This window comes from Glaciimonas sp. GNP009, assembly GCF_054343755.1.
This window is the reverse complement of record NZ_JBTGUV010000004.1, coordinates 979941-1095283: the sequence shown is the minus strand read 5'-3', so window position 1 is coordinate 1095283 and position 115343 is coordinate 979941. Positions and strand designations below refer to the sequence as shown.

Annotated in this window: 83 protein-coding genes, 1 tRNA gene and 2 pseudogenes (1 of these 86 only partly in view); 45 read left to right on the top strand and 41 right to left on the bottom strand. The window is 50.5% G+C overall.

All coding sequences use genetic code 11. The annotated features are described in order from the left end of the window. The 8 genes in view from ACXX82_RS05825 to gspG are tightly spaced (at most 44 nt apart) and all read right to left on the bottom strand, a layout consistent with a single transcriptional unit that may run on beyond the window. Positions 1-1058, bottom strand: partial view of a secretin GspD/PilQ domain-containing protein gene (locus ACXX82_RS05825; protein ID WP_458562597.1) — the start only. 1528 nt of this gene lie to the left of the window's left edge; the window shows 1058 of its 2586 coding nt (coding positions 1-1058); its start codon is at positions 1056-1058; the stop codon falls past the left edge of the window. Continuing rightward, positions 1058-1585: a secretion system X translation initiation factor gene (locus ACXX82_RS05820; protein WP_322232670.1), complete on the bottom strand. Its 528-nt coding sequence runs from the start codon at positions 1583-1585 to the stop codon at positions 1058-1060. The genes ACXX82_RS05825 and ACXX82_RS05820 overlap by 1 nt, the downstream gene beginning before the upstream one ends. A gap of 1 nt (position 1586) precedes the next feature. Next, positions 1587-2141 carry a hypothetical protein gene (locus ACXX82_RS05815; RefSeq protein ID WP_322232668.1) on the bottom strand — a complete coding sequence of 185 codons (555 nt, stop codon included), beginning with the start codon at positions 2139-2141 and terminating at the stop codon, positions 1587-1589. Continuing rightward, entirely contained in the window at positions 2138-2680 is a 543-nt protein-coding gene (locus ACXX82_RS05810) for a hypothetical protein (protein WP_322232666.1), read from the bottom strand. Before ACXX82_RS05810 ends, ACXX82_RS05815 begins: the two co-directional genes overlap by 4 nt. Before the next feature lie 11 nt (positions 2681-2691). Continuing rightward, on the bottom strand, positions 2692-3474 hold the full coding sequence (locus ACXX82_RS05805) for a hypothetical protein (protein WP_322232664.1): 783 nt from the start codon (positions 3472-3474) through the stop codon (positions 2692-2694). Continuing rightward, positions 3455-5152: a GspE/PulE family protein gene (locus ACXX82_RS05800; protein ID WP_322232663.1), complete on the bottom strand. Its 1698-nt coding sequence runs from the start codon at positions 5150-5152 to the stop codon at positions 3455-3457. Before ACXX82_RS05800 ends, ACXX82_RS05805 begins: the two co-directional genes overlap by 20 nt. Positions 5153-5169: 17 nt before the next feature. Continuing rightward, complete coding sequence (locus tag ACXX82_RS05795) at positions 5170-6390, bottom strand: type II secretion system F family protein (RefSeq protein WP_458562596.1); 1221 nt, start codon at positions 6388-6390, stop codon at positions 5170-5172. Between the two features lie 44 nt (positions 6391-6434). Next, entirely contained in the window at positions 6435-6899 is a 465-nt protein-coding gene (gspG, locus tag ACXX82_RS05790; RefSeq protein ID WP_322232659.1) for a type II secretion system major pseudopilin GspG, read from the bottom strand. A 359-nt stretch (positions 6900-7258) separates the two neighbouring features. Between gspG and ACXX82_RS05785 the strand changes: the two genes are divergently transcribed. From ACXX82_RS05785 to ACXX82_RS05735, 11 genes are all read left to right on the top strand, one after another. Then, complete coding sequence (locus ACXX82_RS05785; RefSeq protein ID WP_322232657.1) at positions 7259-7876, top strand: lytic transglycosylase domain-containing protein; 618 nt, start codon at positions 7259-7261, stop codon at positions 7874-7876. Between the two features lie 95 nt (positions 7877-7971). Then, positions 7972-8583, top strand: a complete 612-nt coding sequence (locus ACXX82_RS05780) for an SCO family protein (RefSeq protein ID WP_416348519.1) — start codon at positions 7972-7974, stop codon at positions 8581-8583. An 11-nt stretch (positions 8584-8594) separates the two neighbouring features. Beyond that, positions 8595-10271, top strand: coding sequence for a cytochrome C (locus tag ACXX82_RS05775; RefSeq protein WP_458562595.1), 1677 nt, complete (start codon positions 8595-8597; stop codon positions 10269-10271). A gap of 474 nt (positions 10272-10745) precedes the next feature. Beyond that, positions 10746-12308, top strand: coding sequence for a multicopper oxidase domain-containing protein (locus ACXX82_RS05770; protein WP_322232652.1), 1563 nt, complete (start codon positions 10746-10748; stop codon positions 12306-12308). Between the two features lie 56 nt (positions 12309-12364). Next, entirely contained in the window at positions 12365-13960 is a 1596-nt protein-coding gene (locus ACXX82_RS05765) for a multicopper oxidase domain-containing protein (protein WP_322232650.1), read from the top strand. Positions 13961-14037: 77 nt separating this feature from the next. Beyond that, the gene (locus ACXX82_RS05760; RefSeq protein WP_458562594.1) at positions 14038-22518 is read left to right on the top strand and encodes a hypothetical protein; all 8481 of its coding nucleotides are present in this window, start codon (positions 14038-14040) and stop codon (positions 22516-22518) included. A 61-nt stretch (positions 22519-22579) separates the two neighbouring features. Beyond that, on the top strand, positions 22580-23152 hold the full coding sequence (locus ACXX82_RS05755; RefSeq protein ID WP_322232646.1) for a hypothetical protein: 573 nt from the start codon (positions 22580-22582) through the stop codon (positions 23150-23152). A gap of 40 nt (positions 23153-23192) precedes the next feature. After that, the gene (locus ACXX82_RS05750; protein WP_323506031.1) at positions 23193-24062 is read left to right on the top strand and encodes a LolA-like protein; all 870 of its coding nucleotides are present in this window, start codon (positions 23193-23195) and stop codon (positions 24060-24062) included. 126 nt (positions 24063-24188) lie between these two features. Continuing rightward, positions 24189-25130, top strand: a complete 942-nt coding sequence (locus ACXX82_RS05745; RefSeq protein WP_458562593.1) for a LolA-like protein — start codon at positions 24189-24191, stop codon at positions 25128-25130. Between the two features lie 488 nt (positions 25131-25618). After that, on the top strand, positions 25619-26749 hold the full coding sequence (locus tag ACXX82_RS05740) for a sensor histidine kinase (RefSeq protein ID WP_323506033.1): 1131 nt from the start codon (positions 25619-25621) through the stop codon (positions 26747-26749). A gap of 800 nt (positions 26750-27549) precedes the next feature. Continuing rightward, on the top strand, positions 27550-28158 hold the full coding sequence (locus tag ACXX82_RS05735; RefSeq protein ID WP_322232642.1) for a PEP-CTERM sorting domain-containing protein: 609 nt from the start codon (positions 27550-27552) through the stop codon (positions 28156-28158). 13 nt (positions 28159-28171) lie between these two features. Here ACXX82_RS05735 and ACXX82_RS05730 read toward each other — a convergent pair whose 3' ends face one another. The 6 genes from ACXX82_RS05730 to mutL form a co-directional block, all read right to left on the bottom strand. Then, positions 28172-28294 (bottom strand): hypothetical protein, encoded by a 123-nt coding sequence (locus tag ACXX82_RS05730; RefSeq protein ID WP_322232641.1) that lies wholly within the window; start codon positions 28292-28294, stop codon positions 28172-28174. Between the two features lie 258 nt (positions 28295-28552). Continuing rightward, positions 28553-28939 carry a tyrosine-type recombinase/integrase gene (locus tag ACXX82_RS05725; RefSeq protein WP_458562592.1) on the bottom strand — a complete coding sequence of 129 codons (387 nt, stop codon included), beginning with the start codon at positions 28937-28939 and terminating at the stop codon, positions 28553-28555. 300 nt (positions 28940-29239) lie between these two features. Then, the gene (locus ACXX82_RS05720; protein ID WP_458563961.1) at positions 29240-29353 is read right to left on the bottom strand and encodes a phage integrase central domain-containing protein; all 114 of its coding nucleotides are present in this window, start codon (positions 29351-29353) and stop codon (positions 29240-29242) included. A gap of 620 nt (positions 29354-29973) precedes the next feature. Then, a tRNA-Met gene (locus ACXX82_RS05715) sits at positions 29974-30050 on the bottom strand. Between the two features lie 76 nt (positions 30051-30126). Beyond that, positions 30127-31098 (bottom strand): tRNA (adenosine(37)-N6)-dimethylallyltransferase MiaA, encoded by a 972-nt coding sequence (miaA, locus tag ACXX82_RS05710; protein WP_322232597.1) that lies wholly within the window; start codon positions 31096-31098, stop codon positions 30127-30129. A gap of 281 nt (positions 31099-31379) precedes the next feature. Beyond that, on the bottom strand, positions 31380-33236 hold the full coding sequence (gene mutL / locus ACXX82_RS05705; protein ID WP_458562591.1) for a DNA mismatch repair endonuclease MutL: 1857 nt from the start codon (positions 33234-33236) through the stop codon (positions 31380-31382). A gap of 331 nt (positions 33237-33567) precedes the next feature. On the opposite strand from mutL, the gene ACXX82_RS05700 reads away from it, so the two are divergent. Further along, the gene (locus tag ACXX82_RS05700; protein ID WP_322232595.1) at positions 33568-34218 is read left to right on the top strand and encodes a VTT domain-containing protein; all 651 of its coding nucleotides are present in this window, start codon (positions 33568-33570) and stop codon (positions 34216-34218) included. A gap of 180 nt (positions 34219-34398) precedes the next feature. Here ACXX82_RS05700 and ACXX82_RS05695 read toward each other — a convergent pair whose 3' ends face one another. Both ACXX82_RS05695 and tsaE read right to left on the bottom strand, forming a co-directional pair. Further along, entirely contained in the window at positions 34399-35751 is a 1353-nt protein-coding gene (locus tag ACXX82_RS05695) for an N-acetylmuramoyl-L-alanine amidase (RefSeq protein WP_322232594.1), read from the bottom strand. Then, positions 35715-36200, bottom strand: coding sequence for a tRNA (adenosine(37)-N6)-threonylcarbamoyltransferase complex ATPase subunit type 1 TsaE (tsaE, locus tag ACXX82_RS05690; protein ID WP_322232593.1), 486 nt, complete (start codon positions 36198-36200; stop codon positions 35715-35717). Before tsaE ends, ACXX82_RS05695 begins: the two co-directional genes overlap by 37 nt. Positions 36201-36370: 170 nt before the next feature. Here tsaE and queG point away from each other — a divergent pair, with 170 nt between their 5' ends. After that, positions 36371-37453 (top strand): tRNA epoxyqueuosine(34) reductase QueG, encoded by a 1083-nt coding sequence (queG, locus tag ACXX82_RS05685; RefSeq protein WP_458563960.1) that lies wholly within the window; start codon positions 36371-36373, stop codon positions 37451-37453. 21 nt (positions 37454-37474) lie between these two features. Here queG and ACXX82_RS05680 read toward each other — a convergent pair whose 3' ends face one another. Further along, on the bottom strand, positions 37475-38371 hold the full coding sequence (locus ACXX82_RS05680) for an AEC family transporter (RefSeq protein ID WP_322232592.1): 897 nt from the start codon (positions 38369-38371) through the stop codon (positions 37475-37477). An 810-nt stretch (positions 38372-39181) separates the two neighbouring features. On the opposite strand from ACXX82_RS05680, the gene ACXX82_RS05675 reads away from it, so the two are divergent. From ACXX82_RS05675 to ACXX82_RS05640, 8 genes are all read left to right on the top strand, one after another. Beyond that, complete coding sequence (locus ACXX82_RS05675) at positions 39182-41416, top strand: peptidase domain-containing ABC transporter (RefSeq protein WP_458562590.1); 2235 nt, start codon at positions 39182-39184, stop codon at positions 41414-41416. Further along, the gene (locus ACXX82_RS05670) at positions 41416-42936 is read left to right on the top strand and encodes an HlyD family type I secretion periplasmic adaptor subunit (RefSeq protein ID WP_458562589.1); all 1521 of its coding nucleotides are present in this window, start codon (positions 41416-41418) and stop codon (positions 42934-42936) included. The genes ACXX82_RS05675 and ACXX82_RS05670 overlap by 1 nt, the downstream gene beginning before the upstream one ends. Before the next feature lie 434 nt (positions 42937-43370). After that, the gene (locus tag ACXX82_RS05665) at positions 43371-44015 is read left to right on the top strand and encodes a hypothetical protein (RefSeq protein WP_458562588.1); all 645 of its coding nucleotides are present in this window, start codon (positions 43371-43373) and stop codon (positions 44013-44015) included. A 178-nt stretch (positions 44016-44193) separates the two neighbouring features. Next, the gene (locus ACXX82_RS05660; RefSeq protein WP_458562587.1) at positions 44194-44652 is read left to right on the top strand and encodes a hypothetical protein; all 459 of its coding nucleotides are present in this window, start codon (positions 44194-44196) and stop codon (positions 44650-44652) included. 17 nt (positions 44653-44669) lie between these two features. After that, entirely contained in the window at positions 44670-46088 is a 1419-nt protein-coding gene (locus ACXX82_RS05655) for an SPM autocatalytic domain-containing protein (protein WP_458562586.1), read from the top strand. A 526-nt stretch (positions 46089-46614) separates the two neighbouring features. Beyond that, positions 46615-48345, top strand: a complete 1731-nt coding sequence (locus ACXX82_RS05650) for an SPM autocatalytic domain-containing protein (RefSeq protein ID WP_458562585.1) — start codon at positions 46615-46617, stop codon at positions 48343-48345. Further along, on the top strand, positions 48342-49031 hold the full coding sequence (locus tag ACXX82_RS05645; protein WP_458562584.1) for a hypothetical protein: 690 nt from the start codon (positions 48342-48344) through the stop codon (positions 49029-49031). The genes ACXX82_RS05650 and ACXX82_RS05645 overlap by 4 nt, the downstream gene beginning before the upstream one ends. Before the next feature lie 3 nt (positions 49032-49034). Further along, a complete protein-coding gene (locus ACXX82_RS05640) occupies positions 49035-54494 on the top strand; it encodes a calcium-binding protein (RefSeq protein ID WP_458562583.1) in 5460 nt (1819 codons plus the stop codon). 62 nt (positions 54495-54556) lie between these two features. Here the strand turns inward: ACXX82_RS05640 and ACXX82_RS05635 are convergent, their stop codons facing one another. The 4 genes from ACXX82_RS05635 to ACXX82_RS05620 form a co-directional block, all read right to left on the bottom strand. After that, positions 54557-55228, bottom strand: coding sequence for a response regulator transcription factor (locus tag ACXX82_RS05635; RefSeq protein ID WP_458562582.1), 672 nt, complete (start codon positions 55226-55228; stop codon positions 54557-54559). A 109-nt stretch (positions 55229-55337) separates the two neighbouring features. After that, entirely contained in the window at positions 55338-55613 is a 276-nt protein-coding gene (locus ACXX82_RS05630) for a HigA family addiction module antitoxin (RefSeq protein ID WP_322232585.1), read from the bottom strand. A 17-nt stretch (positions 55614-55630) separates the two neighbouring features. Next, entirely contained in the window at positions 55631-55909 is a 279-nt protein-coding gene (locus ACXX82_RS05625; RefSeq protein WP_322232584.1) for a type II toxin-antitoxin system RelE/ParE family toxin, read from the bottom strand. A gap of 169 nt (positions 55910-56078) precedes the next feature. Further along, a complete protein-coding gene (locus ACXX82_RS05620) occupies positions 56079-58088 on the bottom strand; it encodes a two-component system sensor histidine kinase NtrB (RefSeq protein WP_322232583.1) in 2010 nt (669 codons plus the stop codon). Between the two features lie 226 nt (positions 58089-58314). Between ACXX82_RS05620 and ACXX82_RS05615 the strand changes: the two genes are divergently transcribed. The 10 genes from ACXX82_RS05615 (at position 58315) to lpdA (ending at position 71369) form a co-directional block, all read left to right on the top strand. Continuing rightward, complete coding sequence (locus ACXX82_RS05615; RefSeq protein WP_323506621.1) at positions 58315-59340, top strand: TRAP transporter substrate-binding protein; 1026 nt, start codon at positions 58315-58317, stop codon at positions 59338-59340. Positions 59341-60110: 770 nt separating this feature from the next. Then, entirely contained in the window at positions 60111-60632 is a 522-nt protein-coding gene (locus ACXX82_RS05610) for a methylated-DNA--[protein]-cysteine S-methyltransferase (RefSeq protein ID WP_322232581.1), read from the top strand. Positions 60633-60637: 5 nt separating this feature from the next. Then, positions 60638-61564: a site-specific tyrosine recombinase XerD gene (gene xerD, locus ACXX82_RS05605; RefSeq protein WP_323506667.1), complete on the top strand. Its 927-nt coding sequence runs from the start codon at positions 60638-60640 to the stop codon at positions 61562-61564. A gap of 180 nt (positions 61565-61744) precedes the next feature. Next, a complete protein-coding gene (locus ACXX82_RS05600; protein ID WP_322232580.1) occupies positions 61745-61954 on the top strand; it encodes a hypothetical protein in 210 nt (69 codons plus the stop codon). A gap of 386 nt (positions 61955-62340) precedes the next feature. Beyond that, on the top strand, positions 62341-62832 hold the full coding sequence (locus ACXX82_RS05595) for an aminoacyl-tRNA deacylase (RefSeq protein WP_458562581.1): 492 nt from the start codon (positions 62341-62343) through the stop codon (positions 62830-62832). Positions 62833-62955: 123 nt separating this feature from the next. Then, positions 62956-63582: a glycerol-3-phosphate 1-O-acyltransferase PlsY gene (gene plsY / locus ACXX82_RS05590; protein ID WP_458562580.1), complete on the top strand. Its 627-nt coding sequence runs from the start codon at positions 62956-62958 to the stop codon at positions 63580-63582. Between the two features lie 409 nt (positions 63583-63991). Continuing rightward, complete coding sequence (gene aceE, locus ACXX82_RS05585) at positions 63992-66688, top strand: pyruvate dehydrogenase (acetyl-transferring), homodimeric type (RefSeq protein ID WP_323506623.1); 2697 nt, start codon at positions 63992-63994, stop codon at positions 66686-66688. Positions 66689-66891: 203 nt separating this feature from the next. Further along, entirely contained in the window at positions 66892-68574 is a 1683-nt protein-coding gene (gene aceF / locus ACXX82_RS05580; protein WP_458562579.1) for a dihydrolipoyllysine-residue acetyltransferase, read from the top strand. Between the two features lie 198 nt (positions 68575-68772). Continuing rightward, complete coding sequence (locus ACXX82_RS05575; protein ID WP_458562578.1) at positions 68773-69342, top strand: Ntn hydrolase family protein; 570 nt, start codon at positions 68773-68775, stop codon at positions 69340-69342. A gap of 257 nt (positions 69343-69599) precedes the next feature. Then, positions 69600-71369 (top strand): dihydrolipoyl dehydrogenase, encoded by a 1770-nt coding sequence (gene lpdA / locus ACXX82_RS05570; protein WP_458562577.1) that lies wholly within the window; start codon positions 69600-69602, stop codon positions 71367-71369. A 100-nt stretch (positions 71370-71469) separates the two neighbouring features. On the opposite strand, the gene ACXX82_RS05565 is transcribed toward lpdA, so the two are convergent. From ACXX82_RS05565 to argH, 6 genes are all read right to left on the bottom strand, one after another. After that, a complete protein-coding gene (locus ACXX82_RS05565) occupies positions 71470-72183 on the bottom strand; it encodes an ABC transporter ATP-binding protein (RefSeq protein WP_322232573.1) in 714 nt (237 codons plus the stop codon). Next, on the bottom strand, positions 72180-72941 hold the full coding sequence (locus tag ACXX82_RS05560) for an ABC transporter ATP-binding protein (protein ID WP_322232572.1): 762 nt from the start codon (positions 72939-72941) through the stop codon (positions 72180-72182). The genes ACXX82_RS05565 and ACXX82_RS05560 overlap by 4 nt, the downstream gene beginning before the upstream one ends. Next, entirely contained in the window at positions 72941-73831 is an 891-nt protein-coding gene (locus ACXX82_RS05555) for a branched-chain amino acid ABC transporter permease (RefSeq protein WP_416186773.1), read from the bottom strand. The genes ACXX82_RS05560 and ACXX82_RS05555 overlap by 1 nt, the downstream gene beginning before the upstream one ends. 3 nt (positions 73832-73834) lie before the next feature. Further along, the gene (locus ACXX82_RS05550) at positions 73835-74716 is read right to left on the bottom strand and encodes a branched-chain amino acid ABC transporter permease (protein WP_322232571.1); all 882 of its coding nucleotides are present in this window, start codon (positions 74714-74716) and stop codon (positions 73835-73837) included. A gap of 297 nt (positions 74717-75013) precedes the next feature. After that, positions 75014-76171, bottom strand: a complete 1158-nt coding sequence (locus ACXX82_RS05545; protein ID WP_458562576.1) for an ABC transporter substrate-binding protein — start codon at positions 76169-76171, stop codon at positions 75014-75016. Between the two features lie 334 nt (positions 76172-76505). Continuing rightward, on the bottom strand, positions 76506-77900 hold the full coding sequence (argH, locus tag ACXX82_RS05540) for an argininosuccinate lyase (RefSeq protein ID WP_458562575.1): 1395 nt from the start codon (positions 77898-77900) through the stop codon (positions 76506-76508). A gap of 295 nt (positions 77901-78195) precedes the next feature. On the opposite strand from argH, the gene ACXX82_RS05535 reads away from it, so the two are divergent. Further along, positions 78196-79341, top strand: a complete 1146-nt coding sequence (locus ACXX82_RS05535; RefSeq protein WP_322232568.1) for a sensor histidine kinase — start codon at positions 78196-78198, stop codon at positions 79339-79341. A gap of 138 nt (positions 79342-79479) precedes the next feature. Continuing rightward, entirely contained in the window at positions 79480-80400 is a 921-nt protein-coding gene (locus tag ACXX82_RS05530) for a LytR/AlgR family response regulator transcription factor (protein ID WP_458562574.1), read from the top strand. Positions 80401-80935: 535 nt separating this feature from the next. Here ACXX82_RS05530 and ACXX82_RS05525 read toward each other — a convergent pair. From ACXX82_RS05525 to wrbA, 6 genes are all read right to left on the bottom strand, one after another. After that, positions 80936-83365 (bottom strand): catalase, encoded by a 2430-nt coding sequence (locus ACXX82_RS05525; protein ID WP_458562573.1) that lies wholly within the window; start codon positions 83363-83365, stop codon positions 80936-80938. A gap of 410 nt (positions 83366-83775) precedes the next feature. After that, positions 83776-85113 (bottom strand): DUF1501 domain-containing protein, encoded by a 1338-nt coding sequence (locus tag ACXX82_RS05520; protein ID WP_322232565.1) that lies wholly within the window; start codon positions 85111-85113, stop codon positions 83776-83778. 3 nt (positions 85114-85116) lie between these two features. Continuing rightward, on the bottom strand, positions 85117-86778 hold the full coding sequence (locus tag ACXX82_RS05515; RefSeq protein WP_458562572.1) for a DUF1800 domain-containing protein: 1662 nt from the start codon (positions 86776-86778) through the stop codon (positions 85117-85119). 226 nt (positions 86779-87004) lie between these two features. Then, complete coding sequence (locus ACXX82_RS05510; RefSeq protein WP_458562571.1) at positions 87005-88420, bottom strand: FAD-binding oxidoreductase; 1416 nt, start codon at positions 88418-88420, stop codon at positions 87005-87007. A gap of 36 nt (positions 88421-88456) precedes the next feature. After that, positions 88457-88885: a DUF2069 domain-containing protein gene (locus tag ACXX82_RS05505; protein WP_322240165.1), complete on the bottom strand. Its 429-nt coding sequence runs from the start codon at positions 88883-88885 to the stop codon at positions 88457-88459. A gap of 88 nt (positions 88886-88973) precedes the next feature. Next, the gene (wrbA, locus tag ACXX82_RS05500; RefSeq protein WP_322232562.1) at positions 88974-89606 is read right to left on the bottom strand and encodes an NAD(P)H:quinone oxidoreductase; all 633 of its coding nucleotides are present in this window, start codon (positions 89604-89606) and stop codon (positions 88974-88976) included. Between the two features lie 112 nt (positions 89607-89718). On the opposite strand from wrbA, the gene ACXX82_RS05495 reads away from it, so the two are divergent. Continuing rightward, positions 89719-91002 carry a YihY family inner membrane protein gene (locus ACXX82_RS05495; protein ID WP_322232561.1) on the top strand — a complete coding sequence of 428 codons (1284 nt, stop codon included), beginning with the start codon at positions 89719-89721 and terminating at the stop codon, positions 91000-91002. Between the two features lie 138 nt (positions 91003-91140). Here the strand turns inward: ACXX82_RS05495 and ACXX82_RS05490 are convergent, their stop codons facing one another. The 4 genes and pseudogenes from ACXX82_RS05490 to ACXX82_RS05475 form a co-directional block, all read right to left on the bottom strand. Further along, positions 91141-91608, bottom strand: a complete 468-nt coding sequence (locus ACXX82_RS05490; protein ID WP_458562570.1) for a DUF3761 domain-containing protein — start codon at positions 91606-91608, stop codon at positions 91141-91143. 302 nt (positions 91609-91910) lie between these two features. Beyond that, positions 91911-92246, bottom strand: a pseudogene (locus ACXX82_RS05485) (Mpo1-like protein). Between the two features lie 100 nt (positions 92247-92346). Continuing rightward, positions 92347-93225 carry an alpha/beta fold hydrolase gene (locus ACXX82_RS05480; RefSeq protein ID WP_458562569.1) on the bottom strand — a complete coding sequence of 293 codons (879 nt, stop codon included), beginning with the start codon at positions 93223-93225 and terminating at the stop codon, positions 92347-92349. 1 nt (position 93226) lies between these two features. After that, on the bottom strand, positions 93227-94558 hold the full coding sequence (locus ACXX82_RS05475; protein ID WP_458562568.1) for an O-acetylhomoserine aminocarboxypropyltransferase: 1332 nt from the start codon (positions 94556-94558) through the stop codon (positions 93227-93229). 324 nt (positions 94559-94882) lie between these two features. Here ACXX82_RS05475 and ACXX82_RS05470 point away from each other — a divergent pair, with 324 nt between their 5' ends. The 11 genes and pseudogenes from ACXX82_RS05470 to ACXX82_RS05420 all read left to right on the top strand — a co-directional run bounded on the left by ACXX82_RS05470 (position 94883) and on the right by ACXX82_RS05420 (position 108000). Continuing rightward, the gene (locus ACXX82_RS05470) at positions 94883-95338 is read left to right on the top strand and encodes a CBS domain-containing protein (protein ID WP_458562567.1); all 456 of its coding nucleotides are present in this window, start codon (positions 94883-94885) and stop codon (positions 95336-95338) included. A 395-nt stretch (positions 95339-95733) separates the two neighbouring features. Further along, positions 95734-97629: an MFS transporter gene (locus tag ACXX82_RS05465; protein WP_323506632.1), complete on the top strand. Its 1896-nt coding sequence runs from the start codon at positions 95734-95736 to the stop codon at positions 97627-97629. A 2-nt stretch (positions 97630-97631) separates the two neighbouring features. After that, a complete protein-coding gene (locus ACXX82_RS05460) occupies positions 97632-98732 on the top strand; it encodes a DUF2157 domain-containing protein (protein WP_322232554.1) in 1101 nt (366 codons plus the stop codon). Next, positions 98729-99859, top strand: coding sequence for a DUF4401 domain-containing protein (locus ACXX82_RS05455; protein WP_458562566.1), 1131 nt, complete (start codon positions 98729-98731; stop codon positions 99857-99859). The genes ACXX82_RS05460 and ACXX82_RS05455 overlap by 4 nt, the downstream gene beginning before the upstream one ends. Beyond that, a complete protein-coding gene (locus ACXX82_RS05450; protein ID WP_322232552.1) occupies positions 99852-100424 on the top strand; it encodes a GDYXXLXY domain-containing protein in 573 nt (190 codons plus the stop codon). Before ACXX82_RS05455 ends, ACXX82_RS05450 begins: the two co-directional genes overlap by 8 nt. A gap of 70 nt (positions 100425-100494) precedes the next feature. Further along, positions 100495-101586 (top strand): chorismate synthase, encoded by a 1092-nt coding sequence (gene aroC, locus ACXX82_RS05445; protein WP_458562565.1) that lies wholly within the window; start codon positions 100495-100497, stop codon positions 101584-101586. Between the two features lie 392 nt (positions 101587-101978). Beyond that, positions 101979-102739 (top strand): annotated as a pseudogene (locus ACXX82_RS05440) (sulfite exporter TauE/SafE family protein). A 171-nt stretch (positions 102740-102910) separates the two neighbouring features. Next, a complete protein-coding gene (locus tag ACXX82_RS05435; RefSeq protein WP_322232549.1) occupies positions 102911-103495 on the top strand; it encodes a DUF4126 domain-containing protein in 585 nt (194 codons plus the stop codon). Further along, positions 103492-105993 carry an ABC transporter permease gene (locus tag ACXX82_RS05430; RefSeq protein ID WP_458562564.1) on the top strand — a complete coding sequence of 834 codons (2502 nt, stop codon included), beginning with the start codon at positions 103492-103494 and terminating at the stop codon, positions 105991-105993. The genes ACXX82_RS05435 and ACXX82_RS05430 overlap by 4 nt, the downstream gene beginning before the upstream one ends. Before the next feature lie 33 nt (positions 105994-106026). After that, entirely contained in the window at positions 106027-106461 is a 435-nt protein-coding gene (locus ACXX82_RS05425; protein ID WP_322232547.1) for a group II truncated hemoglobin, read from the top strand. Between the two features lie 63 nt (positions 106462-106524). Next, a complete protein-coding gene (locus ACXX82_RS05420) occupies positions 106525-108000 on the top strand; it encodes a DNA recombination protein RmuC (protein WP_322232546.1) in 1476 nt (491 codons plus the stop codon). A 211-nt stretch (positions 108001-108211) separates the two neighbouring features. Here ACXX82_RS05420 and moeA read toward each other — a convergent pair whose 3' ends face one another. The 4 genes from moeA to ACXX82_RS05400 form a co-directional block, all read right to left on the bottom strand. Beyond that, positions 108212-109594, bottom strand: coding sequence for a molybdopterin molybdotransferase MoeA (gene moeA / locus ACXX82_RS05415; protein ID WP_458562563.1), 1383 nt, complete (start codon positions 109592-109594; stop codon positions 108212-108214). Beyond that, on the bottom strand, positions 109591-110190 hold the full coding sequence (gene mobA, locus ACXX82_RS05410; protein ID WP_458562562.1) for a molybdenum cofactor guanylyltransferase MobA: 600 nt from the start codon (positions 110188-110190) through the stop codon (positions 109591-109593). The genes moeA and mobA overlap by 4 nt, the downstream gene beginning before the upstream one ends. A gap of 108 nt (positions 110191-110298) precedes the next feature. Further along, positions 110299-111414 (bottom strand): GTP 3',8-cyclase MoaA, encoded by a 1116-nt coding sequence (gene moaA / locus ACXX82_RS05405; protein WP_322232543.1) that lies wholly within the window; start codon positions 111412-111414, stop codon positions 110299-110301. Between the two features lie 421 nt (positions 111415-111835). Further along, positions 111836-115090 carry an Rne/Rng family ribonuclease gene (locus ACXX82_RS05400; protein WP_458562561.1) on the bottom strand — a complete coding sequence of 1085 codons (3255 nt, stop codon included), beginning with the start codon at positions 115088-115090 and terminating at the stop codon, positions 111836-111838. Positions 115091-115343 lie beyond the last annotated feature (253 nt).

The following is a 115343-nucleotide window of genomic DNA, read 5'->3' as shown; positions in this document are numbered from 1 at the left end:
TCACGCGAAATTTCAAGTACTTCGACTTCAAGCATTACCTCTGCATCGGGAAGATCATGGGCTGCAATTACCCGCGCCGCGACCGACAATGCTTCTGGCGTGTCGCGCAGTACCAGCGTGTTCGTATGCTCGTCGACCTGTACTTCCTTGATCTTCAGCACGCTCTTCAGCATCCCCTGAATATATTTTGCATCACCGTTGGAAATCTGGAAGGTACGTACTTTGAGTTCTTGATACTCTTTTTGCTTTGTCGCTATCGCCGGATAAATGAACATCGTGTTGGCGTTAAGAATTCTTTTTTCAAGCTGGTTTTGCAGCAAAATTAAATCGACGGTATCTTCGATGGAGCCGTCGCGGACAAATATAGTGGTTTTTAAATCAGCTCTGACATCGCGGTCGAAGATGACATTCAGACCTGTCGTACGTGAGAGTGCCTCAAACACCATACGCAAATTGGCATCCCGAAATTGTAGTGTGACCGGTTTTTTTAATATTGACTGGCTCACGATCACCGCCTCTTTTGCACGGTGCTGGGCATCCAGTTGGTCATCTATCTTGCGCATTGCCTCATTGGCGCGTTTATTCGCCGGGTCGCTCAGCAAAACGACCCGGATGCGATCCTTAGCAGCATCGAGCTTCCCGGCAGCGGTCAATTTATCGGCATCTGCAAGAATATCGCTATGGCGGACATCCCGCGCCACATCAACTATGCCGCGACGTGAACGCTCATTCGATTGATCGAGATTGAGCGCCGTCAGAAAAGCATAATGCGCACCGGTGAAGTCACCGGCTAAACGCAAAGCCTCCCCACGCTGGTTCAAATTTTTGGTCTCATCATCCAGGCGATCCAGATAATCACGGCGATAACGCAAATTATCCGGTTCTAACAGACTCGCTTGTCGCAGGCTTACCAGTCCTTGTTCATATCGGCCTTCTTGCATCTGCCTTTGTCCGTCCTTGTTAAGCCGTTGCGCCGCGCATCCTGCGAGCGCAGCTGCGATCAGCAACGGTAATAGTGCGCGGTGCAGACGGATGTTGTTGGTTTTGAGGTGGATCACTAGAGTTCTCCTTGGATTCGGATGACTTGTTTCTGATTTAACGGCAGATACGTCAGTGCGATTTCCTTGGAACTGACTGTGTCAACGTGGTAGTTGCCATCAATGGTATCGCCAGCGGAGACGATCAGAAGCGCTTCTCCCTTGGCGAGAAAGGCGGCCGGTTTGGTGCGATCCTCCAACATCCCTACAAAACGGTAAGGCATCGGCGGCGCTTGCGGTGGTGGCGCTGGTGCAGCCTTTGGCGGTGCCGGTGGCGGTGGCAGTGGAGGGGTCCAGTCGGTAGCTGCGAATAAATTATTTTTTGAGACCTGATCCAGATCGGCACGCTTAGGCAGCACAAGCGATGAGGTCGATGAAGATGATGATCCGGTATGCGGATCAGATGCAACCTTGGCATGCGTGCGACTGAGTGGTTCCACTATCGTGGCCTCACCTGGGCCACTGCGAAAATGGTTTGCCAAATATGCCGTCAGCATGCCGACAATCAGCAGCAACACTATCCGGGGGCGGGGAATGTCGACTCGCATATCATGCTCCTCGATAAAAAAGTGTGAAGTGAATGCGGGCATCAAGCATGTCGTTACTTGCCGCAGGGCGTTCCATGTGGAGTTCCGCAAGTGAGGCATTCGGTACCGCATTGAGTACTCCTGCGACAAAACTGCGCAGCGTGCTGTAGTTGGCTTTGACCGGAAATACGATCTCGTACTTGATAAATTCGGTACTTGCTTCAGTCGAGATTTGATAATCTCCTTTGTTAATGTCAAGTTTTGCTTTGCTTGCTTCGTCCAAAACGCGCCGTAGATCGCCAGCATTCTGATTAATAGTGGGAAACCAGTCATTGAATTGTGCAAGCTGATCAATTGATTTTGGCGCCACTTTCTTGATCCGACGGTCACGATTCAAGGCCTTCTGTTGCACTGCGGTTTGCAATTGCAGACGGCGTGTAGTTTGTTGCAAACGTGGCGTAACCACTAGCACTGCCAGTAAAGTAAAAATGATCAGGACAAGCCCGATCAGCCCCTTCATTCCCAATCGACGGGTTAAAGCATAATTGGCGGTGACCAAAGCGGATGAGATGTTCATTTCTCGCTCCAACGGGCTTGTATCTGAAAGCGCACTGGCGATCCCGGTATCTGACGCTGGACCTGATGCGAACTCAGAATCACTTGATGCAATGAGGGTTGGCGCTGTAGATAGACCAAATAATCCAGCATCGTCGACACGTTGCGCGCTTCCGCAGAAAGCCGCAGCTGGTGGCGCGAGGCGATCGGTTCAATCGACAGTAGCGCAATCTGTTCCATCGGCGCTGACTCTAGTATCTGGAGTAAATCATCCCACGGCATCCGCAATTCATTCACCACTAGCGCAGCATTACGAAAGCGCTGAAGTTGGACTGCTGAAACCTTCGTGGGGGTCTCGTCACTTTGTTGGAAAGCGCTCTTGCGAAGCGTCAATGCATCGCTTTCCATCATTTGATTTTGGCGATTCGTATAGGCCGAACTTAACTGTAGTACCCCGTATCCGCTGGCTAAAAAACCGACGGATAACAAGGCTATTGCGAATGGTTGCGTAGCTCGCTGCGGCGCCCCGAAGTTCAAATGAAGACGATAAAATGAGGACACAATAATGACTCCTACGACAGCGTCGTTGTGAGTAGTAACGGTTGCCAGCGACCGGTTGCATCAGTCGGAATTTGTTCGATATCGGCGTCGAATAATATCGGTAACAGATGCGGATCCGGGATTCCTACCCGACTGCAAAAAGCATCGCAGCTATCGCGCAACTCTGTCCACACCGGCCGCGACAAACGTTCGTTCGCGAAGGCCTGCCATTTCCCTTCTCGTATTAATCCTAGTGTCAATGAATGATGGCGCAGTTTAGCCACCATCGCATTCGGTTGGGTCAGCAGCGTGGCGCGGCAATTTAAAAATTCTGCGAATGCGGGTTCTACCCGATTTAAGGTATATCCGGCCTGTTGTATCGCATGCTTGATAGCGTCAAGTATCGGGATAGGAATACCGCACATTACTACGCTCAGACCACCTTTTTGAATCGAGCAGCGCAGCATCAGATCAGCCGCATCCAGCCCAAGGGTATCGGCCAAGCTCAATCCAGCTAGCCGCTGTAATTCAACTGATGAGATGATGCGGGCATCGATCTCCAGCACATCGTAAAACACCAGAGTGTCGGCGATCACGACGTTGACCGCGTGAAATGGTCGTTTAACTTTGGTCGTCAGATCGGCCAGTGCCTCTTTTATAGCCGCGCTGAGATGCTCGGAGCGGGCCACGCCATAGGGCATATCGGTTACGCTTCCCGCGACTTCCACGATGAGGTTTTCAAGAGGGCCAATTTTCGCCCTAACTTGATCGGTATCGATCACCAGCGTAGCCGTTTTATTCCACAGGTGTAACACGATTGATCTCCTCGAGAGTAGTCAAACCTTGGGTGGCTAAATCGACCGCAGCTTCACGCAGCGTTCTGAGTCCTGCTTGCCTGGCAGCGTGCTTGATTCTGGATAACGCTGCGCGTTCACCCATCAGGTCGCGCAGGATATCGTCCAGCGCCAAAGTTTCGGCGATGGCACGTCGTCCCTTGAAGCCTGTTCCACGGCAATGTCCGCATCCCAGCCCGCGCTTGAAGTCAACGGATGCGAACGCAATGTCCGTCAGTCCGGAGCGTGCAATTAGTTCTGCAGACGGAGTGTCCGGGACTGAGCACATCGGACAGTTAATACGCACCAGACGCTGGGCCAGAATACCGTTCAGTGCCGACACGAAGCTGTATGAGTCAACCCCCATATTGGCAAATCGTCCAATGACATCAAATACATTATTGGCATGGACGGTCGTAAATACTTGGTGCCCGGTCAGCGCGGCCTGCACCGCAATCTGGGCTGTTTCCGGATCACGAATCTCACCCACCATAATCTTGTCAGGATCGTGGCGCAGAATCGAGCGCAGTCCGCGGGCGAAGGTAAGACCTTTTTTCTCGTTGACGGGGATTTGCAATACGCCGGCTAACTGGTACTCGACCGGGTCTTCAATGGTAACGATCTTGTCCAGGCCGGTATTGATTTCAGAGATAGCGGCATACACGGTTGTGGTCTTACCGCTGCCGGTAGGACCGGTGACCAACAGCAGGCCATACGGCAAAGCCGACAGTCGTCTGACAAATGCCATAGCCGGTTCAGAAAACCCAAGTGTTTCCAGGCTCAATGCTTTGCGTTCGCCTGCTAGATGGTATCTATCCAGTATGCGCAATACCGCATCCTCGCCGAACAAATTCGGCATAATCGAGACCCTGAGATCGATTTCCCGACCCTCTACCAGCACCTTGAAACGACCATCCTGCGGAATCCGCCGCTCTGCAATGTCTAGTTCGGAAATGACTTTTACGCGCGACAGTACTTGCTCTGAAGTGTCGCTGCCATCTACCTGCTTGATCATGGTCAGCACGCCATCGAGACGGTATTTGATGTTCATGCCATGCGCTTGGGTTTCTAGATGAATATCACTTGCACCTGCACGCAACGCATCGTAAATCGTTGAGTTGACTAAGCGGACGATGCGACTTTCGGTGCTACTGATACCTTCAATCGAGATGGTGAGGGCGTTACTGTCATTGGTGGTCGTAGCGTCGGATATCCCGATCGAATCCATGGCACGTACCGATTTTTCCATTGAAATAAGATAGGAACGTACATCTAAAATGGTGGCGATACCCCAGTGCAAAGATTGCTGGCTGCGGTTGCGCAGCTTCGCATAGATCCAAGCACGGGTGCGTACATCTAGTGGATCGGCCATCACCAGAATCAATTCATCATTGACGTCGGAAAATGCCAGACATAGCCGCTTGCTGGCCTCGACAAAGGAAATCAGCGCGAAGTCCGGCTTCATCAGACGCATGGTATCGAGCGTGATCGGTTGCATCCGGAAGTACGTCGCAGCTGCTTGCAGATAAGCGTCCGAATCGGTGCCGAAAGTAGCTTCGATGCGCTCAATAGTATTTAACGCAGCGTTCGATTGTTGCTGGATATCGCTGATGAAATCTGCATCCAGGACACGCGTGAGTGAGAGGGATTCGTTTTGCATAAATGATCCTATAAGGTTCACTGTAAACTTGATGCGATGTCGAAAATCGGTAAATACATCAGCACGACTATGGCACCGATGATAAGACCGATAAGTAGCATCAACACTGGTTCAAACAAGCGCGTAGCAACCTCAATCGAACGTGCCAAGGTGTTTTCCTTGAAGGACGCAATCCGCGCTAAAATTTCTGCCAACTGTCCGGTACGCTGCGCTACCGTTAGCATGCGTAACGCCACCGGGTCTGCCAGCCCTACGCGTTGTAGTGCCGGCCCGATTGCGCAGCCCTCGCGCATCGCAACGACGGCAAGCAAAAGTTGTTTGTTATCGCCGGGACTAAGCAGTGAACTGCACATTTCAAATGCCCTGACAGCGGAGATACCGCCCTCGATTAACATGCTGCTAGTACGGTAAAACTGCGCATGTCGAAACATCCGAATCAATATGCCGATGAATGGGAGTTTTTCTAAAATCGGCAGATTCCAGTGGGCGCGAGCTGCACGTCGGATCGCCCATATCAGCGACAGCAACATGCAGATAAAAGTACCGCCCATGATTTGGGGATGTAAATTAATCGTTTTTCCGACGTTAATCAGCATCATTGAAGCGAACGGAATTTCTCCCCGCGAACTCTCAATCAATGTCGAGAATTTAGGGACGACGAAACCCAATAAAAATAACACAACCACTCCACCGACTCCGAGCAGCATCAACGGATACACTGCGGCGCCTACCGCTTTTGAGCGAATTCCCCGCAAAGTTTCGAAATTACTTGAGTAGCGGCGCAATGCGGCTGCCATATCGCCGGTTTGCTCGCTGGCAGCGATGCTTGCAATCAGTAGTTGCGGGAAAACGTCCAGCCTGTCGCGCATCGCAGCGGAAAAATTTCGTCCTTCTTTCAATGCGCGTACCAGGCGCGCAAGTACGCGGCTGGTTTCAGAGGATCGTTCCTTCTCAGCCAGGGTTTCGATGCCGTCGATGATACCCAAACCGGCGTCAAGGAGGGCGCCAAGCTCGTGGGCGAATAGCGCTATGTCCAAACGCACAGTATTGGGTTTGGATGTTTTTCCGGCCCCAAAAAAACCAGCGGAACGCGGCTTGCAAGAGAGCACGCGCAAGCCCTCGCGTTGGGCGAGTTGCGTGGCGAGATCTGCATCAGCCGCAGGAATCCGCAAGATGCGGATGGCACCGGCTTCCGCTACTCCCACAACCTCAAATTCAAGGGTACGCGCATCGTCCATCAGGTCCTCCTTGTACTCATTGCGCTGCTGGTGAAGTTGGGCCTCTATTGAGCCATCCAGGAGCCCACGTCAGTGTTTTCACCAGTCCCCCCTACCTGTCCGTCGGCGCCTAACGAACTGATGTCGTAGCCATCATGATCACCCGGAGATTTATAGATAAATTCGCGGCCCCACGGATCAGGCGGAACGGCCCTGACCAGATACGGACCTTGCCATTTTTCTTCATCGTTAGGCTTGGTGAACAGTGACTTTAATCCCTGTTCGGTGCTGGGAAAATGCCCGACATCCAGACGATATTGATCTAGTGCTTTACCGAGAGAATGGATTTGAACACGGGTGATTTTGGTATTCGATTTGCCGAGTTGCTCAAAATAGCGGGGGGTAACAATAGCCGCCAGCAAGCCGATGATAAGGATCACCACCAGCAGTTCAAGCAGGGTAAATGCGGCGTACCGGCTGATAGGTATAGGCGTGAGCGACTTCGCGCCATAGGTGACGTTACGGGTCATTATCCTTCTCCCTGAACCGAAGATCCCGCGCTATTGAGACCAGCCATCACGTCCATATATAAAAGTTTTCTGGGCGGAAACAGACAGCAGGCTTAAGCAGAGTGGGTCTAAGTTGTTTTGTGTTTATTGCAAGTTTTATTGTAATTTATAATATCTTTTTGTCAACGAGTAAGTGCGGGTATACCCACTAAAAGTAGTACTTACCCTCCCTCCCGGGGGGGAAGGTTGCCGGAAATATTTTTGGCTCTGGTGAAACCCCTACTGAGCAATTTTGGTGAGTTATACCCATGGATAAAAAGGGATGATGGGTAGATCAATTGGCAGCGCAATAGCCTATACATACATGTGAGGCTAAAAAAATGACAATCTTGATCCTACGGGTTTTACTCTTTATGTTTGGCGCAGGTGCGTTATTTTTTTCATGCCCGTCGATTGCGCAAGTCTATTCGGGTGTAAATGCCGAGGGAACCTTAGTCCTGTCTAACTTTAGCTCTGGCGATACACCAACGATCGTCGTTCCCGGCCCAATATTGGCTGAGGCCAAGTCGCAGAAATCTCATCCACGCCGGGACATTATTTTTTCTATTCCATTGGTCCTCAAAGCGCTAGTAGAAGATTCGGCAAAGGAGTACGGTCTGGACCCCCTTCTACTGCATGCAGTGATCAGAGCCGAGTCCGGCTATAACGCCCAAGCCATATCGCGCAAAGGCGCACGCGGGTTGATGCAATTGATGCCGGACACCGGTCTTCGCTTCGGTGTCAAAAATCTGCTTGATCCGCGCGAAAACCTGAAAGCGGGCGCGCAGTACCTGCGTTGGTTATTAACACTCTTCGACGGTGATATCGAACTGGCGCTGGCAGGATATAACGCAGGAGAGAATGCCGTGATCCGCGCCGGTTATCGTGTACCTCCCTATAACGAGACGCGCAATTATGTACCAAAGGTGCTGAAATATTATCGCGGAGAGCGATCCTGATGGCGGTCTTGATATCCAACCCGGAAGCGCCGGCTGACGGAAAGAGCAGCCCACCGCATAACCCTATGTTTGTACGTCTATTCGGAGAAATCAACATGCGCCTTACCAAAATAATCTGTGGTCCGTTATTTTTTTCGACTGTACTGGTGTCGACCAGTGCGTTCGCCGTAAATATGGACGCGCATGCACATCATCATCATCCTATGTCGACCGAGTCGTCGCAGGCAGTTGTCGACTATAGTTTGCCGAAGGTAAATTTGGTACGGCAGGATGGTAAGACGGTCTCGTTGGCTGACGAGTTAAATGACGGGCGGCCGGTTATTTTGAACTTTATTTACACTACTTGTACGACGGTTTGTCCTCTGACTAGCCAAACGTTTTCACAATTGCAAACGGCTTTGGGCAGTGATAAGTACAAGGTTCATCTTGTCTCTATATCGATAGATCCTGAAGAGGATACGCCAGCGCGATTGCAAAAGTATGCACAAAAATTCGGCGCTGATTCGGAATGGAATCACTACACCGGCAGCGTTGAAGCCAGTATCGCCACCCAACGTGCGTTTGATGTCTATCGGGGCGATAAAATGAACCATAATCCAGTGACCTTATTGCGCAGTGCTCCGGGAAAACCTTGGCTGCGTATCGATGGCTTTTCTTCTGCGGCCGATCTACTCAACGCCTACCGCAATCTGGTCGCTGTCAAGTAAAGGGGCGCATTGTGGCAGGCAACCTGGCGATTGCACAGCGATTGTGGGTCGGACGAAGACTGGCGGGATTTATTCCGCTCATGATAGTAATGTTGTTCGTGCTGGCTGTATCGAATACTTTGGCAGAGCCCTTAACCGGTACCGATGCAGCACTGCGGCTATACCGCGGGGGTATTCTGCCTTCAGGCCAGATGGTACACGCGGAGTGGGGCGCTAACGGATCGGTAGAGGGTGCCGAAGCCGCTTGCGTCAATTGCCATCGCCGCAGCGGGTTTGGTACCACGGAAGGAAAGTTCGTCATTCCACCTATTGCCGGCCGTTATTTGTTCAGGCCACATGGTAACCGGCCGGAGGATATCGACTTTCGCTATGGGGCAGGTTTTATTCCAAAGCGTGAACCGTACACCGATGCGACGCTCGCCAATGCGATCCGGAATGGCATAGGCCGCGATGGGAAGCCGCTCAATGCGCTGATGCCGCGCTTCGTATTCGACGAGGTAACTACGGCCGCCCTGATCGACTATTTAAAAGTCCTTTCAAGCGAAGCGGTGCCGGGCGTCACCGAAGATACGCTGCACTTTGCAACCATCATCACACCCGATGCCGATCCGGTAAAGCGGCAGGGTATGCTGGATGTGCTAGAACGCTTTTTCCGCGATAAAAATGAATTTATTCGCGGTGGCTTTCAGCGCATGAAAAGCGACAAGGGTGTTATGTATCGGGTCTCCCGCAAATGGCAACTACATGTATGGGAACTCACCGGCGCGCCGGAGACATGGGAACAGCAATTGCATGCACGCATGATTGCGGAGCCGGTCTTTGCAATTGTCTCAGGGTTGGGCGGGACAACCTGGGCGCCGATTCACCGATTTTGCGAGCGCGAGGCGATTCCCTGTCTGATGCCCAATGTCGACATGCCGGTCAATACCGAGAACGATTTTTATACGATATATTTTTCCAAAGGGGTGCTGCTGGAAGCCGAATTGTTGGCATATCGTCTGCGTAATAACTACGGCACAACGGCGCGGCGGCGCTTGGTTCAGGTCTTTCGGAAGGGAGACATCGGACCGCAAGCGGCCGCTGCACTTGCAGACGACTTGAAAGGTGCAGGATGGCAGTCGACCTCTCGCATCCTACATATCTCGGGTGATGCGGCGGAGCTAGCCAAAGCTGTCAATAGCGTGGCGGCTGGCGATGTGTTGGTGTTGTGGTTGCGTCCACCCGATCTCGCGTTGTTGCCCTCCAACGCGGAACCGGGGCAATCATTATTTTTGTCCGGCGTCATGGCGCTACTGGAAAATGCGCCACTGCCGCCTGCATGGCGTGAAAACGCACGGATGACCTATCCGTTCGATTTACCGGAGGTGCGGAAAGTCAGGATGAACTTTCCGTTAGGATGGTTCAAAATACGTAATATTCCGATCGTGAGCGAACGGGTGCAGGCCGACACTTATCTGGCATGCCAGATTTTGTCAGAAAGTCTCGGAGATATGCTGGATAGCTTTGTGCGCGACTATTTAGTCGAGCAAGTTGAGGCGATGTTAAGCAGGCGCCTGGTCAATGGTTATTATCCTCGACTAGGACTGGCACCCGGCCAGCGATTTGCTTCTAAGGGCGGCTATATTGTGCGCTTCGCACAGCAGGGGTCCATGCACCCGATTGTCGATGGAGATTGGATTGTGCCGTGACGTCTGCAGATTTTATTTTGGCTATTCTTCCACTGGAATGACCGCCGCAACCTGCCCCTGCCGAATAATTAAATTCCTCCTACCTTGTTCTGGCACTGCCGTTAGTGCACAGACGTTAGGTCTATTGCTTCCGTCAAACCACTCGTTTTGGTTCATACAATGGATACCCTACCATCAGTTTGGGTGGTAACCCTCCTATTTTTTCTCTGTTAAGAAACGTATTCTTATGACAAGGGAAATGGAAAGAAAAATAGGTTGCACTGATTCGGAAGAAGCGATTTAGCTGCACCAAAGCGAATGGTTTCTTGGCCAGAAGACCGAGCTGAACCGGCGCTGCGTGCAGTGAAGTCACTGATGACGCATCTCCCCCGAACAATGTATGCAAAAAATTGCGCAAACCGCTCTGCCATCATGCTTCACAGCAAACGGTATAGATGAAGTTCACATTCTATTGACGAAGTGAAGGAGGTCGTGATGTTTATCACGAAGTTGAGTTACAGCGGCTTGACCGCTTTACTGCTCGTTATAGCTAGCACCCATGTCGGCGCACAGAACTTTCGTGTGCAGTGTCCGAATGGTACGGCGCTGCATAAATCGCTCGACGGAAAGGTCGACTCGATGATTGTCGGCGACCCCACCCGGCCCTCAGCCGCCAATGCCAACCCCCAGATCAAGTGCCAGCATATTTCGGGTGGAGACGGATTTGCCACGATGGCAGATGGACAGCAGATCTATTTGTTCGGCTTCGGTGCATTGTCTGGGTTGGCCGATTTGAATAACGGTTTGCCCGGGACCGAAGTCGCTAAGGTGTTTAATGGTGCATTTGCCGGCCCGGTGTTTCCGGGGGATGGTACCGCGCCGAACAATGCCGCCATCACGGAACCGGCACTCATGATGAATAACGGTGTACTAGCGGCGCAAGCGCCCGGACCGATGATGGCGATTGACGAAGATGATGAATTCTTTCTGACGCTGTCGAATGTCGGGATGATCATGCGGCCGGATCTTTTCGAGCAGCACACGGTTCACTTCCACGGTTATCCCAACGCGTCGTCTTTTTTCGATGGCGTGCCGGATGCATCGGTCGCCATTAATATCGCGGGTAGTTTTACCTACTATTACACGGCGCCCGACGCCGGCACCTATTTCTGGCATTGCCATATTACGCCGCCGGAGCATTTACAGATGGGGATGGTGGGTCAACTGTTTGTCCGCCCACGCCAGAATCGGCTAGCACCAGGGGAAAATCTTTACATCGCCTTGCATGACTATCTTTACCCCACCGTACCTATTTCCAAGCGCGTCGCAGCGCACTATCCGAATGCGACTTTTCCACCCGAAGACTGTAAGAAAGACATTCTATGTTCCACTCCGCTTCCTGGTAAGGATAGCGGTGTAGTACAGATCGCGGGCGCCAAATATGCGTATAACGACGGCGATGGTTCCACCCGCTATGACGTCGAATATCCGATCCAGATGATGGGATTCGATCCTAACTTCCACTTTATTGGTATGACGTTTAATCCTGAGCCATTCGCTGATATGAAGGATAAATACTTCCTGCTTAGCGGACGTGGTTATCCCGATACAATCGGCGTACCCGGCTATGCGGGTCTGCCTACTGCATCTACCAATCCTTTACCCGGCGGTGCCATGACTACCGCTGCCAGCGACGGGGTAGCGCGCGAATCGCAGGTTCAGCCCACGCTGATCACGATTAATAAAACTGGCGGCCAGACCAGAGCCTTGCTGCGGGTATCGAATTTGAGCGTGACTGAATATCACACGTTGGCGACCGTCGGCGTGCCGATGCTGGTGATCGGTTTCCATGCCCGGCTGCTGCGCGATACCGCTGGTGAAAATCTGTACTACACCACCAACTCGGTGACCATCGGAGGAGGAGAGTCAGCCGATGTGATCCTCGATGTCAGTACGGTTCCGGTGGGGACCTATTTTCTTTACACGACCCAACTTGACCATTTGTCAAATGATGCTGAAAATTTCGGCGGCATGATGACTGAAATTCACGTTCTATAGGAGGGGCTGTGGAGAACCTACTACACAGAGGTATCGGGGCGTTCGCTAAGGCGATCATGACGTTGAATATAGCGGTGATCGCTGTGTGCGGTTGCTGGAGCGTTCCCGCGCAAGCGGCCGTGCCCGGCATTACGGGCGGCGCTACTACGCCGGTGTTCTCGCTGGTGGCAAGCGCTGGCTATTCATCGCAGCCGGATGGCGCGTTAATCTATTCCTGGGGATATGGTTGCGGCAAAACGGGTTCTGCGCCTGGCGTGGTAGTGCCAGCGTCGCCCGCAGGTTTCGCACCGGCAGCGATGACCAGTACAAGCTATTGTGGTGTCATGCAATTGCCGGGGCCGACGTTGATCGTGACCGAAGGTGATATGGTCACTCTTGAACTCGCTAATGCGTTACCGGTAGCTGCGGGAAATACCTCGATCGTATTTCCCGGATTCCAGGTTTGTTTCGGTCCCATCAGCGGTGGGATTTGCCATCCCTCCACCACCAACGGTACGGCGGGCATCCTCACCCGTGAGGCGGCACGCGGGCAGACAGTGCGCTATTCGTTTGAAGCGACCAAACCTGGTACCTATGGCTACCACAGCGGCACACAGGCAGAGCTGCAAATTGAAATGGGTTTATACGGCGCGATCATCGTGTTACCAAAAACGGCCCCGGCGCGCTGCAATAAGTCCGCGCTCGGTAGTCAAGCCGATTTCAGGCTTGCCACCTCTGCCTACGGGCACCCGCAAACATGTTATGACCGCGAGTATTTGTTTCAACTGTCAGAGATGGACTCTACTATACACTCAGCGGCCCTGGATCAGGTTCAGGCTTGTGATAGTGCATTGCTTGGCGGTGCCAAGATATGCGCGCCCATCGTCGTCAAAACCGAACCGTTTCATCCGAATTATTTCCTGATCAACGGGCGTTCTATGCCGGATGACATGGACAGCTCTTTCTCTCCGGCTTATCCGGCGCAGCCTTATAACGGCAATCCGCATGTGCATCCGGGTGAAACGATGCTGGTACGGGAGATCGGTCAAGGGCGAATCCAACATCCGCTACACATCCACGGCAATCATGCGCGGGTGTTGGCAAGGGATGGCAATCTGTTGCTATCAACGGTTGATCAGACCAGTCTCGCCGGGCCGCTGATTTTTACTTTTCCTTCGGTGTCAGGGCAATCGGTGGACGCGCTATTTACCTGGACCGGCAAGGGCTTGAACTGGGACGTCTACGGTCATAAATTTGCAGGCGGTCCCGGTGCGGTGGATCCCGTTCCATGTCATCCGGATACTGCGGGGTTTTATACCGATGCCAGCAATCCGCCTGCCATACCCGGGGTGACGCCCAACTATGGCGAGTGGTGTGCCGATCATAACAAGCCGATGCCGGTTACGCCGCCAGACCCCCAGGTTGTTACCAATGGCTTCTGGTACGGCGGAACGCCTTACCTTGGTCTCCAGGCCGTAGACAGCGGTGGGGTACAGCCGATCACACGACCGTTGCCGCCCACGGCCACCTCGCAAAATCCTAGCGCAGGCTACGCCTTCATGTGGCATTCGCACGATGAGCGAGAGATTACGACAAACGATGTGTTTCCGGGAGGGATGATGATGATGATGATCATTGATCCTCCGGGGGCAGCAATCGACGAGAGGTTGTAAGTGGATTTGAGCTACCGGGATCGACTGAGATCGATGATTGTCGATGGATAGTCGCCTTGTGACAGGTGAGGATAAAAATGAAAATGACAATTATATTCAAACGGTTACCGCTTAAATTCGCCATTGTTGCAACCGCGATGGCCCTGACGGCAACCTCAGCAATGGCACAGTCTGGTGCGCTCACGACGGTGCATCTGAGCGCGCAGCGCATGAGTAAAACGCTGCCTGACGGCACCATCGTTCCGATGTGGGGCTACTGTTCAGATGACCGTGCGCAAAGTCCGGCGTTAAGCGGCGGTGTGCTACTTAACGTCAACCCATGCAGCACTGCGGTGGCTGGAACAACCAAGACGATAGCCAATACGGTCTGGGCGCCCGGGCCGACGATTGTTGTGCCGATCGGAAATCAACTCAATATCAGTGTAAAAAATAATCTGGCGGCGGGCACTTCCACTTCGCTCGTGATCCTTGGGCAGATTGGCGGTAGTGCGGGGAGCCCTACGCGGGACGTCACGCCGGTTGACCATCCACCGCAAACTGCAACTACCTGGCCAGCTCAAGCGGCGGCTGGTTTCACCCCACCGCAACAGGGCATGCGCGCCCGCGCCTTTGGTCAGGAGGCCGCCTTCAACGGCACGATCGCCTACACATGGAATACGAATATTGCGCCAGCAGCCAGGAATCCTCAGTACCTCAAGCCGGGTACTTACTTATATGAAACCGGAAGTCATCCGTCTTTGCAGGCACCGATGGGTTTGTATGGCGTGCTGATTGTAACGCGCAGGCCAACGTATGAAATCGAGGAGCCAGGGAGTGCCGAGGCATCGCAAACGCTGGAGTCTCCCGGCCATGCTTTTCCTGGCGCGTATGCTAATTACGCTGGCACACCATCGCCACTTGCCAGATTGGTAGGCGTGCCTTACGACATGGATGCAACCTTGCTATTTTCTGAGATTGATGTGAACCAGAATACGGCGGTGGATGCAGCAGCGGTAGCCGGAACCAGCGAATCGATCCGTTGGAATGATGCGCGTTGCACCCAATCGCAAAAGCCCGTCGCCACCGGCGTAGCGCAGGTGCCGTGTTATCCGGCGGCAGTCAACTATGCACCGACTTACTTTATGGTGAATGGCAAACCCTACAATCAAACCAGCCCCGCAGACTCATCTACGGTATTGCCCGATTTGGCCGGCAGCGACGCCGTCACGGGCAACATCATGGTGCGGATGGTAAATGCAGGCTTACGCACCCATACTCCCGCCGTCGTCGGACTACCGTTTACGCTGATCGGCGAGGATGGCAACGTGGCACCGGGTAACACCAAGGTGCAGAATGAAGTCAACATGCCCCCGGGTAAAACGATTGATGCATTGGTGCTTCCCCGGGCTAGCGCAGCGACCGGGACGCAAAGAAGATACACCGATGCGGTGTATCCATTTTTTGATCGGGGGCTTGGGCTGACATCAGGCAACGAGACTAGGGGAGGAATGCAGGGATACTTGGTCGTCGCGCCAGCGAGAACCGCCACGCTGACCGGTGCTGCGTTGGTGCGTGCCCTCAACACAAACATCGGTACCAGTGCCAAACCAGCGGTGACAGCGACGGCCAACCCTGACTATTACACGCTCTCACCGAACGCGACCGCCTTGAGCGACAACGTACTGACCAATGACATTGGGGTGGTCCGCGCTGTCATTCAGGGGCAGGCGTTGACCAATGGCGCCACCACGTCCACCGCTGTGTTGGCGCACGGCAACGTGACGCTTAACACTAATGGCAAATTTAGCTATACGGTGACCACTGCTCCGGCCAGTACGAGTACGGCTACGATTGATAGTTTTACCTATTGCGGCAATGATTCGGCCACCGTGTGTGCGTTGGTATCGATCACCTTCGAGGCAACCGGTGCTGCACCGACTGCCGTGGGACGAATTTATAACAATACTGCGACGACCGCCTATCCAAGCAATGTCGCATCGCTGCTTAAAGTGCCGCGCGGCGCTGGTCTGCTGCAAGGTGCAACTGACCCCAACGGCTATCCGCTGACTGCTAAGTTCGCTGGGGTTGCGCCGAGCTGGGTAGCGCTGGGTAGCGACGGCTCCTTTACCGCGACACCTTGTGCGGCTGCCCCCGCTACCTGTACGTTCCAGTTCGCATCAGTGAATAGTCAGGGTACCGCCAGTCCCGCCCAAACCGCGACAGTGGTGTTTCCGGCGGGAAGCGGCTTGCCGATAACGCTGGTCGATGCCCAGAGCGGGACGGTATTGCTCAACGATTACAGCTGGATCATAGAAGAGGATCAGACCTGGCACAATGCGAATGTCGGTGTGACACCACCGATCATCAACGGGAAACCGACGCCTAGTTTAGCCACTAGTTTTTTCCGTAGCTACATGCCGGTCGTGGCTTCCGGCTGTACCGGAACATTAAGTTGTATGGATGCACAGAGCGTCGGCGGTACCGTCGTTGTGCCGAAACCGCGTTCGCTGCCGTCCGATGTCGCGCTTGATCCGAACAAGTGGTATTACATCTCCATCTTGCCGGGTGATGCTGCTAATCCGTTTGTAGGTGCCTTCGCGGGTGATCCTCTGCTCACCCCGGATTGCTTAACCCCTAGCGCTGCCGGTGCCAATGACGCCAAATGCGGACATACGATCAGTGGCGGCCAGATTGCACCGTTAGCCGGGGCTGGATATCCACCGACCACTATTAAAGTGGAGCCGAATCCTTTGCGCCCAGCACAACTGTCGGTGTATATTTTTGAAGACGGCAGCCCAACCAATGGCGATCCCGATGCGACCGAAAACGGGCTGGGAGGATTTGAAATCCGTATCTGGGATACCGCCGGTCGCTCCGGCGATGCGATCGGTCAGATAACTTACGATGCCTTCAACATGCCATTGACGAATGCGTTGCTGGGATCACCCGGTTGCCCAAATGTTTATAGCCCCACCAATTCTGGCACAAGTTCTACCAGTCCTAATTACGCGGGGAAGGACCTGACCGGCGTAATTCTGACTTGCCCTAATGACCCTATCGATCCAGCTAATCCTAGCGCGGATTACGTTTTGCAAGGGCAGGCGCTGGTTAAAAACCTGATGCCTGGCCGCTTTGACGTGATGGCACATCCCGGTGCGGTGCGACGTGGTGCAGGAGAAATATGGCATCAGGTATCTACTCTGGAAGGCACGCCGGCGCAGGATGCTTTTGTCAAATCAGGTGAGCCTGCTTACTTCCAGGAATTTGGACCTCCAGGCTTCCACACATTTATTGGTTTCGTGAATCCCGCCCATATCGCTCAACAAAATATTATTGCGACGCATGTTCCTGTAAGTGGGATTCCACCTGCACCAAGTGCCGATAACGAAGGACCTCCTGTCACCGGACCGGTTGCGCTTGCCACGACGACGGTATCGGGACGGATTACTAGCCTGCATATGTCACGTCCGGTCAAGGAAACCTTATGGGATTCCGGTGCGCGTGGGCCGCTGGCTGCAACGTCTTGCATGGTAGGTCTCAATCAGGAAGGTGAGCTGGGCCTGAATATTGGCTACGCTGCTTGCGACGATGATGGTAATTTCACGCTCACTAATATTCCTGTGGGTTCTTACATGCTAGTCATCTGGGACCATTGGCTGGACCAGATCATCGCCTTCAAGTCGGTCCAGGTATTGGCCAGCAACACGCCGGATAAAAATGGTAATCCGGTGCCGTCGGGTGCGGTGGCATTGGGCAATATCCCGGTATTTAGTTGGTTCACGCGTGTGGTGACGAGTACCTATATTGATCAAAACGGCAATGGCACGCGGGATGCTGGCGAGCCCGGTATCGCGCAGGTACCCGTCACAATTCGGTTCCGCGATGGTTCCGTCTCCAACGTATTACCGACCGATTCCGATGGCAATGCGGTGTTTTACGAGCTTTTCCCTCTATTTAACTGGTATGTGGTCGAATCAGACCGTACCCGCTTTACGGGTACCGGCGTCAACGTCACGGTCGACGCTGGTGGCTTGCCCGACTGCGTGACCTATCAACCGGTTACCGGGCAGGGCACGGTTGGCGCAGCTAACCAGAATAGTGCCATGCCGTGTTCAAAAACTGGCGGCATTCTCAACTCTTCGTATGTCTGGAATGACCCGATTACGGGTAAGAGTTTTGGTGCTGTCCCACCGGGATTGAGTAACGGCACCAACCGTAAGGACAGTGGTAGCGTGCTGTACGAAGGCTTGCAAGGTTTCATCAACCAGAGTCAAATTTTGGATTGGGGCAAGCGGCCTTTCAATGTCGGCGAAAACGGGGGGATTCAAGGCATGGTGGTGTATGCCTCGACCCGTGGCTTTGATGATCCGAGCCTTGAGGTGCAGTTTAAATGGGAGCCGGGCGTCCCCCGCGTCATCGTTAATTTGTATAAAAAGTTGCTGAATGCGGACGGCACGACAGCGCTCACCCTTGTGAACACCACTAAGACCACCAGCTGGGACGATTACGCGACCGGGACCAAAGCCGATGGGTCACCGAATATGGTGTGTCCGGGACAAGACGGTCAAGATCCTTTCCTGACTTACACACTTGGCGCATCTAACCAGTTCAAGTGCTATGACGGCTTCCATCTATGGAACCAGGTGCAACCTGCGGTCTACGATGGTGCCTATGCCTTTACGACCGATGCTGCGGGCTTGCCTCTGGCACCGGGGAGATATGTGGTCGAAATTATTCCTCCGGCCGGATATGAGATTGTTAAGGAAGAAGATAAGAACATCTTGATCGGCGACGCGTGGGTAGCACCGGCAGCCCAGCAATTCAGTGCGCTGGCCAATATTTTCATCATGCCTGATCAAGCCCAGGTGGGTGCATATTACAATCCGAAGAATCCGAATAATGCCACCACCAGCCTTGGGTTCCAGGGCGCTAAAGTCCAGTTTCCAACCTGCGTCGGGACATTGCGTACGGTGCCTGATTTCATGAGTCTGTTTCCCGGCTCCGGTCAGGTAGCACCGTTCGCGGGTGCGATCAAACCGCTCTGCGATCGTAAGGAAGTACAGCTTGCCGATCAGGCGACCGGCAAAGCAAGTTTCTTCATCTACAGTAATACGCCGGTTGCTGCGCATTTCACTGGCTTGATACTTGACGATGCTGCGACTGAAATCAATGCCGTCTCGCCCGATTTCGGTGAAAAATTCGCCATCGCCCATGCGCCGGTATCGATCCGCGATATGCATGGCGTGGAAATTTCACGGGTGTATTCCGATCAATGGGGTACCTATAACGGTATGGCACCATCGACCTGGCAAGTCAACGTACCGAATCCGTCTGGATATTCTCCGAATATGCTGATCGCTTGTATGAATGATTCCGGTCCAATCGTCGATATGCGCCCCGGTTCTTCAACCTTGGGACAATTGATTTCGGACCCATTGTTCAATCCCTCATTCAGCCATTTTTGCTATACCAACCCGTACATGCCGGGTGCAACTGTCTATCTTGATACGCCTGTGTTGCCAGTGGCTGCGTTTGCCGATGGTTACAATCCGGCCGATTGCAATTATCCCGACAGCACGCCTTCCATTAAACGCGTTGACGGCGACAACGTAGGACCCTGGGTGGCTGCGGCTGACGGTACGCATATTGTGAAGATCACCGCGCTGGGCGATGTGGATGTACCAAATCCGGCATATCAGGGACCTAGTGCGACTAGCGCGCCATTCAACCAGCGCACGGTCAAACGGCACTATGGGTTCGGTCCGACTGCGGGCACGATTAGTATCAATGGTGTGGCCCTGACCAATGTGTCATGGTCCGACGCCAACATTACTGCAACGGTCCCAAGCGGTATGGCGACCGGTGAGTTGCTGATCACCAATGCAGCGGGATTGTCTAGTGTGGATTCGGTCACGCTGACTGTCGGGGGTGCGGTACCCGTAGTGGTGAAACCCGCCTTTTTTAATCCGAGCCCAGCCACGGCATCGGGTGCTGGCTTTCCGCATCCGATTCAAGACGCGATCGATAGCGCCCGGCCTGGCGATCTGATCATTGTGGATGCGGGAACCTATCCTGAACTGTTGATCATGTGGAAACCGGTGCAATTACAAGGCGTAGGCGCTGCCTCGGTAGTGATCAATGCTGCGAAATATCCGACCCAAAAGCTGGAAGACTGGAGACCCAGAATTAACAAGCTGTTCGGGGTGGATGTCACCACCGGTAATCTGAGCGATAAACCGCAAATCGATCCGCTTCCGACCCAAACTCCCATCACCGGTGGCGTCGTGCTGCTCGAACCAACCATACTGGCGACAGAAGAAGGGCCTGGAATAGCCGTTCTGGCCAAAAATCTACCGCAAAGCGATTGCGCCAGTACGACTTCTGGAGACAATGGACCGAGCAATTATTTTGCGGTGATCGCGAAAAATCTGGGCGTGCCTAGCAAGGTCGCCATACAACCGACCGGCTGGAATATGGGCGATTCGAACTTCCGCTGTGCTAAATCGCGGATAGATGGCCTAAGTATCACTGGCAGCGATGCGGGCGGCGGCATCTACGCCAACGGTTGGACCCATGGACTTGAAATTTCGAATAACCGCATCTATAGCAATTCCAGCTCTATGCATGGCGGCTTACGGATCGGCTCCCCATTTGAGGAAGAAACCCCTCCTGTAAATGGTTATGGCTATGACGTCGGCGTGAATATTCATCACAACGCCATCACCAATAACGGCACCGTCGAAGCGACACCGGGAGCTGGCGGGGCCAACGTAACAGGCGCTGGAGCAGGCGTATCCATCTGCACCGGTACCGATAATTATGCGGTGAATTACAACTTCATTTGCGGCAACTATAGCAACGGCGGCGGCGGCGGTATCGGTGCCATCGGTGTCAATATGAACGGTGTGATCGCCCATAATAAAATATTGTTTAATCAGAGTGCGCAACAGACGACGACCGTGCATGGCGGCGGGATCGATATTGAAGGCGATCTGACTACCAACACCACGTTTTCCAACGGTACTGGCAATATCACGATTGATTCGAATCTGATCGTTGGTAATTTTGCGCAGTCCGGTCATGGCGGTGGAATTCGGTTGCAACAGGTGAACGGCAACGACGTTATCAGCAACCCAACCAATCCGGAAAAATGGTATCGGGCAACCATCACCAACAATATCATCACGAATAACGTGGCGGGCTGGTCGGGTGGTGGTATCTCGCTGGTGGATACGCTGAAGGCGGTGATTCATGAAAATACGATCGCTAACAACGATAGTGCCGCCATCGTCGGCGCCTTGTTTGGCATCAATGGCCGTGGTCCTACCACATCGTATGCAAGCCCGGCTGGTATCAGCACTGAAATGACTTCGCCGGCACTGCTTGCAGTGTTGCCGACAACTGCTTCGGCGCGGGTGCCGGTCTCTGCGACCAAGGCGCGTAATACTTATTCCAACCCCGATATATTTAATGACATCATTTGGCATAACAGGTCGTTCTTTGTCGACGCAACGGGAGGTGCGGGTGCATCCAACGTTTGCTCGAGCAACAATACCAACGATCGGACCTGCAACGTGCTGCCACCGTCGGTAAATGCCAGCGACTGCACCGGTACGCCAGCGTATTGGGATATTGGTACGGTCGGCGATGTTTCGGCGGCAGCATCCAGATTCACCGTAACGGATATGTACAACTCGGTCCTTTCGCCAGCAGGTTCTATCTATGGCAGCAATCCTGGCCGAGGTATCAGCGTGAGTGATCCTGGGCTGACCAAGAGCTACTGTAACGGCCCGCGCGCCAATCCTGGGATGAAGTTCGAGCCAGGTCAGCCCTTCCTGCCGCCGTTCAGCATGGTTGCCGGTGTCACACTGGATGAGGCCGGAAACTTTGTCGATCTGAAATATGGTCCGCTGTCATTGACTGATCCGCTTCAACCAGGTGCAGTACCCTACGGTAACTACAGCATTACAAATAGCGGTGCCGCATATAACAACGGCATAGGCGCGGATCCAGACAGTCTGATCAGAGCAACAAGCATCGATTATCTGGGTGCGCCACGGCCTACAACTGGTCGCTTACCGGGGTTTGACATCGGCGCGACGCAGGTCAATAACGGGATTGTCGGGGGAGCAAATATACTGCTGCGTACAGCGTCACTGATCGCCAGTACAAATGCATTGGTGGCGACCGCTAACCCATTGACTGCACTGGCAGCGGCAGTGAACGGGACGACCCAGCCGGTTGCGCAGTTGAGTGCATTAACGCCAGCATCGATACCCTCTGCGCTCAACTGCGGTACGCCTGGACAGGCGGCCTGCGGGACCGGTACGGTGCAGCTTTCGAATAGCGGAAAGTCATTGCTGACGATAGCCGGTATTACATCGAGTAATCCGGCCCAGTTCGCGATAGTGAGTAACTGTGGTGCCACATTGGCTAGCGGCGCTACCTGCGGGATCACGGTGACTTATCATCCGCTGGCGTTGGGGGGAGCGGTCACCGCATCATTATTGGTGCGCGACAATAGCGGGGGTGTGGCTGGTAGCACGCAGGTCGCTACCCTCAAGGGTACGACGCAATAAGTGGGCAATAAGTGGGCAATAAGCAGGCAATAAGCAGGCAATAAGCAGCCAAGGGGATCGCATGAATGAGCAAAAATATACAGCGCTGCACAGGGAGGTTTCAGGCTGGTCGCGCGTTGCTGGTAGGGTGCGTGGGGAAAGTGGCGCGTCCCTTATAACGGACAGCCGGCACTATGCCGTTCGTAGCATTGTCGGTCCCTTCATCTTGCTAGCCATCCTTGGGTTCTGCAACGGAGCTTACGCTGATAGCCAGGAAGATCCGCGCAATGCCGCGCACGCCTGGCGCATCAACCACAACCCGCAAATGGAGCGAATGTGGGGTATTAACGTAACGGGCGTGCGGCTGGTTTCTTCCAATTGGATGCTGCAATTTAAATACCAGGTTACGGACCCGGAAAAGGCGAGGTTGCTGCTCGATCATCAAGCCAAACCGTATTTGACCGACAAACCGAGCGGCGCGATGCTGGCGGTTCCGGCAATGGAAAATGTCGGTGAGCTGCGACAAGTGTCGTCGTTGGTGGCTGGGCGGGATTATTTCATTATTTTTGGAAATGCCAGTCAAGTGGTGCGGCGCGGTAACCGGGTAAATATTGCGGTTGGCGCGTTCCATGCGGACGACCTGGTGGTCGAATAGCTGGGTCGGAATAATATTGGATGAAAAGGAAAAGCACATTATGAACAACCACTATCGTCTTTCCATTCCCTCAAAATTATGCGTGTGTTTGGGCGTGATAGTTTTCCTGACCTCGGCTGCGCGGGCAGAAACCCCACCGTTGGGTGCAGCACAAGTTGTCGATAAGAATGTCGTGGCACGGGGTGGAGCAACCGCTTGGGGTGCTATTCGTTCGATTTCCTTTGTAGGTAAGATCGATGCTGGGCGGACCCATCCCACTCCTCCCGGCACGGTTGATAGCTACTCAACGGGTCCGTCGAATCTGCGCCCTGGTCAGCGCCGCATGATGATCGCTGAAACGCCCGTAAAGCCAGAGGAGGTGATTGCTTTGCCGTTTCGGCTGGAGTTGAAGCGACCGCGCAAAAGTCGGCTGGAGCTTGACTTCGCTGGCGATACCGCGATTCAGGTCTACGACGGTAGCGCAGGATGGAAGGTTCGGCCTTTCATGGGACGCACGACGGTCGAATCGTTCAGTCCGGCGGAGATAAAAATTGCCGCTTCCCAACAGGAGCTAGACGGTCTGCTGATTAATGCCGCCGCCAAGGGCAGTCAAATCCGCATGGAAGGTATGGATAGCGTAAATGGGGTACGCGCTTATAAACTCAGGGTGGCGTTACGCGATGGAGATGTGCGTCGGGTATGGGTGGATGCTGCGACGTTCCTGGATGTCAAGGTCGATGGTATCAGGGATGTCGGTGGTCGTTCGCGTGCGATGACGACGCTACTTAGCGATTACCGCCGCATCGACGGCGTGATGATTCCCTTCAAGATGGAAACCCATGGTGTCGGGCTGAAGGATGCTGAACGAATAGTCGTGGAGAAAGTAGTGATCAACGCGGATCTTCCGGATACACGGTTCGCAAAACCGTAAAACTGTCTCAACAGAAAAAGGTAAGAATGTTCAAATCAGTGTCATTTGACGTTCTCAGTACAGGCCTTCAAAACACCGAATCGCCGCAACGGCAGAGGAGAAGATATGAAAAACTCAGGGCGCTTAATGTCAATATGCTCCGACGAGGAGGGGATGCGCGATCGCGGGGCCGCCCGTATCTTCGGTTTGTCCATCTTGCACACCGGATTGCTGCTGACCATGCTTATTACGTGGATGGCGATGCTGACAATCGCCCTCACAGCCCATGCGATCGCTCCGGTTCAACAAGGATCCTCTGCTGAAAATCCGCAAGTACAGACACTCACTGTCGCCCAAATCATCGCCCGCAATGGTGCCGCGCGCGGCGGCATTGACGCATGGCATGCGGTTACAGGTTTAAGTGAGGTCGGCCGGATGGAGCAGGTCCAGCTTAGCACCATCAATGGAATCCACAAACCGCGTTCGGGTGCCCATTCAACCATTGGCGGCGGGGCGCGCGACCGGAGTGTGCCCTTCACCCTGCATATGCAGCGCCCGCATAAGATGTATTTGGAAATTCAATACCATGGGTCGACAGCGATTCAGGTTTTCGATGGGATGCAAGGATGGACGGTGATGCCTACATCTAGCGGGGCTGTAGCGGTGAAATACGCACCGCAGACTGCGCACGCGGCGGCGACGCAACAGGATCTGGATGGTCCGCTGATGGATAGCGCGGCAAAAGGGACTAAAGTGCTCCTCGAAGGCCTCGAATTGGTGGACGGACGTAATAACTATCGCCTCGCCTTAACATTGCGCGACGGTCAGGTGCGGCATCTCTGGATTGATGCCGACACCTTTCTCGATACCAAAATTGACGGCACCCGGATGGTAGGGGGATCAGTTTGGCCGGTAGAGACCTATTTTTCCGGTTACAAGAAAGTACACGGGCTTCAGATCCCCCATGTGCTGGACACCGCGATCGGCGGGACGCGTACCACTGAGCGCATAGTGATTGACCATGTCATGCTCAATCCTGTATTGAGCGATGCCCTTTTTTCTGCGCCCGCTGTGACGTCTGGCCCTTAACCTAACGTGTCAGCTTTAGGCTTAGGTAGGAACATGGAAATGGAGATTGATTGTGGCGATTGTACGGTGCAAAGTGGATCCATTATTATTCCCCTTGGTTTTGCTTATTATGCTTGCTGTGAGTGCATGCAGCGCAGATAGCGGAAGCGAGGCCGCACCGGCCGGTACGGTCGGGCAAGCCCCGTCGAAAAGAACGGCGACGAGCAAAGCGACTTCACCATTCCTTACTCCGCCAAGACAACCAAAGGGAACTACAAATCCTAACGCATTGCCTGCGGTGCCAAACGCTGAATAGCGCTTTGCTGCCGCTGAAGAAATAAATGGCCGCGACTGACCAGGAATGCAGGATCGCGGTAACGACTATGATGCGCAATGTATGATGGAAAAAAAGCTACGTAACCGCGTCCGTATGTTGATAGTCGGAAATCTTATTATTCGCAATGAATACGGTTCACGAAGTAGGTTCCTAGGCTCGCAAGGAGACAATAATGTTAAAGCTGCAGCAAGTGATGATGACCATGCGCAGGATGTGTAGCGAGCTGGAGTTGTCGAAGTCACAGTTTGGTGAGCTAACTGAGCTGATCGGGATAGCCTCGCTGATTGTGGATAGCCAAAGCAAGATACTGAGCATCAACGAGATAGCGGCGGCAATGCTGGGATTTAAGGTAGAAGAACTACAGGATACCTTGCTGACGCATTTAGTAGAAAATGGTCAAGGGGGGCTTGATCAAGTACTGACCTTTCCGCTGAAGTCTGGCAAGCTCGAATCGTTTGAGATCCTTTTTAAAGGCCGTAGCGGTCGCAAAAGTACACTCACTATCGTGCCCCAGTCGATTGAACATTCTGATGGCATCACGCGTTCTATGTTGCTGGTGCTCACTGAAAAAAACAATCGCAACGCTTTACTGCAAACTTTGGATCGATCAGAACCAAAACTTCAACAATTTTCGAATCGTTTAATTGCAGCCCACGAACTCGAGCTGAAACGTGTCTCTTCCGAATTGCATGACGGCATTGGACAAGTGTTGGCAATGATAAAGTTTATGATCGAAGATGCCGCGCGACAGGTAAAAAGCGGAAAGCCGGACGAGGGCGCGAAAATTCTTGATGAGACGGTGGTACGGTTGCGAGAAGCAATGAATGAAGTCAGGCGTATCTCGATTGAATTGCGTCCTAGTAGCCTAGACGATTTGGGCCTGATTCCGACGATTCAATGGCATTGCCGCATTTACAAAAAAGCATATCACGACGTGCGCCTGAATCTTGATCTGGATGTGATTGAAGCGGAAGTCCCGGAAGTGCTGAAATTGGACATTTTCCGCATTATTCAGGAGGCATTAAATAATGTCGCCAAGCATGCACAGGCATCCGAGGTAACCGTCTCTCTGCAGGTGGAGCACGCTAATATGCGTTTGATCATCCGTGATAACGGTAAAGGTTTTGATGCCAATCCACTCGATTTTTCCACTGCGAATCAGGGGGGATTGGGATTAAAAAGCATGCGTGAACGGGTAGAGTCGTCTGCTGGTAATTTTTGGATTCAATCGGGTCTGAATAGTGGAACCAGGGTAGAAGCGCGCTGGTCGTTGCAGGCGGTCGTATCCGGGATATTAGTATAACAAGCGATTATGTCTGGCGGGCTTTGCAGGCGCGGAACGGTGACTCAATACCCTGTTTGGCAACCCGTTGCCCCGATACGCATAACATCAAAATGCAGCGGTGCTTCTGGCTGCCGACGCAATCGAGGAAGTGAGTTACCTCCTCGATTGAGATTCACCGGCAGCTCGCGTGGATTCTTTTGCAGCGGTATTTCTTTCACTGTCCGCTGCCCGCTGTCCACTCTCGCTTAAGCGGGACTTTGTATATTCTATAGTGTTGGCACTGACGCGATTTTGACCCAGGCTGCCGACCTTCACTGACCCATCTTCAACCATCAAAATCCAGCAGTGGGGAAACTATTTTCCATGCGAGCAGCTGCGGCAATGAATTCCGGCAGCCTGGTTCAAAATCGCGTTAGCGCGAACAGACGGAATAACAATCACATATTAATACGCGTAGTGTAACTATTTTTTTGAGGTACTACGCTTATCGATCCGGAATGGAGGCTAGCCCTTAATTGACTACACTGCTGCAAAAATGCAACGACAATTGCGCTGCGCCATCGACCGAATTACAGCGATGATACATTCTCAGCAATTTTGCTTACAGGATGAGATTTCTCGCCCATTTTTTGCGCTACGAGTGCCAGTGCCGGGGAGGTCGCCGCCGGCTACCGACACCGATATCAGTTGTCAGCAAATTTTACATATTACGAGGCGTAAAAATTATATTTTTTTAAGTCATTGATATTAAAGAAGTTTTTTTTGGGCATGATTGTTGCTTATTTAGAATTATTCTTTAATCATTCCTTGGGAAAAAAATGAAAATTCTTAATTCTTGGTCTTCCGCTGCTGCTGTAGCATTTTCGGCCGTAGGTCTACTGGCTGCACTTGCAAATGCAAATGCAAATGTGATCGATTTCGCAGGTCTTGGAAGCACATTTGGGACGGTTAAAACGTATACGCAGGATGGGATGACTTTTACCGATTCTCTCGGATTTGTTGGACCGAATATTGTTCAAAATAATTTTGCTGGTCCATATGGTTATCCGTCAACGCTTACCGTCAAGAACACCGCTGGCTCCGGCTTTAATAGCTTTGACTTCACGTCGGAACAATTTTCAATGTTCAACAACGCTGATCCTGCGTCAGTCGTGACCTTTCTCGGCACAAAGATTGACGGCTCTACCATCAGCAAGAGTTTCACAGTGCCAGGCTATAGTGTTGGTATCGAAACATTTTCCTTAACGGGCTTCACGAACCTGACACGCCTTGACGAATCGCTTGGTTTTGTGACTTTTCAAAATTTCACGTTCACGCCAGGTAATGCCACAGCCAATGTACCTGAACCGGGATCTATTGCATTGCTGGCTTTGGGAATTTTTGGTTTCGCAGTGGCACGTCGCAAATCAGGCATTAACAACGCATAAACGTTTTTTACGTTCAGTCCGAGCCTGCCCGGAGCAGGCTTTTTGCATCGGAACCTGGAGCATCAACGATAGCGGCCAGATTGTCGGGCACACCGTCAAAATCCAGCAGCCACGCAAAAAGTCTTCCTGATGTCATGTCCGAAACCGTGATGCAAGGTTATTGGTAAAGCACGTTATTTTGACTAGTTGCAGCCAAGCGCATTAACTCGCAATCGAATCTTTATAGTGGTTGCGGTCTGGATAAGCGGTACGGGTCACATTAAATATAAGGGTTTTTTTATCTGTATTCTGGTAAAGACTGTGTACATTCGTTGATACTATTCCGAGGTTTGGTTTTAATATAATGCCTTGTCCTGCCGTTTTGCTATGACGAAACAACGCATGCACTAACGCATCAGCCCACCCGCCCAAACTTTCGAGCAATGACCTTCCCGCCTGCCACAGTCTCAGGAGAATCCACATACTTCTGCATCATCACCTTGCGCTTATCAAGAAACATTGCACGGTCATAGGCCTCGCCGTAGGTATCTCCTGAAGCATGTGATAGCTGACGGTCAACGGCCTCGTGACGATAGCCCAAGCGCCCCTTAATCACGCCCATGGCAAGCAATCTGAAGCCGTGTCCGGTCATTGCGCCGCTGTATCCCATGCGCTTGATAGCTGCCAATATACCGAAATTAGTTGCACGCTTCTGAGGATCGCGCAGGTTGTAAAAGAGATACTTGTTATTGCCTGTGTATTGGTGGAGTTCTCTTAATAAAATACAACCTTGAATTTGCAAAAAATACGTGATCGTCTACTTTGCGTGGGCTCAGCTTCTTTTTTTCCATCGTTATGCGTTGCCACGGAATTAGCCAATCTTCCTTTTCGAGGTCGATTTCTTTCCATTCCGTTATCGTCAATTCGCTGGTGCGCACGAAGATCAACATCATTGGCCGGAACATAATTCTGGTCGGTGGGTACATTCGGCCGTCGATCTGCTCGTATGCACGGATAAACTCGGGTAGACCGTCCGCCGTGATGGCTGGTGACCTTTTGCACCTGGCTTGAGCGCACCTCGCAGGCTGGGGAAGGGTCTACTTCAGTTTCTATCGACTGCAATGGCGTAGCGGAATATTTGGCCACAGACCAGGCCCTGGCGCCTCGCCATATCTAAGGCGCAACGTTTTTCGATTTGCCGCAATACATCGAGCATGATTGGCGCTTTGACGTCAGTAATCGGCATCCTTCCGATTAACTGAAAAATGTCTTTCTATAAACGGCTCAGAACATGTCTGCAGCTAGTTTTCCCCACGTGTCCATCTTATTAGCATGCCACTCACGCGCTACCGCATCGAATGTATTCGGGTTGGCAGTACTTGTTATTTTTTTCAATTCGTTTCGCTTGCGCAGGCTCGGTTCCATCCGTTTTTTGTTTTTTTGCATCCATGCGCTTCTTACGTCCATCCAGAAAGCGATACTTCCGGGTAGGCACCGAACGGCAAACGTGTGTTTTTACCGTCGGGTTAACGGTAACGCATTCACCATATTTTTGAACCGGTCGGAGCGACCTCAAGATACATCCCTCCCACCATCAGCCAATGTATAAGTATTACCCTTTGGTCTGGCACGTTTGAGCTGGATACCGTTCAGCGGGGTGGCAAGTTTAGGCATTTTTCATTCAGGGAGGTTGGCATGCATCCATTGATGAAAGTAGGGATGTAAAAACCTTAGATATAAATGGATAACATCGGACGATATCAAACAAAAAACCCGCATCCTCATAGTGAGAAGTGCGGGTTTCTGTACGTTCCTGTACTACCTAGAACATGATCATGGTGGTGATAGGTGGATTTGAACCACCGACCCCAGCATTATGAGTGCTGTGCTCTAACCAACTGAGCTATATCACCAAAGAAGCCCGCTAGTATGATCTATCACTCCAATTGTTGTCAAGCGAATTGGGGGCTGATTTTGATGATTTTCGCTTTATTTTGGCTGGTTTTGATCCTGAGCCTGGATAACGGTATCCAATACCGTATTGGCAACATTATTACCGATGCAATCGATGATGATGCGGTCGGGCATTGCGCGAAGCCAGGTGAGTTGACGTTTGGCTAGTTGGCGGGTGGCGACGATGCCTTTTTCGCGCATTTCGTTGAAATCGTATTGGCCGTCGAGATATTCCCAGGTTTGGCGATAGCCGACGCAGCGCATCGATGGCAAGCCTAGATGCAGGTCGCCACGGGCGCGTAGGGATTCGACTTCGGCGACGAGTCCGCCGTCGTTGCTGTCAAGCATCATATCGAAGCGTTGGGTGATGCGGCTGTGCAGTACGCTGCGGTCGGACGGTTCCAGCGCGATCGGCAATACATCGAACGGAAGTTGCGGGGGCGGTTTGTTGGTCAGTAGCGATGACATGGTATGACCGCTGAGTTCGATAATTTCAAGGGCGCGTTGGATGCGTTGGCTGTCGTTGGGTTTGAGGCGCTCTGCGGTGAGCGGGTCGAGTAGCGCTAACTTGGCGTGCATTCCTGGCACGCCGATAATTGCGGCTTCGGCGTCTAAGCGGGCGCGTAGTGCGGGATCGGCTTGCGGCAGTGTATCCAGGCCATCGCGCAGAGCTTTGAAGTAGAGCATGGTGCCGCCGACCATGAGGGCGAGCTTGCCGCGGGCGTGTATTTGTTCGATCAAAGCCAGCGTGTCGTCGCAAAATTGCATGGCCGAATACGATTGCGTCGGGTCAATGATATCAATGAGGTGGTGCGGCGCAGCGGCGCGTTCGGCGGGGGTTGGTTTGGCGGTGCCGATGTCCATGCCGCGATAGACCAGCGCGGAGTCGACCGAGATAATTTCGGACGGAATGTGACGGGCGATCTCGAGCGCGGCTGCAGTTTTGCCGGAGGCAGTGGGGCCCATGATGGCGATTACGAGCGGGCGTTTTGGTGCGGATTGATTCATGCGGTTATCAGTTTTTGGCTTACGTTATTGTGCTGGTTCAGGCCGCGCATAGCGCTACCGTTCCGTCATCACTCCGGTATTTGTTTGTCCGGGTCTTTGCATGGTGGCAAGCGTCGGAGCAAAATTGATGATTGCGTGAATTTTACGTGAAGTCGACCTGAGCTTGACTTGAATATTAGGTACTGATCGTATTCAGTCGAGGGTCATTGGCGGCCATGACTCTTGGGCGGATTACACACATTGCGCTTCTCGTTGATCGATACTATTCCGGCTTATTGCAGTTATTGCCCACGCAAAAAGAGTTTATCGAGGTCGGACATTGCCAGTTGGCTCCATGTCGGACGACCATGATTGCATTGGTCGGCGCGGTCGGTGGCTTCCATTTGGCGTAGTAGGGCGTTCATTTCTGGCACGGTCAAATGTCGGTTGGCACGCACCGCTGTGTGACAAGCGAGAGTGCCGAGCAATGCATTGCGGCGTTCTACCAATACTCTTGAGCCGCCAAATTCGCGGACATCCCGCAGCACATCTCGCGCAAGCGTTTGGGCATCGGCATTTTTTAATAGCGCGGGAACGGCACGCACAGCCAGCGTTGTCGGCGACATTGCGGCAATGTCGAATCCTAGCGATTTCAGGATTTCCTGATTTTCTTCAACCGTGCCGACTTCCACGTCATCTGCATAAAACGTCACAGGAATCAGTAACGGCTGAACTTGCATGGCGTTTTCGTCCAATGCATCTTTGAGTTGCTCGTACAAAATGCGCTCATGCGCGGCATGCATATCCACTAACACTAAACCTTTGGCATTTTGCGCGAGGATGTAAATGCCGTGTAATTGGGCCAATGCGAAGCCGAGCGGGAATTCATCGTTCGCGTTGGTCTGGTGGGCATCAGGCATACCAACACCCAGCGCCGCCGAGGGGTTTGTTGGTGTGGCTTGATTAAACAAGGCGCCGTATTGGGTGGGTGACTGTGCTACGCCGGGATAAGTATTTCCTCTAAATTGCCCACCAAATGTGGTCTGTTGATGCGGTTGTGGCTGCAAAATAGCTTGTAAGTGTTCGGCGGAGCCACGCATCCACGGCATCGCGCCACTGGGCGCGGGTATCGGCGCTGGCGTGGTGCCAAAGGATGTCGCAGAAGTGAGCGCTAACGCGCGATTGACCGCGTGATAAATGAATTGGTGGATCGACCGGCTATCGCGAAAGCGCACCTCAATTTTGGATGGGTGGACATTGACGTCTACCAGCGACGGGTCCAGATCCAATGCCAGTACATACGTTGGAAAGCGATCGCCATGCAGTACGTCTTGATAAGCTGCACGGACCGCATGCATGAGTACTTTATCGCGCACGAAGCGGCCATTAACATAAAAATACTGCGAATCGCCACGCGCTTTGGAGGCGGTCGGAAGTCCGACGAAGCCATATAAGCGTAAGGTGCCGGCGCTTTCGTCTAGCGGCAATCTGGCTTCGGCAAATTCGGTGCCAAGTATGCTGGCGCTGCGTTTGGCACTTTCGGTGGCTAGCCAGTGATCGACGGTTTTACCATTGTGCGATAGTGAAAACGCAACATCTGGCCGTGACAACGCAATGCGGCGGACCACTTCAGCACAATGGCCGTATTCGGTCTGGTCGGATTTTAAAAATTTGCGGCGTGCAGGTGTATTGAAATACAAATCCTGGACATTGACCGTGCTGCCTTGGCCGCCGGACGACGGTGTGACGACGAGCGTACTACCGTCGATTTCGCAAGCATGGGCGGCATCGGCAGTGCGGGAAGTGAAAGTCATCTGCGAAACCGAGGCGATGGAGGCCAGTGCTTCGCCGCGAAAACCCAGGGTTGCTACATTCTCAAGATCGTGTAGGGATGTTATTTTTGAAGTGGCGTGGCGTGCCAGCGCGAGCGGCAACTGCTCTGGAGAGATGCCGCGGCCGTTATCGGTAATGGAAATGCGTTTTATGCCACCTTGTTCGAGCCGGACGGTGATCTGGGTTGCGCCAGCATCGAGCGCATTCTCTAGTAGTTCTTTAACAACCGCAGACGGTCGTTCCACCACCTCTCCGGCAGCAATCTGCGAAATAAGGTTGTCAGGAAGAGCCTGGATAGCACGAAAGGAGGGCAATGGAGCATTCATTTACAGATTATACCGAACCCTGAAGCTTGATTCTTGTCTGGAGTAAGGTATCTCTATTTTTTAGGATGGACGCAAGACCGCTCAAGCGGTGGCGCACCTGACGACCACCTTATTAAGGCCGTCGTCAGGTGGTATTGGTGGGGAAGTTTTGTATAAGTACTACTTTTGACCGGCACAGACCGGCAAGAGCGTTTTATGATTTTCGTTGATTTACGATCGTTTCGCGCATGAACGGTCGTCTACTGGTAATCCGTGTGTGATTTTTTTTAGTGACATTGGCTTTTTCGGCTAACCGTGTAGTGTATTATTTCGCGCAACCATTAGGAGAGTTATGGACTTTATGCAATTCATCGACGTGATTCTGCACGTTGACAAATCCTTAGGATTCTTGATTAAGGAATACGGCACCTTAATCTATATGGTGTTATTTTTAATTGTCTTTTGTGAAACAGGATTGGTTGTATTCCCATTTTTGCCTGGCGATACATTGCTGTTTATCGGCGGTGCATTTTGCGCGATGGGCGAAATGAATATTTGGCTATTGATGGGTTTGCTGATCATCGCGGCGACCACTGGTAATACGCTGAATTATTGGATCGGTAGCAAGATCGGGGAGAAAGTCTACTCCCACGATTATCGATGGCTGGACCAAAAGGCTTTACAAAGGACGCATGCGTTTTATGAACATCATGGCGGAAAAACCATCATTTTGTCGCGCTTCGTCCCCATTGTCCGCACTTTCGCGCCCTTTGTGGCTGGCGTGTCCAAGATGACATTTTCAAAGTTTCAGTTTTTCAACATCACTGGCGCTTTGTTATGGGTCGTCGGTCTGGTGTCAGCGGGATATTTCTTTGGAAATATGCCAATCATTCGTGATCATTTAAATACGATTGTATTGCTTGGCGTCGGCGCAGCAGCGATCCCTGTGGTTTTGGGTGCGATATGGAAACTGTATCAAAAGCTAAAAGGGCAGCAAGCTTAGGGCTGCTGAAAATGCAGCTTGTTGTTGTACAGCCTAAGATTTATGGTGCTTTAATGCTGATGTAATCTGCTGCCATCAGAGCGATGGATCAGATGTAAAAAAAGGTATGACGCATTTGTTTGCGCCATACCCTTTTTTTATGTCTGCACATTGCCACCAAAAGTGGTGAGCAGATACTAGTTATGTCATCTGGTTCTTGGACAGTGGCGGATTGTGCGAGAAATACTTCTTAATGCCGGTCAGTATGGCGTCGGCCATTTTGTCCTGATAGGCGTTGTCGGTCAGTTTGGCTTCTTCTTCCGGGTTTGAGATGAAGGCGGTTTCAATCAGAATACTTGGGATATCAGGCGCTTTAAGCACTGCGAAACCGGCTTGTTCGACCGACCCTTTGTGAAGCCTATTAATACCGCCGATTTCACCAAGGACCGCGCTGGCAAGTTTCATACTGTCATTGATTTGCGCAGTGGTAGACAAATCGAGCAAAACGCCCGCAAGTTGCTTGTCATGACTTTTGATATTCACCCCGCCAATCAAATCTGAGGCGTTTTCTCGGTTGGCCATCCAGCGGGCGGCGGTCGAAGTGGCACCTTTTTCAGACAATGCAAAAACGGACGAGCCACGCGCAGTGGGTGTCACGAAAGCATCGGCATGGATCGAGACAAATAAGTCAGCCTGAACTTTACGTGCCTTCTGCACCCGCATACCTAGTGGCACAAAGAAATCAGCGTCACGCGTTAGCATTACGCGCATATTAGGCTGCTGTTCAATCTTGGCTTTAAGGCGCTTGGCGATGGCGAGCACGATATCTTTTTCATGATTGCCGCGACTACCGGTTGCGCCAGGATCTTCACCGCCATGACCGGGGTCAAGTGCAATGGTGATCATCCGCGTCATGGTGGGCGACTTCTCAAGTTTTCTCTGCGCTTTGGGATCAACCCTTGCCACCGGCGGTTCTGGCGGTGGCACCACCGGTACTGGCTTGGTGACTGCTACTGGCGGGACGATCTCTCCCGGCTCCGCTGTCGGCCATTCGCCTTTTTGGATCATCATGGCAATTGGATCGGGCGGCACTAGTGGATACAAATCGAACACCAAACGGTATTTGTAATTCCCGATTGGGTCCAGCGTAAAGACCTGCGGTACGACCTGATCTTTCAGGTCAAACACCAGACGGACCACATTTGGTCGATTCTGACCAACCCGAACCTGCTTAATATAAGGATCGTTCGATTGAATTTTGGCGACCAGTTCTTTCAGTGCCGGATTCAGTTCAATCCCTTCGATATCGACCACCATTCGGGCAGGATTTTGCACCAGAAAATGGGTAGCTTTTAGTTCGACATCATTTTCCAGCGTAACGCGGGTATAGTCGTCAGCAGGCCAGACCCGTACCGCAAGAATTTGTGCGGCCCGTGCAGATTGCGAGGTCAGTGGCGCGACAACCGAAATAAGCAGCGTTCCACCTGCTTTGAGAATGGTACGGCGGCTTTTGGACTTCAGAGGTTTGGTGCAAATTTCAGTCGAGCGAGACATTGATTACCTTTATCGGTTACGCCGCACAATTTTACATCACGCCCGTCTCCTGAGACGCTGAGAATGACGTTTATGTCTGGTGTTGGTAGAATATTTTCTGCTTTTTCGGGCCATTCAACGATGCAAATATTGGAATCATTGAAATGCTCGCGGAAACCGGCTTCTAGAAATTCTTCCGGACTTCCCATGCGATACAGGTCAAAATGCATCACTTCGACCGTTTGTTGATTTATATTGACGGTATAAGGTTCCACCAAAGTATAAGTTGGGCTTTTGACGTGGCCGGTATAACCGGCAGCATGCAATAAGGCGCGGGTCAGTGCTGTTTTGCCAGCCCCAAGGTCCCCATGCAAATAAATCGTCAGACCCGGTGCCAGCGCCCGTGATAATGCAGCACCAAGGGCAAACGTACCTGCTTCGTCATGTAGATGAAAGGTAAAGTCTTGCATCTCGTAAAATAGTCCTCTGTCATTGATGAGTTGATGTCCTGATGTCTCTACCGCATTTTACTGAAACCGCCTTGAATCGCGCTGATCTTAACGATCACGGCATCGATCACAGCGTCGACAACAGCACCGATATCAATAACGATATCAAACGCGATCATAACCCCACCGCAATGGTTGCGCTTGCCGCCACCATCAAGGCGTGGGGGCGCGAATTGGGTTTTGCTGACGTGCGGATTACGGATGTCGATCTGTCGCAACAAGAAGCTGGCTTCGAGACTTGGCTTGCGCTCGGATATCACGGTGACATGGATTATATGGCAGCACACGGTTTAAAGCGTGCGCGACCCGCAGAATTGGTGCCGGGCACCATTCGATCGATTAGCGTGCGCATGGATTATTTGCCGCAAGATAGCGATGCCGCATGGCGTCAGCGTGAGAAAAATCGGCTTCAGCCCGGTGCATCCACGTCGGCTACGGTATCGCTATATGCACGTGGTCGTGACTATCACAAGGTGTTACGTTCGCGCTTGCAGCAATTGGCAGATCGCATTACCGCCGAAATTGGTCCCTTTGGTTATCGTGTATTTACCGACTCCGCACCGGTGATGGAGGTCGCGCTAGCGCAAAAGGCGGGTTTAGGTTGGCGCGGAAAGCATACCTTACTGTTGAACCGTGAAGCCGGTTCGTTATTTTTTCTAGGCGAGATGCTGACGGATATGCCACTCCCAACGGATGCACCGATCACGTCCCATTGCGGTCAATGTAGCGCCTGTATCGACGTGTGTCCGACCAAGGCCATTATCGCGCCCTATACTTTGGATGCACGCCGTTGTATTTCCTATTTGACAATAGAATTAAAAGGCAGCATTCCGCTGGAATTTCGAGCCTTGATCGGCAACCGCGTGTACGGCTGTGATGATTGTCAGTTATTTTGTCCGTGGAATAAGTTTGCTCAACCGTCCACGTTGAATGATTTTGATGTACGTAACGGTCTCGATAACGCCACGTTAGTAGGGCTGTTTGGCTGGACCGAAGCCCAATTTAATGAGCGCTTACAAGGCAGCCCGATTCGCAGGATAGGGCACGAGCGATGGTTGCGTAATATTGCGATCGGATTGGGTAATACAGCCGCAACGGCCATAACAACGCATAATGCATCAGAAATCATCGCTGCCTTACAAACCCGTGCCGACGATCCATCTGCCTTGATTCGCGAGCATGTTGAATGGGCATTGCAGCAGTACGGACTGTAATCTGATGCAGATGCAGCGTAATTAACGATAGTGCAGCAATCCCAGCCATAACGGCAAAGTCAGCGCCGACAATACCGTTCCTGCAGAAACCAAAAACGCCACCAAAGGTCCGTTGCCACCAAGCCGTGCTGCCAAAATATAAGCGCTTGATGCCGTCGGCAATGCACAGAACAACACGACTATTTGCAATTGCAAGGCCCCCAATCCCACCCAGCGACCAAGTATCAACGCTGCCGCCGGTAGCGCCAGTAATTTTACTGTAAGAAAAAATCCCGTCATCAACTTGGCCTGACGCACGCCAGTAAGACGCAAACCTGCACCGACCAGCAATAAGCCAATTGCCAACGCGGCATTGCCGAGTCGCGACAAGACCGCACCGGCGACATCCGGTATTGGCATACCCGATAAGCTATATAACAAGCCACATGCCGTGGCGACCAACAAAGGGTTTCTTGCCAGTTCCTTCAACAACCCGCCGTTTTTATGCACCAGCGAGTGCACCGCCGCCAGGTTACACAGCGGCACGCCAAAGCCGATCAACAATGCCATCAATCCCGTACCTTCTTCCCCCGCCATACGTGACGCCAGCGCCAACGCCATATAGGAATTGAAGCGATAGCCGGTTTGCATACCCGACTCATAATCCATCGGCGTTGCTTTCAAAAACGGCTTGCCGATCCAGGTCAGGATGATCGCCACACCAAGCGCCGTTAATCCCACCATGAGCATTTTTCCGGTGGTATCGAAATGCAATACGGTACGCGCGGTGGAATAAAACAGCAAAGCAGGAAAAAGCAGGTAATACACCAACTTCTCGGCACCGGTCCAGAAGGCATCGCCCCAATCGGTCGTCCGCCGCAAAATAACGCCAAGCAGGATCAGGGTGAAATCGGGGAGCAACAGGTTAATGATATACATGGAAAAAATGGTTATTTCGATGTTAAGTGCGGTGAAATGAAATTTTGAGTCAGCCCACTTGGCCACAAAAAATTATGAATATGAATAGTATGAAATTGCGTACAACGACAAAAAATTGGTAGAAAAAAAGCAAAAAAAAGGCAGCAAACGATATCAAAAGCCAGCACCATCAAACCTGCATGCCAACCATATCAATGGTACGAATTGTACCTTCTTGGCTTGGCTCAAATAGCCAATAAAAATCTGCCCGAATTTTTGGATATTTCTTATCTCAGTTTAAGAATTGTCTCATATCAATTCGCAAGCGCGCTTTGTAGAATTGCACAGGATTAATGAAAATAAAATAATAATCTGGACAAGGACAGCCGCGCGACGGATGTGCGGGCTTACGTGCAGTGTAACTGCGCGCTATCACGCAATGCTTTGAGCAGTTATGGGCCGCTATTCGCGTCTGTTTTTTCGTTCATTAATGGCTCTCTGTCTAAATTAACAACCAAAGCATTAATGCGATTCTTGAAACCTTCAGCTCTACCGATCCGGTTCAATAACCCGCACGGAAACACGCTGAGCGATCACGTGGAATGCTGATTTTGCCACCAGCGCAGGTTGAGTCTGATGCCATTTGAATGAAGGCAAGCGTTTATCAACGCCTCGACTGCTAAAAGTAATAAAAGCACAACTTCCAACAACATAATGCCTTAAATAGGCATAAAGAGAAAAGCCGTCATTATGCGTAATAAGAAGGTCGATACAAATGCATTTTTTTGGGCTTTACAGGGAATCTGCGTACTTCATCGCAAGCCCTTTTCCATGGAATTAGCGATCCAACAATTAGCTGCGCCACACACCGTTCATTCCATGGTTGCGGCTATTGCTTTATACGGCTTCGATGCGGAACTAACGCGCTGCGTTACCGCAGATGTGGACAAAGAATGTCTACCTACCGTCGTTTGGTTGACACCCAAATCCCCTTTTCTACAAGTCGAAGCCGCCCCAACAGAGGGCAACAATTCGAACGAACTTGCGTTGCTATCGGCAATGACCCAAGTGTCAATTGCGATGACAGATATCGCAGGCAGGCCAAACACACCAAACAGCGTAGACAGCGCAACTTCAGTTCTACCGCCAGAAGCGCCGGATGCGATACCAGCCATCATCCTGGAAGTCGATACCGACAGTTTTTTGGTACTGGAAAAAGGTGAGGTATCACCAACCATGATGTCGCCCGCAGATTTTTCACTTCGGTATCACGGCTTTCTCACCCGCATTAATGTGCAAGCTGATCCCGGTACGGATATTGATAGCGAGACCGAAGCGCGGCAAACGCGCACATTCGGCTTCAGCTGGTTTGTGCCTGAATTACTCAAACACAAAAAATTGTGGCAAGAAGTATTGCTGGCCTCGCTGGTGATCCAGTTAATTGCACTGGCAACGCCGCTGTTCACGCAAACCATCATCGATAAAGTAGTAGTTCACCGCACAGAAAGCACGCTGATCGTGATTGCGATTGGCATGGCAATTTTTATGCTGTTCTCGGCTGTCTTATCGTGGTTGCGCCAATATCTGGTATTACATACCGGTAACCGCGTCGATGCGGTATTGGGTTCATCAGTGTTCGAACGCCTTTTTAAACTGCCGCCGCAGTATTTTCAGCATCGTCCGACCGGCATCATTGCCGCGCGTCTGCACGGAATTGAAACCATCCGCGAGTTCATCTCTGGCGCAGCCGTGACATTGATACTGGATCTGCCATTTCTATTTATTTTTGTCGCCATTATGTTTCATTACAGCGTTACCTTGACGCTGATTGTGTTGGCCGTCTTATTGTTAATCGTCGGGCTAAGTATCGTTGTAGCGCCGTTGTTTCAAACACGGCTGCAACAACAGTTTCAACTCGGGGCGCGCAATCAAGCCTTTCTGACGGAATATGTATCCGGCCTCGAAACGGTCAAATCATTACAACTAGAGCCGCAACTCAACAGCAAGTACAGCGGTTATCTCGCCAGTTATCTGCAAGCTGGTTTCTCCACCAAGCAACTGGCCAATACTTACAACACCACCGCCAACTTTTTGGAGCAATTACTTAGCCTGTTGATCCTCGGTATCGGTGCCTACACCGTCATGCACTCAAAGGAATTCACTATTGGGATGCTGGTTGCCTTCCAGATGTTTGCGGGCAAATTGTCACAACCAATGTTGCGTCTGGTCGGCCTGTGGCAACAATTTCAGCAAGCAAGTCTATCGGTAGCGCGGCTAGGCGATTTGATGAACGTGCCGATTGAACCTTATTCAGTCATCCCCGCACGCGACACCGCACGGCATGGTGAAATCGAAATAGGCGAAATCGCTTTTCGTTATGCCGATCACCTTCCGCTCGTCTATGAAAACGTCTCCCTGACCATCCGTCCAGGACAAACCATCGGCATTATGGGGCCATCAGGCTGCGGCAAAAGCACGCTCGCAAAATTATTGCAAGGCTTCTACCAACCCAGTGCTGGTCGCATCCTGATTGACGGCGTCGATATCCGGTATCTCGCGGCCAACGAACTGCGTAGCTACTTCGGCGTCGTGCCGCAGGAAACCACGCTCTTCTCCGGCACTATCTTTGAGAACCTACAAATGGCCAGCCCCAACGCTAATTTTGAGGCCATCACCACCGCCTGCAAAATGGCAGAAATTCACCACGTCATCGAAGCCTTACCGCAAGGCTATCAAACCGAAATTGGCGAACGTGGCGCCGGCCTCTCCGGCGGTCAAAAGCAACGTATTGCCATCGCCCGCGCCTTATTAAAGCAGCCAACTATCCTCATCTTCGACGAAGCCACCAGCGCCCTCGATGCGCCTACCGCAGAGCAATTTGCTCGGACCATCAACTCTCTCAAGGGCAAGGTGAAGATGCTATTTATCACACATGGCTTACCGCAGGGACTGAAGGTCGACGCCGTATTTAGCCTAACCGCAAACGGCGCGCAATTGGTTAACCCTGACGCAGAAAGCAATGTGCTTGGTAATTCCATATTGCAAGCAACAGAAGGAGGCAATTAATGCCATCCACGCCACCGGACAATGCAAATCTGAATGCAAGCATCAATACAGCATCAGAAAATAATTCGACATCATCAAAAAATAATTCCACATCATCAGACAAGTGGGGCAAACCAGATCAGTCGGAGCTCGCGCAAAACATGGCCCCGATCATGGCGCTGCCTTCATCCAATCGTTGGCAAGATCCTCTGCGTTTGATCGAAGCCGAAGCGCCAAGCCACATCAAGCGATTGGTTCTATGGACAGTATCGATTCTTATTTTAATATTGATCATTTGGACTGCGTTCGGCAAACTCGACATTATTGCCACCGCCGAAGGCAAGCTAGTCCCGCAAACCTTAGTCAAGATCGTGCAACCGGCAGAACCTGGCGTCGTCAAAAAAATACTCGTCAATGAAGGCCATAGCGTCAAGGCCGGTCAACTATTAGCCCAACTCGATACCACACTGGCCAACGCCGATCGTAACGGCGTCAGCAAGGATATTGACATCCAGCGCATGCAGATTCGTCGGATCAATGCCGAACTGGCAGATCAAACGATGGCATCCAAAGCAGGAGACGATCCGCAGCTATACGCGCAGGTACAGCGTCAATTTTTGGCGCACAGGCAAGCATTTCTAAGCAGTCTGGATCAAGAGAAATCACTGGTCATCAAAGCCACGCACGAGTACCGCAGTGCGGTGCAGATTTCCGCTAAATTAAAACAAACATTACCGCTGTATCAACGCAGTGCAGAAGCCTACGCCAAGCTAGAAAAAGAAGGTTTTGTCAGCGGTCTGGCTGCCGACGAGAAGCAGCGCGACGCCATTGAAAAAGCCAGAGATCTAGACGCGCAACAGTCAATCGTCGCCTCGCTTGCCGCAACCATCGCAGCCCAACAGCAAAGGATCACCCAGTTACACGACACCTATCACGCCGACCTGCAAACCGAACTTGCCGACATCCACGCCCGACTCGCCCAATTGCAACCGAACCTGGATAAATCCATTTACAAACAAGGACTGATGGAACTGCGCGCGCCACAAGATGGCGTAATCAACGATCTTGCCACCACAACCGTCGGCGCAGTGGTACAACCCGGTACGGTTATCATGACGCTCGTGCCGCAGGACGAGCAATTGTATGCCGATGTCTCTGTCAAAAACGAAGATGTCGGCTTCGTCCAAATCGGCCAAACCGCGCAAATCAAACTCGCTACCTACCCGTTCCAAAAATACGGCATGTTGACCGGCACAGTCACACGATTAAGCGCCGACGCATCAGATCCCGAAAAGGGCAGCACCAACGCCACTGGTACATCAGGCAATGCCAGCGGCGATGACGGCAACAACGCCAGATCAACCTACAAAGCCCGTATCAAACTGGCGCATCAGATATTGGTCGATCCGCAAGGCAACCAATTACAAATGACCGCTGGCATGCAAGTTGTCGCAGAAATTCAGCAGGGCAAACGGACAGTATTGGAATATCTGTTATCGCCGGTGCAGAAGGCCGTTCAGGAGGCAGGGCGAGAGAGATAGACCACGTAATAAATAAAAAAATATGTCAATAAATAGAGCGATAAATATTCTAATAAATTCATCTAAGAGAATTCTCGATCTTCGCCGAGAGTTATCTTCCTTATAAATTTATTTATAGAATTTTTCATGTTAATTCGAGAATAGTCTCGTATCAATTCGGAAATTTCATTTGTAAAATTGAAAATAATTAAAAATAAAATAGACACCAAAATAATTCATGACAGCGTTTTCTGCCATTGCAGTCACGCTATCCAATCTTGATGCAATCAATTGGAATCGACGTTCCATAAAAATGTGAACAACGAGTATATGGCGTTCCGCTCGCAACACGATTCATCGCCACTGAAGCGTGCAATGCGCTTTGACACAAAGCAAGTTTTAAATGGTCAAACGTTGACAGGGTAATCGACATAATCAACCAAGGAGTAGTGAGCATGATGATAGGCAAACGATCTTACTTTCACATTTTTCTAATGACTGTATCGGCTTCTTTAGTTATCTCTTGCAGCGAGGATAAAACAGTGAGGCAACTGCATTCAAGCGACGGCAAAGCGACTTTTACACTACCTCAAAAATATGAAACAAATAACACCAATACAGAGCTGATTACCTTTGCCTTCCACTATCCAGACATGGCACCGATAACACAGGGAAGCGCACCAAAAAAAGATGAGATAAAAATATATCTAAGCCGGACAACCGTGTCTGATTTTCCTCGAATTAACGACGCCGAAAATATGGAGAAAAACGCGATCGATCAGTTCGATCCCTCACGTCGAGGACTCGAATACCGCGTAGAAAATCGCGGCATTTATCGCAGGTATCAACAAGGCAATCCGAAAGAGTTGGAATCACTCAGCACGTATTACATCTTTCAGGCAGCAGACGGACAACCCGTCGCGATCAAAGATCCATTGCCATTTATCGTTAGTTTTAAAGCTCTCAGAACAATCGATGATCGCTTCGACTTGCAATACACGATAGCCAAACCGATAGGAAAAGACTTTATAAAAATAGACCAAGTCGTCACGGACCTGATTAAAAAGAACATCACCGTCGCGTCATCGTCCGAGGAATAAATTATGTCTATTGCAATGCCCATCCATGCAGTTCTGACTTTAAGCAAAGTGTTTAACGACCGGCTGTTAGAAGCTCCGACAAGTGGACGAAATAAAAAAGCCGAAATAATGAAAAACAAGGTCGCTGCATGACTCTGCCTGATAACGAAGCAAATATAGGGTGTCAGGAGGCGATTTTATGGACATAAAAAATATCATGTCCAGAGCACTTTTATTAATAGGAAGAATATGCATTTTCCTTGGATTTTGTAACGTATTTTATATAGGGCATTTCTTAAGAAATTCTCATACTTTGTTCCCAGTAGAGATTCTCTTTTCTGTAATTTTCGTTCTTGTGGGCGTGGTCTTGGATACCTTCTCAATGAGTAAACGCGAGTCTTTAGATGTAACTACGTTTTACAGAAAATTAAGAGAAAGTGTTGAAAATAAAACCTATCTCGATAATACAAAAAAAATGGGGTTAATTTCGTTTTTTTTACTTGTTGCTCCTACGGCTAATGATGGCAGCCATATATCTAGATTTCAGTTCACTAATAGTTACACCTTCTATTTATTCAGCACTTTTTTGTTTCTATTAATGTTCTGGCTTTCTATCGCCTCCATCTGTTTCAAGAAATTTGAAATTTTGTCTAAATAAATTAACTAAGGTCTTAAATGAGTGTTGCTTACATTGTCACGAAATTCGGAATTGTTGTTATTGATGCTACGCCCGCAGCCATCAAAGCCATTGCAAACGAATCTACCAAACTAGGTCAAGAAATCAATGACCGTTTTACCCACTCCCGCACCTACCGCTACGATCCCTTAGTCCTCGACCTCGACGGCGACGGCATCGAAACCGTCAGCAGCAAAAACAACATCTACTTCGACAACAACAACGACGGTATCAAAACCGCGACAGGCTGGGTCGGCGCTGACGATGGCTTGCTCGTCATGGACCACAACGGCAACGGCGTGATTGATAACGGTACGGAACTCTTCGGCAATCCCACCCAACTTGATAACGGCCACACCGCCAGCGATGGTTTCGGTGCGCTGGCTGATCTGGATTCCAACCACGATGGCAAGATCGATAAAAACGACGCCAACTGGAACCAGCTCAAAGTCTGGCGTGATCTCAATCAGGATGGCATATCGCAAGCCAATGAATTATTCACACTGGACCAACTCGGCATCGCCAGCCTCAACGTCAACAAAAAATTACACAACCAAACACTCGCCAATGGCAACCAGCTAGCCGACCAAGGCACGTATACAAAAACGGATGGCAGCAGCGGCAACATGGGTGATGTAAATTTTGAGGAAGACGCCTTCCATCGGGAATTTACTGATGAAGTCGTGATTGCCGATAACGTCAAAGACCTGCCCGATATGCAAGGCGCAGGCAAAGTGCGCGACCTGCGCGAAGCCGCCAGCTTGTCGACTTCACTGCAAGACGTCTTGGCACACTACAGCGCGGCCACCACACGTGAAGAACAGCGCGGTTTGCTGGATCAACTGCTGTCCGATTGGGCCGACACATCCAGCATGACTAAAACCCTGCAAGAACGCGCTGGCAGTGCTTATACCGTGATCTGGAAATCGCTAGGCGGTCAGGTCATCACCGACGACGCCGCCGGTCGCGCCATCGTTGCCGCGTGGGAAAAGAAGCTGCATATTCTGGAAGCGTTTAACGGGCAATATTATTTTGCGATGCATAACCTGACCGGCATGGGTTACAACGGCTTCAAGATGGTCGAAGGCAAAAACGGTCAGCCTGGGACTATCACGATTAGTTTATATCCCGAACAGGTAAATAGCCTCAATCAAGCTTATGACGCATTGCAGGAATCGATCTACGGTTCACTGTTATTGCAGACACGGTTTAAGTCGTTGATTGATCAGATTGAATTGAAGATAGATGTGGATGGAATGCATCTGGATAGTTTTGACGCTATTCGAAACAGACTAGATCAATTTGGAAAAAGCTCGCAACGCGCTTCGGCGTTAAGCGGAGTATTTAACGATCACCTGTTGAGCGCCGCAATAAGTGGACAAAACCAACGAGCCGAAATAAACAAGGTCGCGGCATGATTAGGCCTAGTAATGAGGTAAATGAAAAGTATCGGGAGGCGGTTTTATGGACATAAAAAATATCATGTCTAAAGCCCTTCTATTGATAGGAAGAACGTGCATTTTTCTGGGATTTTGCAACGTATTTTATACGGGACATTTCTTAAGGTTTGCTCACAATTGGTTTCCTGTAGAAATTATTTATTCTGTATTTCTATTTTTTTTTGGCGCAATTTTTTTGAGTTTTTCTATAAGAGAAAACATTTTTCTGAATACCGGTAAATTTTATAAAAAATTAAAGGAAAACATCAAAGAGAAAAGCTATTTGGATAAGGTGAAGAAATTATGGTTGATGTGCTTATGTTTAATTTTGATGATGACGACAACAAAAAATATCAGCACATCTCGATTTCAATTATTAATAGAAAGTGAAATTGTTTATATATTTTGCAATTTATTATTTTTATTATTTTTCTGTTTTTGCACGGCTGTCATGTGTGTCAAAAAACTCAATAAACAATCGAATTAAAATTAGCGAGAAACTAAAATGAGTATTGCTTACATTGTTACAAAATCCGGCATCGTTGTTATTGATGCTACACCAGCAGCAATCAAAGCCATTGCAAAAGGAATAGGTAAGGATGCTGTACCCGTAGTGGAACATTTAGGAAAAGTTGTACAAACTGGTGACGATGCAAAAACGGTTGCAGATACTCTCTTAGATACGTTGAGAAACTCTATTGGTGGTGACCTTACTAGTCAGGTAAAAATGGTCGGCTCACTGGGCGCTGGTTATGCGTTCGGTGAAGCAGTAGGTGTTTTTGTCGCTGGCGTAAGCGCGCCATTCATCGGACCGTTTGCAATACCCCTAGGAGTTATTGCTGGAGTGGCTGGAGGGTATTTAGCTTCCAATTATTACGAAGAGGCATTCGATGCAGCCACTAAAATAGGCCAAGAAATCAATGACCGTTTCACCCACTCCCGCACCTACCGCTGCGATCCCTTGGTCCTCGACCTAGATGGCGACGGCATCGAAACCGTCAGCAGCAAAAACAACATCTACTTCGATAACAACAACGACGGTATTAAAACCGCGACAGGCTGGGTCGGCGCTGACGATGGCTTGCTCGTCATGGACCGCAACGGTAACGGCGTGATCGACAACGGAACGGAACTCTTCGGTAATTCCACCCAACTCGACAACGGCCACACCGCCAGCGATGGTTTCGGTGCACTGGCCGATCTGGATTCCAACCACGATGGCAAGGTCGATAAAAACGACGCCAACTGGAACCAACTTAAAGTCTGGCGTGATCTCAATCAGGATGGTATTTCTCAAGCCAATGAATTATTCACACTGGACCAACTCGGCATCGCCAGCCTCAACGTCAACAAAAAATCACACAACCAAACACTCGCCAATGGTAACCAGTTAGCCGACCAAGGTACGTACACAAAAACCGATGGCAGCAGCGGCAATATGGGTGACGTAAATTTTGAGGAAGACGCCTTCCATCGGGAGTTTACTGATGAAGTCGTGATTGCCGATAACGTCAAAGACCTGCCCGATATGCAAGGCGCAGGCAAAGTGCGCGACCTGCGCGAAGCCGCCAGCTTGTCGACATCACTGCAAGACGTCTTGGCACACTACAGCGCCGCCACCACACGTGAAGAGCAACGCGGTTTGCTGGATCAAATGCTGTCCGATTGGGCCGACACATCCGGCATGACTAAAACCCTGCAAGAACGCGCTGGCAGTGCTTACACCGTGATCTGGAAATCGCTGGGCGGTCAGGATATTACTGACGACGCCGCCGGTCGCGCCATCGTTGCCGCGTGGGAAAAGAAGCTGCATATTCTGGAAGCGTTTAACGGGCAATATTATTTTGCGATGCATAATTTTGTTGGTCATGGTTTAAACGGATTCAATATGGCGGAAGGCAAAAATGGTCAGCCTGGGACTATCACGATTAGTTTATATCCCGAACAGGTAAACAGCCTCAATCTAGCTTATGACGCATTGCAGGAATCGATCTACGGTTCGTTATTGTTGCAGACACGCTTTAAATCGTTGATCGATCAGATTACATTGAAGGTGGATGCCGATGGGCTGCAACTAGATAGTTTTGATGCTATTCGAAACACGCTAGACCAATACCAACCAAGCGCGCAACGCGCTCTGGTGTTAAGCAAAGCGCTCAACAATCACCTGTTGAACACCCCAATAAGTGGACAAAATCAAAGTGCCGAAATAACGAGAAACAAGGTCGCTGCATGACGAAACGTAAAAGATCATGGCTGCGTATTTTTGGGATCGTTGTGATGACGATAGCGATTTTTATATTCTGTATTTTTTTGTCGGTGGTGGTGTTCTATTTGATCGTTTCGAATACGAAGGACGATTCGGTGAAACAACTGCATTCGAATGATGGGAAAGCGACGTTTACTTTACCTGTTAAATATGAAGCGGATGATGCAGATAAAAATCTGATTACGTTTGCTTTTCATTATCCGAGTATGGAGCCGATAAGACCGGGAAAAGCCCCGGAAAAAGATGAGGTGGAAATATATTTAAGCCCCACATCAGCACCTGATCGTTCCAGTGCCAACTATGCAAAAAATATGGAGGATAACGCGATAGATCACTTTGATCCCACCCGTCGGGGGTTGGAATATCGGATTGGATACCAAGGTATTTACCGCATGTACCAATTGGGAAATCCAAACAAGCCGGATTCTTTAAGTACCTATTACATCTTTCAAGCGGCAGATGAGCAAGCAGTTCGTGTGCAAGATCCACTACCTTGGACATTTGTTTACATCGCACATCGGACCATAGATTATCGCTTCGACGTGCAATACACAATAGCTAAACCCATAGGAAAAGACTTCGTAAAAATTGACGAAGTTGTCAAGACTCTGATCGACCAAAATACAATTATCCAACCACCTACCAAGGAATAAACTATGTCTGCTATTGAATTGTCCATCCATGAAGTGCTGGCCCTTCAAGAAATGGGAGTTAATCATCAGTACGCCGACGCGTACCGCTATCTGCGCGATATCGTAGGAGAAATGCAAAAGAATAATTACACCGATGAGCGCAATCGTCTGGAAACCTGGCTGGATCGCGCTGCCAGTATTAACGCCAATGATGGTTCCAAATCTAGCGAGTTTGTGCGGGGGGCGACGGAGTCGATTGGGGAGCAAATGGGTAAGCCGATTAGTGAAGCTAAGTTTCAGGAAGTATCTGATGGATTGGCAAAAAAAGTCATTGAACGTGTCCTTAAAGAAAAAGGCATTCCTGATGCCGGAAAAATTATTGCAGAGGACGTAAAATCAGCGGTAGACGGTTTCGATCTACCAAAATGGGCATGGGCCGGCACCATGGGCGATATCGTCCCAACCGTCTTCGGTGGATTAGGCAACGATTACGTCCAGTTACCTGATGGAGATGCACGAGAATACGGCGAAGCATTCGGTAAAGCCGCCGCCGCAAACGCGGCTGGCGCGTGGCGCATGTTGGGCGGCGATGCCATCAGAGATTTCTTCAACCGTTCACGCACCTACCGCTGCGATCCCTTGGTCCTCGACCTAGATGGCGACGGCATCGTAACCGTCAGCAGCAAAAACAACATCTACTTCGACAACAACAACGACGGTATCAAAACCGCGACCGGCTGGGTCGGCGCTGACGATGGCTTGCTCGTCATGGATCGCAACGGCAACGGCGTGATCGATAACGGAACGGAACTCTTCGGCAATTCCACCCAACTCGACAACGGCCACACCGCCAGCGATGGTTTCGGTGCACTGGCTGATCTGGATTCCAACCACGATGGCAAGATCGATAAAAACGACGCCAACTGGAATCAGCTCAAAGTCTGGCATGATCTCAATCAGGATGGCATATCTCAAGCCAATGAATTATTCACGCTGGATCAACTCGGCATCGCCAGTCTCAACGTCAACAAAAAATCACATAACCAAACACTCGCCAATGGTAACCAGTTAGCCGACCAAGGTACGTACACAAAAACCGATGGCAGCACCGGCAACATGGGTGACGTGAATTTTGAAGAAGACGCCTTCCATCGGGAATTTACTGATGAAGTCGTGATTGCCGATAACGTCAAAGACCTGCCCGATATGCAAGGCGCAGGCAAAGTGCGCGACCTGCGCGAAGCCGCCAGCTTATCCACTTCGCTACAAAGCGTATTAGCGCACTACAGCGCCGCCACCACACGAGAAGAACAGCGCGGCTTGCTGGATCAAATGCTGTCCGATTGGGTCGACACATCCGGCATGACTAAAACCCTGCAAGAACGCGCTGGCAGTGCTTATACGGTGATCTGGCAATCGCTGGGCGGTCAGGTCATCACCGACGACGCCGCCGGTCGCGCCATCGTTGCCGCGTGGGAAAAGAAGCTGCATATTCTGGAAGCGTTTAACGGGCAATATTATTTTGCGATGCATAATTTTGTTGGTCATGGTTTAAACGGATTCAATATGGCGGAAGGCAAAAATGGTCAGCCTGGGACTATCACGATTAGTTTATATCCCGAACAGGTAAACAGCCTCAATCTAGCTTATGACGCATTGCAGGAATCGATCTACGGTTCGTTATTGTTGCAAACACGCTTTAAATCGTTGATCGATCAGATTACATTGAAGGTGGATGCCGATGGGATGCACTTGGATTATGGTGCGCTGGAAAAACACTTCAAGGCAGCGATTGCGGCGGATGGCATAAAGGGGTTGTACGATTTGATCGACTTTAATCGTGCAGCGGGAAGTGCGATGCAGGATTTTATCTGGATCGGGGCGGAGATGATCGCGCTGGGTCTCTCCACAATGGATGCATCGCCTGAAATACAAAAGTTATTTGCTGAACTGAGCAGCGTTATGAACAAGAATGGTACGAAGAAAAGTGATCTAATTGTTGGGGGCCTTAGGAATGATACTTTATATGGTTATGCAGGTAACGATTTGATGCTAGGAGGAGGGGGCGACGATACGTTAAATGGTGGCGATGGCGATGACACGCTTAGTGGCAATGCTGGTGACGATCGTCTCAACGGTGGCGAAGGTAATGACACTTTGCTAGGTGGCGACGGCAACGATACATTGATTGGCGAATCGGGCGATGACGTGCTGGAAGGGGGGGAAGGTAATAATCAATTAGACGGTGGAAGTGGAAACGATACGCTGACCACCGGCGCTGGCAAGGATACGTTAAGCGGTGGCGATGGGAATGATATTCTGACCAGCGGTAGCGGCGAAGATACGTTAAGCGGCGGCGCTGGCAACGACATTCTGACCGGTGGCAAGGGTGACGATATGCTCAATGGTGGCTTTGGTAATGACACCTATATGTTAAGTCGCGGCGACGGCCACGACACGATCAACAATTATGATTATGGTACTGATTACTCGGGCGGCGGTCGCACGGATGTCGTAATTTTTACCGATATGAATGCCAGCGATATCCGCGGTCTGCGTACTGTCAATACAGATCTGATCATCGAATTTGGAAGCGGTGACAGTCTCACGATCAGCAACTATTTTGATGGCGTGAACTATCAAATCAACCAGTTCCGGTTTGCTGATGGTCAGGTGTGGACCGGCGCACAAATACTGGCTACGCATCCGGTGATGCTGACCGACAATAATGACAATCTGCGATTTTCTGATAGTGGCGAGACGATTTATGCAGGCGGCGGTAATGACACGATTTATAGCTTTGGCGGTGATGACGTCATCGACGGCGGTACTGGAAATAATTATCTGAATGGTGGCAGCGGCAATGACCGGTTATTCGCAGGCGACGGCAACGACACATTGATTGGCGGATCGGGCGATGACGTGCTGGAAGGGGGCGAAGGTAATAATCAATTAGACGGTGGAAGTGGAAACGATACGCTGACCACCGGCGCTGGCAAGGATACGTTAAGCGGTGGCGATGGGAATGATATTCTGACCAGCGGTAGCGGCGAAGATACGTTAAGCGGCGGCGCTGGCAACGACATTCTGACCGGTGGCAAGGGTGACGATATGCTCAATGGTGGCTTTGGTAATGACACCTATATGTTAAGTCGCGGTGACGGCCACGACACGATCAACAATTATGATTATGGTACTGATTACTCGGGCGGTGGTCGCACGGATGTCGTGATTTTTACTGATATGAATGCCAGCGATATTCAGGGTCTGCGTACTGTCAATACAGATCTGATTATCGAATTTGGAAGCGGTGACAGTCTCACGATCAGCAACTATTTTGATGGCGTGAACTATCAAATCAACCAGTTCCGGTTTGCTGATGGTCAGGTGTGGACCGGCGCACAAATACTGGCTACGCATCCGGTGATGCTGACCGACAATAATGACAATCTGCGATTTTCTGATAGTGGCGAGACGATTTATGCAGGCGGCGGTAATGACACGATTTATAGCTTTGGCGGTGATGACGTCATCGATGGCGGTACTGGAAATAATTATCTGAATGGTGGCAGCGGCAATGACCGGTTATTCGCAGGCGACGGCAACGATACATTGATTGGCGAATCGGGCGATGACGTGCTGGAAGGTGGTGAAGGTAATAATCAATTAGACGGTGGAAGTGGTAACGATACGCTGACCACCGGCGCTGGCAAGGATACGTTAAGCGGTGGCGATGGGAATGATATTCTGACCAGCGGTAGCGGCGAAGATACGTTAAGCGGCGGGGCTGGTAACGACATTCTGACCGGTGGCAAGGGTGACGATATGCTCAATGGTGGCTTTGGTAATGACACCTATATGTTAAGTCGTGGTGATGGACACGACACGATTGATAACTATGATTATGGTACTGATTACTCGGGTGGTGGTCGCACGGATGTCGTGATTTTTACCGATATGAATGCCAGCGATATTCAGGGTCTGCGTACTGTCAATACAGACCTGATCATCGAATTCGGAAGCGGTGACAGTCTCACGATCAGCAACTATTTTGATGGCGTGAACTATCAAATCAACCAGTTCCGGTTTGCTGATGGTCAGGTGTGGACCGGCGCACAAATACTGGCTACGCATCCGGTGATGCTGACCGACAATAATGACAATCTGCGATTTTCTGATAGTGGCGAGACGATTTATGCAGGCGGCGGTAATGACACGATTTATAGCTTTGGCGGTGATGACGTCATCGACGGCGGTACTGGAAATAATTATCTGAATGGTGGCAGCGGCAATGACCGGTTATTCGCAGGCGACGGCAACGACACATTGATTGGCGGATCGGGCGATGACGTGCTGGAAGGGGGCGAAGGTAATAATCAATTAGACGGTGGAAGTGGAAACGATACGCTGACCACCGGCGCTGGCAAGGATACGTTAAGCGGTGGCGATGGGAATGATATTCTGACCAGCGGTAGCGGCGAAGATACGTTAAGCGGCGGCGCTGGCAACGACATTCTGACCGGTGGCAAGGGTGACGATATGCTCAATGGTGGCTTTGGTAATGACACCTATATGTTAAGTCGCGGCGACGGCCACGACACGATCAACAATTATGATTATGGTACTGATTACTCGGGCGGCGGTCGCACGGATGTGATCCGATTCACAGACGTCAGTGCTGATGCTTTAAACGGTTTGCGACGCGTCAAGAATGACTTAATCATAGACTACGGCAACGGTGACAGCATCACGGTGGCTAATTATTTTAATGGCGCTAGTTATCAAATCAATCAATTCCAGTTTGCCGATGGCAAGACATTGACCGGAACAGAATTACTTTCAGCATATCCAATTGCCCTGCCCGAAGCTGCCGATAGCATGGGCTTTATGAATGCAGATCAGTATAGTCATGCTGACGTTAGTGATGATAACGGTCAAGCTGACAATGATGACGTTAGCAGCGAAGCAGATAACGACGACAAAGTGATAACAGATAGCATAGGCAAGCAGGTGGTTGCTGTGCATGTTAGCGAGGGAATCGCCGCTGCTGCTTTGCTGTTTGGACAAGCGGGCGATCGGGTGTTGGCTAAGGCTCGGAAACAGCAGGCAATTATTGATAATTGGTTCACGAAAGTGGATGGTCGTCGCGTGTTATCTTTGCAGACGGTGACTGACAATTCGACCGTTGATGCTGCCGGTTCTACTGATACGCTGCTCAATCAGAAGATTCCGCAGTTTAATTTTGATGCCGTTGTTGCGCAGTTTGAACAACTGCGCGCCAGGCCTCCTGCGGTCAATTTGTGGGCGGAGTCGGCTGCGTTGCTCGATTTGCATCTCAAGAAGAGTAATGCGGCGGGTCTTGGTTGTGATCTGGTCGGGCAATATGCAAAGAATGGCCATGACGTCGGTAGTGCAGTCAATTCGGCGCAGGCAATGTTGGCACCGCCGCATTTCGGTGCGACTGATTTGCACGGGCGACGATAGTGCTGTTATAGGAGTCGGTGGTCGGTGGTGGGTAGTTCGAAATTGGTAATGAGGTTAGCCAGCTAGTTCAATAATCTTGCCAGTTCCACCGCTGTCTTTACATGCATTTTGTCAAAAATATGGGCGCGGTGGACTTCTACCGTGCGCATGCTGATGCCAAGCTGGTCGGCGATGACTTTGTTCATTTTGCCGATCAGGATTAAGTCTAGTACTGCGCGTTCTCGGATGGATAGGTTGGCGAGGCGGCTGTCGATCACGCTGCGCGCGATTGCTGCGCGTGAAGTTTGTAGAGCTTCTTGTACGCGGTCCATCAATTTATTGTCATTGAAGGGCTTTTCGAAAAAATCGAAAGCGCCGCGCTTGAGGGTGTCGACTGCCATGGGAACATCGCCGTGGCCGGTTAAAAAAATGACTGGATAACGTTGCGTGAGTTTCCTGGCCGACAATACGTCGAACAACGCCAGGCCGCTCATCCCAGGCATGCGAACGTCAAGTAACAGACAATCGCCTTCGGGGGTCTGTGCGTCACTTTTATGTAAACCGGAATTCGCCGTGCCGATGGCGGCAGCAGCGTTGGTTAATTTTTCAATTGCGGCGGCTTCGTTGGTGGCAATGTCGAGTGATGCCAAAAAATGTTGCGCGCTGGAATAACTCAGTGCGGGAATGGCGCGTGATTGCGCAAGCCAGCTTAAGGCATCGCGGATTACTTCTTCGTCGTCAATGATGTGCAGCATAATATCTATTCGTTATTGTCGGATTTACGCAAAATAGCCTTAGTTCAGTCGTGTCTCACAGTCAACTGTATGTCTATGCATGCCTATCCATAGCCGTATTTTCTTTTAGCTATGCTGCGATGCGCTCGATTTTTGGTCGTTTGACCTTTCCTGCCTTGTGTAAATCATATTGCAATTGCATTCCTGCCCACAGTTCAGGACTGGTGCCGAAGGCCGAACCCAGGCGATATGCCATGTCAGGAGAAATTCCCGCAGCGCCGGTAACGATGCGTTGAAGCGTGACGCGACCAACGCCAAGACGGGTGGCCGCGTCCGTCACGGTCACGTCGCCCAGATACTCTCTTAATACCTCACCAGGATGTGGCGGGTTATGCATACGCGTCATATAAACCTCCGTAAAAATCAGTGGTAGTCGCGATAATCTACAAGAATCGCGTCACTAGCATCAAAAGCGAAAATCATTCGCCAGTTCCCATTAACCGTGATCGCCCAATGTCCTTTTAGATCCCCCTTCAACGGGTGTAGTCCCCAGGAAGGGGCTGATAAGTCTTCCGGCTTTATCGCTTGATCCAGAGCAGCCAATTGAAGCCGCAATTTAGTCGCGTGTCCAGCATGGATGCCCGCTTTGCTGCCCAGCTCAAAAAAGCGTTGCAGTTCCTTGTGTCGAAAGCTTTTTATCATAGAATTATTGTATCGTGTATCGATACACAATTCAAGTTTTTGGGTCCCGAATACAGCGTCTTTCTCACGGTACATCCGAAAACATCTCTCAAGGTGGCACGTCCAGTAAGATATTTAAACTATTGAGAGGGAGAAAACAGAATACCGCATTACGCCCTCTTCAATGTAGTCATCGCTGACTATGCGGAAAATTTGCCGGCAACGAGAACTGAAAAATTGTCCCACCGCCATCGTTGTCCGAGTAGTTCAGTGTGCCGCCATGAAATTCTATGGCGGTGCGACATATATTGAGTCCCATGCCCATGCCGTGGGCTTTAGTTGAGTAGAACGGTGAAAACAAGCGTGCTGCCACGTCAGCCGGAATGCCGTGGCCCTGATCGATCACAGAGATGACGATTTGTGGCGTTTCTGTGTCGAGATCGAGTGCTACTGCTTTGATGCGCAAGATGCGACGGGTGGCACTGTTCTCTGACATTGATTCAATGGCATTGCGGGTCAGATTGAGAAGGACTTGCTCCAGCATCATGCGGTCTGCGGATACCCATGGCAATGATGGTGCAATCTCGACCCGAACATTGACCTGAGAAGTCTGCGCTTGTAATTCGACCAATGGCATGATGTTGTCGACTAGTGTGCGGATTGCCAGTGGCTCGCGGATGGGGTCACGATTTTTGACGAACTCGTGCACACTACGAATAATTTGTCCGGCACGTTGTGCTTGCGTGTTGACTTTTCCTAGGGCCAGTTTCAGTTGGGGCGCATTGATGCTGCCACTTTCCAGCATATTCATCGCGCCGGTGGTGTAACTGGAGATGGCGGCGAGCGGCTGGTTCAGTTCATGCGCCAGCGTCGATGCGATCTCGCCCATGCTGGCGAGGCGGGCGCTGGATTCCAGTTTTTCTTGCTGTTTTCGATTTAATTCTTCGGCGCGGCGTGGTTCTGAAATATCTAGTATCGATCCCATCCATCCTGTTTGCTGGCCTTGCGCATCGACCAATGCTGATTCGAATATCAGCACCGGAAACCGTTCGCCATTGGCTCGCAGAAAAATAGCTTCATATTGCGGCGTTCCTTCGCCTTCTAACACTTTTGTAAAGCGTTCCTGGAATTCTTCCAGTGCCTCAGGCGCCCAATAGGGCATTGGCGGGACTTTGCCTACCAATCGGTCTGCGTCGAGGCCGACCATGGCACAGAATGCCGGATTGACATAGGTGACACGACCTTTGAGATCACGCGCACGCAATCCGGTGACGAGTGAGTTCTCCATGGCGCTACGAAATGCAACTTCTTGGCGTAGTGCATTTTCTGCAGCTAGCCGGCGGTGAATATCGCGCCACAGCGCCAGTAAACTCCATACTAGGCCAAGCGATAAGGCGATGACTGATCCGACCAATAAATTGGGTAAAAATTGCGGTGCGCTCTTGACGCTGTTGGTACGTAATATTAGAGATAACCCTGGCAGGTCGATTGGTCGACGATGCGTGTAGACGTCATGGCCACGGCCACCAGCGGCGCGCTTGGCGATGGTGACCTCGTCTGCGTCAGTGAGTGAAATTTCGTTATCTTGTGCAAACCACCATGGCACCAATTCATTGAGAATGCCGCTGACAGAATACGTGCTGACAAGGCTGCCGAGATATTGATTGTTTATAAATAATGGGACGCTGTAATCGATGTACATGGCGTTGGCCGTGTCGATCAGCTTATAGGGCGGCGTGTATTGCGGAATCTTGGCATCGCGTACCAGTTTTGCTGATTTAGTTGCGTGGGTTATATAGTCAGGATTCGTGATTTGCAAGGCGTCGGTTCCTGCGATGATATGGTCTTCGGCATTGAGCCAGGCGATTCCGCGTAGCTCGCGGCTGTTTTTTAATAGCGGCTTCAGACGGTCGGCAAATTGCGCAACGGTCAAGTGATGTTTAATGATCTCGCTGGCGATCAGACGGACACTCTCGTCATCGCGGTTGAGCTGAAAAGTGATGGCTTGCTCAACCCAGAGCGTATCGGCGATCAACTGGTCTTGCCGGTCATTGGCTTCCATTTGTCGGGATTGCCACGGTAACCATATGAGAACAGCCAAAAATAGCAGTACCAAAAAAATCGGAATCAGCCACCGCCAGGTGCGCTGCAGTCCCGCGGTAGTTATGTTGGGTAATCGCTTAAATGTTGTTTGTGGCATAAGGGAATAATGACAGCTAAACGCGTTTTAGCGGGGTTGGCGGTGTGGTTGTGTTGGTTTTCGCTGAAGAAACAGAGCGATTGAGCTACTAGTGTAGCTGACGAGGTGTGATAGGCGCATTTTTTGGTGGATTTTTGCGGTTATCCACACTTGTGAGTGCGGCGCAGCTTGTGCACACTGCGGCCAGATCCGGTAACAATCCATCCGTTGATCACTTGGGGTAAGCATGAAACAAAAATCGTTGGTGGCAGAAATAGTGCGTGTGGCAATATTGTTGGCTGCGACATTAGTCAGTTGCCAGGTTGCTGCACAAGAACCAATCGTTATCAAGTTCAGTCACGTGGTTGCCAGCGATGCGCCTAAAGGGGAAGCTGCGCAGCGGTTTAAAGAGTTGGCCGAAAAAGCGACCAAAGGGCGTGTCAGGATTGCGCTATATTCGAATAGCACACTCTATAAAGATAAAGAGGAACTTGAAGCGTTGCAGCTTGGTGCTGTTCAAATGCTGGCACCTTCATTGGCGAAGTTTGGTCCGCTGGGGATGAAGGAGTTTGAAGTATTTGATTTACCGTATATGTTTCCAAACTTGGAGGCCGTGCATCGGGTGACGCAAGGCCCCATTGGTAAGCAACTCTTGAACAAGCTGGAGTCCAAAGGGATTATTGGTCTGGCCTATTGGGATAATGGTTTTAAAGTGATGTCGGCGAATAAGCCGTTGCGTGTTCCGGCTGACTTCAACATGCTGAAAATGCGTATTCAATCGTCAAAGGTTTTGGACGTCCAGATGCGTGCACTCGGGGCCAATCCTCAGACGCTGGCTTTTTCAGACGTGGTGCAAGCGTTGAGGAGTGGTGTTGTTGATGGCACTGAAAATCCTCCTTCAAACTTGTACACCCAAAAAATGTACGAGGTACAAAAAAATATCACGGTCTCAAATCATGGATATCTTGGCTACGCAGTTATCGTCAATAAAAAGTTTTGGGACAGCTTACCGTGGGATATTCGTACCGCGTTAACGCAGGCAATGGCGGAGGCAACCAAGTACGGCAATGCCAGGGCTCAGGAGGAAAATGCGGCTGCGTTGGCGGCGATACAAAAAACCGGAAAAACGGCGATTTATCATCTGAATGTTAAAGAAAATGCGGAATGGCGTGCGGCCTTATTACCGCTTCAAACGCAGATGGCTGGTCGAATTGGTAAAGATTTAATTGATGCAGTGAGAAAAGAATCTGCGATGGCTGATGTTAATAAGTAACGAAGTATTTAATTTTTAGTAAAGTGGGTGTTTTCAATAAAGTTACTCACCGCCGACCAGCGATTTTTTTGCAATTGCAGTCAATTTTGATCAAATTCATGTAAATGATGCCAATGCTATCTATTTTTTGACAACATCAATTAAGTCCTGATAGTTCCTGACGAGCATTTTTTAAGATAACTTCTCCATTAACATTAATTCGAATAAAACCATAGTTTTTAATTTGAATTAGGCTAAAACTATCTAGAATAACCACATTGATTCATTAAAATTATTTGTAAAAATTAGTTAACTCCTGTTAGAGTTCGTCACCCATTGAATTTTGCGCTTTAGCCCCAAAAGGGTGCGAAGCGGAAAAAGGTCCCTTTTATTTTTGGGGCCCATTCTGAATCACGAGCAGTGTTTTTTTTGTGCGGCAACAGTTGCTAAATCGTGGTGACAGGATGGATCAAGGGTAAGAATTTTAGGTTATAGGTGGTGGTGCATAAAAACGGTATTGATACCGGGGATACTGAGGAGACAGTGCGTTTCAAATGAAGCTGTTTAAACGGCCGGGAACGTATAGAGAAGTATTTGGGGCGCATCGTCAGATGCGCCTTTTTTATTTTTAATGCTTATAAATTGCGTTTCAATTGACGCTTAGTTCATGCTTAATTGATGCTTAATTGATGCTTAATTGATGCTTAATTGAATTTTAATGATTACTTCTCGCATCGAGGCCCCGGCTTTATTTGACTCAGAAATTCCTGTTTTGGCGACCAAATAAGCGCATGAAAAATAGTTCTGAGCGGCAATTCACCAATGCGGGCGCATCCGCACTCTTTTCTGGCATCGTTATGGCACCATTTGGTGCGGTGGGAATTCGATCCGATTCCGGCGTCCTGCGCGAGTTGGTATATTTGCCAAAGTCGTATGCGGAAAAAGCGCCGATGGATGCGTTAACCGAACGTGCTGCACAACAGATCATTCATTATTTGCACAATCCCGACTTTTGCTTCGATTTGCCATTGGCTGCCATCGGCACTGTATTTCAACGTAAGGTATGGGCGCAAATCGTGGCTATTCCACGTGGTGACGTGCTAACTTATGGAGAGGTTGCCCGATTGGTTCAGTCGGCGCCACGGGCCGTAGGACAAGCTTGTGGTGCCAATTGGTTTCCGCTGGTGATTCCATGCCATCGTGTTACCGCCGCTGGCGGTCTTGGCGGTTTTTCGCACGATGATGAGGTCAATGGTTTCCATGTGGGAGTAAAACGCTGGTTGCTGACGCACGAAGGAGTTGTCGATCTGTGAAAAGTTTGCCTGTTTTGGTCGATGCCAGGCCGCAACTGAACATTGATAACCAAACCGCTATCGATGAATTTTGCGATACGTTATGGTTAGAGGACGGTTTGGCAAAAAATTCGTTAGAGGCTTATCGTCGCGACATGACCTTGTTTGCCTATTGGTTACAAGCGGAGCGAAAAAAGCCATTGCTCGGTATTGAGGCCAATGACCTTGTTGATTATCTTAAATTTAAATGTGACAGCAAGGCCACCTCATCGAATCGACGCCTGGCGGTTCTTAAACGCTTTTATTTGCTGGCGTTGCGCCAGAATCGCATCGCTGTCGATCCATGCTTGCATTTGCGGTCTGCCAAAGCGCCACCGCGTAATCTGAATAGTTTGTCAGAGTCACAAGTCGAAACGTTGCTGGCGACACCGGACGTCAACACGCCTTTAGGCTTGCGTGACCGCACCATGCTCGAGCTGATGTATGCCAGCGGTTTGCGCGTGTCCGAACTGGTGTTATTGAAATCGATAGAAGTCGGCATGAATGAAGGCGTGCTGCGGATTACTGGCAAAGGCGACAAGACGCGACTGGTGCCGTTTGGCGAGGAAGCGCGTAGTTGGATCGTGCGCTATCTGGCGCAAGCGCGACCGGTTATTTTATCGGGGCAAGTGAATGACGCGTTGTTTGTCACTGCGCGGGGCGGTCCCATGACGCGCCAAATGTTTTGGACGCTGATCAAGAAAAATGCGCGCTTGGGGGCGATCAATGCACCTTTATCACCGCATACTTTACGTCATGCGTTTGCCACGCATTTGCTGAATCACGGTGCGGATTTGCGCGTTGTCCAGCTTTTACTAGGGCATGCCGATATTTCAACAACGCAGATTTATACGCATGTTGCCCGCGAGCGGCTGAAAATTTTGCATGCAGAACATCATCCTCGAGGTCGTTAGGGATTTGCTGGTTGCGCCGAGGAAATCCGCGTTGATTGCGCTTCTATATAGCGCCTCTAGAATGAGAGTGAAATGAAGACTGGGCCGAATTCCTTCAAAGGCATTTGTTTCTACTGTATCCTGTGTTCATCATACAAAGTCTATTTAAAGCATTTACAGTATCTACTTAAGGGGGCCAAATTGGCAAAAACGAATTTTCAATACGAAAAGCGTCAAAAAGAGCTTGAAAAGAAAAAGAAAAAAGAAGAAAAGCTGAAACGCAAAGCCGAAAAAGGTTCTGTCGATGAGGTCACAGGTGAAGTAATTGAGGATGATGCGGACGAATCAGAAACATCTACCGATTCATCGAATGGCGCTACACCAGGATCTACGGAAGCGACACCGTCATAAACAAATACTTTGACTCCGGCGTGTTGACGCAACTGCGTTGTTTCATCTGGAGTGATTGAGTGTTGATTGTATGTTGATTAAGTGTAAAGTAACGCTGAGCGCCCATTCACATGTAGTTTTCAGGCGGTTACAGACGCTTAAGGCGTTACTTAAGTACGCGATGATTACGTGAAAAAAGCAACGAGGTAATAAGCTAACGATGACGTTAATCGGTTTGTTTGCAAGGACTCCGGTTCCTTGCGGTGACTGATGATGGTTTTGTTACTACCTCTTTTCAGACGATTCGCATTGCGGAAAATATGGTCGACATAGTCGTATCAATGATTATTCTTAAACGATGGTCCGAGCCTTGCTGGTTCGGGCCATTTTTGCGCTTTTAGTCCTATATGGCAAAAAAAGAGCATATTTCGGAGACCCCGGCGACGCAATTCTTGCGTCAGCACGGTCTATCCTTTTCAGAGCATCCCTATTCCTACGAAGAGCATGGCGGGACCGCGACGTCGTCCGTCGCTTTAGGCGTTGAAGAGCATCAAGTGGTGAAGACGCTTGTCATGCAGGACGATACGGCGCGGCCAATGATTGTCCTGATGCATGGGGATTGTCAGGTTTCAACTAAAAATCTGGCACGGCAGATCGGCTGCAAGTCAGTGGTATCGTGTAAGCCGGAAGTCGCTCAGCGCCATTCCGGTTATATGATCGGCGGTACCTCGCCGTTTGGAGTGCGTAAGGCCATGCCAATTTACATTGAGCAGAGTATTTTATCTTTGCCGGTTATTTATATTAATGGTGGTCGTCGCGGTTTTTTGATTGGTATTACGCCGCAGATCATCGTGGATGTGCTGAAGGCGCAATCGGTGACGTGTGCACTAAAGGGTTAATAGGATTACGCAAATAAGGTGAAGTAACCATGCTGATGCAATCAAGTGTTTTTAGGTTGTTGTCTATATCGGTAAACATCATTTTTGCTTGGCTTTTATACGAATTCACAAGAAAGAAAAAGCATGAATATAGTTTTATTTGTCGTTGCCGCTTATTTGATTGGCTCGGTTTCGTTCGCAGTTGTGGTGAGTAAGTTATTTGGATTGGGCGATCCGCGTACGTACGGATCAAAAAATCCCGGGGCTACTAACGTATTGCGTAGTGGAAATAAAGCGGCGGCAGTGGTGACCCTGCTCGGGGACGGTTTTAAAGGTTGGCTCGCTGTGTGGTTGACACAAAAATTTGGACCACAATATGGCATAAACGACGGGGGAATTGCATTGGTCACGCTGGCCGTGTTTTTGGGCCATTTGTGGCCTATATTCTTTCGGTTTGTTGGTGGCAAGGGCGTAGCGACCATGTTTGGTATCCTGATCGGGATCAATCCATTGCTGGGACTGGGTGCATTGGTGACATGGGCGATTATTGCGTATGCGTTTCGTTACTCGTCGCTGGCAGCGTTGGTCACCTGTTTGTTTGCACCGTTTTTTTATACGTTGATGAAAGGTCCTGATGTCATTTTGTTAGCCATCGTGGTCATGAGCGCATTACTGGTTTATCGGCATGCCAAAAATATCGGTAATTTGTTGGCGGGGAAGGAAAGTCGCATCGGGGCCAAGAAAAGCGATAGTAAGCCAAAGATGAATTAGTTTTTTATACGGTGTTGTTATCGGTTGTTGTTATTTGTTATTTTTATTGTTTTTTTATAACTGCGTTTCTGGTCTGAAATGGTGGAAATACGCGAGTTTGCTGCATTGCCGCATTGAATTGTTTCTCTTTTTTATCCAAGTTGAACCCTAAGTTAGCAGGATGGCCATCTCACGGTGTGATTGAATGTTTATTTGTCAAGCTTAATTATGCTGCCATGCCGCATAATTTCGCATTGTGAAAACGTGTATCACCATTTGAAAGTGTAAAAAGTCTCTGTTAGAATTCCGGCATCGCCTATATTTACAATTCATAGGTGAGATTTTTTACCGTATTGATGTAAGCCTCACCCTTCCATCCGATGCCAAAAGATATCGGTGCAAAGCGCTTAAATAACTAAGGAGACTCTGTATGTCAGCCCAGCTCGACCAGGTTTTGGCGCAAGCCACCAACGATCCCGATGTCATTGAAACCAAAGAATGGCTAGATGCACTCGAAGCCGTTATTGAAACTGAAGGGCCTGAACGCGCGCACTACCTGATGGAGCGCATGCTTGATCTGGCGCGTCGTCGCGGAGCGCAAATACCTTTTTCCAGCAATACTGCCTACGTCAATACTATTCCGGCTCATCTCGGCGAACATTGTCCGGGGAATCTCGAAATTGAAGAGCGCTTGCGCTCATGGATGCGTTGGAACGCTATGGCGATGGTGGTCAAAGCCAATCGTCTGGACGGCGATCTGGGTGGCCATTTGTCGAGTTTTGCGTCGCTGGCAAACATGTTGGGTATTGGTTTTAACCATTTTTGGCACGCACCTTCTGAAGGTCACGGCGGCGATTTGCTCTACATCCAAGGCCATTCATCGCCTGGTGTGTATGCTCGCGCTTTTCTTGAAGGTCGTCTGACCGAAGAGCAAATGCTGCATTTCCGTCGCGAAGTCGATGGCAAGGGCTTGTCCTCTTATCCGCATCCTAAACTGATGCCGAATTTCTGGCAGTTCCCGACCGTATCAATGGGTCTTGGTCCGCTGATGGCGATCTATCAAGCGCGCTTTTTAAAATATTTGCACGCACGCAGCATTGCAGACACCGCCAATCGCAAAGTATGGGCATTCTGCGGCGATGGTGAAATGGATGAGCCGGAATCGATGGGTGCCATCGGTATGGCCGGTCGTGAGAAGCTCGACAATCTGGTGATCGTCGTCAACTGCAATCTGCAACGTCTGGACGGTCCGGTACGTGGCAACGGCAAGATCATCCAGGAACTGGAATCCGATTTCCGCGGTGCTGGCTGGAACGTCGTCAAAGTTATTTGGGGTGCTGGTTGGGATGATCTGCTGGCACGTGATAAAGAAGGTATCTTGCAGCAAGTCATGATGGATACCGTCGATGGCGAATACCAGAACTACAAAGCCAAAGACGGCGCCTTTGTGCGTAAAAATTTCTTCGGTAAACATCCGAAATTGCTGGAACTTGTCAGCAAAATGTCCGACGACGACATCTGGCATCTAACCCGTGGCGGTCACGATCCGCACAAGATTTATGCTGCGTTTAAAGTTGCGCAAGAGCATAAAGGTCAGCCGACAGTGTTGCTGGTCAAGAGTATTAAGGGTTACGGTTTCGGCAAATCTGGCGAAGCGCGCAACACGGCGCATAACACCAAGAAACTGGACGACGAAGCCATCAAAGCGATGCGCGACCGTTTCCAATTGCCAATCGCCGACGATCAGTTGGCCGATGTGCCATTCTTCAAGCCCGCCGACGACACGCCGGAAATGATTTATCTGCATGAGCGCCGCAAAGCGCTCGGCGGCTTTCTGCCGCAGCGCCGTATGAAAGCCGATGAAGAGTTGATCGTACCGCCGCTGGAAACGTTCAAAGCCGTATTAGAACCGACCGCAGAAGGCCGTGAAATCTCGACGACACAAGCTTATGTGCGGATCTTGACAACGCTGCTGCGCGATTCTAGTTTGGGTCAGCGGATCGTCCCGATCATGGTGGATGAATCCCGCACCTTCGGTATGGAAGGTTTGTTCCGCCAAATCGGTATTTTCAGCCAGGTTGGTCAGTTGTATGAACCGGTCGATAAAGATCAGGTGATGTACTACCGTGAAGATAAAGCCGGACAGATTTTGCAAGAAGGCATTAACGAAGCGGGCGGTATGAGTTCGTGGATCGCTGCGGCGACTTCGTACTCGACCAACAATCGCGTCATGATTCCGTTCTACACCTACTATTCGATGTTTGGTTTCCAGCGTATCGGCGATCTGGCATGGGCGGCAGGCGATATGCGTGCCCGTGGTTTCCTTATCGGCGGTACTGCTGGGCGTACCACCTTGAACGGCGAAGGCTTGCAACATGAAGATGGACATAGTCATGTGATTGCTTCGACGATTCCAAACTGCGTGCCTTACGATCCTACTTTCTCGCATGAAGTTGCGGTCATCATGCACGACGGTTTGCGTCGCATGGTCACCAATCAGGAAGATGTGTTTTATTACCTGACGTTGATGAATGAAAACTATAGCCATCCTGGTTTGAAGCCAGGTAGTGAAGAGGGCATCATCAAAGGTTTGTATCTGCTCCAGGAAGGCGGCAAGAAAAACAAGCAGTGCGTTCAATTGATGGGTTCGGGCACCATTCTGCGCGAAGTCATCGAAGGTGCTGCCTTGCTGCAACAAGACTGGGGCATTGATGCCGATGTCTGGTCAGCGCCGTCGTTCACCCTGTTGGCGCGTGATGGTCAGGATGTTGAGCGTTGGAATATGTTGCATCCGACTGATACACCACGTGTAGCGCACATCACTGCGTGCCTGCAAGATACCAGCGGCCCGATCATTGTTTCTACAGACTATATGCGCACTTATGCTGAGCAAGTGCGGGCGTTTGTTCCAAACGGTCGTACTTACAAGGTTTTGGGTACTGATGGTTTTGGTCGTTCCGACACCCGCGCCAAGTTGCGTGAGTTCTTCGAAGTAAATCGCTATTTTGTCGTGATTTCTGCTTTGAAGGCGTTGGCTGATGAAGGCAAGATTAAACCAGCAGTTGTCGCTGAAGCCATTACCAAGTATGGTATTAATCCAGAAAAGCTTAATCCGGTCACACAATAAGCACTTCCGTTGTGCCTGCGGGCGATAACGTCATAGCAAGGTCCCGGTGGCACGCATGCAACCCCCTTGACCTTGCTAAGAGTTGTCTTTTGCAGGCGCTCTGGAAATACCAGACAAACTAAAACACCTTGCATGCATCGTAGTCGTCACCCTTTGTGAATGGCGATGCGATGCGTAGCGAGTAGAACGAATGGAGCTAAGCGATGAGTATGGTGGAAATTAAAGTCCCTGATATTGGCGACGTCAAAGACGTTGAGGTCATTGAGGTGATGGTAAAGGTCGGCGATACAATCAAGGTCGACCAGTCGCTTGCGACTCTGGAAACCGATAAAGCCAGTATGGAAATTCCGTCCACGCAGGCGGGAGTAGTAAAAGAATTGAAAATCAAGGTGGGTGATAAGGTCAGTGAAGGCACGCTGATTTTGATATTGGAAGCTGAAGGTGCTGGCGCAGCACCGGCTCCAGCCGCGCCCGCATCGGCTGCCGCAGCATCGGCTGCCGCAGCACCGGCTGCCGCAGCACCGGCTGCCGCAGCACCGGCCCCAGCGCAAGCCGCTGCTCCAGCCGCAAGCGCTGCGCCCGCCGGATTGGTAGAGGTCAACGTGCCGGACATCGGCGATGTGAAAGACGTTGAAGTCATTGAAGTAATGGTTAAGGTCGGCGATACGATCACGATCGATCAGTCTTTGGCGACGCTGGAAACCGACAAAGCAAGCATGGAGATTCCTTCGACTCAGGCTGGCGTCGTTAAGGAAGTCAAAATAAAGGTCGGCGACAAAGTTAACCAAGGCACGTTGATTCTGGTGGTGGAAACCGCTGGCGGGACGGCTCCTGCGGTATCTGCGCCAGCGAGTGTACCGGCCGCTACGGCCGCACCAGCGGCGACAGTCGCATCTGCGCCCGCGCCAACCCCAGTCGCTGCCGCTCCAGTAGCGGCAAATGGCGTATTGCCACATGCATCTCCATCAGTACGTAAATTTGCACGTGAACTCGGTGTAGATTTGAGCCGCGTGAATGGTACTGGTCCGAAGGCACGTATTGTGCAAGAAGACGTGCAGAACTACGTCAAGGGCGTTGTTGCTAACGCTGTTGCCAATCCGGGCGGCGCATCAGGCGCAGCCGGCAAAGGCACGGGCGTCGGACTCGATTTGTTGCCATGGCCATCGCTTGACTTCGCCAAATTCGGCACCACCGAATTATTGCCGTTGTCGCGTATCAAGAAAATCAGTGGTCCAAATCTGCACCGCAACTGGGTCATGATTCCGCATGTGACACAATTCGACGAAGCCGATGTGACGGATTTGGAAGAGTTCCGCAAAGACGCTAACGCGGCTTACGCGAAATCGAAGTCGACCGTTAAATTGACCATGTTGGCGTTTGTGATCAAGGCCAGCATCGCGGCTCTGAAGAAATTTCCAGCTTTCAATGCATCGTTGGATGCCGCCGGTGAAAATCTGATTCTGAAACAATATTACAACATCGGTTTTGCCGCTGACACGCCGAATGGTCTGGTTGTGCCGGTTATCAAAAATGCCGATCAAAAAGGTATCGCACAAATCGCGCAGGAAATGGGCGATCTGTCGGCGCTGGCCCGTGATGGCAAATTAAAAGGCCCCGATATGCAAGGTGCCAGCTTCACCATCTCTTCATTGGGTGGTATCGGCGGCACAGCATTTACGCCGATCATCAACGCCCCTGAAGTGGCGATTCTTGGTCTATCCAAGGCGGCCATCAAGCCGGTCTGGGATGGTAAACAATTTGTGCCGCGTCTGATGATGCCTATGTCGCTGTCTTACGATCATCGTGTCGTTGACGGTGCGATGGGTGCACGGTTTAGCGTGTATCTAGGCGAAGTGTTGGCAGATATGCGTAAAACATTGCTGTAAAGTGCAGTCGAATTTTGGCGCATTGAAGGTATGTTTCAGGCATTTACTGTGCTGGGATTGGGGTTTTTTAGGACGATGTAAAAGCGGGGTGAGGAGCGGAGACGTTTCCTCATCGTCCGGTCACCTGCGGTCTAATAGTGCGGGCTGGTATTTGTTACTAAACGTTCATCCTGCGCGTTGATATGTCGGAGAATAGTCATGACTACCTGTGTTGTGGTTAAAAAAAATAACCAGATCGCGATTGCGTCGGATTCGCTCGTTACCTTCGGCGATACCCGCTTGTCACATGCCTATGAAGCCAACAATAAGATTTTTCAGGTCGGCAGTTCCTTTATCACTTTGGCCGGTACTGCGGCCCATTTTCCAGTGATGCGAAAGCTGATGCTAGGGATGGGCGACGGATGCAAGCTGGATACCAGAGAAGATATTTTTGAAACGTTTTCCAGCATCCATACGATTCTTAAAGATCAGTATTTTTTAAATACCAAAGAAGACGACGACGATCCGTATGAGTCATCGCAAATCACCGCGCTGATCGCTAATCCTCATGGGATTTTCGGCATCTATTCGTATCGTGAAGTGTTTAGCTTTGAACGTTTCTGGGGTATCGGCAGCGGGCGAAATTTTGCGCTCGGCGGAATGTATGCAGTCTATGATCAGGATCTCAGCGCTCACCAAATTGCCGAGATTGGCGTACAGGCTGGCGTTGAGTTCGATAAAAGTTCAGCGGCTCCGTTGAGAATTCATAGTTTTTTGATGATGCCATAGCGGTCTTGAAAAAGCTTCTACGGCGTGTCTTTTAAAAAATGCAAGATGCTGGATCAACATGCGGGACTCAAGAAAAATGGGCGGATAAATGATGTTTGTTATCCGCTGAGGCCGCCTGATGATGTCACGAAAATAGCATAAGGCGTCACGTTGCGGGTTATGGCAACGGACCAATAGTAGCGAACATGCTCGGCTATAAAAGCAGCGGAGCGACACCACCCAATCCCTATGTGGGAAGATAAAACGGAGCAAACCCTATGAGTATGGTCGAAGTCAAGGTCCCGGATATCGGCGACTTCAAGGAAGTCGAAATCATTGAATTATTGGTTAAAGTCGGCGACACCGTTAAAGTTGATCAGTCGCTGATTACGGTTGAGTCGGACAAGGCCAGTATGGAAATTCCATCGAGCCACGCCGGTGTCGTCAAGGAGATAAAAGTTAAGGTCGGCGAAAAAATTGCCGAAGGTTCGGTCATTTTGAGCGTAGAAGCAAGTGGCGCGATTGCTGAACCAGCCACGGCGGCTCCTGCTGCCGCAGCATCGGCTGCCGCAGCAACTCCTACTAGTGCGCCTGCGGCTGCTAGCTTCTCCGGTAATGCTGATATTGCATGCGATACCGTGGTGTTGGGTGCTGGGCCTGGTGGTTATACAGCAGCTTTTCGCGCTGCCGATCTTGGTCAAAAAGTCGTGCTGATTGAGCGCTATGCTGATCTTGGCGGTGTTTGCCTGAACGTCGGTTGTATTCCGTCAAAGGCTTTGCTGCATGCTGCCAAGGTGATTACTGAAGCAGAAGAAATGGCGCATTTTGGCGTCAAGATGTCAGCTCCTGAGATCGATATCGATGCATTGCGCGGCTGGAAAGAAAGTATCATTAAAAAACTGACGGGCGGTCTTAGCGGTTTGTCCAAAGCACGCAAAGTCCAGGTTGTTACGGGTAAGGGCGAGTTCAGTTCAGCCAATACCATCGTTGTGCAAACGGCGGAAGGTCCAAAAGTTGTCGCATTTAAAAGTGCAATCATTGCAGCGGGATCATCGGTTGCCAAAATTCCTGGTTTTCCTTACGATGACCCACGCCTGATCGACTCGACCGGTGCGCTTCAGCTAAGTCAAATTCCGAAGACATTGCTGGTCATTGGTGGCGGTATTATTGGGTTGGAAATGGCCTGTGTATACGATGCGCTAGGTTCCAAAGTCACGGTCGTTGAGTTTGCCGATGGTTTGATTCCGGCCGCTGATCGTGACCTTGTGAAACCGCTGCAAAAGCGTATCGAAAAACGCTATGAAGCGATTTATCTAAAAACCAAAGTCACCAAACTGGAAGCGTTGCCAAAAGGTTTGCGCGCTACGTTTGAAGGTGCTGACGGTAACACCAGCGCGCCAACAGAACCACAATTGTTTGACATGGTGCTGGTGGCAGTCGGCCGTCGTCCTAACGGCAAAGAAATTGCCGCCGAAAAAGCGGGCGTTATTGTCACCGACCGTGGTTATATTCCTGCTGACAAGCAACAACGTACCAACGTGGCCCATATCTTTGCAATCGGTGATGTGTGTGGCGAACCGATGCTGGCGCATAAAGCGACCAACGAAGCGAAAGTGGCAGCCGAAGTCATTGGTGGTCATAAGGTGGCATTTGATGCCATGACGATTCCATCGGTCGCTTACACCGATCCAGAAATTGCATGGATGGGGTTGACGGAAACAGAGGCCAAAGCCAAAGGCATTCCGTTCGAAAAAGCCAATTTCCCATGGGCAGCAAGCGGCCGCGCATTGGCGATGGGGCGTGATGATGGGATGACTAAATTGTTATGGGACCCGAAAACTAAACGGATTATTGGCGCCGGTATTGTTGGCGTGAATGCTGGTGAGTTATTGGCCGAGACGGTGCTGGCAATGGAAATGGGAGCCGATCTGGAAGATCTGGCACTGACGATTCATGCGCATCCGACTTTATCTGAGACCCCGATGTTTGCTGCTGAGATGGGTCTGGGTACGATTACGGATTTGTTTATTCCGCCAAAGAAGAAGTAATTAGCTTGTTTGGTTGAGTTTGGTTGAACATGGCGTGACATCTTATCCACGGATAAGGTGTCACGTTTTGCATTGGGCGAGCGGTTTTGGTCGTTGACGGTCAGCCGCCTAAATACGCTTCTAGTACCTTCGGGTTGTTCAGCAAATTTACGCCGCTATCGGCCAATACAATCTGTCCGGTTTCCAGCACGTAACCACGTTGCGCAATGCGTAGCGCTTGCCGCACGTTTTGTTCCACCAACAGGATGGTAAGGCCGGTGCGGTTGATTTCCTTAACGATGCGGAAAATTTCTTGAATCATCAGCGGTGCTAGTCCCATCGAAGGTTCGTCCAGTAGCAGCACGCGGGGCTTTGCCATCAATGCGCGGCCGATGGCCAGCATTTGCTGTTCACCGCCGGAGAGATTGCCAGCGAGACCTTCTTTGCGTTTTTGCAGGACAGGGAATAGGGAATAAATCCATTCCAGATCTGTCGCAACCTGCGTCTTGTCGTTGCGGGTGTAGGCACCTAAAGCCAAGTTTTCTGCGATGGTGAGCGTGGTTAAAATGGCGCGGCCTTCTGCCACTTGCACCACGCCACTTTGGACGATCTTGTGAGGAGATAGTCGAGTAAGGTCGCGGTCTTCCAGTAATACCTGTCCCCGCGTTGGTTTTAACAAGCCCGATATCGCTAATAGGGCAGTGCTTTTTCCAGCGCCGTTTGCACCGACCAGGGCCGTAATCTCACCCTCATTGAGGGTGAGATTAATCCCTTTTACAGCTTCGATATGACCGTAAGAAACCGCCAGGTCCCGAACACTTAAGATTGGCTTCATTCTGCTTCTTCCTTGCCCAGATAAGCCTCAATGACTTCCTGGTTATTCTTGATCTGATCCGGTGTGCCTTCGGCGATGATGCGGCCGAAATTGAGAACCGCTATTCGGTCGCACAAGCCCATCACAAAACGCATGTCATGCTCGATCATGAAGATACTGAAACCGCGTTCCTTGATGTTCAGAATCTCTCGCATCAGTTCCGTTTTTTCGGAGGGATTCATGCCAGCGACCGGTTCATCAAGCAATAATAATTTTGGCTTGGTGGCGAGCGCACGGGCGAATTCCAGCTTGCGTTGCTCGCCGTATGACAAGCTATCTGCCAGCAATTGCGCTTTGTGATCGAGGCGCACCCAAGACAATAATTCCAGCGCTCTTTCACGTGCTTTTGCTTCAGTTTTGCGATAGCCAGGCAGATTTAATAGCAAACCGGCGAAGCCGTAATCCATATGATCATGCATGCCGACGACGACGTTTTCCAGCAGCGTCATTTCCTTGAACACGCGGATATTCTGAAAGGTGCGGGCGATGCCCCGTTCAGTGATTTTATGCGGTGCTACTTTACCGATATCCTGACCATCAAATGCGATGTCACCACCGGAAGCACGCAATAGACCGGTGATTAAATTGAAAACGGTGGTTTTTCCTGCGCCATTGGGGCCAATTAAACCGAAAATGCCGCCTTGCGGAACGTTCAAATTAACGTCTTGTAAAACTTGCAAACCGCCAAAGTTTTTGCTGATATTGTTGAGTTGAAGCATCAGCTCACCTTTCCTGTCGGCTGGGTTTTTTTATCCGGTTTAGAGAATAAGTGACGCATCCGGCGTGGATCCCAAATGCCTTTTGGTAGATACAAAATCACCAACACTAGAATGACGCCATTGGCCGCTAATCGGAAGTCCTTAAAGTGGCGCAGAACTTCCGGCAACAAGGTCAATAATGTTGCGCCGATAGTCGGGCCGATCAGACTGCTAGTGCCACCGAAAACTGCCATTGTGAGGATGTCGACGGCATTTTCAAAAGCATAATTTCCCGGTCCGATCGTAAAGGTGTAATGCGCGTTCAGGGCACCCGCCACACCGGCGATGGTCGCGCCGATGACAAACGCAAGCAACTTGTATCCAGCCACATTGACGCCCATCAGACGGGCTGCGATTTCATCTTCTTTAATCGCTTCAAACGCTCGGCCGATCTTAGAGCGTCTGATGCGCGCCAGCACGTACAAAGTAATCCCGAGCAGCAATACGATATGCCACCATTCAGTGGTTGGCGGAATGCCGTTGAGCCCCATCGGACCGCCGGTGATATTCATATTTAACACGACGACTCGCACCACTTCGCCGAAGCCGAGAGTCGCCATCGCCAGATAAACGCCAGATAAGCGCAGAGTCGGGATGCCAATAATGAGTGCTACCAACGCTGGTAATGCGCCGCCGACGGCAAGCGCTACCGGAAATGGTAGTCCGGTGTTCATGCTGATCAGGGCCGCAGAATACGCGCCGATGCCCATGAACGCGGCGTTCGCCAGCGATAGTAATCCGCATGACAGCGTGACGTAAATTGATAAGGCCAACATCGCGTTGACGCCGATGCTGAAGACGACGGTGTTATAGGTTGCCCAAAATCCGTCCCACCATTCCATGAATCCCATCTGTTACGCCTTTCTTTCCAACACTTTGCCAAACATGCCTGACGGCCTGACGAGCAAGATCAAAAACAGTAAACCAAATCCGACTGCATCGCGGAAATCGCTTGATAAGTACGCTACCGTCAACACTTCTGCAAATCCGAGAAACAGGCCAGCGATCATTGCGCCGCGAATATCACCCATGCCACCCAAAATGATGACGGCGATGCCTTTGTGTAGCATCGGTTGGCCCATGAATGGTGTAATCGCATTGAACGATAAGCCGACCAATACGCCTGCCGCGCCACCCAGCGCCGCTGCCGCGAATGAGGTCAGATAGAACAAACCTTCGACATTGATGCCGAGCAAATAGGCGGCCTTTGGCGATTCGGCAATCGCACGCAATGCGCGTCCCAACTGAGTGCGACGCATGACGCCCAGTAAAACCAGCATCAACACAAACGAAACAACGACGATACCAATTTGCACCGCAGTGACATGCACGCTACCGAAGGTAAAACTGTCTTCGGGGATAATCCCCATTGGGAAGCGCTTATTTTCGGCGCCGAATAAGCCTTGCGCCAGATTGGTCAGAATAATGGCGACGCCAATCGTCGCAATCATGGGCGCTAAATGGGGTGCATTACGTTTGCGCAGTGGTCGCAGCACGATATAGTCGACGATCAGGCCGATCAGGCCCGAAGCCAGCATCGCCAATAACATTGCCAGCCATAGCGGTAGCGCGAGCTGTTCGACCAGCATTAACGCGACATAGCTACCCAACATAAAAATCGCGCCATGCGACAAATTGATGACACCGAGCACGCCAAAGACCAGCGTGAAACCGAGCGCAAACAGCGCATAGACACTGCCGAGTGACAGGGCGTTAATAAGTTGTTGTTCAAGCATAGGGGAAACTCTTTATAAACCGGACAGCCAAAAAACCAAAATTAATGCAAAGTAAAATGGAAATCTAAAATCTAAAATCTAAAATCTAAAATCTAAAATCTAAAATCTAAAGCGAAAGGCACGCCGATGCTTTATCGGTGTGCCCTGTCGTTAATTCAATTGATTGGTATTGCTTCGATATTGCGGTGATTCTTTGAGACCCAATTCTATTTCCTGTTGCTATGGCAAAACCGGATAAATCTTCATCAGACCTTCATGTCAATCTGATCGCTGCCACACCGGTTCTGCAATAACGGATCACTTCATTAGGACGAATTTTCCACCTTCAGCAATATTCACAATTGCTTCCTGTTGCGCGTCATAGCCGACAGCTTTGCCACCGGCTTCCGGTGCTTTGCGGAACGCAAAGTTGCCGGTTGCGCCTGCGATCTTGACCGCTGGCAGCGCATCACGCAAAGCGATGCGGTCCGCTGGCAGTGCGCCAGTCAATTTGACATTTTTTAGTGCCGCCGCGACGATATACAGCGCATCGTAAGCTTGTGCCGCAAATTGATCCGGCTCAGTACCAAATTTAGCTTTGTACGCGGCCATGAATGCTTTGTTGGCTGGCGTCATATTTTCTGCCGACCACGGACTACCCATAATAGTGCCGTCGCCTGCACCCTTGGCAATTTCAAAAAGCTTTGGAGAGTTCAACCCATTGCCGCCGATGAACGGTTGCTTCATGCCGAGTGTACGGGTTTGCAAGATGATATTGGCGGCTTCTTCAGTCAGGCAAGAGCAAACAATAGCGTCGGGATTCGATGCTTTGATTTTGGTTAATTGCGCTTTGAAGTCAACGTCGCCTTTGGCATACGATTCAGTCGTCGTGACAGGAATTTTTTGCTCGGCCAGGGTTGCTTTGAAAACGTCGTAACCACTTTTGGTGAATGCGTCGTCGTTGCCATAAATGACTGCCACTTTTTTGATGCCGAAATGCATGACCGCGGCGCGTGTTGTCACTGGCAATACGTCGGCTTCCATGACTGAGTTACGAAATGTGAAAGGGCCCATTGCCGTGATGCCATCTGCGGTATTGCTGGTACCGAAGGCGACGACCTTTGCAGCATTGGCGATCGGATCAGCAGCGAAAGCCGAGTTGGACAGAGTTGGGCCGAATACCAGCAACGCCTTGTCTTGGAAAATCAGTTTTTTGAACGCGTTGATAGCGTCTTCTTTTTTGCCTTGCTCATCTTCTATGACCAATAGCAGTTTATTGCCGTTAACGCCGCCCTTGGCATTGACTTCTTCTGTAGCCAGCGTGAAACCGTTTCTGATGGCGACGCCATATTTTGCTGCCGGACCTGTTAATGCAGCAGCCAAACCAAGTTTGACTTCAGCGGCTAGTGCAGATTGTGCCAATGTCGCGCCGAGTACCAGCACGGTCAGTGTTTTTAAAAAAGTATTCAGTTTCATAGGTGAACTCTCCGGGGTTAATTTTTGTAGCGATGACACGCAAACAATGTAATGGCTGTTATGGACGTATTTGACGCCAATCACGTGTTTGGCCATGCATTCATTCAGTTGGCGCTTAATTAACGGAATAGAATAGCAAATTGGCGATTTTGGTGATTCGGTCTAGCCATTCAGTCACGATTATTGTTGTTTGGCATTGCTAGTATTTTTTTAATGTGTATCTAATGTTGTTTAGCCAACGTCTCATTTTGTATTTTTACTCATTCGTTAAGTTGATACGCGTAAATTGGGCGTATCAACTGTGCAAGAAGTATAAAGGACTTTACGGCAGGTTTTAGCCCAATTGCTCACGCAAATGCGCAATTGCTAAACGTACCTGGCGAGGTGCTGTGCCGCCGATATGATCCCGTGCTGCGACTGATCCTTCTAGCGTCAACACATCAAACACGTCCGCTTGAATCAAGCTGGAGAATGCTTGTAGTTGCTCTAATGACATGTCGCTCAAATCGTATCCCTGATCGACGCAATGGCGTACCGTCAAGGCGACCGCTTCGTGTGCATCGCGGAACGGCAGGCCCTTTTTGACCAGGTAATCGGCCAAATCCGTTGCTGTGGCATAACCTTGCAACGCAGCGGCACGCATCGCATCGGGCTTGACGGTGATGCCGCCGGCCATATCAGCGAAGATGCGCAGCGTATCTGTCAGGGTATCGACGGTATCGAACAATGGTTCTTTATCTTCCTGATTATCCTTGTTATAGGCCAGCGGCTGGCCTTTCATCAAAGTCAATAGAGCGATCAGATGTCCATTTACGCGACCGGTTTTGCCGCGGGCCAGTTCTGGAACGTCCGGATTTTTCTTTTGCGGCATGATCGACGAACCAGTACAAAATCGGTCAGCAATATCGATAAAGCCGACTCTTGGGCTCATCCAGATGACCAATTCTTCTGACATGCGGGAGATGTGCGTCATCACCAGCGCAGCAGCAGCGCAAAACTCAATGGCGAAATCACGGTCCGAGACCGCATCCAGAGAGTTGCGGCACACGTCGTCAAAGCCTAGCGTTGCGGCCACACGATGACGGTCAATCGGGAAAGTAGTGCCAGCGAGCGCCGCTGCGCCAAGCGGTAACCGATTAACACGTTTGCGGCAGTCTTGCATACGCTCAGTGTCGCGACCAAACATTTCTACATAAGCCAGAACGTGGTGGCCGAAAGTAATCGGTTGCGCGACCTGCATGTGGGTAAAGCCCGGCAAAATGGTATCGGCATGTTGTTCTGCCAATGTCAGCAATGCCAGGCGCAAATCACGCAACAAACCACAGATATCATCGATAGCGCCGCGCAAATAGAGGCGAATATCGGTGGCGACCTGATCGTTGCGGGAGCGTCCGGTGTGCAAGCGCTTGCCCGCGTCGCCGACCAGTTCGGTCAGTCGCTTTTCAATATTCAAATGGACATCTTCAAGGTCGAGCAGCCATTCAAACTTGCCGGCAGCTATTTCCTCTTGAATTTGTGTCATGCCCTTTTGAATCGCGGCATAATCATCGGCAGAGATAATTTTTTGGTGTGCCAGCATATCGGCATGGGCTAAAGAGCCTTGAATGTCGACTTCTGCCAGACGCTTATCGAAAAATACCGAGGCGGTGTAACGTTTGACCAGGTCGGAAACCGGTTCGGAAAAGCGCGCTGACCAGGCTTCGGCCTTCTTGGAGAATTGTTCTGTCATGGTATCGGGTAAATTCGGTAAGAAATAATAGGTATAAATCGCGTACAAAACTGGTTAATAAGTGGCTAATGCGTGGCCATTGCGTGAAGCTTACGACTTTAACGACTTTAATTAGTGCACGATTATAAAACAAGCCTGCATTTTTACTCCGATTGACCTTCAATCAGGGTAGTTTTACGTGCATTTATGTGATCAAACGTCTATTTTGTTGTTGATTTAGTTATTATTTGTTGCCTGAACATTTATTCTGGCCTTTATGTAATTGTCCGGGTTCGCGCGTACCGGTCCATTTTTCATGGCATCCAACCCAGTACTGAGAATGCGTAAAAATAACCCAATCAGTCCAATCGATAGCATGCAGCAAGTTGCCAAAGACCTATCCGGTCAGTCTGTTATTCCCGATTGCTGTAATTTGGGTGTGGTAGCGCGGACCTTAATTGTGGTCAATGTCGCTTTGTTGGCGACGACTTTACTGCGGGTGGATGGACTGATATCCATGGTGATGAAATTTGTTGAGTCATCCATGCTGGTTGAATTGACGTGTTTTTTGTCACTGTTTTTTTTGTGCGGGATGCGAAGGATTAGTTATCGATTTCCGTTTTGGGGGCAGCGTTTGTTGTGCGCAGTGATTCCCGCTGGCGTCACCGGTCTGGTGATACTTTTGCTGTCGAGTTATGATTGGTTTCTTCAAAGCTTTGTGGATTTGTCGATCATCGGTCCGATGTTAATTGCCGCATTATTCGGCATTTCTTTGCAGCACTATTTTGAGTTGCGCGGACGTGCTTTTTCACCAGTGTTGGTTGAGGCGCGATTGCAGGCGTTACAGGCGCGGATACGGCCGCATTTTCTGTTTAATAGTTTAAATGCGGTCCTGGCGCTCATTCGTACCGAGCCGAGGCGTGCAGAAACGGCGCTGGAGGATCTGGCCGATTTAATTCGCGTGTTGATGCGTGATCCTCGCGCAATGACGACGCTGGAAAACGAATGCCAGTTATGTCGGCAATACCTATCAATTGAAAAAATTCGTCTCGGTGACCGTTTGAAGGTGCAATGGGAGCGCGAAGGAATTGACGATGAAGTGGTGCATAGGACGCAAATCCCTACCTTGTTATTGCAGCCGCTGGTAGAAAACGCGGTGCATTATGGGGTCGAGCCAAGCACCACAGAATCGATCATACGTATTCAATTAAAGAAGACCGTGGAGCGGATCGAGATCGCGGTGATTAATCCTTATTATGCGCAGACTGGATTGGTGTTGTCGGATGGCAATCAAATGGCGTTAAATAATATTCGTGAGCGCCTTGCATTGTTATATGACGTTGAGGGACAGTTGACAACAGCGGTCGTTAATGGACAGTTTGAGGTGCGTGTGCGATTCCCTTATGTGAAAACGTCTATAAGCGACGCCGCAACAGGGAAGTTGGATAAAAAAATTGTTTGAAATGTGAGGGTAGTTTTCACGACGCTACGATCTTACGAAGTGAGTGGAGAGTGAGGATTAGTCCTTACAAAATGTCCTAAGCAGGTTGAAGTAACGGGTTTGATTCTCGATGGAAGTTAACATTTTTTATTAACAGGCATGACTACACTGCTGGATTACCAGACCATCAATGGCATGATTCCTCGCATTTATATAGTTGATGACGAAGCGCCAGCGCGTGCGCGTCTGCGCACTGTATTGTCTGACATCGCCGAAGCTTGTCCACATATTCTTGTTGGCGAGGCCGAGCATGCGCAAGCTGCGTTGGAAGGTATTGCGGCGACGGCACCTGATGTGGTGTTAGTGGATGTTCAGATGCCAGAAGTAACGGGGTTGCAATTGGTGCAGCAACTGAAGCAGGGCTATGCCGGTTATGCAGGTCTTGTTAAGGACGGTAACGCGAATTTTTCTATCGCGGCGGAAATGCCGATCATTATTTTTGTCACGGCGTATGAACACTATGCCGTGAACGCCTTCGATGTGCACGCGTTTGATTATCTGTTGAAGCCTGTGCGCGCAGTGCGGCTGCAACAGGCGCTGCTGCGCGCGACGCAATTGCGCTTTCCGAGTGCAACAAAAATACAGGAAAACATTTCTCTTCCAGGTTCCGATCCGGTAACCCGATCAGCAGCGGTGCGGACGCATTTTTCGGTTCAGGAGCGCGGTCGGATATTACTTGTTCCGATAGATGAAGTACGATTTTTAAAAGCAGAATTGAAGTACGTTATCTTGCGTACCAAATCGAAGGAATATTTAATCGAAGATTCGTTGATGTCGATAGAGGAAGAATTACGTGCGCAGTTCGTTCGGGTTCATCGGAATACTTTGGTCGCGAGAAACGCGATCGTCGGTGTGGAGCGTGGCAGCCTTACGTTTGATAAAAATGACGACGATGGATCAGAGAAAAAATTGTTGCCGGTATTGCAGCAAACGTGGAATGTTATTTTGCGCGATGTAGAGCAAAAACTGCCGATATCCCGACGGCAGTGGAGCATTATTCGGGCGTTGGTACGATGCTAAAAGATAAATCAATTTTCATCATCGTAAAACGCCCTTTACGACATCGCTTAATAAGCTAATTTCGTAAGCTAACTTCATCGGCCAACTTCAAAGCGCCTTCTTCCCTACACTTGAATCAGCGTTCCGCTGATAGGCATCTATTTGCCTGGATTTTAAATTGTGTATGGCGGCAAAATCTTATAGCTCGATGTGGGATATTTTTGCTCCAGCTATTTCGTTACTACGTTCATGGTTGATCAGGAATGCCGTAAAGGTGTCTTGGTAAAAACCAGCCACAGCCGTTCATTTAAATCACAATCGCGAAGGAGTAAATATGTTGATGCATCAAGAGCCACCACCGGTGGAAATTCCACCCACACAACCCGTTCCCTCATCTCCACCGCCGGTTGGCGATCCTGTTCCAGGTGGCCGCCACATTCCCCTTCAGACTTGATCTGAGCAAGGTATCAGCGCTATGAAAAACCTCGGAAGAAATAAAAGGGCGTAACCCATCTCCCCTGACACGTGCTATCTAGTCGGGGAGATGAGCCTATTTTTAATTTGCAATCGGTGGTGATTCGGATTCCCGCATCAATGCACGTGGGCCAGCTAATGCCAGTTTAAAGGCGTCAATTGCTTGCGTTAAAGTGTGCGCGTTGGTATCGATGAAAGAAGGATCGTTTTGCGGTACTGGTGCCAACGTGACGCCTGCGGCCTCAAATAAAGCAGCGCCGTTACCCACTACCATTATTTGTTTGCAATGGCGATATTGGTCCCGAAGGAAATCCATCGCTTGCATGTTTTTCGTCCATTTTGCGGCGATATCAGTGCTATTGGCGACGATGACCACGGCGTCGTAAAGCACTGACGGTGCGGCTTCCAGTGAAATTTCCACGTCTAGAAAATCGCCATCACTAGTCGCCACTTTGCCTAGTTGTGCTCCAACCAGCCTTGGTACTGCGCCGTCAGCAAGTAATGAGGCGTAGATTGTTCTCACAGTTGCACCTTCTACGCCTGTGGTAATCAGGATGGCGACTCTGCGTGTTTTGATGCCAAGTTCACCGGGCCGAAACGTCAGAGATAAAGCTGGAGAAAGCGCATACTCAGGTATCGGCAAATCAGACGCCAGCGGCATTGCTGGTGGCAATTCTAAACCCAAGCCATGTGCGACTGCGTCCGCAAGTATTGGATCAACGTTCACTAGCATCGATATCACGCGCACGCGCACTGCGGGTGTTTGTACGCGCGTCAATTCGAAGCGGAAAGCTGAGGCAATGTGTGCTTGTTCGGCTGGTGTCTGACTATTCCAAAATAATCGGGCTTGGGAATAATGGTCAGCAAACAGCTCCGCTTTTCCGCGCACTTTATCGGCGGCGACCGGCTGCGGGAAGCTTGTAAAGCCACGTGCCCCGGCCTGGAACGGGCAACCGCCGCCTAAAGAGTTGGGCTCGTAACTGGCGCGACCACGATGTATTGCCTGGCGATGCATTCCGTCACGCTGATTATTATAGACCGGCGCTAGCGGTGCGTTGATGGGGATTTCATGAAAGTTGGGGCCGCCAAGGCGACTGATTTGCGTATCAATATAGGAGTGAATGCGACCTTGCAATAATGGGTCGTTGCTGAAGTCAATTCCAGGTACGACGTGCGCAGTGCAGAAGGCTACTTGCTCGGTTTCAGCGAAGAAATTATCGGGATTGCGATTGAGCGTCATTTTGCCGACGGGAATGACTTTGACCATTTCTTCAGGAATAAGCTTGGTTGGATCGAGTACGTCAAACCCAAACTGTTCGGCTTGTGCCTCAGTGAATACTTGCAGGCCAAGCTCCCATTCGGGATAGGCGCCAGCTTCGATTGCTTCCCACAAATCACGGCGATGAAAATCGGCGTCAGCGCCAGCAATCTTTACCGCTTCGTCCCATGCCAGGGAATGCGTCCCAGCAACGGGTTCCCAATGAAACTTGCAGAATACTGATTCACCTTCAACATTCACCAACCTGAATGTATGCACGCCAAAGCCTTGCATCATGCGCAAACTGCGCGGAATCGCCCGGTCTGACATAACCCACATCAACATATGTGTTGATTCGGGCATTAACGACACAAAATCCCAAAAGGTATCGTGAGCGCTTGATGCTTGCGGAATGCCGTTGTGCGCCTCGGGCTTCACCGCGTGAACCAGATCCGGAAATTTCATCGCGTCCTGGATAAAAAAGACCGGCATGTTATTGCCGACCAGATCCCAGTTGCCTTCATCTGTATAAAATTTGACTGCGAATCCACGCACGTCACGGGCCGTATCCGCGGAGCCACGTTCGCCAGCGACAGTCGAAAAGCGGACGAAAACCGGCGTGCGTTTACCGGCTTGCGCAAAAGGTGCGGCGCGAGTTAAATCACTTAAGTCATTATAAGATTCAAAATAGCCATGCGCCGCCGTGCCGCGTGCGTGGACGACTCTTTCAGGAATCCGCTCATGGTCAAAATGGGTAATTTTCTCGCGCAAAATAAAATCTTCTAATGCAGTCGGGCCACGCAATCCAATTTTAAGAGAGCTTTGATTGTCCGCAACAGGCACGCCCTGATTGGTGGTGAGCGCCTGATCGCCAGCGTCGACGCGAACGCGATCAAGAGGACCGGAGGTTGGATTGCCGCCGATTTTTGGGTGACCGTCACCTACCTTGGGCGATGCCGTATTTTCGGTTGTGGTGCTCGCGGTAGCTAATTCGCCCGATGGGTTGCCAACTGAACCGGTTTGCGGGTCGGGGGCGCCACTTTCGCCGGTTCCATATTCGCCTGGCTTGCTATCGTTATAGGGCATTTGCGCGGATAGAGCTTGTCCGCTAATCACTTTTTCGCGTAATTTATTCGGTAAACCATCTTTACTACCAACGCTGCTCGGCGGTGCGGCGTCTGATGGCCCTGAAATTGTACTGAAAATCGATCCGGCACCGTCCACTGAAGACGGATTTTTTTTGCGCGTCACCATTAGTTTTACCTCGCAATAAAAAGTAGGGAAATAGAAGTAGGCATAGGAAAAAGTACGTCAATTAAACGACCACCCTGGGGTGAAGCGGCGCAGTTACTCACCTTGTGCAGCGGACTTTTCGATTCTGTAAAGGCGCAAAAACGCGCGCGCAAGATGTTGCCCGATTGAAGTAGCTTAGACTTCCGGGCCGAAATTGGTATAGGAAGAAACCTGATTTTTGTGTAGGAAATAGCCACGCGCACAGATGCGCGTGGCGGCGTTTCCGTCAACGCATGACGAATTTATGTCGAATTGATGTCGAAAGTGAACGCGATTGAAGATGATGATAGGCAATAGACGGAGATGTTACAGCAGATGACGGAGCCTTTTTATGTTGGTTTTGAGGCCCGTCCTTGAGCCCAAAAATTTTGTTATATCAGGAAGTTTAATTTTTGATTATTAGCGCCAGGAAATTGCGGGAAGACACGTTGGAGCGCGGTATCTCCGACGCGCATGTGCTTTTCTGCCAGCGTCGCTAATACGGTGCGGAAGTCTGTGGTGATTGCCAGGTCGCGACCTTCGTTGAGAGATTTGTCATCGATGCCAGGCCAGTTGCCGTATATCGTGCGGCCACGTACATTGCCGCCGAGCAGCCACATCACATTGCCGTGTCCATGGTCGGTTCCACCATTGCCGTTCTCGCGGAAGGTTCGGCCAAATTCCGACATGACGACGATCACGGTGTCGTTAAAGGCTGGACCGAGTTCTGTCGCGAGCGTGGTTAAGCCATCGGCCAAAGGGCGCAGTCTGTTGGCTAACTGGCCCGTACCGTTACCTTGATTGGCGTGCGTATCCCATCCGCCCACGGCGACAAAGCCAAGCCGGATCGCGGGGTTGCTGCGCATAAGACGGCCTAGTCTTGTCGTATCAATGGAGAGTCCGTTTGGAAGTGGCGCACCGTTATTGGCGGCGCGTTGTTCCGTGCTATTCAGGTCCATCATCATTTCCTTACGCGCTGCAAGGCCATCCCGAAATGCTTTTCCTAACGTTGGATCCTGTTGATATAACGCGTTGAAGGCAAGATTGACGTCCGGTTTGTCGATCTGCGTTGGTCGGGTGGCATCGCGCCCGGTCGGCATATTGGCGACGACGGCACGGCCGGTCAGGATGCGTGGTATCGACTCGCCTAGTGTCAGTGCTTGCATGGGCGCTTCTTTGGGCGGCATAGTGCCCAGCAGGCGATTCATCCAGCCGTCGTGTGTGTTGTGTTGACCGGGTGTACCGGTTTCCATATAGTCCTGCGCCTCAAAATGCGAACGCGACATATCGGGCGAGCCGGATGCATGAATGAACGCCAGTTGGCCGTTATCCCAATAAGGCTTGAGCGGTTGCAATGCCGGATGAAGCCCGAAATATCCGGTTAAATCGATTGCACCATTGTTGTCGCCAGGACGTGCCACTGCGATGGTAGGGCGGGCCTGATAATAATGCTGGTCGCCATGCGGTACAACAACATTAAGGCCATCCACCGCTCCGCGTAAAAAAACTACAACCATGCGCGGCGTGCCGTCACCCGCCAGACGGTCACGCTTCGGCGGTGTGCCGTAGGCGAGTGGTGCCGGTTCTCGATTGCTCTTTTGCAGGTTAGCGGTATTTGGCTTGTTGGGCGGCGCAACGACACAGCCAGAAAGTCCAATCGGAATCAGAATCGCACCGCTGCCGACGATGCCAAGTTGACTAATGCTGCGGATAAAATCGCGGCGTTTCATGATTTACCTCTTCATAAAATCGGGGCTACCCAGAATCATGCTGGCTTGCAAGTTGGCGGGTGCGGTTGTGATGGTATCGATGCTGCGTTGATCGAGTAACGGCGACAGTGTTTTTATCAACTGCTGCGGGTCTAATGGGACTGCATTAGAAGGTGGTCCGGGCGGCGGTGGCGGAAATCCAATCGGCGATTTGCCATTACCAAGGCTGCTGACAAAATTGATTCGGCGTAATAGCGCATCCGGATTGAGCCACGCTTCTTCGGAAAATTTATACCCTTCCGGCGTCAGCCAACCATATAAAGGTTGACCCAATTGATTCAACGCGTTATCAACCGGCCTGACATTCATGACCGGAATGTCACTGGCCCGCAAAGCGGAAACGATGTACTGATAAGGTGTCTTGAACTGGGTTTGATAATTGGCACGAGACCAAAATTGCTGGCTATCAAATAAGGTGTGCAGCACCGCTTTGATATCCCCATTGGTGCTCAGGAACCGCTGCGCCAGCTTTTCAACTAATGCCGGATCGGGTTTGTCGCTGACAAAATATTGGACTAATTTGGTGGAAATAAACCGTGCCGTGGCAGGTTGCCGCGCTACGATGTCAAGCGCTTGCTCACCTTCCTGTTCACCGTCCTGACCGGCGAGTCCTTTGATGGTCTGACCGAGAAAAATTTTGTCACCGGTGTCATGGCGGCGTGGATTGAAAATGAAGGTGGGCTGGTCTGAACTGTAGCCGCCACTGGAGCTGTTATTGGCTCCATTTTTCATGTCTTTTACATCAATAGTCCAGCCACTCAAAATGCGTGCTAATGCAATCACGTCGGCTTGGGTATAGCCACCATTGATACCTAGTGTATGCAGTTCGAGTAATTCACGTCCATAGTTTTCGTTTAAACCTTTAAATCGACCGCGGGCCTCCGGCGTATTGACGCCACTACTCAACCAGTTATCGAGGTAATACAGCATGGCTGGATGATGCGCCACCGATCCTAACAATTGCCTGAAATTACCCAATGCATTGGGACGCAACACATTTTTTTCATACTCGCCGTTCCAGTAGCGAACCCATTCTTTACCTTCAAAAACATTGAAGTGGTTGAACCAGAATTCGGTCATGATTTCCTGCAACTGACGCGGGCTTTCAGTCGCCTCCCATAATCGGGCCTGATGCGCTTGCAATGTGATTTCTTTGTTGGCGCGCTGACGTGCCTGATTTTTCTCTTCCGGGGTTGCAGTATTGGGGGGGAAAGAGGGCGGGCCGTATTGTTGATAAAGCTGCGTGGTGCTGAGTTGATAGGTAGGAAGGCTAGCCAACTGGTCGATTAGCGTTTGGGGAAGCGGAATACGTTCGGGATTTAATTGCAGGTCAATGTAGCGTTTTACGCCCATTTTTTTGATTGCATCCACATCACCCGGACGTGGACCATACGCCAGACGATTCAACACATGCAGTGCTTTTTCGTTTTCCCATAACGGTGCGGTGGACGACGGCGTGGGAGCAATGGTTGGAGCGAGTGGGGGAGTGAAGTCGGGAGTGCGTGTCGGTGATGCTGGCGCAGCAATCGCGCTGAGCGGATTCAGTGTGCCGAGTCCTACGCTGAACAAAAATGAGATCGTAACCAATGGCAAGTTGAAGCGAGATTTTTGAATGGTCGGCAACATCTTATTCCGCTTAAGGTGAAGAAGCTCGTTGTGACTACACCAGCTAATTGCGATGGTGACCGTGGTTCTTCAGAGGATAACGTGGCGATTGCTTTTTGGTAGACAAACTCTGTGTAACAGTGTGTAAGCCAAGGTTTGTAGAATGGGTTGTGCGAACCACGAAGTATGAAACCAGAGACAAAGAACGTAAATAATTAAGAGGTTCGCGCTTTGTAACTGAGCGGTCCTAGATGACTTTCCCGGGATTCATTAGATTGAGTGGGTCTAATGCTTGTTTAATTGTTTTCATCAAGGAAATTTCTACCGGTGATTTGTAACGTAGTAACTCCTCACGCTTTAGGACGCCGATGCCATGTTCCGCTGAAATTGAACCCCCAAATTTGTGTACGCTGTCGTGTACGACAAGATTGATATTGGATTGTTGCGCGAGGAACAGGTCAGCGGAATAGCCGATGGCTGGTGAAACGTTGTAATGTAAATTTCCGTCGCCCAAATGGCCGAAAGTGACATTGCGGCATGCGGGAAAATGTTGCTGCAACAGGGCGTCGGTGACCGTAATGAATTCAGCAATACGCGAAATCGGCAAAGAGATGTCATGTTTGATGTTTTTGCCTTCTTTAGCTTGCGCCGATGAGATACTTTCTCGCCAGTTCCATAATGTTTTTGACTGCGCGGAAGAGGACGCCAGGACAGCATCCTGACAAATGTCGTGTTCCAGAGCGCTCGCCAGTAAGGATTCCAGCAAGGCGCTGGCATGGGCTTCTGATTCGCTGTCGGATAGTTCAAGCAGTACATAGTGCGGATGGTGCATCGAGAATGGAAAAGTCAGGTGCGGCATGTGTTTGGCTACCAATTGTAAACACAGATCGGACATTAATTCGAAACCGGTTAGCGTGGCTCCGCAATGGCCTTGCGCTAAGGTCAGCAGACGTAAAGCTTGAACTGGCGTTTGTAACGCAACCAGTGCGGTTAATTGCGATTTTGGCAATGGAAATATTTTCATTACTGCAGCAGTAATAATCCCAAGTGTGCCTTCAGCTCCTATAAACAGGTCACGTAAATCATAGCCGGTGTTATCTTTACGCAAGCCGCGTAGCCCCTCCATGATGTCGCCCTGTGCGGTCACGACTTCGAGTCCCAGGCATAACTCACGCGTGTTGCCATAGCGCAAAACAGCCGTGCCGCCTGCATTCGTTGCGAGATTGCCGCCAATGGTGCAACTGCCTTCGGCAGCTAACGATAAGGGGAGCAAACGCTCGGCTGCGAATGCGGCATCTTGCACGTGCTGCAAGATGCAACCCGCTTCTACGGTGATGGTATGGTTGACCGGATCGACTGATCGAATCCGGTTAAGGCGCGTCAGCGATAACACAATCGCGACGCCGCTGGTGTCGGGGACACTGCCTAAAACGAGTCCGGTATTGCCGCCTTGCGGAACGAGCGGTACGTTGTATTGATTGCACAGGCGCACAATTGCCGCGACCTCGGCAGTATTACCCGGCTTGACTACCGCTATTGCCTGACCTGTGAAGCGTTGACGCTGGTCTGTCAAATAAGACGCCTTGTCATCGTTGGTGGTCAGCACGTAAGCGTCACCGATGGTTTTTTTACAGGCGTTTATAAAGTCAGCTGAGTTGGTCATGTCTGGATGATTGTGAAACCGCGTGTGGGAATGAAGTTACGTCGATCGGGATCGGGAAGCTTTTTCGATGGCTGCCTTGGCGAGCGCTTTCGCCACTTTTTTGTAGGGCTGCAAATACATGATCGAGCAAACAAAAAAGAGGCAGGTCAACGCCACTTCGGCCCATCCCAGCATCGCCGAGAGATGATTGCTGTCGCTGGTAGCGCGTACGATACCTTCCGCAAAGTAAATCAGAATGAGCATGGACGACCATTGCATCGTGTAGATATCGCGCTTCAGAATGCCACGTAAGGGGAGCAAAAGTGGGATAACCTTCAATACCATCCATGATCCACCCGGGCGCAACGGTGCTAAAAATAATTCCCAGGCAACACACAGAGCGATCAGAATCAGCAACGTACCGGAAGTGCCGAAGTAAAACCACTGGCATGGACGTAGTTGTGCAGAAGTTTGGGCTTCGACCATGGTTGCCCCGGCTGGGTTGGTGATGAGGTTATTTTCGGCGTCTTTTTTGACGTCTTTTTTGACTTCTTTCCTCGCGTCTTTTGTCATGTCATGCTCCTTGCAGTTTGCGCGCGGTCTCAGCCAGGCGACTACCTTGCGCGATTGCCAAAATACGGCTTTCCGCCGAAATGGGCTGATTGCCATTCATTCCCGCCCAGTGGCTGGCACCGTAAGGTGTGCCGCCGCTACTGGTGGTCATCAATTCCGGCAGCGTATAAGGCAGACCCATCATCAACATACCGTGATGAAATAGCGGTGTCATCATGGACATCAATGTGGTTTCCTGGCCACCATGCAGACTGCCTGTGGACGTGAATACGCAACCCGGTTTGCCGGCTAAAGCACCGCCGAGCCATTGGGCGCTGGTACCATCCCAAAAATATTTCATGGCCGACGCCATGTTGCCAAACCGTGTTGGTGAGCCTAGCGCCAATCCGGCGCATTGCTCCAGATCCATTAATTCAACGTAAGGCGCACCTTGCTCCGGAATGCTTGATTCGGTCGCTTCGGTGACAGTGGACACCGCTGGTACCGTGCGCAAACGGGCTTCGCAGCCCGGTGTTGCGTCAATACCTTGCGCGATTAATTCGGCAAGTTTTCTGGTTGCGCCATGGCGCGAGTAATACAAAACCAGAATGACGATTTTGCGGTTGATACTGTGGGATGTGTGGGTTGAGCTCATAGGTTGGTATTATAGGGCGCTTTATCAATACTTTACGCTGACCGATAGCGCTTGTAAGCATCTAAAAATGCGTCCGACTTTGCTGTCGTGCTGTAAAGGTCACAACAAAAATATGTTTCCATTTAAATTTTCCCACTTGCGCGGTTTGTCATTGGATGAGTTGCGCGACTTATTTCGTTTTGCGGGTCGCCGCCTGAGCGAGGAGCGTTTACCGCAAGTTGCCAGTAGTTTGACGTTTATGACTATTTTGGCGTTGGTTCCCATGCTGACCATTGCGTTGGCAATTTTCACCGCTTTTCCGCTCTTTAGTACCTTCCGTGCATCGCTGGAAGCATACTTCGTGCATAACCTGATGCCTAAGGGGATTGCCAATACAATTTTGAGTAACCTTAATCAGTTTGCCAGCAAATCTGCAAGCCTGTCGGCAGTCGGTGGTGTTGCCCTTATTGTGACAACCGGTATGACGATGTCGACCGTAGATCAGGTTTTCAATAGCATCTGGAGGGTCAAAACCCAGCGTCCCTTTATTCAACGGGCGCTTGTATATTGGGCGCTAGTAACATTAGGACCATTGCTGATCGGTATCTCGATTACGGCTACCTCCTATCTGACAGAAGCCACGAACGGTCTGGTCATCAGCTGGTTAGGAAAATGGTTTTACACAGTGGTATCGGTTTCTTTGACGACAGCGGCATTCACCTTATTGTATGTAGTTGTACCGAATCGGTTCGTCAATTGGCGCGATGCGGTGTGGGGCGGACTCTTCGCGGGGATAGCCATTGAAGTTGCTAAACGGATTTTTGCTGCATATGTGATCAAATTCCCGACTTATACGATCATTTACGGTGCGTTGGCAGCATTGCCAATTTTTCTGCTATGGATTTATATGCTATGGATGATCACGCTGGTCGGCGCGCTGGTAGTGGCGGCGCTACCGGTGATCAAGCACGAACGATGGTGGCACGTGCCGACGCCCGGCAGCGCGTTTGTTGATGCCATGGCGGTTTTGCAGGTATTGCATGAGGCTAGAATAGCGAATAGCTCTTCTGCAGTGAGTGCAACTCAGATTCGACGTGCGACGCGATTAGGTTTTGATGAGTCGGAAAATTTGTTGCAACAAATGCTCGAGGCAGGATGGGTCGGGCGGATTAGCAAAGCGCTGCCAAAACGCTTGCGCTGGAACCGTCATGCGTTGTCGCACCTGGATCAGTGGACCTTACTGGCTAATCCTGATAGCTTAAAATTAGCGGAGATCTATCGCCTGTTCGTCTTCAATACTGCTTCGTATGCCGTTGATGCGCCACCGTTGGCGAAGCGGGTAGAAGAAACGATTGAGTTGGGATTGGACCAGTCTTTGGCGCGTTATTTTGGTCAATCCTCGCAAGAGTCGTTGTAACTCCTTCCTACAGAACTTACCCAGATATTCTAAAAAGACGTCTAAAAGTAACCGCATGAAAGAAAAAGCGCCCCAAAAAAGGGGCGCTTTTGCATTCGGCCAAAAAGGTCAACCAAAAAAATTATCTACAAAATCATCTTAAGTACATGCTTTGCCATGATCAGCGTGGTTACCGGCGGCTTTCGCTGCGGCTTCCGTCATATACGAACCTGCTTTAGTTGTTCCGTACCATTTGGAACCGGAGCAATGATAGGTCTTGGAGCTGGCATTTACCCAGACTTTACCAGCGCCACCACCTGCGGCTGGGGTCGCCGCCGGAAGGGCGGGCGTTTTCATGGGAGATGCTGCAGCGGCTGCGACGGCGGGCGCTGGTGCGGCAGGTGCGGCAGCCATTGCGGCAGGGCTGTCAGCAGCCTTCACATACCAATCTTTGACTCCCCCATGTTTTGAGCAAGCGCCCTTTTTTGTGGCGCCCGAAGAGTAGGAGCCATCTTTGCACATTCCAGAAGTACCGGCTGGCGCGGCAGCAGGCGCAGTTTGGGCGAACCCACTGGCAGCAAAGGTTAATCCTGCGGTCAAAGTGAGCATCGCGAGCGTAATTTTCATCGTGTTTCTCCAAAAGATGTTTGAATATCATTCAAAATACAATTTCCACATGGATTACATTGAGAGTCGTGCTACCTGCTTGTTTTCTTAGTGCTTAGACGTCGAATGTGTCATTAACGCGTATTAACTGACCAACGTATAACGTGGCGTGCAGCTTTGATGTCGATAGCGTTGTGTGCCTGACCATTAACGCTTGATTACGTTTTTTCGAGGACCGATACTGCTAAAAAGTAAAATGTATTCTTTTACCGGAGAAATAATAATCCTTTCTTGCAGGGAATGTTGAAATAAAATAAATATATTTAGAAAGTTACTTTGCCAGTCAGCATTTGACCGTACATCACCCAATCACCAATGAATGAATAGAGCGGATAGCGAAACGTCGCTGGCCGGTTCTATTCGATGAAGAAGTGGCCGATCCACGCAAAGCCATATCCACTCAGAACGCCGCTCAATAGCCACCATCCATTTCCGGTAAACAGGAGGGCGATGAACGATAAAAGGGCGAAGGTCGATCCAATAAAGTGCAATCGGCGACAAATGCGGTTAGCGTGTTGGTTAAGATACATGGGATAGAACTGCGCAAAGGAGGCAAAATTTTCTTTCTTGCCCTCCGTATCCTTTATATATTTAGGCATGTAGAACTCCCTTCAGAAGCCTTATGGGCGTGAAATGTTTTCAATGCCATAACAAAATACATCAACTCAGTTTTGATGCAGCTTGTTAGGGGGCAGAAATTTATTCTAGCCAGTCGATGCCAGTTGCGAAATGAAATAATTCATCGAGCACGGCATCCGGTTGCTCTGCCATTAGCGCATGTCCGCTGTCTATCAGCGCGACTTTCGCATGCGGAATGTTGCTGATGATGGTTTTCGCCGCTTTGGGCGGCGTCATGGCATCGCGTTTTCCTAATAGAAACAGGGCTGGACAGCGGATTGCCGAAGCTGCAGCATCGCCATGCTGATAAGTATTGCAGGTCATGAAATCAGTATAAAAAACGGTGTCTCCGCTGCGTATATTTTCTGTGCTCGGCAGATCCGTCGCTTTGGCGACATTGCGTTCATCGCGCGTTGCGATGTGTTCCATTAAGCGCTGGCTGCCGCCCAAAACATAGAAACCGGGACCGGGGTTGGACGGTTTCTGGACAAAACTCGCATGCGACCACTTGTTGACCATTGCGATGGCTGTCGGCTGGTCACTATTCGCCGCTTCCAGCAACACTTCGGATACTTTCATCGGATAGGCGCTTGCGACCATGGCGATGCCGCCGATCAAGACCGACGAAGGTGTTCGGCCGGCGGTTTCCAATGCAATGAGCGAACCCATGCTGTGTCCGACTAATAGCGCCTTGGTGACATTGGCGGCCTTGAGCAGAGCCAAAAGCCAGTCGGACATCGACTCAACGTTTGTTAGTGGCGCGCCCTGACTTCGTCCGTGTCCTGGCAAATCAACCGCAAGCACGCTAAATCCGTGGTGAGCAAAATAGCGGGTTTGTAAAATCCAGACCGAATGATCGTTTTGTGCCCCGTGAATGAACACCGCGGTCGGTAATGTAGCGTCAAACGGTTTGCCGCCCGTGTAGCAATAAGCATCATGCCCCTGAACATTTATCAGCATTTCAAGCTCCCGTATTCGGTTGAATTGAGGTTCGGTGCGCGGCTTTCAAGCCGTAAGCCAGATCCTCTATCAGATCGTCGACATTCTCTAGTCCGACAGATAATCTGAGTGTGCCTTCGCCAATCCCGGATGCGGCCAGCTGGTCACTTGGTACGCGGAAATGGGTGGTTGATGCTGGATGGATGACCAATGACTTGGCATCACCGACGTTGGCCAGGTGGGAAAATATTTTTAATGACTCCACCATGCGGCGACCCGCAGCGCGATCACCCTTCAGGTTGAAGGAGAATACGGCGCCACAGCCTTTCGGCAGAAGATTTTTTGCCAGCGCATAATCGGGATGGGATGACAGTTCGGGATAGGCGACTGATTCCACGGCGTCTTGCCGGATTAAAAAATCGACTACTTTGCGGGTGTTTGCGACATGCTTTTCCATTCTTAAGGCGAGGGTTTCTACGCCTTGCAATATGGCAAAAGCATTGTGCGGACTCATGGCTGCGCCGAAGTCACGCAAACCTTCGCGGCGCGCACGCAGAGAGAACGGCGCGACCGTTGACTCTTCCGAAAATACCATGCCGTGAAAGCCATCATAAGGCGCACAAAGTTCGGCGAAATGGCCAGTTTTGTCGTACGCTTGTTGCCAGTCAAAGGTGCCGCCATCTACCAGCAGACCGCCAATAGCGGTGCCATGACCGCAAAGAAATTTGGTCGCAGAGTGAAATACCAGATCGGCTCCATGGTCGAACGGGCGCAGCAAATAGGGTGTGGTGAAGGTTGAATCGACCAACAATGGCAGATAGTGCTCGTGTGCGATTGCGGCTACTCGCCCAATATCGAGTACGTCTAGGCCTGGATTGCCCAGAGTCTCACCAAATAATACCTTTGTATTTGGTTGGATCGCGGCGCGCCAGGCGTCCAGATCGCGTGGGTCAACGAAGGTGGTGTCGATCCCGAAACGTTTCATGGTGTACGCCAGCAGATTGTGTGAACCGCCGTACAGGGCGCGCGATGCTACGACGTGCGATCCTGCGCCAGCGATGGTGGCCAGCCCAAGATGTAATGCTGCCTGACCGCTGGCGACCGCAATTCCTGCAACTCCACCTTCGAGCGCTGCGATGCGCTCTTCCAAAACGGCATTGGTAGGGTTCGAAATGCGTGAATAAACGTGTCCTGCACGTTCCATATTAAATAATGAGGCAGCGTGATCTGAGTCTTTGAAGACGAAGGCGGAGCTGAGATAAATCGGTGTCGCTCTAGCCCCGGTAGTGGGATCCGGGATAGCGCCCGCGTGGAGTGATAAGGTATCAAAACCAGGGGATGTTGGCTTGCTCATGACGACGATTTCTCCTATTAATCTGTTTGTTTTATTATTGAACCCGGAACGTTTTTCTTAAGGCGTATTTCCAGTGCTTCAGTCAGTGCTAGATTTTTCGACGGGCTTACGCTACATTCAAGGCATCTGAAGGTTTTAGTGAGTCGAAGCAAAAAGTAGCTAAGCGAATACATTTTTTGATTTTTTTGTGTCAATTGCCCCAATATTGGGACTATTTGATAATAAGATCAGTCAAAAATGAAACTTTCGGAGGCTTTTTCTACCGGCTGCAGAGATTCGCAGGTTTCTCAATACAAGCATAACAAGCAAAGGCAGGATGACCCAATGAAAGTTTCTGAAATACTCAAAGTCAAAGGCAACATCCTCTATACGGTGACACCGGAGACACCGCTACTACAGGCGACTAACACGATGGCCGAAAAGGACATCGGTTCGCTCGTGGTGATGGAATTCGGCACGTTGGTGGGGATGCTGACGTTTCGCGAAGTGCTGAAAGCAATCCATGAAAATGGCGGCGAAGTTGGGACCAATACCGTGCGAAAGCACATGGATGACAGCCCGATCACGATCACACCCGACACGGAGGTGAATGAAGTGCGCCGTATTATGCTAGAGCGTCATGCGCGCTATGTTCCCGTAATGGATGCGAATACATTGCTGGGTGTTATGTCATTTTATGATGTCGCAAAGGCGGTGCTGGATGCGCAAGGTTTTGAAAACAAGATGCTCAAAGCTTACATTCGGGATTGGCCAATCAGTACGCCGTCACCGGATGATTGATCGGTCAGCATGGTTCTTAATATGACATTGCCGCACTTATGTGCCTATTTCAGTTAAGAATGGTCGAGCATGAGAAAAAAACCGTTAGTGGCAAACATTCGCTGCTGACGGTTTTTTTGTATCTATGATGGGTTGCCGGGATTCTGAATATACTGGGAGCGCTGGAGAGTCACTAAGAATTGGTGACGAATATTAAACGCCTTGCACCATCAACAGGCGATACGTCTGGAAGGTAAAGCTAAGGCAAAAAAACATCAATTAGAACGTTGATTCAAACGTAAATTCAAACGTAAATCCAAACTTAGAGAAAGCGCCTATTTCTCAATCTAATGGAGCCCACGTACAATTGTCGACGTCATCATTTTCATAGTGTAATTTTCGCTTATTGATCGCCCATGCAACCATCAAACCGACCAAATCAATTTTCTCTGCTGCGCCAAAGCCGTTTTGCACCGTTTTTCTGGACGCAGTTTTTTGGTGCTTTCAATGATAATGTCTTTAAGACAGCGTTGCTGACGATTCTGACTTATGACGCACTAAGCTGGACTAGCGTGGATCCCGGGTTTTTAAATAATCTCATCCCTGGATTGTTTATTTTGCCGTTTTTGCTGTTTTCGGCTACCTCCGGCCAGTTCGCAGACAAATTTGAAAAGTCCCGTATCGCACGCCTTGTAAAAGTGTTTGAAATCGCCATTATGGCGTTGGCAGCATACGGCTGGATGACGCGTAACCTATGGATTTTAGTCGGCGCGATAGTTGGTATGGGATTACATTCGACGGTATTTGGTCCCGTCAAATACGCTTATTTGCCACAACAATTAAAAAAAGACGAGCTAGTCGGCGGTAATGGCGTCATTGAGATGGGTACCTTTGTGGGTATTCTTGTCGGCGAAATTCTTGGCGCGGTGCTGGTTGTTCATCAATCCTGGGGCATCGAGCTCGTAGCGGGCGGCACAATTTTGATTGCAATCGTCGGTTGGCTTTTTAGTCGCCGGATTCCACTCACGCCAGCACCAGAACCGGACCTGATCATTAATTGGAATCCAATTACCGAAACAGTTCGGAATTTGCGTTTTTCCCATCAAAATCGTCCTGTATTTCTGGCGATGATGGGCAACTCATGGTTCTGGTTTTACGGTGCGATTATGTTGGCGCAATTTCCGCTGTATGCCAAAAATTATTTGCACGGAGATCATAGTGTTTTTGTTTTATTGCTGACAGTATTTTCGCTCGGCGTCGGTGGTGGCTCGCTGCTGTGTGAACGGCTTTCCGGCCACAAGGTCGAAATCGGGTTGGTCCCCTTCGGGTCGATTGGATTATCGGTGTTTGGTTTTGATCTGTTTCTTGCCAGTCAGGGATATACGAATACGAGTTCGGTTGATTTCATTGGGTTTTTCGCACAGCAGAGCAGCATACGCATCTTGTTTGATTGCCTGATGATAGGATTGTTTGGCGGTTTTTATATCGTCCCGCTGTTTGCGGTGATTCAGACGCGGTGTGATCCAGCGCATTTATCGCGCACGATAGCCGGGATGAATATCATGAACGCTTTGTTTATGGTGGTCGCCGCTTTACTGGCGATGGTGCTGCTAAAAATGGGACTCACGATTCCGCGAATTTTTATGGTCACAGCGATTCTTAACGCTGTCGTTGCTGGCTACATTTTTTCGGTAGTACCAGAATATCTGGTGCGTTTCCTGGCGTGGATATTGATCCATACGATACATCGCGTACGCACTGTTGATATCAGTAGAATTCCAGAGGACGGCGCAGCGGTATTGGTCTGCAACCATGTTAGTTTTGTGGATGCCATTGTGATCATGGCAGCCAGCCCGCGGCCGATTCGGTTTGTGATGGATCATCGAATTTTTAAAATGCCGGTTCTCGCGTGGCTGTTTAGAAATAGTAAAGCGATCCCAATCGCATCTGCGAAAGAAGATTCGGTGTTGATGGAAAAAGGCTTTGCCGATATTGCCAGGGCACTTGAGGATGGCGACCTGATCTGTATCTTCCCTGAAGGTAAATTGACGACTGACGGCCATATCAATGCGTTTCGCGGTGGGATCAGTAAAATTATCGAACGCACGCCTGTTCCTGTCATTCCGATGGCTTTGCGCGGATTGTGGGGCAGTATGTGGACACATGGCAACGGTAATCCTTTTGGGCGCTCGTTTAAACGTGGCCCGTTGTCGGTGCTTGAGCTGGCAGTAGGAAAGGCCGTTATGCCAGCTGATGCGACACCTGAATATCTTCAGCAACAAGTCCAGAATTTGCGGGGTGCGTGGAAGTGACGATGCCACCAATCCCATTAACACCACCAACACCACTCAGCCCGAAATTACATTCTGAATCCGATTTCGTACGGACATGTCAAACATATTCAGTACGTCCTGCCATCACGCATTGGCTACAAGAAAAACAAATAACCCCGATGGCGGCTGAGCGTGCTTGGCAGTTGTCTGGCGAGTTGCCGGGCCGGTCCGATTGGAAATATTTTCTGAAGAATGTTTGTTTGTTTGGCGGCATTTTGTTTTTGACTGTTGGCGTTATTTTCTTCTTTGCATTTAATTGGGAAGCGTTGCCACGATTTGCTAAATTCATTTTATTGCAGGGACTATTGATTAGCGCTGCGTTACTTGCCAGGCGTTTTACGCTAGATACTTTAAAGGGGCAAACGGCATTGCTGGCGGCGATGTTGCTATGCGGAGCGCTTCTGGCCTACTTTGGGCAGACTTATCAAACCGGTGCAGATCCTTATCAATTATTTTTAACCTGGAGTATTTTGATATTTCCTTGGGTGTTGGTCTCACGGTTAAATATTGCATGGTGTCTTTGGTTGGGTTTATTGAACGTGGCCTTGACGCTGTATCCCGGTAGTGCATTGTTTAGCCTGTTCGGTGGTAATGAAGGCGGTAATACTTTATCCGTGTCGTTATTTTGGCTGAATGGTTTGATATGGGCTTGCACTGAAATTGTTTTGCATCGTAGTCATCCTCAATCTGCAGCTGCCGACAATGTGTATAGATACAGATTCTTTATCCGCTTTGCCGCATTGCTGACATTGGCCTCAGCCACTTACCATATTATATTTTTACCGGGTCGCCTCATTGCTCATCCAGATTGGATTCAGTTAAGTTCTATTGTCATGCTGATCGTATTGTCGGGATTTTTTGTACTTTATCGTCGACGTCGCGAGGTGGTCATATTAACTGGATGCTGTTTTGCGCTGATAGCGGGAGGGACGGGGCAATTGGTTGGGATACTTTTTTTCGGGCATAGACCTACATGGCTGGTTGGCTTGATAGTGATAGGATTATTTTTAGTGATTGCTTCAAGCATGGCAGCGCTTTGGCTGCGTAGGGTGCAGCGTGGCTGGATTCAGGAACGGCAATGAAAATTGGCGCGCCTTTAGCTGAAATGCAAGACTCCGATAATTCTTCAGTAGGATGTTCGCGCCTCTGGCAGCAACTGCATGCAGAAGGTCAAGTAACGACAAACGAAACACCAGTCTGGTTGAACCCAGAACCGTCCGCTCCTTGGTTTATACGTTTGATGCTCGGCGTTTGCGGCTGGTTGGGTGGTTTGTTCCTCTTGGCGTTTTGTGGCTTTTTCTTAATCGATCAGTTACAGCATGAGGATGGCGCGTTACTTGTCGTGGGGCTGGTACTGATTGGCATGGCATGCGGCATTAATAGAATTGGCCATACGGAACTATGGCAACAGTTAGCGCTGGCCTTGAGTTTGGCGGGGCAGGGCATGGCGGGATTTTGGTTATTTGCGACTTATGGTGTGGATGTTGCATGGCCGTTGTTTTGCATTGCATTGGTCCAATGTTTGTTGTTCGTGCTGAACCCTGATTTTTTACATCGTTTGCTGTGCACCATATTGTCTGTGCTGGCATTGCATATGGGATTCTTGATGTGGCTGGGGCCAAGCCCTATTCTGCCGATTTGTGCCGCGTTGGTTGCGCTACTTTGGTTGGATGAGTCTTATTGGCTGATGCGATTGCGACATACATTTCTACCAATCGCCGTGGGACTGACGGTTGCGCTGTTGTGTCTGGGACTAACATCGGTATGGTTCCCTGCCTGGTTGTTAACGCAAGTTGCCGACGGACACCGCAATGATGGATTGGGTGACAGTTTGTATCGATGGTTATATCTGCTCGATCCGGCGATTGTTGGCATTGTATTTTTTGAGCTGGTTGTCCGGTTGTCCTCGACCTTATCGGTAGCGTGGCGGCGTGTCGCGCTTACATGCGGATTGGTGTTTTCCATTCTCGGCGTTTGGGTGGTTGGTCTCGTACTGGGTGGGATGTTGATATTGCTAGGCTTTGCGAGAGGGCGACGGTGGTTAATTACCCTCGGAATTGTCGCCTCGCTGTGCTATTTGTCATGGTTTTATTATTCTTTGGACTTTACTTTGTTGGTGAAATCGATTGGTCTAATAGTCACCGGCGGCCTCTTATTACTTGGCTATTTCTTTTTAAGTCGCCTGCCTGCGGAGATGAAGAATGTTTGATCGCAGCATCGTAAAAAGTAATCGGGGAGGATTGATATTGATTGGATTAATGCTGATTCTGGCGGCGATCAATCAAGCTATCTGGCATAAAGAAGAGGTGCTCAAATACGGCCGGAGTGTATCGTTGGCGATGGCGCCGGTGGATCCGCGCTCGTTGATGCAAGGCGATTACATGGCGCTGGATTGGCAATTATCCAGAGATATCATGGCATCCTCCTTGTCTCTGCCAATCACTGGCAAGGCAGTTATATCCGTACCGGATGAGTCGGGTCAAATACCGGCAAAATTTGTTCGGATCGACAACGGCAAGCCGTTAGCGGCGAATGAGGCACTGATTGAATATCGGCTGCGCAATGGACGGGTGAGAGTAGTTTCTGATGCTTATTTTTTTCAGGAAGGACAAGGTGCGGCTTTTGCGAACGCACGGTATGGGCAATTCCGCGTCGCTTCGGACGGACAGGCTTTATTAGTCGGTTTGCAGGACGACCAGATGCGCCTCATCCACCCTTCTGTGCAAAGACCGGCCCAAAAACCTTCAGAAACCGTGAAAAACCCTCAGAACTGACACCGGAATAACTGCTGTGTCATTGGCACTGGTAAAATTATCCTTTAACGTTTAATTAATCAGGATCACCATGCCCGGCAATACCTTCGGTTCATTATTTACCGTTACCAATTTTGGTGAATCTCATGGCCCAGCCATTGGCTGCGTCGTGGATGGTTGTCCTCCGGGTCTGGAATTATCGGAAGCCGACCTGCAAACGGATTTGGATCGACGCAAACCGGGCACGTCGCGTCACGTTACTCAGCGACAAGAGCCGGATACCGTTGAAATTCTCTCTGGTGTATACGAGGGTAAAACGACTGGCACTCCAATCATGTTGTTGATTCGCAATCAAGATCAGCGCAGCAAAGATTACGGCAACATAGTCGAAACCTTTCGCCCTGGTCACGCAGATTACACTTATTGGCAAAAATACGGCATCCGTGATCCTCGTGGCGGTGGCCGTTCGTCTGCCCGGTTGACCGCGCCATCGGTAGCGGCCGCGGCGATTGCCAAGAAATGGTTAATGCAGCAATACGGTACTGTCATTAAGGGCTATATGAGCCAATTGGGCGAGATTCCGATTGTTTTCGAGTCCTTGGAACATGTTCCCCAAAATCCTTTTTTTGCGCCGAACACGACGCAGATTCCTGAGCTGGAAGCGTACATGGATGCTTTACGCAAAGATGGCGATTCTTGCGGAGCGCGCATCAACGTTGTTGCTTCCAATGTCCCGGTCGGCTTGGGCGAACCATTGTATGACCGGCTCGATGCTGATATTGCATACGCGATGATGGGTATCAATGCCGTCAAAGCGGTTGAAATTGGTGCGGGGTTTGCGTCCGTCGTACAAAAAGGTTCAGTCCATGGTGACGAAATCACACCAACAGGATTCCTGACAAATAACGCCGGCGGTATTCTGGGCGGGATTTCAACCGGCCAGGATATTACCGTGACCATTGCGATTAAGCCGACATCGAGTATTCGCACGCCACGTCAGTCGATTGACAAACAAGGTGTGCCAACAATTGTGGAAACGTTCGGACGTCACGATCCTTGCGTTGGGATTCGCGCCACGCCGATTGCTGAGGCGATGTTGGCGCTAGTATTGATGGATCATGCTTTGCGTGACCGTGCTCAGTGTGGTGATGTAAAAGTTCCGCGTCTGGTCAATCCGGAATAACTACTCTGATTAATTATTCTCGTTAGCGCGAAATTGCGGTCGATATATTTTTTAGTTGTAAGTCGTGTTGGATTGTGATGTACACCACCAAAACCGGGCTACGTCTCGGTTTTTTGGATTCGGCGTCACGGATTAATCACTTAACCACCCGCAACGCTCCATTGTTTTACCTGTAAATAATATCGCTTCAGTTACATCTTTTTCGGGCTTCGATTATTTTTTCAGCATTGTGATGTTAACGTGCTGTGCTTTTTCATTTTGTTGAGAACCAAGGTGGCCCACCAAATACAGTGTGAATTCAGTGTTTTATTGATATCTACTGTAGTTGTATAAGTATATTTTTAAAATTTCTTCAAGTTCACTATTATAGTGTTGCTTATTAGAACTAAAGTATGTGCGACGTATTGATATATTTTTGTGGAAACCTCCTGTTGGGTGTTGTTTTGGGCGGCGTGGGCGGGTTATTTGGAATAGGCGGCGGCCTTATAGCGATTCCCGTCCTCGGTATGTTTTACGGTATGGATCAACAATTGTCGCAAGGCACGGCGTTGGTCATGGTGGTGCCGAACGTTTTGATTGGATTTTGGCGTTACCGCCAGCGCAATAGCCTGGATTTGCGGGCGGCAAGCATGCTTGGTGGTTCAGCCGTTTTAGTGACGTATGCGACTGCATGGTACGCCACCGTGATTGCCGCTAATACGTTGCATTTTGCATTTGCGGTGTTTATGGAAGTGTTGGGTTGCTATTTGTTATGGAATTTGTTGCGTAAAAAATCGTTGGCCCGTACGAAAAAGGTCTTGGGTTTGAATTATTTACCCGTGGTCGGTGTTGTCGGCGGAGCGGTCTCCGGATTTTTTGGCGTAGGCGGCGGTGTCGTTGCTCCGCCTGCACTGGTGGCCTTTTTCGGTACGACGCAAACCGCGGCTCAGGGAATGGCCCTCGCCCTGGTGTCGCCTGGCGCGGTGGTGGCTTATGCACGTTTGCCTACGCCAGTCATGTCAACTGGATTGTGGGAATTCCGCTGGCTATTGGCGGGATAGTGAGTGTGTCATCCGGCGTGGCGCTGGCGCATCAGTTGCCTGAACGTCGCTTGAGATTGTGCTTCAGCCTGGCTTTGATTGTGTTGGCTGGACGGTTAATGTTGCGTGGTTGATAGTGATTGCCGTTGGCGCTATCGGACGGCTCACGCAATGCTTGCCGACCTTTCAAAGTTGGAATATCGTATAAAAACGTTGTTTTAGCGAGGTTTTTCTCATTTAACCGATGTAATTAGCTTCTCGATCGACTTGATTGATGGTGAAGCAGAATCCTGTGGGGAGCCGATATGGTGGATACACTTTCGACTGCCGCGATGGCAGCAGGCCTTTCCTGGGCCAGCGGCATTCGCCTGTATATGGCGTTATTCGTCGCCGGACTATTCGGACGCTTGGGTTGGATCACCCTTCCGCACACGCTTGAAGTATTGCAGTCTCCCTGGATTTTGGGTATTACCGGCTTGTTGATGCTGGTCGAATTTTTAGCCGATAAAATACCGGGTCTCGATTCAATCTGGGATGCGGTCCAGACGTTTATCCGCATTCCTGCCGGTGCTGTATTAAGCGCCGCCGCGATGGGACATATGGACCCTGCAGTGACGACGGCTGCCGCGCTGGTCGGTGGCACTTTTGCCGCCAGTGCCCATGCTACCAAGGCGGGTAGTCGCGCCATGATCAATACTTCACCAGAACCATTAAGTAATTGGGCGGCCTCATTTTCCGAAGATGTCACCGTATTGGGCGCTTTATGGGCAGCGTTTTACCACCCTTGGGTCCTATTCGGATTTTTGCTGGTATTCTTTATTTTTGCAATCTGGTTGTTGCCCAAGTTGTGGCGTAGTCTGCGCTGGGTTTTTCAAAGGCTTAGTACATGATTTTGCAGTCTCTGCGCATGACCCAACGCGATTGGCGGGCGGGTGAGTTACGATTCTTGTTGGTGGCGTTAATTGTGGCGGTGGCGGCATTGTCTTCGGTCGGATTTTTTGTTGATCGGATGCGCGCGGGATTAGCGCGTGATGCCCACCAATTGTTGGGTGCCGACTTATTGATCGGAGCTGACCAACCGGTCAACCCGAATTGGCGCGCCGAGGCACAGCGGCGTGGATTGACCATTGCCGACACCGTAGTATTCCCTAGCATGGCATTATCAGGCGAGGGCGATGATTCCAAATCTCAGTTAGCCTCGTTAAAAGCCGTCTCCGCCGCCTATCCTTTGCGTGGCAATTTAAGTATTACCGATAAGCCAGGAACGCCAGACACCATCACCCGCGCCGTTCCCGCTGCCGGTACGGTCTGGGTTGATCCGAATATCCTGACCGCATTAAACATCAGCGTCGGCGCACCGCTTAAGCTCGGTGATCGCACCTTCACTATTGCACACATTCTCTCGGTCGAGCCGGATCGCGGTAGTGGCTTTGTCAACTTTTCGCCGCGCGTGATGCTGTCACTCGCTGATCTGGCATCGACGCATTTAGTGCAAGACGGTTCTCGCGTTACTTACCGTTTATTATTGGCCGGCGCGGCCCCGCAAGTTCAGGCATTTCAGGGGTGGGTAGAAGCCACGATGGCGCGGGATAACGTTAAGGGCGTGCGCATAGAGTCGCTGGAGACCGGACGCCCCGAAATGCGCGCTACGCTGGATCGGGCGCAGCAGTTTTTATCGTTGGTGGGTCTGTTGTCAGCGATGTTGGCCGCTGTGGCTGTAGCGATGGCAGCGCGGCGCTTCATGTTACGTCATCTTGATGCGTGTGCGATGTTGCGTTGTCTCGGCTTGACCCAAAATCAGGTCACACAGCTATATCTATACGAATTCTTAATGATTGGCCTGATTGGAAGTGTACTCGGTGCCTTAGTCGGATTTGGCGCACATTTTGTGTTGCTTGAGACACTTGGTAAGTTCGTCGCCCATAATTTGCCACCTCCGAGTGTTACCCCTGGCTTGCAGGGAATTGTGACCGGATTGCTATTATTAGTTGGATTTGCCCTGCCACCAATCTTGCAGCTGCGCAACGTGCCGCATAACCGGGTCATACGACGCGAGCAAGACGCGCCGCAAGTCGCGGTCGTGGCAACCTATGGTTTGGGAACGCTCACCTTTATCGGCTTGTTGCTCTGGCAAGCGGGAGACGTAAAGTTGGGTTTGCTGACGGCGCTTGGATTTTTGGGTTGTTTTGCGATGTTTGGGCTGATCTCGTGGTTAGCACTGAAGTCCTTGCGGACCGCGCGCGGCGCTTTCAAGCATCCAAGTTGGCGCTTTGCCCTGACCGGATTGCAACGCCGACCAGGAGCCACAATTGTGCAGATTGTCGCGTTGGCGCTTGGTTTGATGGCGTTACTATTGCTAACGGTGATCCGCGGTGACCTTATCGGCGCATGGCGGCAATCGACGCCTGCCGATGCGCCAAACCGGTTTGTGATTAATATTCAGCCCGACCAACTTGCCGATATCAATCGACGACTTGTTGCAGCTGGTATTACGCAACCGAACCTCTATCCGATGATTCGTGGTCGCTTGACTGAAATTAATGGCAATGTTATCAAGCCGGAAACGTATCAGGAAGACCGTGCTAAACGATTGGTAGAGCGCGAATTCAATTTGTCGACCATGGTGGCTGTGCCACTGAAAAATGAGATAGTCGCCGGTAATTGGTATAAAGACGATCAGCCGGAAGCCTCGGTTGAAGAAGGGCTGGCAAAAACGTTGAACCTGAAGTTAGGTGACAAACTCACATTTGATATCGCTGGTCAGACCGTCAGTGCACCGATTACCAGCTTGCGTAAGTTGGAATGGGGCTCGATGCAGGTCAATTTCTTTGTCATTTTAAATCCGAAGGCCATGGTGAATACACCGCAAACCTGGATTACGGCGTTCCGCTTACCGCCTGCGCACAGCAATCTTGGTAACCAGTTGACGCGTGACTTCCCGAATCTGACCATTGTTGATATTGGCAGTATTATTCAGCAATTGCAGGACGTGGTCGATCAGGTCGTGGCGGCGGTTGAATTTTTGTTCCTGTTTACGTTGGCGTCCGGTGGCTTGGTCTTGTATGCAGCGTTGTTGAGTTCGCAAGGGGAGCGCACGCGGGAGGCGGGTTTATTGCGGGCTTTGGGCGCTACGCGCACGCAGTTGTCGCATGCGCAGTGGATTGAATTTGCATTGATTGGCAGTTTGGCGGGATTTTTGGCGGCAACTGGCGCGGCGGCTACAGGATGGGCGTTAGCGCATTATGTGTTTAGTTTTACCTGGGCGTTTAGTCCGTTGATTTGGGTTGCCGGGATGGTGATTGGGGCGGTTTGTACGTTTGTGGGTGGGTGGATTGGGTTGAGAGGGGTTTTGTCTCGGCCGCCTTTGGAGACTTTGCGAGAGGCATGAATTTAGGGGGTGTTTGCGTTATCATTCCGATCTATGACTATTGATAAAAATTCTTCTGTTGAACTGACGCCGCCTTCTATCTTTGAATTGATTGGTGGCGCTGAGCGTTTGCGCGAGCTAGTTGATCGCTTTTATGATTTGATGGATCTGGAGCCTGCGTTTTCTGGTGTGCGGATTTTGCATCCCACTTCGCTGGATGGGTCGCGGGACAAATTCTATTGGTTCTTGTCGGGTTGGAGTGGTGGCCCGGACTTGTTTGTTGAGCGATTTGGTCATCCGCGCTTGCGCGCACGGCACTTGCCGTATGCGATTTCGACGCCGGAGCGGGATCAATGGCTGCGGTGTATGGCGCTGGCGATGCAGGATGTCGGGTTAGAGGAACAATTGCAGGAGCGTTTGATGAGTTCTTTCTTTGATACCGCTGACTGGATGCGTAATAAGCCCGATAACGTGGATACGCAAGCGTAGTTTATCAGACGTGGATTTTTTTACTGGGTTGCGGATGCAGCCCCTTTTTTTTGAACTGACATCATGACGTTATCTGAATTATTTGTTTTGCTCATTATTGCCGCGATCATCATAGCGCTTCAGGTCGTGTCGATCTGGCGGTCCGGTCACTCTGGAAAAGGTGATGCGCAGCAGGCGCAATTGACGCAAATCAAAGACGATTTGTTGCGTAGTCAACAAGATATCGGTGATCGTAATGAGCGAGAGCTACGCGATCAGGTGCAAGGTAGTGCCCAGAGTACGCGTCAGGAAATCGGTGCGAGTTTTGGGCAATTGCAACAGACCGTATTAGCCCAAATGACCAGTGTGGCGACATTGCAGAATAGTCAGATCGATGCGTTTGCCCAACAATTGGTGCGACTCAATGAGACCAATGCACAGCAACTCGACAGCATGCGCCTGGCCATGAATCAACAGGCGCAGACCAGTCGTGAAGAGCAGGCACTTTCTCTGCAACGTTTTGGCGATACACTTAATCAGACCCTGGCCACGCTGACTGAGTCGAACGCGCAGCGGATGACAGAAATTCGTACCACGCTGGAAGCAAAAATTAAGGATCTGCAAAATGATAATGGTCTGCGCCTTGAAGAGATGCGCAAGACCGTGGATGAAAAACTGCACGCAACGTTAGAAAAACGTTTGGGTGAGTCCTTCCAGATTGTCTCGGACCGGCTGGAAAAAGTGCATCAAGGTTTGGGTGAGATGCAGCAACTGGCAATTGGCGTCGGCGACTTGAAACGCGTTCTTACCAACGTTAAAACGCGTGGTACTTGGGGCGAAGTGCAGCTGGAAATGTTGTTGGAGCAAGTTTTGACGCCCGAACAATATGCTAAAAATGTGGAGACGGTTCCCGGTAGTGGCGAGCGTGTTGAGTTTGCGATTAAGTTGCCAGGCCATGATGACGGTAATACGCCGGTGTGGATGCCGATTGATGCAAAGTTTCCTAAAGAGCAGTATGAAAGATTGTCCGAGGCCGCTGATCGCGCAGATGCCGATGGCGTTGCCTTGGCAGGCCGTGAGTTGGAGCGTGCCGTGCGGGGCGAGGCGAAAACCATCGCGGAAAAATATTTATCACCACCGCTTACTACCGATTTTGCGATTCTCTTTTTGCCTACTGAAGGTCTGTACGCAGAAGTGATGCGGCGTCCAGGTTTGGCCGATGACTTGCAACGACTCCATCGCATCAGCATCGCTGGCCCATCGACCTTGTCGGCATTATTAAACAGCCTACAAATGGGTTTCAGAACCTTAGCGCTTGAGAAGCGCTCTTCCGAAGTCTGGCAAGTCCTGGGCGCAGTGAAGACCGAGTTCACCAAGTTTGGTGACGTGTTGGCAGCGACCAAGTTGGCTCTTGAGCGGGCAGCAAAAAACATCGATCAGGCCGAGGTTCGTAGTCGGCAGATGGCGCGTAAATTGAAGTCGGTTGAGGCGCTACCTAGCGAGGCAGCGCAATTGGTGCTGGGGAAGGAGCCAGAACAATTACAAGACGAAGAAAGTTGATTTTATCAATTGTTGACGAGATATAAGACTGTCGGAAGCACCGATACCTCTATCGGTACGCTACCTGGGTTATCCGCTTAACCACGTAATGCGACCGCTCAGGCAAGCTCTAAAAATCTTAGCCAGCGGGCTTGAGAATACGAATTTGTACGACGGTGCGGTGCATCGGCAATGCGAAATTGATTCGGGCAGGCACCGTCTGGAAGTCGCTTTAAATCAGGCCATTAAATAGAATGACCTCAACCTGATCGCCGATGGCGACGTCCCTTTGATCGTGTGCTAAAACGATCATGCAATCGGCTTCAGTCATCGAACGCAGGATCCCTGAACCCTGTGCGCCAGTTGGTCGCACCGACCACCCGCCACTTTCCTGACGGATCAATATGCCGCGCTGATATTCGGTGCGTCCCGGTTTTTTTCGAATGATCGATGCGGACGTTACCTGCATAAGAGGAAGCGGTGCTGGTTGTGCTCCCATCATGTGCAAAAGCGCATCACGCGCAAAAAAATAAAACGACACCATGACGGCTACCGGATTGCCAGGAAGTCCAAAAAAGACGGCCGGTTTGTTGGAGCTGTTAATTGTACCGAATGCGAGGGGGCGACCTGGGCGCATCCCGAGTTTCCAGAACGCTACCTCGCCTAACTGCGCCATCATCTGTCGTGTATGGTCAGCGTCACCGACAGACACACCGCCGGAAGTGATAATGGCGTCTGCATTTTCTGCCGCACTTTTGAACGCGATTTCTAATGCTGCGGGATCGTCGGCAACCACGCCGAGATCGATGATGTCGCAACCTAATCGGCTTAACATGCCATATAGAGTGTAACGATTGGAGTCGTAAACACAGCCCGGATCAAGCGCTTGACCAACTGAACGTAACTCGTCTCCGGTTGAGAAAAAAGCTACGCGCAAGCGTCGTTGGACTGGTACTTCGGCGATGCCTAATGAGGCCAGCAAGCCGAGATCGGCAGGGCGCAGAATCCGTCCTTTCTTTAATGCCGCGGCACCTGCTTGCAAATCCTCGCCAGCCAGACGACGGTTAGCGCCTGCTCTGACTGCGCCCGCAGCGATCGTGATGAAAGGCTTGGAGCGGGGTAATTGTGACGAGCCGTTCGCATCATTTGATTCTGTGACGTCGCCGTTGAATGCGCTGACGAATTCTTGTGGAATGACGGTATCAAGGCCGTCGGGCATTGGCGCACCCGTCATGATTCGTATTGCTTGTCCCGGTGCAACGGGACCTTGATGCGCGCGTCCTGCATGGGATGTACCGATGACGCTGAGCAGCGTGTCACCGTCGGCGCATAAGCTCTCGCTATGAAAAGCATATCCATCCATTGCCGAGTTATCGTATGCAGGAACGTTGATCGGCGAAATAATATCGATTGCTAACACGCGATCAAGTGCGGTGCGGATGGCAACCTTTTCTATCGCATGAATCGGCGTAATGCAGTCCCGGATAATCGCTTGGGCGTGACTTACTGGCAGCGCGTCGGAATCGTAATCGGAGACGCAACTGATTGCTGCGCTTAACAACGACCGTGAGGATCGCGATGGCAGCGATGGCGAAGGATAGGATTGCTTAGTCATTGGTGGTTGTCTGCTTCACGTAATTCATTGGGCGTATTGATATTGCGAAATGGCGTGGCATCTTGAAACAGGACTTCAGTGTAATGCAAGCGCCGATACCAGATTTCAATTTTGCGCCCACCTTCGTCTATGAACGCCGTCAGATCTATAAGTACTGTCGTTTTCATCAACATGAAAACCGGTTGTGTCTGGATCTTTGAGTTAATGCCGGAGGTCGCTGCGACAGCAATATCTGCCGCGGTATTTTCCAACGCCTTCGCCAATTCAGACACTACATTGTCTGGTAAAAACGGGGAGTCACATGGAGCCGTGACTAAATAAGGTGTCTGACAGTTTTTTAATCCTGCCTGAATACCTGCAAGCGGGCCAGCAAAGTCATTGTTTGCATCGGGCCAGACCGGCACGCCAAAGGTAGCGTATGCGCTTAGATTGCGATTGGCACTGATCATGAGCGAGCCTACTTGAGGCGCTAACGTTGCTATGACGTGCGCGACCATTGGGACGTCGCTTACTGTCTGTAAGCCTTTATCAACACCGCCCATCCGGCTGCCGCGACCGCCAGCAAGGATTAAACCTGTTATTTGACTAATATGCATAAGATGGTGGCGTGGATGGCGTTGTTGATGGACAGTTTGCAGCTTAAATCAGGACGATGAAGAAAAACTGGATACGACGAAAGTATCCTGAGATTAGCGCATCAGAACTTATCCTCCGATATACGACATTTCTACTTTTTTTCTTGCCGGGGTCAAGCCATTGGTATTAAGCGTTCGCAGCTCGGAATAACGATCATCTCGTACCCGCCAGATCTGGCCGATAACTGTCGCGATTTCTGCATCACTGCAATTGCCGCCATTGCCACGCAAAAGGGCGCGTAAATCGTGTCCTTCACTGGCAAATAAACAGGTATATAACTTTCCCTCGGTTGAGAGCCGAGCGCGACTACAATCGCTGCAAAACGCCTGCGTGACGCTGGAAATCAGGCCGATCTCGCCACCATCATCATAGCGCCAACGCTGCGCAGTTTCGCCAGTGTAGTTAGCCGCTAACGGCGATATTGGAAATACACTTTGGATTCGTTTTACGACCTCTGAGGAAGAAACCACTTCATCCATTTTCCATCCATTCGACGCGCCGACATCCATGTATTCGATAAAACGTAAAATAAATGGTGAGGTCTTGAAGTAACGCGCCATCGGCACTATTTCGTGATCGTTGACACCGCGCTTAACGACCATGTTGACTTTAATCGGGCCAAGTCCTACTTGATGGGCGACATCCAGTCCGTGCAATACATCGGCGACAGGAAAGTCGGCATCATTCATTTGCTTAAAAATCTTTTCGTCTATCGCATCCAACGAGACGGTAACGCGATTTAATCCAGCATCCTTGAGCGATTGTGCTTTTTTTGCCAGTAAAGAACCATTGGTGGTTAATGTCAGATCGATATCCTCGCCGTCCGGTGTCCTCAATGCACTGAGTTGTTCTATTAACTTTTCGATATTTTTACGCAAAAGCGGCTCGCCACCGGTCAAGCGAATTTTCTTGACACCGTGCGCCACGAAGAGTTTTGCCAAGCGCGTGATTTCTTCAAACGACAGCAAAGCGTTGTGTGGTAAGAATGCGTAATTTTTATCGAAGACTTCCCGCGGCATGCAATAGACACACCGGAAATTGCAGCGATCCGTTACTGAAATCCGCAAATCGTGCAACGGTCGGCCTGATGCATCGGTGATAACTCCCGTTGGTGCCTCAAGAATAGTCGGGACGATGGGGCCGAGTAAGCGGTGATCAATCAGTGGAATGACTTTTTTAGTCATATTGTCTATATGCAAATTATCTCAAAATATCTTAGCGCGTTAAGATCTTGTTGTTGATCGGCTGCCTTGTTCGCTCTGACTTAGCCTTTAGGGTAACAGCTTGGAAATCTACATTTACTCACGCGAGTAAAGATTCGGCGGCGTTATGGTCCTATGATGACAGGATGGCTGGTCGGCGCAATAGAGCTTGTCACAAATTCTAAAAGTAATGAATTTTATGATCTTGGCAATACGATACAGAAGATACCACGGCGGCAGAATTTTGGTATTTTGGACCAAATTTTGGACGTTAAAAAAGAGAGTTTAAAAACTCCCTTTTTATCCATCACAGTCTGGATTTAACTAGTTCGGCCAGTTAAGGAGGGCGTTGGTTTAGCCGCACTCCTCAACTATGGTTTTTCGCTATCCAGTTGCGAATGTGTTATTGCCGATTCAGTTCAGTTTCGATCTGAACCAGTGGCTCATCGACCAACACCGGTTGTGGCTTACGCTCACGTGGTGCACGTGGTGCAACGACAATTTTCGCCGCCGCCTCTTGCGCTGCGCGCAGTTTCGCTGGATCGGTTCCTGCTAGCGTCAGGCCAGCAGATTCCAATGCATTTTGCAGTTCATCAACCGAAGAAGAAATCGGCGAGGACGCGATTGGCGCTACCGCCGCTGTTATCTCCGCCACTGTTATCTCCGCCACTGTTACTTCTACTGGCGCAACAAATGGTGTCGTAACGACTTCATGCTCAACCTTGCTAACAACTTCATTAGCAATTGAAGGAGTTGCTGGAATGAACGCGTTGACATCTGCTATATGCGTTTCTTTGGCTATCTCGGTCAGAGGCGCATTGGCAGAGGAGAGCGTAGCCTGTGTTGTTACTTCAGCAGCATAAACTGTCGCTGCAGTGGTGACGACCGGCGCTGGCATAACTTCTGGTAATACGACTGCTGGTATCACCGGAGCTGCTGGCGTTGTTTCCAAAGCAGCTGGCTCTTTAACAGCCTCAGATGCTACAACGTCAGAAACAACGTGCTGAGGCGCAATTGGGGCAGCGATAGCGGCGGACAATGTGGTTGGAACGATGGATGCTACCGCTTCAACCGGAGCAACTACCGGAGCAACTACTAGTGCTGCCGGAGCAACGACGTCGTGTGTTTCTTTAATTGCATTTTCCAGAATTGCGGGAGCAGTTGTCACGGCCACTGGTACTGGTGCCATGATTTCCGGCGCAGTTGCCTGGATTGGCGCGATTGCATGAGCGGTATCGGCAGCAATAACCATACCAATCGGAGTTGTCGCATGGCTGACAGGAGCAGTTTCTGGGTCATAGGCAAACTCAGATCCCGCATCCACGAAGTTTTCGTTACCTTCAGCACCTGTTTCAGTGCTATCGCGATCACGACGGTTACGATTACGACCGCCACGACGACGACGACGACGTGGTTCTTCACCTTCACCGGCTTCGCCATCTGTACGAGGAGCGGCCGCATCCAACGATTCAGCGTCAATGGCTTTCTCTGTTGCGATGCCGACTGCTACCAAAGGTGCTTCGACAGCCGGAGTATGAAGAAGCGTTTCATCTTTCTTTACTTCGCTTACGACCTCTTTACGCTCTTCGCGTGGTGGACGTGGTGTCCGTTCGCCGCGTTGACGGCCTTCGCTTGGCTCGCGAGGCTCGCGTGCTTCGCGCGCTTCTTTTGGCTCACGTGGCTCTCTTGGTGGACGTGGTTGACGTTGTTGCGTTTTGGTTTCCGAGTTAGCCGCAACGACGACATCTGCTACGACAGTTTTCTTAGTGCTGTTAGCATTTTCTTCACGGGCTTCGACTGGTGCGCCTTCTTCGTCACGGTCGCGATTACGACCGCCACGATTGCGGCCACGCTGGCCACGACCATTGCGGTCATTGCCACGTTCGCGGGTAGGTTTTGCTGCGGCAACAGTTGGGGTAACGGCGATTTCAGTCGATGCTGGTTTTTTGAAGAAGAATGCCATGATCTTGGCAATCAACCCTTCACCAGTCGCTGCTACTGAGGCTGCAACAGGGGCGACAGCTATTGGCTTACGCTCGACGATAGGTGCTGGTTGGTCTGGAGTAATGCCCTTGACCACGGCTTCCTGACGCGGTTTGCCTTCTTCTTTTTGGCGTTTGCTATAACCGATGTCGGTATCAGCTTGCTCTGCCATTGCGTAACTGGCTTGTGTTTCTTCAAGGCGTGGATCGTCGTGCTTCAGACGCTCCAGTTTGTAGTGCGGCGTTTCCAGATGCTTGTTTGGGATCAGGATAACGGCCACGCGATGACGGGTTTCGATCTTCAGTATCTCACCACGCTTTTCGTTCAGCAGAAACCCAGCAACATCTACCGGTGCCTGGACGTGAATAGCAGCAGAGTTTTCCTTCATTGCTTCTTCCTGAATGATGCGCAGGACTTGCAAAGCAGAGGATTCGATATCGCGGATGTGGCCAGTGCCGTTACAGCGCGGGCAGGTTACGTGGCTACCTTCCGACAGCGAAGGACGTAGACGCTGACGTGACAACTCCATCAGACCGAAGCGAGAAATCTTGCCCATTTGAACACGAGCGCGATCATAGCGCAGTGCGTCTTTAAGGCGTGTTTCGACTTCGCGCTGGTTCTTCGCATTCTCCATGTCGATGAAGTCGATGACGATCAGACCGCCCAGATCGCGCAAACGTAATTGGCGAGCGACTTCTTCAGCGGCTTCGCAATTGGTGTTAAATGCGGTGGTTTCGATATCGCTGCCGCGGGTTGCGCGGGCCGAGTTGACGTCGACTGATACGAGTGCTTCGGTATGATCGATCACAATCGCGCCGCCTGATGGCAGCGGAACGGTGCGCGAATACGCGGTTTCGATTTGGTGTTCGATCTGGAATCGGGAAAATAACGGCACGTCGTCGTGATAACGTTTGACCCGATGAACCATATCCGGCATCACGTGCGCCATGAACTGTTGCGCTTGCTCGTGAATTTCGTCGGTATCGATCAGAATTTCGCCGATATCAGGCTGGAAGTAATCGCGAATAGCCCGGATGACCAGCGATGATTCCTGATAAATCAGGAATGCGCCATTACCTTGCGTACCAGCACCTTCGATAGCGCGCCATAGTTGCATCAGGTAATTCAAATCCCATTGCAGTTCGTCAACATTACGACCAATGCCAGCAGTGCGGGCAATGACGGACATGCCAGAAGGCAGGTCCAATTTGTCCATCGTTTCCCGCAACTCCTGGCGATCTTCACCTTCGACACGACGGGAAACACCACCACCGCGTGGATTATTAGGCATCAATACCAGATAGCGACCAGCCAATGATACGAAAGAGGTAAGGGCAGCGCCTTTATTGCCGCGCTCTTCCTTTTCGACCTGAACCATGATTTCCTGGCCTTCACGCAACGCTTCTTTAATAGAGGCGCTACGAACATCAACGCCTTCTTTAAAATAGGTGCGGGCAACTTCTTTAAATGGCAAGAAGCCGTGGCGTTCTTCGCCGTAATTGACGAAGCAAGCTTCTAGCGACGGTTCGATACGGGTAATCACACCTTTGTAAATATTGGACTTGCGTTGTTCGCGTCCGGTGGTTTCGATATCGATATCGATGAGCTTTTGCCCGTCAACAATCGCTACGCGCAATTCTTCTTGCTGCGTAGCATTAAACAACATGCGTTTCATTTTTTCACTCCGTGGCCCTGAGGCCATTTTTAATGCCACCTAATCATGCAATTAAGCAATGATTCCAGCAGCAGAATACAGGGATGTACGCGAGGAAGGAGTGTTTGGGGGGAGGGAATTGCCATGGTGTGTCAGCGCAACGATGGCGAGTCACAACGGGGCGCGAATGCAATATCGCCGCTTGCTGAGCGTAACCAGCGTGCATCGAATCAGGTCTTGCTTAGCGCAATTACACATTGCGAGCATGATATCT

Bases quoted from the DNA above. Each gene is read 5' to 3' on its own strand.
- ACXX82_RS05820 (WP_322232670.1), bottom strand. From the start codon at position 1,585: ATGCGAGTCGACATTCCCCGCCCCCGGATAGTGTTGCTGCTGATTGTC.
- ACXX82_RS05815 (WP_322232668.1), bottom strand. From the start codon at position 2,141: ATGAACATCTCATCCGCTTTGGTCACCGCCAATTATGCTTTAACCCGT.
- ACXX82_RS05800 (WP_322232663.1), bottom strand. From the start codon at position 5,152: ATGCAAAACGAATCCCTCTCACTCACGCGTGTCCTGGATGCAGATTTC.
- ACXX82_RS05795 (WP_458562596.1), bottom strand. From the start codon at position 6,390: ATGGACGATGCGCGTACCCTTGAATTTGAGGTTGTGGGAGTAGCGGAA.
- gspG (WP_322232659.1), bottom strand. From the start codon at position 6,899: ATGACCCGTAACGTCACCTATGGCGCGAAGTCGCTCACGCCTATACCT.
- ACXX82_RS05785 (WP_322232657.1), top strand. From the start codon at position 7,259: ATGACAATCTTGATCCTACGGGTTTTACTCTTTATGTTTGGCGCAGGT.
- ACXX82_RS05780 (WP_416348519.1), top strand. From the start codon at position 7,972: ATGCGCCTTACCAAAATAATCTGTGGTCCGTTATTTTTTTCGACTGTA.
- ACXX82_RS05770 (WP_322232652.1), top strand. From the start codon at position 10,746: ATGTTTATCACGAAGTTGAGTTACAGCGGCTTGACCGCTTTACTGCTC.
- ACXX82_RS05765 (WP_322232650.1), top strand. From the start codon at position 12,365: ATGACGTTGAATATAGCGGTGATCGCTGTGTGCGGTTGCTGGAGCGTT.
- ACXX82_RS05760 (WP_458562594.1), top strand. From the start codon at position 14,038: ATGAAAATGACAATTATATTCAAACGGTTACCGCTTAAATTCGCCATT.
- ACXX82_RS05755 (WP_322232646.1), top strand. From the start codon at position 22,580: ATGAATGAGCAAAAATATACAGCGCTGCACAGGGAGGTTTCAGGCTGG.
- ACXX82_RS05750 (WP_323506031.1), top strand. From the start codon at position 23,193: ATGAACAACCACTATCGTCTTTCCATTCCCTCAAAATTATGCGTGTGT.
- ACXX82_RS05745 (WP_458562593.1), top strand. From the start codon at position 24,189: ATGTCAATATGCTCCGACGAGGAGGGGATGCGCGATCGCGGGGCCGCC.
- ACXX82_RS05740 (WP_323506033.1), top strand. From the start codon at position 25,619: ATGTTAAAGCTGCAGCAAGTGATGATGACCATGCGCAGGATGTGTAGC.
- ACXX82_RS05735 (WP_322232642.1), top strand. From the start codon at position 27,550: ATGAAAATTCTTAATTCTTGGTCTTCCGCTGCTGCTGTAGCATTTTCG.
- ACXX82_RS05730 (WP_322232641.1), bottom strand. From the start codon at position 28,294: ATGACATCAGGAAGACTTTTTGCGTGGCTGCTGGATTTTGACGGTGTG.
- ACXX82_RS05720 (WP_458563961.1), bottom strand. From the start codon at position 29,353: ATGCTCGATGTATTGCGGCAAATCGAAAAACGTTGCGCCTTAGATATG.
- miaA (WP_322232597.1), bottom strand. From the start codon at position 31,098: ATGAATCAATCCGCACCAAAACGCCCGCTCGTAATCGCCATCATGGGC.
- mutL (WP_458562591.1), bottom strand. From the start codon at position 33,236: ATGAATGCTCCATTGCCCTCCTTTCGTGCTATCCAGGCTCTTCCTGAC.
- ACXX82_RS05700 (WP_322232595.1), top strand. From the start codon at position 33,568: ATGGACTTTATGCAATTCATCGACGTGATTCTGCACGTTGACAAATCC.
- ACXX82_RS05695 (WP_322232594.1), bottom strand. From the start codon at position 35,751: ATGTCTCGCTCGACTGAAATTTGCACCAAACCTCTGAAGTCCAAAAGC.
- tsaE (WP_322232593.1), bottom strand. From the start codon at position 36,200: ATGCAAGACTTTACCTTTCATCTACATGACGAAGCAGGTACGTTTGCC.
- queG (WP_458563960.1), top strand. From the start codon at position 36,371: ATGGTTGCGCTTGCCGCCACCATCAAGGCGTGGGGGCGCGAATTGGGT.
- ACXX82_RS05680 (WP_322232592.1), bottom strand. From the start codon at position 38,371: ATGTATATCATTAACCTGTTGCTCCCCGATTTCACCCTGATCCTGCTT.
- ACXX82_RS05675 (WP_458562590.1), top strand. From the start codon at position 39,182: ATGGAATTAGCGATCCAACAATTAGCTGCGCCACACACCGTTCATTCC.
- ACXX82_RS05670 (WP_458562589.1), top strand. From the start codon at position 41,416: ATGCCATCCACGCCACCGGACAATGCAAATCTGAATGCAAGCATCAAT.
- ACXX82_RS05665 (WP_458562588.1), top strand. From the start codon at position 43,371: ATGATGATAGGCAAACGATCTTACTTTCACATTTTTCTAATGACTGTA.
- ACXX82_RS05660 (WP_458562587.1), top strand. From the start codon at position 44,194: ATGGACATAAAAAATATCATGTCCAGAGCACTTTTATTAATAGGAAGA.
- ACXX82_RS05655 (WP_458562586.1), top strand. From the start codon at position 44,670: ATGAGTGTTGCTTACATTGTCACGAAATTCGGAATTGTTGTTATTGAT.
- ACXX82_RS05650 (WP_458562585.1), top strand. From the start codon at position 46,615: ATGAGTATTGCTTACATTGTTACAAAATCCGGCATCGTTGTTATTGAT.
- ACXX82_RS05645 (WP_458562584.1), top strand. From the start codon at position 48,342: ATGACGAAACGTAAAAGATCATGGCTGCGTATTTTTGGGATCGTTGTG.
- ACXX82_RS05640 (WP_458562583.1), top strand. From the start codon at position 49,035: ATGTCTGCTATTGAATTGTCCATCCATGAAGTGCTGGCCCTTCAAGAA.
- ACXX82_RS05635 (WP_458562582.1), bottom strand. From the start codon at position 55,228: ATGCTGCACATCATTGACGACGAAGAAGTAATCCGCGATGCCTTAAGC.
- ACXX82_RS05630 (WP_322232585.1), bottom strand. From the start codon at position 55,613: ATGACGCGTATGCATAACCCGCCACATCCTGGTGAGGTATTAAGAGAG.
- ACXX82_RS05625 (WP_322232584.1), bottom strand. From the start codon at position 55,909: ATGATAAAAAGCTTTCGACACAAGGAACTGCAACGCTTTTTTGAGCTG.
- ACXX82_RS05620 (WP_322232583.1), bottom strand. From the start codon at position 58,088: ATGCCACAAACAACATTTAAGCGATTACCCAACATAACTACCGCGGGA.
- ACXX82_RS05615 (WP_323506621.1), top strand. From the start codon at position 58,315: ATGAAACAAAAATCGTTGGTGGCAGAAATAGTGCGTGTGGCAATATTG.
- ACXX82_RS05610 (WP_322232581.1), top strand. From the start codon at position 60,111: ATGAAAAATAGTTCTGAGCGGCAATTCACCAATGCGGGCGCATCCGCA.
- ACXX82_RS05595 (WP_458562581.1), top strand. From the start codon at position 62,341: ATGGCAAAAAAAGAGCATATTTCGGAGACCCCGGCGACGCAATTCTTG.
- plsY (WP_458562580.1), top strand. From the start codon at position 62,956: ATGAATATAGTTTTATTTGTCGTTGCCGCTTATTTGATTGGCTCGGTT.
- aceE (WP_323506623.1), top strand. From the start codon at position 63,992: ATGTCAGCCCAGCTCGACCAGGTTTTGGCGCAAGCCACCAACGATCCC.
- aceF (WP_458562579.1), top strand. From the start codon at position 66,892: ATGAGTATGGTGGAAATTAAAGTCCCTGATATTGGCGACGTCAAAGAC.
- ACXX82_RS05575 (WP_458562578.1), top strand. From the start codon at position 68,773: ATGACTACCTGTGTTGTGGTTAAAAAAAATAACCAGATCGCGATTGCG.
- lpdA (WP_458562577.1), top strand. From the start codon at position 69,600: ATGAGTATGGTCGAAGTCAAGGTCCCGGATATCGGCGACTTCAAGGAA.
- ACXX82_RS05565 (WP_322232573.1), bottom strand. From the start codon at position 72,183: ATGAAGCCAATCTTAAGTGTTCGGGACCTGGCGGTTTCTTACGGTCAT.
- ACXX82_RS05560 (WP_322232572.1), bottom strand. From the start codon at position 72,941: ATGCTTCAACTCAACAATATCAGCAAAAACTTTGGCGGTTTGCAAGTT.
- ACXX82_RS05555 (WP_416186773.1), bottom strand. From the start codon at position 73,831: ATGGGATTCATGGAATGGTGGGACGGATTTTGGGCAACCTATAACACC.
- ACXX82_RS05550 (WP_322232571.1), bottom strand. From the start codon at position 74,716: ATGCTTGAACAACAACTTATTAACGCCCTGTCACTCGGCAGTGTCTAT.
- ACXX82_RS05545 (WP_458562576.1), bottom strand. From the start codon at position 76,171: ATGAAACTGAATACTTTTTTAAAAACACTGACCGTGCTGGTACTCGGC.
- argH (WP_458562575.1), bottom strand. From the start codon at position 77,900: ATGACAGAACAATTCTCCAAGAAGGCCGAAGCCTGGTCAGCGCGCTTT.
- ACXX82_RS05535 (WP_322232568.1), top strand. From the start codon at position 78,196: ATGGCATCCAACCCAGTACTGAGAATGCGTAAAAATAACCCAATCAGT.
- ACXX82_RS05530 (WP_458562574.1), top strand. From the start codon at position 79,480: ATGACTACACTGCTGGATTACCAGACCATCAATGGCATGATTCCTCGC.
- ACXX82_RS05525 (WP_458562573.1), bottom strand. From the start codon at position 83,365: ATGGTGACGCGCAAAAAAAATCCGTCTTCAGTGGACGGTGCCGGATCG.
- ACXX82_RS05520 (WP_322232565.1), bottom strand. From the start codon at position 85,113: ATGAAACGCCGCGATTTTATCCGCAGCATTAGTCAACTTGGCATCGTC.
- ACXX82_RS05515 (WP_458562572.1), bottom strand. From the start codon at position 86,778: ATGTTGCCGACCATTCAAAAATCTCGCTTCAACTTGCCATTGGTTACG.
- ACXX82_RS05510 (WP_458562571.1), bottom strand. From the start codon at position 88,420: ATGACCAACTCAGCTGACTTTATAAACGCCTGTAAAAAAACCATCGGT.
- ACXX82_RS05505 (WP_322240165.1), bottom strand. From the start codon at position 88,885: ATGGTCGAAGCCCAAACTTCTGCACAACTACGTCCATGCCAGTGGTTT.
- wrbA (WP_322232562.1), bottom strand. From the start codon at position 89,606: ATGAGCTCAACCCACACATCCCACAGTATCAACCGCAAAATCGTCATT.
- ACXX82_RS05495 (WP_322232561.1), top strand. From the start codon at position 89,719: ATGTTTCCATTTAAATTTTCCCACTTGCGCGGTTTGTCATTGGATGAG.
- ACXX82_RS05490 (WP_458562570.1), bottom strand. From the start codon at position 91,608: ATGAAAATTACGCTCGCGATGCTCACTTTGACCGCAGGATTAACCTTT.
- ACXX82_RS05480 (WP_458562569.1), bottom strand. From the start codon at position 93,225: ATGCTGATAAATGTTCAGGGGCATGATGCTTATTGCTACACGGGCGGC.
- ACXX82_RS05475 (WP_458562568.1), bottom strand. From the start codon at position 94,558: ATGAGCAAGCCAACATCCCCTGGTTTTGATACCTTATCACTCCACGCG.
- ACXX82_RS05470 (WP_458562567.1), top strand. From the start codon at position 94,883: ATGAAAGTTTCTGAAATACTCAAAGTCAAAGGCAACATCCTCTATACG.
- ACXX82_RS05465 (WP_323506632.1), top strand. From the start codon at position 95,734: ATGCAACCATCAAACCGACCAAATCAATTTTCTCTGCTGCGCCAAAGC.
- ACXX82_RS05460 (WP_322232554.1), top strand. From the start codon at position 97,632: ATGCCACCAATCCCATTAACACCACCAACACCACTCAGCCCGAAATTA.
- ACXX82_RS05455 (WP_458562566.1), top strand. From the start codon at position 98,729: ATGAAAATTGGCGCGCCTTTAGCTGAAATGCAAGACTCCGATAATTCT.
- ACXX82_RS05450 (WP_322232552.1), top strand. From the start codon at position 99,852: ATGTTTGATCGCAGCATCGTAAAAAGTAATCGGGGAGGATTGATATTG.
- aroC (WP_458562565.1), top strand. From the start codon at position 100,495: ATGCCCGGCAATACCTTCGGTTCATTATTTACCGTTACCAATTTTGGT.
- ACXX82_RS05435 (WP_322232549.1), top strand. From the start codon at position 102,911: ATGGTGGATACACTTTCGACTGCCGCGATGGCAGCAGGCCTTTCCTGG.
- ACXX82_RS05430 (WP_458562564.1), top strand. From the start codon at position 103,492: ATGATTTTGCAGTCTCTGCGCATGACCCAACGCGATTGGCGGGCGGGT.
- ACXX82_RS05425 (WP_322232547.1), top strand. From the start codon at position 106,027: ATGACTATTGATAAAAATTCTTCTGTTGAACTGACGCCGCCTTCTATC.
- ACXX82_RS05420 (WP_322232546.1), top strand. From the start codon at position 106,525: ATGACGTTATCTGAATTATTTGTTTTGCTCATTATTGCCGCGATCATC.
- moeA (WP_458562563.1), bottom strand. From the start codon at position 109,594: ATGACTAAGCAATCCTATCCTTCGCCATCGCTGCCATCGCGATCCTCA.
- mobA (WP_458562562.1), bottom strand. From the start codon at position 110,190: ATGCATATTAGTCAAATAACAGGTTTAATCCTTGCTGGCGGTCGCGGC.
- moaA (WP_322232543.1), bottom strand. From the start codon at position 111,414: ATGACTAAAAAAGTCATTCCACTGATTGATCACCGCTTACTCGGCCCC.
- ACXX82_RS05400 (WP_458562561.1), bottom strand. From the start codon at position 115,090: ATGAAACGCATGTTGTTTAATGCTACGCAGCAAGAAGAATTGCGCGTA.